This window comes from Micromonospora sp. IBHARD003, from assembly GCF_056106285.1.
In genome coordinates, this window is record NZ_JBWBBX010000001.1 from 5,906,770 (window position 1) to 6,022,112 (window position 115,343).

97 protein-coding genes and 5 tRNA genes (2 of these 102 only partly in view) are annotated in these 115,343 nt (G+C 70.7%); 66 read left to right on the forward strand and 36 right to left on the reverse strand.

All coding sequences use genetic code 11. The features are described 5' to 3' along the window. Positions 1–1,007, reverse strand: the 5' portion of a protein-coding gene (locus ACTWOL_RS26305) for an MFS transporter (protein ID WP_474299263.1). 325 nt of this gene lie to the left of the window's left edge; 1,007 of the gene's 1,332 nt are visible here — the first part of the coding sequence; it begins with the start codon at positions 1,005–1,007; the stop codon falls past the left edge of the window. A 198-nt stretch (positions 1,008–1,205) separates the two neighbouring features. Continuing rightward, complete coding sequence (locus tag ACTWOL_RS26310; RefSeq protein WP_474299264.1) at positions 1,206–2,123, reverse strand: hypothetical protein; 918 nt, start codon at positions 2,121–2,123, stop codon at positions 1,206–1,208. Positions 2,124–2,952: 829 nt separating this feature from the next. On the opposite strand from ACTWOL_RS26310, the gene ACTWOL_RS26315 reads away from it, so the two are divergent. Then, entirely contained in the window at positions 2,953–3,519 is a 567-nt protein-coding gene (locus ACTWOL_RS26315; protein ID WP_474299266.1) for a GNAT family N-acetyltransferase, read from the forward strand. A gap of 101 nt (positions 3,520–3,620) precedes the next feature. Here ACTWOL_RS26315 and ACTWOL_RS26320 read toward each other — a convergent pair whose 3' ends face one another. After that, positions 3,621–5,156: an MFS transporter gene (locus tag ACTWOL_RS26320; RefSeq protein WP_474299267.1), complete on the reverse strand. Its 1,536-nt coding sequence runs from the start codon at positions 5,154–5,156 to the stop codon at positions 3,621–3,623. Between the two features lie 325 nt (positions 5,157–5,481). On the opposite strand from ACTWOL_RS26320, the gene ACTWOL_RS26325 reads away from it, so the two are divergent. After that, a complete protein-coding gene (locus ACTWOL_RS26325; RefSeq protein ID WP_474299268.1) occupies positions 5,482–5,652 on the forward strand; it encodes a hypothetical protein in 171 nt (56 codons plus the stop codon). Positions 5,653–5,734: 82 nt separating this feature from the next. Continuing rightward, positions 5,735–8,800 (forward strand): helix-turn-helix transcriptional regulator, encoded by a 3,066-nt coding sequence (locus tag ACTWOL_RS26330; RefSeq protein ID WP_474299269.1) that lies wholly within the window; start codon positions 5,735–5,737, stop codon positions 8,798–8,800. A gap of 40 nt (positions 8,801–8,840) precedes the next feature. Here the strand turns inward: ACTWOL_RS26330 and ACTWOL_RS26335 are convergent, their stop codons facing one another. The 3 genes from ACTWOL_RS26335 to ACTWOL_RS26345 all read right to left on the reverse strand — a co-directional run bounded on the left by ACTWOL_RS26335 (position 8,841) and on the right by ACTWOL_RS26345 (position 11,492). Beyond that, the gene (locus tag ACTWOL_RS26335) at positions 8,841–9,017 is read right to left on the reverse strand and encodes a DUF6191 domain-containing protein (RefSeq protein WP_474299270.1); all 177 of its coding nucleotides are present in this window, start codon (positions 9,015–9,017) and stop codon (positions 8,841–8,843) included. Between the two features lie 32 nt (positions 9,018–9,049). After that, a complete protein-coding gene (locus tag ACTWOL_RS26340; protein WP_474299271.1) occupies positions 9,050–10,252 on the reverse strand; it encodes a PQQ-dependent sugar dehydrogenase in 1,203 nt (400 codons plus the stop codon). Positions 10,253–10,448: 196 nt separating this feature from the next. Then, positions 10,449–11,492 (reverse strand): aldo/keto reductase, encoded by a 1,044-nt coding sequence (locus ACTWOL_RS26345; protein WP_474299272.1) that lies wholly within the window; start codon positions 11,490–11,492, stop codon positions 10,449–10,451. A 74-nt stretch (positions 11,493–11,566) separates the two neighbouring features. Between ACTWOL_RS26345 and ACTWOL_RS26350 the strand changes: the two genes are divergently transcribed. From ACTWOL_RS26350 to serA, 6 genes are all read left to right on the forward strand, one after another. Next, the gene (locus ACTWOL_RS26350; RefSeq protein ID WP_474299273.1) at positions 11,567–12,520 is read left to right on the forward strand and encodes a 2-hydroxyacid dehydrogenase; all 954 of its coding nucleotides are present in this window, start codon (positions 11,567–11,569) and stop codon (positions 12,518–12,520) included. A gap of 295 nt (positions 12,521–12,815) precedes the next feature. After that, positions 12,816–15,839 (forward strand): putative bifunctional diguanylate cyclase/phosphodiesterase, encoded by a 3,024-nt coding sequence (locus tag ACTWOL_RS26355; protein WP_474299274.1) that lies wholly within the window; start codon positions 12,816–12,818, stop codon positions 15,837–15,839. A 212-nt stretch (positions 15,840–16,051) separates the two neighbouring features. After that, the gene (locus ACTWOL_RS26360) at positions 16,052–17,938 is read left to right on the forward strand and encodes an acetolactate synthase large subunit (RefSeq protein WP_474299275.1); all 1,887 of its coding nucleotides are present in this window, start codon (positions 16,052–16,054) and stop codon (positions 17,936–17,938) included. 34 nt (positions 17,939–17,972) lie between these two features. Beyond that, a complete protein-coding gene (gene ilvN / locus ACTWOL_RS26365; protein WP_138052994.1) occupies positions 17,973–18,497 on the forward strand; it encodes an acetolactate synthase small subunit in 525 nt (174 codons plus the stop codon). Between the two features lie 116 nt (positions 18,498–18,613). Continuing rightward, positions 18,614–19,615: a ketol-acid reductoisomerase gene (ilvC, locus tag ACTWOL_RS26370; protein WP_474299276.1), complete on the forward strand. Its 1,002-nt coding sequence runs from the start codon at positions 18,614–18,616 to the stop codon at positions 19,613–19,615. Between the two features lie 263 nt (positions 19,616–19,878). Further along, on the forward strand, positions 19,879–21,480 hold the full coding sequence (gene serA, locus ACTWOL_RS26375; protein WP_474299277.1) for a phosphoglycerate dehydrogenase: 1,602 nt from the start codon (positions 19,879–19,881) through the stop codon (positions 21,478–21,480). Positions 21,481–21,580: 100 nt separating this feature from the next. Here the strand turns inward: serA and ACTWOL_RS26380 are convergent, their stop codons facing one another. Continuing rightward, on the reverse strand, positions 21,581–22,774 hold the full coding sequence (locus ACTWOL_RS26380; RefSeq protein WP_474299278.1) for a PucR family transcriptional regulator: 1,194 nt from the start codon (positions 22,772–22,774) through the stop codon (positions 21,581–21,583). A 182-nt stretch (positions 22,775–22,956) separates the two neighbouring features. Here ACTWOL_RS26380 and ACTWOL_RS26385 point away from each other — a divergent pair, with 182 nt between their 5' ends. The 3 genes from ACTWOL_RS26385 (at position 22,957) to ACTWOL_RS26395 (ending at position 25,944) form a co-directional block, all read left to right on the forward strand. After that, the gene (locus tag ACTWOL_RS26385) at positions 22,957–23,883 is read left to right on the forward strand and encodes a proline dehydrogenase family protein (protein ID WP_474299279.1); all 927 of its coding nucleotides are present in this window, start codon (positions 22,957–22,959) and stop codon (positions 23,881–23,883) included. A gap of 55 nt (positions 23,884–23,938) precedes the next feature. Then, the gene (pruA, locus tag ACTWOL_RS26390; RefSeq protein ID WP_474299280.1) at positions 23,939–25,570 is read left to right on the forward strand and encodes an L-glutamate gamma-semialdehyde dehydrogenase; all 1,632 of its coding nucleotides are present in this window, start codon (positions 23,939–23,941) and stop codon (positions 25,568–25,570) included. A gap of 134 nt (positions 25,571–25,704) precedes the next feature. Then, positions 25,705–25,944, forward strand: a complete 240-nt coding sequence (locus tag ACTWOL_RS26395; RefSeq protein ID WP_474299281.1) for a hypothetical protein — start codon at positions 25,705–25,707, stop codon at positions 25,942–25,944. Between the two features lie 71 nt (positions 25,945–26,015). Here the strand turns inward: ACTWOL_RS26395 and ACTWOL_RS26400 are convergent, their stop codons facing one another. Then, positions 26,016–26,297, reverse strand: coding sequence for an alpha/beta fold hydrolase (locus ACTWOL_RS26400; protein ID WP_474299282.1), 282 nt, complete (start codon positions 26,295–26,297; stop codon positions 26,016–26,018). Between ACTWOL_RS26400 and ACTWOL_RS26405 the strand changes: the two genes are divergently transcribed. Next, entirely contained in the window at positions 26,288–26,833 is a 546-nt protein-coding gene (locus ACTWOL_RS26405) for a GNAT family N-acetyltransferase (protein ID WP_474299283.1), read from the forward strand. The genes ACTWOL_RS26400 and ACTWOL_RS26405 overlap by 10 nt on opposite strands. A 301-nt stretch (positions 26,834–27,134) precedes the next feature. Beyond that, positions 27,135–27,287 (forward strand): hypothetical protein, encoded by a 153-nt coding sequence (locus tag ACTWOL_RS26410; RefSeq protein ID WP_474299284.1) that lies wholly within the window; start codon positions 27,135–27,137, stop codon positions 27,285–27,287. On the opposite strand, the gene ACTWOL_RS26415 is transcribed toward ACTWOL_RS26410, so the two are convergent. Continuing rightward, on the reverse strand, positions 27,271–28,866 hold the full coding sequence (locus ACTWOL_RS26415) for a purple acid phosphatase family protein (RefSeq protein ID WP_474299285.1): 1,596 nt from the start codon (positions 28,864–28,866) through the stop codon (positions 27,271–27,273). The two genes, ACTWOL_RS26410 and ACTWOL_RS26415, sit on opposite strands and share 17 nt — an antisense overlap. Positions 28,867–29,024: 158 nt before the next feature. Here ACTWOL_RS26415 and ACTWOL_RS26420 point away from each other — a divergent pair, with 158 nt between their 5' ends. The 9 genes from ACTWOL_RS26420 (at position 29,025) to ACTWOL_RS26460 (ending at position 39,737) form a co-directional block, all read left to right on the forward strand. Then, a complete protein-coding gene (locus ACTWOL_RS26420; protein ID WP_474299286.1) occupies positions 29,025–30,065 on the forward strand; it encodes a 3-isopropylmalate dehydrogenase in 1,041 nt (346 codons plus the stop codon). A 298-nt stretch (positions 30,066–30,363) separates the two neighbouring features. Then, a complete protein-coding gene (locus tag ACTWOL_RS26425) occupies positions 30,364–31,452 on the forward strand; it encodes a branched-chain amino acid aminotransferase (RefSeq protein WP_474299287.1) in 1,089 nt (362 codons plus the stop codon). Between the two features lie 298 nt (positions 31,453–31,750). Next, entirely contained in the window at positions 31,751–32,470 is a 720-nt protein-coding gene (gene ureA, locus ACTWOL_RS26430) for an urease subunit gamma (RefSeq protein WP_474299288.1), read from the forward strand. Next, positions 32,467–34,158, forward strand: a complete 1,692-nt coding sequence (locus ACTWOL_RS26435; RefSeq protein WP_474299289.1) for an urease subunit alpha — start codon at positions 32,467–32,469, stop codon at positions 34,156–34,158. Before ureA ends, ACTWOL_RS26435 begins: the two co-directional genes overlap by 4 nt. A 34-nt stretch (positions 34,159–34,192) precedes the next feature. Next, positions 34,193–35,212 (forward strand): agmatine deiminase family protein, encoded by a 1,020-nt coding sequence (locus ACTWOL_RS26440; protein WP_474299290.1) that lies wholly within the window; start codon positions 34,193–34,195, stop codon positions 35,210–35,212. A gap of 162 nt (positions 35,213–35,374) precedes the next feature. After that, entirely contained in the window at positions 35,375–35,974 is a 600-nt protein-coding gene (locus tag ACTWOL_RS26445; RefSeq protein ID WP_474299291.1) for a TetR/AcrR family transcriptional regulator, read from the forward strand. 348 nt (positions 35,975–36,322) lie between these two features. Then, on the forward strand, positions 36,323–37,954 hold the full coding sequence (gene cimA / locus ACTWOL_RS26450) for a citramalate synthase (protein WP_474299293.1): 1,632 nt from the start codon (positions 36,323–36,325) through the stop codon (positions 37,952–37,954). Positions 37,955–38,088: 134 nt separating this feature from the next. Continuing rightward, positions 38,089–39,468: a hypothetical protein gene (locus tag ACTWOL_RS26455; RefSeq protein WP_474299294.1), complete on the forward strand. Its 1,380-nt coding sequence runs from the start codon at positions 38,089–38,091 to the stop codon at positions 39,466–39,468. Then, positions 39,468–39,737, forward strand: coding sequence for a dsRBD fold-containing protein (locus ACTWOL_RS26460; protein WP_474299295.1), 270 nt, complete (start codon positions 39,468–39,470; stop codon positions 39,735–39,737). The genes ACTWOL_RS26455 and ACTWOL_RS26460 overlap by 1 nt, the downstream gene beginning before the upstream one ends. A 192-nt stretch (positions 39,738–39,929) precedes the next feature. On the opposite strand, the gene ACTWOL_RS26465 is transcribed toward ACTWOL_RS26460, so the two are convergent. Continuing rightward, entirely contained in the window at positions 39,930–40,541 is a 612-nt protein-coding gene (locus tag ACTWOL_RS26465; protein ID WP_474299296.1) for a YceI family protein, read from the reverse strand. A gap of 254 nt (positions 40,542–40,795) precedes the next feature. Between ACTWOL_RS26465 and ACTWOL_RS26470 the strand changes: the two genes are divergently transcribed. The 3 genes from ACTWOL_RS26470 (at position 40,796) to ACTWOL_RS26480 (ending at position 45,121) form a co-directional block, all read left to right on the forward strand. Continuing rightward, positions 40,796–43,150, forward strand: coding sequence for a polysaccharide lyase 8 family protein (locus tag ACTWOL_RS26470; RefSeq protein ID WP_474299297.1), 2,355 nt, complete (start codon positions 40,796–40,798; stop codon positions 43,148–43,150). Between the two features lie 165 nt (positions 43,151–43,315). Next, positions 43,316–44,899: an acyl-CoA carboxylase subunit beta gene (locus ACTWOL_RS26475; protein ID WP_474299298.1), complete on the forward strand. Its 1,584-nt coding sequence runs from the start codon at positions 43,316–43,318 to the stop codon at positions 44,897–44,899. Between the two features lie 21 nt (positions 44,900–44,920). After that, positions 44,921–45,121 (forward strand): acyl-CoA carboxylase subunit epsilon, encoded by a 201-nt coding sequence (locus tag ACTWOL_RS26480; protein WP_384239378.1) that lies wholly within the window; start codon positions 44,921–44,923, stop codon positions 45,119–45,121. 167 nt (positions 45,122–45,288) lie between these two features. Here ACTWOL_RS26480 and ACTWOL_RS26485 read toward each other — a convergent pair whose 3' ends face one another. The 12 genes from ACTWOL_RS26485 to ACTWOL_RS26540 form a co-directional block, all read right to left on the reverse strand. Continuing rightward, positions 45,289–45,708, reverse strand: a complete 420-nt coding sequence (locus ACTWOL_RS26485) for an SRPBCC family protein (protein ID WP_474299299.1) — start codon at positions 45,706–45,708, stop codon at positions 45,289–45,291. Then, positions 45,705–47,135 carry a carotenoid oxygenase family protein gene (locus tag ACTWOL_RS26490; RefSeq protein WP_474299300.1) on the reverse strand — a complete coding sequence of 477 codons (1,431 nt, stop codon included), beginning with the start codon at positions 47,133–47,135 and terminating at the stop codon, positions 45,705–45,707. Before ACTWOL_RS26490 ends, ACTWOL_RS26485 begins: the two co-directional genes overlap by 4 nt. After that, positions 47,132–48,535, reverse strand: a complete 1,404-nt coding sequence (locus ACTWOL_RS26495; protein WP_474299301.1) for an MFS transporter — start codon at positions 48,533–48,535, stop codon at positions 47,132–47,134. The genes ACTWOL_RS26490 and ACTWOL_RS26495 overlap by 4 nt, the downstream gene beginning before the upstream one ends. Before the next feature lie 85 nt (positions 48,536–48,620). Beyond that, positions 48,621–49,187, reverse strand: a complete 567-nt coding sequence (locus ACTWOL_RS26500) for a TetR/AcrR family transcriptional regulator (protein WP_474299302.1) — start codon at positions 49,185–49,187, stop codon at positions 48,621–48,623. A gap of 229 nt (positions 49,188–49,416) precedes the next feature. After that, complete coding sequence (locus ACTWOL_RS26505; RefSeq protein WP_384933790.1) at positions 49,417–49,998, reverse strand: GTP-binding protein; 582 nt, start codon at positions 49,996–49,998, stop codon at positions 49,417–49,419. Further along, positions 49,979–50,293 (reverse strand): DUF742 domain-containing protein, encoded by a 315-nt coding sequence (locus ACTWOL_RS26510; protein ID WP_474301266.1) that lies wholly within the window; start codon positions 50,291–50,293, stop codon positions 49,979–49,981. The genes ACTWOL_RS26505 and ACTWOL_RS26510 overlap by 20 nt, the downstream gene beginning before the upstream one ends. A 352-nt stretch (positions 50,294–50,645) precedes the next feature. Next, a complete protein-coding gene (locus tag ACTWOL_RS26515) occupies positions 50,646–51,059 on the reverse strand; it encodes a roadblock/LC7 domain-containing protein (RefSeq protein WP_056644956.1) in 414 nt (137 codons plus the stop codon). Between the two features lie 10 nt (positions 51,060–51,069). Next, entirely contained in the window at positions 51,070–54,387 is a 3,318-nt protein-coding gene (locus ACTWOL_RS26520; RefSeq protein WP_474299303.1) for a sensor histidine kinase, read from the reverse strand. A 337-nt stretch (positions 54,388–54,724) separates the two neighbouring features. Beyond that, positions 54,725–55,306 (reverse strand): GTP-binding protein, encoded by a 582-nt coding sequence (locus ACTWOL_RS26525; RefSeq protein ID WP_474299304.1) that lies wholly within the window; start codon positions 55,304–55,306, stop codon positions 54,725–54,727. Next, positions 55,287–55,598: a DUF742 domain-containing protein gene (locus ACTWOL_RS26530; RefSeq protein ID WP_474301267.1), complete on the reverse strand. Its 312-nt coding sequence runs from the start codon at positions 55,596–55,598 to the stop codon at positions 55,287–55,289. The genes ACTWOL_RS26525 and ACTWOL_RS26530 overlap by 20 nt, the downstream gene beginning before the upstream one ends. 242 nt (positions 55,599–55,840) lie before the next feature. After that, the gene (locus ACTWOL_RS26535; RefSeq protein ID WP_030753456.1) at positions 55,841–56,254 is read right to left on the reverse strand and encodes a roadblock/LC7 domain-containing protein; all 414 of its coding nucleotides are present in this window, start codon (positions 56,252–56,254) and stop codon (positions 55,841–55,843) included. A gap of 9 nt (positions 56,255–56,263) precedes the next feature. Beyond that, entirely contained in the window at positions 56,264–59,827 is a 3,564-nt protein-coding gene (locus ACTWOL_RS26540) for a sensor histidine kinase (RefSeq protein WP_474299305.1), read from the reverse strand. Positions 59,828–60,401: 574 nt separating this feature from the next. On the opposite strand from ACTWOL_RS26540, the gene ACTWOL_RS26545 reads away from it, so the two are divergent. The 10 genes from ACTWOL_RS26545 to ACTWOL_RS26590 all read left to right on the forward strand — a co-directional run bounded on the left by ACTWOL_RS26545 (position 60,402) and on the right by ACTWOL_RS26590 (position 65,077). Beyond that, positions 60,402–60,575 carry a hypothetical protein gene (locus tag ACTWOL_RS26545; protein ID WP_474299306.1) on the forward strand — a complete coding sequence of 58 codons (174 nt, stop codon included), beginning with the start codon at positions 60,402–60,404 and terminating at the stop codon, positions 60,573–60,575. An 82-nt stretch (positions 60,576–60,657) separates the two neighbouring features. Next, complete coding sequence (locus ACTWOL_RS26550; RefSeq protein WP_474299307.1) at positions 60,658–61,452, forward strand: fumarylacetoacetate hydrolase family protein; 795 nt, start codon at positions 60,658–60,660, stop codon at positions 61,450–61,452. Further along, complete coding sequence (gltX, locus tag ACTWOL_RS26555) at positions 61,445–62,917, forward strand: glutamate--tRNA ligase (protein WP_474299308.1); 1,473 nt, start codon at positions 61,445–61,447, stop codon at positions 62,915–62,917. Before ACTWOL_RS26550 ends, gltX begins: the two co-directional genes overlap by 8 nt. 164 nt (positions 62,918–63,081) lie before the next feature. After that, positions 63,082–63,756: a DUF4241 domain-containing protein gene (locus ACTWOL_RS26560; protein WP_474299309.1), complete on the forward strand. Its 675-nt coding sequence runs from the start codon at positions 63,082–63,084 to the stop codon at positions 63,754–63,756. A 9-nt stretch (positions 63,757–63,765) separates the two neighbouring features. Next, entirely contained in the window at positions 63,766–64,485 is a 720-nt protein-coding gene (locus ACTWOL_RS26565) for an HAD family hydrolase (RefSeq protein ID WP_474299310.1), read from the forward strand. 91 nt (positions 64,486–64,576) lie between these two features. Next, positions 64,577–64,648 (forward strand) — tRNA-Gln (locus tag ACTWOL_RS26570). 21 nt (positions 64,649–64,669) lie between these two features. Continuing rightward, positions 64,670–64,742, forward strand: a tRNA-Glu gene (locus ACTWOL_RS26575). 83 nt (positions 64,743–64,825) lie between these two features. Further along, positions 64,826–64,898, forward strand: a tRNA-Glu gene (locus ACTWOL_RS26580). A 13-nt stretch (positions 64,899–64,911) separates the two neighbouring features. Beyond that, positions 64,912–64,983: transfer RNA gene (locus ACTWOL_RS26585), tRNA-Gln, on the forward strand. A gap of 21 nt (positions 64,984–65,004) precedes the next feature. Then, positions 65,005–65,077 (forward strand) — tRNA-Glu (locus ACTWOL_RS26590). A gap of 47 nt (positions 65,078–65,124) precedes the next feature. On the opposite strand, the gene ACTWOL_RS26595 is transcribed toward ACTWOL_RS26590, so the two are convergent. Beyond that, complete coding sequence (locus tag ACTWOL_RS26595) at positions 65,125–65,763, reverse strand: MerR family transcriptional regulator (RefSeq protein ID WP_474299311.1); 639 nt, start codon at positions 65,761–65,763, stop codon at positions 65,125–65,127. Between the two features lie 84 nt (positions 65,764–65,847). Between ACTWOL_RS26595 and ACTWOL_RS26600 the strand changes: the two genes are divergently transcribed. Next, positions 65,848–66,333: a DUF4188 domain-containing protein gene (locus ACTWOL_RS26600; protein ID WP_474299312.1), complete on the forward strand. Its 486-nt coding sequence runs from the start codon at positions 65,848–65,850 to the stop codon at positions 66,331–66,333. 140 nt (positions 66,334–66,473) lie between these two features. Here ACTWOL_RS26600 and ndgR read toward each other — a convergent pair whose 3' ends face one another. Beyond that, a complete protein-coding gene (ndgR, locus tag ACTWOL_RS26605) occupies positions 66,474–67,190 on the reverse strand; it encodes an IclR family transcriptional regulator NdgR (protein WP_351223454.1) in 717 nt (238 codons plus the stop codon). A 176-nt stretch (positions 67,191–67,366) separates the two neighbouring features. Here ndgR and leuC point away from each other — a divergent pair, with 176 nt between their 5' ends. The 4 genes from leuC to ACTWOL_RS26625 all read left to right on the forward strand — a co-directional run bounded on the left by leuC (position 67,367) and on the right by ACTWOL_RS26625 (position 70,537). Further along, complete coding sequence (gene leuC, locus ACTWOL_RS26610; protein ID WP_474299313.1) at positions 67,367–68,800, forward strand: 3-isopropylmalate dehydratase large subunit; 1,434 nt, start codon at positions 67,367–67,369, stop codon at positions 68,798–68,800. Positions 68,801–68,805: 5 nt separating this feature from the next. After that, positions 68,806–69,399, forward strand: coding sequence for a 3-isopropylmalate dehydratase small subunit (gene leuD / locus ACTWOL_RS26615; protein WP_474299314.1), 594 nt, complete (start codon positions 68,806–68,808; stop codon positions 69,397–69,399). Positions 69,400–69,503: 104 nt separating this feature from the next. Continuing rightward, positions 69,504–69,731: an SCO5555 family protein gene (locus ACTWOL_RS26620; RefSeq protein WP_387163226.1), complete on the forward strand. Its 228-nt coding sequence runs from the start codon at positions 69,504–69,506 to the stop codon at positions 69,729–69,731. Positions 69,732–69,901: 170 nt separating this feature from the next. Then, the gene (locus ACTWOL_RS26625; protein WP_474299315.1) at positions 69,902–70,537 is read left to right on the forward strand and encodes an HU family DNA-binding protein; all 636 of its coding nucleotides are present in this window, start codon (positions 69,902–69,904) and stop codon (positions 70,535–70,537) included. Between the two features lie 145 nt (positions 70,538–70,682). On the opposite strand, the gene cofC is transcribed toward ACTWOL_RS26625, so the two are convergent. Further along, positions 70,683–71,600 carry a 2-phospho-L-lactate guanylyltransferase gene (cofC, locus tag ACTWOL_RS26630; RefSeq protein WP_474299316.1) on the reverse strand — a complete coding sequence of 306 codons (918 nt, stop codon included), beginning with the start codon at positions 71,598–71,600 and terminating at the stop codon, positions 70,683–70,685. 156 nt (positions 71,601–71,756) lie between these two features. Here cofC and ACTWOL_RS26635 point away from each other — a divergent pair, with 156 nt between their 5' ends. From ACTWOL_RS26635 to ACTWOL_RS26645, 3 genes are all read left to right on the forward strand, one after another. Then, complete coding sequence (locus tag ACTWOL_RS26635; protein ID WP_474299317.1) at positions 71,757–72,509, forward strand: lysophospholipid acyltransferase family protein; 753 nt, start codon at positions 71,757–71,759, stop codon at positions 72,507–72,509. Continuing rightward, the gene (locus ACTWOL_RS26640; RefSeq protein WP_474299318.1) at positions 72,506–73,543 is read left to right on the forward strand and encodes an NAD(P)H-dependent glycerol-3-phosphate dehydrogenase; all 1,038 of its coding nucleotides are present in this window, start codon (positions 72,506–72,508) and stop codon (positions 73,541–73,543) included. The genes ACTWOL_RS26635 and ACTWOL_RS26640 overlap by 4 nt, the downstream gene beginning before the upstream one ends. A 263-nt stretch (positions 73,544–73,806) precedes the next feature. Beyond that, positions 73,807–74,979 carry a D-alanine--D-alanine ligase family protein gene (locus ACTWOL_RS26645; RefSeq protein ID WP_474299319.1) on the forward strand — a complete coding sequence of 391 codons (1,173 nt, stop codon included), beginning with the start codon at positions 73,807–73,809 and terminating at the stop codon, positions 74,977–74,979. A 12-nt stretch (positions 74,980–74,991) separates the two neighbouring features. Here the strand turns inward: ACTWOL_RS26645 and ACTWOL_RS26650 are convergent, their stop codons facing one another. After that, positions 74,992–75,471 carry a DUF3515 domain-containing protein gene (locus ACTWOL_RS26650; RefSeq protein WP_474301268.1) on the reverse strand — a complete coding sequence of 160 codons (480 nt, stop codon included), beginning with the start codon at positions 75,469–75,471 and terminating at the stop codon, positions 74,992–74,994. 23 nt (positions 75,472–75,494) lie between these two features. Beyond that, positions 75,495–75,728 (reverse strand): Lrp/AsnC family transcriptional regulator, encoded by a 234-nt coding sequence (locus ACTWOL_RS26655; protein WP_019068732.1) that lies wholly within the window; start codon positions 75,726–75,728, stop codon positions 75,495–75,497. Positions 75,729–75,940: 212 nt separating this feature from the next. Between ACTWOL_RS26655 and ACTWOL_RS26660 the strand changes: the two genes are divergently transcribed. Further along, a complete protein-coding gene (locus ACTWOL_RS26660) occupies positions 75,941–76,900 on the forward strand; it encodes a thiamine-phosphate kinase (RefSeq protein ID WP_474299320.1) in 960 nt (319 codons plus the stop codon). A 5-nt stretch (positions 76,901–76,905) separates the two neighbouring features. Continuing rightward, positions 76,906–77,703: a bifunctional hydroxymethylpyrimidine kinase/phosphomethylpyrimidine kinase gene (thiD, locus tag ACTWOL_RS26665; protein ID WP_474299321.1), complete on the forward strand. Its 798-nt coding sequence runs from the start codon at positions 76,906–76,908 to the stop codon at positions 77,701–77,703. A gap of 140 nt (positions 77,704–77,843) precedes the next feature. Here the strand turns inward: thiD and rpmB are convergent, their stop codons facing one another. Then, on the reverse strand, positions 77,844–78,029 hold the full coding sequence (rpmB, locus tag ACTWOL_RS26670; RefSeq protein ID WP_003957616.1) for a 50S ribosomal protein L28: 186 nt from the start codon (positions 78,027–78,029) through the stop codon (positions 77,844–77,846). 233 nt (positions 78,030–78,262) lie between these two features. On the opposite strand from rpmB, the gene ACTWOL_RS26675 reads away from it, so the two are divergent. Then, positions 78,263–79,948: a DAK2 domain-containing protein gene (locus ACTWOL_RS26675; protein ID WP_474299322.1), complete on the forward strand. Its 1,686-nt coding sequence runs from the start codon at positions 78,263–78,265 to the stop codon at positions 79,946–79,948. A gap of 203 nt (positions 79,949–80,151) precedes the next feature. On the opposite strand, the gene ACTWOL_RS26680 is transcribed toward ACTWOL_RS26675, so the two are convergent. The 3 genes from ACTWOL_RS26680 to ACTWOL_RS26690 form a co-directional block, all read right to left on the reverse strand. Next, a complete protein-coding gene (locus ACTWOL_RS26680; protein ID WP_474299323.1) occupies positions 80,152–80,910 on the reverse strand; it encodes a hypothetical protein in 759 nt (252 codons plus the stop codon). Beyond that, positions 80,883–83,087 (reverse strand): hypothetical protein, encoded by a 2,205-nt coding sequence (locus ACTWOL_RS26685; RefSeq protein ID WP_474299324.1) that lies wholly within the window; start codon positions 83,085–83,087, stop codon positions 80,883–80,885. The genes ACTWOL_RS26680 and ACTWOL_RS26685 overlap by 28 nt, the downstream gene beginning before the upstream one ends. A 109-nt stretch (positions 83,088–83,196) precedes the next feature. Then, positions 83,197–84,927: an HSP90 family protein gene (locus ACTWOL_RS26690; RefSeq protein WP_474299325.1), complete on the reverse strand. Its 1,731-nt coding sequence runs from the start codon at positions 84,925–84,927 to the stop codon at positions 83,197–83,199. 202 nt (positions 84,928–85,129) lie between these two features. On the opposite strand from ACTWOL_RS26690, the gene recG reads away from it, so the two are divergent. From recG to mutM, 8 genes are all read left to right on the forward strand, one after another. Then, positions 85,130–87,331: an ATP-dependent DNA helicase RecG gene (gene recG / locus ACTWOL_RS26695; RefSeq protein WP_474299326.1), complete on the forward strand. Its 2,202-nt coding sequence runs from the start codon at positions 85,130–85,132 to the stop codon at positions 87,329–87,331. A 121-nt stretch (positions 87,332–87,452) separates the two neighbouring features. After that, the gene (gene rsmD / locus ACTWOL_RS26700; RefSeq protein WP_474299327.1) at positions 87,453–88,037 is read left to right on the forward strand and encodes a 16S rRNA (guanine(966)-N(2))-methyltransferase RsmD; all 585 of its coding nucleotides are present in this window, start codon (positions 87,453–87,455) and stop codon (positions 88,035–88,037) included. 26 nt (positions 88,038–88,063) lie between these two features. Further along, the gene (gene coaD / locus ACTWOL_RS26705; protein ID WP_474301269.1) at positions 88,064–88,543 is read left to right on the forward strand and encodes a pantetheine-phosphate adenylyltransferase; all 480 of its coding nucleotides are present in this window, start codon (positions 88,064–88,066) and stop codon (positions 88,541–88,543) included. Between the two features lie 123 nt (positions 88,544–88,666). Then, positions 88,667–89,851 carry an ATP synthase F0 subunit B gene (locus tag ACTWOL_RS26710; protein ID WP_474299328.1) on the forward strand — a complete coding sequence of 395 codons (1,185 nt, stop codon included), beginning with the start codon at positions 88,667–88,669 and terminating at the stop codon, positions 89,849–89,851. A gap of 171 nt (positions 89,852–90,022) precedes the next feature. Beyond that, complete coding sequence (locus ACTWOL_RS26715; RefSeq protein ID WP_474299329.1) at positions 90,023–90,643, forward strand: YceD family protein; 621 nt, start codon at positions 90,023–90,025, stop codon at positions 90,641–90,643. A gap of 2 nt (positions 90,644–90,645) precedes the next feature. Beyond that, the gene (gene rpmF, locus ACTWOL_RS26720) at positions 90,646–90,819 is read left to right on the forward strand and encodes a 50S ribosomal protein L32 (RefSeq protein ID WP_026165248.1); all 174 of its coding nucleotides are present in this window, start codon (positions 90,646–90,648) and stop codon (positions 90,817–90,819) included. A gap of 19 nt (positions 90,820–90,838) precedes the next feature. Next, a complete protein-coding gene (rnc, locus tag ACTWOL_RS26725) occupies positions 90,839–91,711 on the forward strand; it encodes a ribonuclease III (protein WP_474299330.1) in 873 nt (290 codons plus the stop codon). A 218-nt stretch (positions 91,712–91,929) separates the two neighbouring features. Then, complete coding sequence (mutM, locus tag ACTWOL_RS26730; RefSeq protein WP_474299331.1) at positions 91,930–92,790, forward strand: bifunctional DNA-formamidopyrimidine glycosylase/DNA-(apurinic or apyrimidinic site) lyase; 861 nt, start codon at positions 91,930–91,932, stop codon at positions 92,788–92,790. Here mutM and ACTWOL_RS26735 read toward each other — a convergent pair. Beyond that, positions 92,763–93,140: a winged helix-turn-helix transcriptional regulator gene (locus tag ACTWOL_RS26735; RefSeq protein WP_474299332.1), complete on the reverse strand. Its 378-nt coding sequence runs from the start codon at positions 93,138–93,140 to the stop codon at positions 92,763–92,765. The genes mutM and ACTWOL_RS26735 overlap by 28 nt on opposite strands. A gap of 164 nt (positions 93,141–93,304) precedes the next feature. Beyond that, complete coding sequence (locus ACTWOL_RS26740; protein ID WP_474299333.1) at positions 93,305–94,318, reverse strand: CAP domain-containing protein; 1,014 nt, start codon at positions 94,316–94,318, stop codon at positions 93,305–93,307. A gap of 189 nt (positions 94,319–94,507) precedes the next feature. On the opposite strand from ACTWOL_RS26740, the gene ACTWOL_RS26745 reads away from it, so the two are divergent. From ACTWOL_RS26745 to ACTWOL_RS26760, 4 genes are all read left to right on the forward strand, one after another. Beyond that, complete coding sequence (locus tag ACTWOL_RS26745; protein ID WP_474299334.1) at positions 94,508–94,789, forward strand: acylphosphatase; 282 nt, start codon at positions 94,508–94,510, stop codon at positions 94,787–94,789. Between the two features lie 392 nt (positions 94,790–95,181). Next, complete coding sequence (locus ACTWOL_RS26750) at positions 95,182–95,400, forward strand: hypothetical protein (RefSeq protein ID WP_474299335.1); 219 nt, start codon at positions 95,182–95,184, stop codon at positions 95,398–95,400. A gap of 220 nt (positions 95,401–95,620) precedes the next feature. Continuing rightward, a complete protein-coding gene (locus tag ACTWOL_RS26755; protein ID WP_474299336.1) occupies positions 95,621–99,394 on the forward strand; it encodes an AAA family ATPase in 3,774 nt (1,257 codons plus the stop codon). Between the two features lie 300 nt (positions 99,395–99,694). Beyond that, positions 99,695–101,122: a sugar porter family MFS transporter gene (locus tag ACTWOL_RS26760; RefSeq protein ID WP_474299337.1), complete on the forward strand. Its 1,428-nt coding sequence runs from the start codon at positions 99,695–99,697 to the stop codon at positions 101,120–101,122. A 41-nt stretch (positions 101,123–101,163) separates the two neighbouring features. On the opposite strand, the gene ACTWOL_RS26765 is transcribed toward ACTWOL_RS26760, so the two are convergent. Beyond that, positions 101,164–102,135 (reverse strand): LLM class flavin-dependent oxidoreductase, encoded by a 972-nt coding sequence (locus ACTWOL_RS26765; protein ID WP_474299338.1) that lies wholly within the window; start codon positions 102,133–102,135, stop codon positions 101,164–101,166. Between the two features lie 412 nt (positions 102,136–102,547). On the opposite strand from ACTWOL_RS26765, the gene ftsY reads away from it, so the two are divergent. Then, positions 102,548–103,762: a signal recognition particle-docking protein FtsY gene (gene ftsY, locus ACTWOL_RS26770; RefSeq protein ID WP_474299339.1), complete on the forward strand. Its 1,215-nt coding sequence runs from the start codon at positions 102,548–102,550 to the stop codon at positions 103,760–103,762. Positions 103,763–103,866: 104 nt separating this feature from the next. Here ftsY and ACTWOL_RS26775 read toward each other — a convergent pair whose 3' ends face one another. Then, on the reverse strand, positions 103,867–104,559 hold the full coding sequence (locus tag ACTWOL_RS26775; protein WP_474299340.1) for a bifunctional DNA primase/polymerase: 693 nt from the start codon (positions 104,557–104,559) through the stop codon (positions 103,867–103,869). Positions 104,560–105,024: 465 nt separating this feature from the next. On the opposite strand from ACTWOL_RS26775, the gene nsdA reads away from it, so the two are divergent. The 6 genes from nsdA (at position 105,025) to ftsH (ending at position 114,944) form a co-directional block, all read left to right on the forward strand. Beyond that, positions 105,025–106,503, forward strand: a complete 1,479-nt coding sequence (gene nsdA / locus ACTWOL_RS26780) for a transcriptional repressor NsdA (protein WP_474299341.1) — start codon at positions 105,025–105,027, stop codon at positions 106,501–106,503. 361 nt (positions 106,504–106,864) lie between these two features. Continuing rightward, a complete protein-coding gene (locus ACTWOL_RS26785; RefSeq protein ID WP_474299342.1) occupies positions 106,865–108,220 on the forward strand; it encodes an ammonium transporter in 1,356 nt (451 codons plus the stop codon). Beyond that, positions 108,217–108,555 carry a P-II family nitrogen regulator gene (locus ACTWOL_RS26790; protein ID WP_338673182.1) on the forward strand — a complete coding sequence of 113 codons (339 nt, stop codon included), beginning with the start codon at positions 108,217–108,219 and terminating at the stop codon, positions 108,553–108,555. The genes ACTWOL_RS26785 and ACTWOL_RS26790 overlap by 4 nt, the downstream gene beginning before the upstream one ends. Positions 108,556–108,569: 14 nt before the next feature. Continuing rightward, positions 108,570–111,020 (forward strand): [protein-PII] uridylyltransferase, encoded by a 2,451-nt coding sequence (locus ACTWOL_RS26795; protein WP_474299343.1) that lies wholly within the window; start codon positions 108,570–108,572, stop codon positions 111,018–111,020. Positions 111,021–111,185: 165 nt separating this feature from the next. Next, entirely contained in the window at positions 111,186–112,736 is a 1,551-nt protein-coding gene (gene ffh / locus ACTWOL_RS26800; RefSeq protein ID WP_474299344.1) for a signal recognition particle protein, read from the forward strand. Positions 112,737–113,027: 291 nt separating this feature from the next. Continuing rightward, positions 113,028–114,944, forward strand: a complete 1,917-nt coding sequence (gene ftsH, locus ACTWOL_RS26805; RefSeq protein WP_474299345.1) for an ATP-dependent zinc metalloprotease FtsH — start codon at positions 113,028–113,030, stop codon at positions 114,942–114,944. Between the two features lie 107 nt (positions 114,945–115,051). Here ftsH and ACTWOL_RS26810 read toward each other — a convergent pair whose 3' ends face one another. After that, on the reverse strand, positions 115,052–115,343 hold the final stretch of the coding sequence (locus tag ACTWOL_RS26810; protein ID WP_474299346.1) for a methyltransferase domain-containing protein. Its footprint extends 584 nt past the window's final position; the window shows 292 of its 876 coding nt (coding positions 585–876); the start codon falls outside the window, past its right edge; the stop codon is at positions 115,052–115,054.

Genomic DNA, 115,343 nt, shown 5'->3' on the forward strand with positions numbered 1-115,343 from the left:
AAGCTCACCTGCGCGACGTTGTAGAACACCAGCCCCGCGCCGAAGGCGAAGCCCGACAGGCTGACCAGCCCCAGCCGCCAGCCGGGCTGGACCAGGGCGGAGAGCAGGGTGCAGGGGGCGGCGAGTGCGACGCTGAGCTTGATCGTGGTGCTGTCGCCGAGTGCGTCGATGACCCGGCGGGCCACGAACGTGGCTCCGAGACCCCCGAGGCTGCTCAGGGTGAACAGCAGCCCGATGGTGCCTGCCGCCACGCCCAGTTCCCGGGCCAGCAGGACGAGGAGCATCGCGTACCCCATGCTCCAGAACAGCGTCATCGTCGTCGAGCAGCAGACCAGCGGACGCAGGAACCGGTCCCGGAACACATAGCGCACACCGTCGGCGACATCCCGGTACAGACGAGCGTCCCGACGACGCACCGGGGCGGGCTCATGGTCCCTGACGCACATCAGGCACACCGCGGACCACAGATAGCCGAAGGCCGTGCCGATCAACGCCAGCGGAGCCGTGGCGAACTGGATGACCACCCCTCCCGTGCCGGGGCCCGCCACCGCCGCCACCTGCTCGACACCGACGAGCTTGGCGTTCGCCGACACCAGCTCGCGGGGGGCGACGAGATGGGGCAGAAGGCTCTGGTCCGCTATGTCGAAGAACACGGTGAGCACACCGGTCGCGAGCGCGACGGCACAGAGGTAGCCGATGGACAGGCCGCCGAGAGCCCAGACCACGGGCACACTGCCCAGTACCAGGGCCCGGCCGAGGTCGGCCACGATCATCACCGGCCGTTTGCGCATCCGGTCCACCCAGGCCCCCACCGGCAGCCCGAGCAGCAGGAATGCCACCGTCTGACTGGCCGCCACCGCGCTCACCGCGAGCGGCGGCCCCGCGAGGGTGGTCGCCGCGACCAGCGGCATCGCCAGGCTCATCAGCCAGAATCCCCACTGGCTGAGCGACTGGGCGAGCAGGAGTCGGCGTAACGCCGTGCCGCCGGACTTCCCGTGCGTCTGCATCGCGTTGCTCCCACCGTGCCTCGGGGACGCCAGGGCACGCGGCAGCACGGCCGCGCGAGGCGATCACATCAGGAGGGGTCAGGGCGAGCAGAATCTAACGGCCCCTGAATCAGCGGCACAAGGCGCGGCGGAGCGGGTGAGAGCGGACGGAGAGATCCCGTCGGCCCCCACCCTCGGCACGCGGTGGGCCCGGCCGTGTCACCAGGCCTGGTCGATGCGTATCCCCAGCCCCGGAAGCCACAGCTCACCCCGGCCGTTGACACCCACGTCCCGCGCCAGCAGATCGTCCGGTGACACCGCTCCGCGTGCCCGCAGCTCGGTGACCGTCAGCCGGGCGGCCGCCCGCGCCGCGTTCTCGTACACCTCGGGGAAGGCGGACTGCCACCACCCCCGGTCCCTGGTCTGCCAGCCACGCCCCCGCATCTGGCGTACCCGCTCCGGCCCCTGCTCGGCATCCCGGTCGTCGACGGCCACACCCAGGCCCTCGTCCGGGCTGTAGGAGACGACGAGCTGACGCCCCGGGTCCCGGCCGGACAGAATCGCGAAGCCCGCCCATTCACCCGGTACCTGCACCGGGAGCTGCTCGGACCACGCGGCCAGCATCAGCTCCAGGGCGATCTGCAGATGCTCCCAGCACGCGGCGACGCGCACGCCGGGACAGGTGACCGGACGCTCGCCCGGACCGCTCCGGTGCAGCTGCCAGCTGTACGGCAGCAGATCGAAGTCGTGCGGATCGGCCGACGACCAGACGCCGCCCCAGGCGAAGCTCCGGTGCTCCTCCTCCTCGAGGTCCTCCGGCTGGTGCACCGAGAGCCGGGCACCGAAGTAGTCCCCGGACAGCAGCACCAGCCTGCGGTCGTTGCGCCAGCGGATGTTCGGGCCGCGGGCCGAACCCCCTAACAGGGTCGGCTCGCCGATGCGGGCCACGATCGCCTCGTACACCACGCGGAATGCCTCACGCCGCGCGAGCGCGGGCGCACCCGGGCCGTAGGACACAACCGGAACCGGCGGAAGGCCGAGATATCCCTCCGGCCCGTCGTACAGCTGCCGGGCGAACCCGGCCGCCTCCCCGGGTGAACTGACGACGACTGTCTTCGATACCCCCGTATTGGTCATGCGTTCCATGCTGCCAGCCGATGCTGACAACGCTGCCAATTCCCCATCTCCGGCCGACGGATACGAGCATTTGGCGCGATCTCGACTGGAGTCCCCTCCACCGCTTCGACGTTCGTTCCGCTGCCGTCCCTGAGCCTTCCCGCAGCCAACGGCCGATGCCGCACCGTTCTCCCCCCGCCGCCGACGCGCACGGCCGGTACGACGTCGAGGCGACCGCGGAAGGCGACGACGGCTTCCGCGGTCGCCTGATGGGGCCCATCGAGAACGAGCGGCCCGGCGTTTCCGGCCGATCAGTGGTGGGCGGCGGCGGGCTCGATCCCGCCCGCCGCCGCCCGTGTCGGCTTCCGGTGTGTCCACCCCTGACCCGGACGCACTGGAAGCCGGGCTCTGTGGCGACGGTTGACCAGCTGCGATCACGACGGTGATGCAGCAGTGAGTCGGCGCGTCGCTCAGACTTACATCGGGGGTGCGTAGGTGGCTACGCATGAGAACCGCCGTTGGTTCGATCGGTCTCGAGCCGGCAGCCGCCGCGGCGCCCCACCCGTGGTCGGACAAGGGATGCCGGGCGTGCCACGGGACGCGGCCCGGCATCCGGTCCTTACGGACGGCCCGGTGAATCGGTTCACCGGTGCGCGGGCCCCGGCACCGCCGCCTCCCGCGTCGGCTCCCGTGAGCCCATCGGTGAGCCCATCGGCGGGACCGTGGCCGCCCCCGGAGTACGGCGGAAAACTCCTGGGAGCCGCGTCCGTGCGCGTGCGAGGATCCGGGACGGATGCCCGGGCGGGACGGCCCGCCCAGACGGTTGCCCGATACATCGCATAGGAGCGGAATGTTCTCCATACCCTTGGGAGACGGTGCCGAACTGCAGCCCCTCGAACCGTGGCAGGCCGAGGAGTTCCTGGCCCATGTCGACCGGGCGCGCGAGTACACGGGACCGTGGGTGCCCTTCACCGTGAAGGTGACCGACCTCGATTCCGCCCGCTCGCTCCTCCAGAGCTACGCCGACAAGCAGGCCGCCGACACCGGCAGGATCTATGGGATCCGGCTCGACGGCACCCTCGTCGGGGGAGTGCTCTTCCGGATCTTCGACACCGCGACCGACTCCTGCGAGGTCGGTGTGTGGCTGGAACCCTCCGCGGCCGGCCGGGGACTGATCACCCGCGCCGTGGAGCACGTCGTCGACTGGGCCGTCGACCAGCGGGGCATGCACCGGATCGAATGGCTCGCATCGTCGAAGAACGACCGCTCCCTGCGGGCAGCCGAGCGGCTCGGCCTGACCCGCGACGGCGTGCTGCGCGAGAGTTTCCCCTGGCAGGGCGTCCGCCATGACATGGAGGTCTGGTCCGTGCTCGCCCCCGACTGGCGCGCACGGCGCGCGCACACGGGCCGCGTCTGAGACGCCGTGCGGCGCGCCCTTCCAGGGCGCGCCGCGCGGGTGGTCGCAGTGGGCGGCGCGGACCGTGCCGCCCACTGTTCTCTCGGACCGGGTGGGCGTTATTACGGCTGCCGGGTCAGGAGTCGGTGCCGACCTCGTGGCCGGGCCGCGGTGGTGTGGCCGATTGCCCGGCCCTGTTGGGCAGGCGTCATGAGGGTGTCGCCGGTGGACGGGAGGGCGTCGCCGGTCCGGCTCCGGCGGGTGAGCGTCAGGGCGAGGAGCGCGGTGACGGTGAGGATCGCGGCGGCGGCGGCGAAGGCGGTGCGGTAGCCGGCGGTGACGGCCTCGAGTACGGGCTGGTGGCCGGCGGCGGTGACGGAGCCGGCCAGGGTGGTCAGAGCGGCAAGGCCGATCACGCCGCTGACCTGGCGGGTGGTGTTGACCAGTGCGCCGGCCAGCCCCGCGTCCTGCGGCGGGACGCCCTCGACGGACAGGGCGGTCAGCTGGACGAAGGCGATGCTCAGACCCAGGCCGATCAGGCTGACGGGGCCGAGGACGTCGGTGAGGTAGCTGCCGTCGGCGCTGATCCGGGACAGCCACAGCATTCCGCCGGCCTCGGTGAGCAGGGCCGCGGTCACGGTCGTTCTGGCCCCGATCCGCCGGGAGATCCGCGGCGCCATCGAGGCGCCGAGCATGTTGCTGATGGCGAAGGGGAGTTGGCCCAAGCCCGTGGCCAGGGCGGTCATTCCCAGGACCTGCTGCTGGTAGAGCGACAGGAAGGCGAACAGGACGATCCACACGGATCCCATCAGCGCCATCAGCACATTGCCCGCGGCGACCCGGCCGGTGCCGAACAGGCGCGGCGGTACCAGCGCGTTCGGCCGACGACGCTCGATCACGACAAAGGCCCCGAGCAGCACGGCCGCGCCGAAGAGGGCGCCCAGCACACGGGCGTCCGTCCAGCCGGTGCCGCGTACGGTGGTCACCCCCCAGACCAGGCAGGTCAGGGCAAGGCTGACCGTCGCGGTACCCAGCAGATCGAACCGCCCGGACTCCCGGCCGGCCGTCCGTGGCACCAGGACCACCACGCCGGCCAGCACCAGTACGGTCCCAAGGGCAGTGGCATGGAAGATCCAGGGCCAGCCCCACGCCTGGGTGAGGACACCGCCCAGCAGGACACCGAACGCTCCTCCCGCGCCGGAGACCGCGCCCCACACCCCCAGTGCCTTGCCCCGCCCGGGGCCGGACGGGTACAGATCCATGGCCAGGGCAAGTGCGGCCGGGGCGATGGCGGCGGCGCCGAGACCCTGGACGACTCTGGCGGCGATCAGCATGCCGGAGGAGACGGCCAGCCCCGCCGCCAGCGAGGAACCCGCGAAGAGCGCGAGACCGGCGATCAGCACCCGGCGGCGGCCAAGTAGGTCGGCCGCCCTCCCTCCCGCCAGCAGCAGAGCCCCGAACGCCAGGCTGTAGGCGTTGATCACCCAGGTGGTGCCGCTGTCCGACAGACCCACCTCGGCGCGGATGTGCGGAAGCGCCACGTTCACGATTGAGGTGGCGACCATGATGATGAACTGGCCCGCGGCGAGCGCCGCGAGCACAGCTCCCGGCTTACGGGCGGGCGGCGCCGGTGTCACAGGCATGTCCTTGAGGTTCATGGCGCACAGCCTCATGCGGGGTGGTGTCCACTATCCAGGTTGGGCAGGGGGCGTGAACTGTCCATCCCTGTCTGCTCCCGCCCACTCCCGTAGGCCCCTGACCGCCGGGGCCCGCCGAGCACAGTCCGGCGCCTCGGGCTGTTCGTTCGGATCAGGAGCTCTAAGGCCCCGCCGACGACGGCGGGTCGGCCGCCTAAGGCCCCCCGAGCGGCGAAGATGCGGCACCCTCCCGATGCGGCAGCACCCCCTGGGAAACGAGAGTCGAGGCATCGCGGACAGCGAAGGCTCACACGAGCCGCCGACACCAGGTACCCAGGAGAAGTCCATGTTCGAGTACGAGCTCCACAAGTTGAACCACGCCGAGCTGCTCCGCCGGGCCGAGACCGAGCGGCTCGCGCTCCAGGCGCTCCGGGCCCTCCGTTCCGTACGCGGGTCCGGCGGCCACGCCCCCGAGAGGCGGGTGAGCGGTCGGAGCCGGTTCGAGCGGGCCGCGTGAGCGTGCCCCACCGGTCGCACCGATGACGGCCGCCCCGATATCCGATGCCGTCCCACCGGGCTGCTGTGCGATGCTCGGCAGCGTGGAGACCAGGTCAGTCAGCCCGGTGTTCGTCGGCCGCTCCGACGAACTCGCCGCCCTCACCGGCGCGCTCGCCCGAGCCACCGCCGGGGGCACCTCGCACGGTTCCGGCGCCGGGGAGCCGCAGGCGGTCCTTGTCGGCGGCGAGGCGGGTGTGGGCAAGACCCGGCTGATCGAGGAGTTCAGGAACGAGGCCCGCGCCCGGGGGGCCGTCTGTGCCATCGGCGGCTGTGTCGAGATCGGCGCGGACGGACTGCCGTTCGCGCCGTTCTCCGCGGCCCTGCGCAGTCTGCGTCGGCAGCTGCCCGACGAATTCGCCGCGGCTGCCGCCGGCCAGGAGGAGGAACTCGCCCGGCTGCTGCCCGAGTTGGGGGACACCTCACGCCGGCAGGTCCGGCACGACGAGGAGAGCAGGGCCCGGCTCTTCGACCTCACCGTCCGTCTTCTGGAACGCCTGGCGGCCGACCGGGCGCTCGTCGTCGTGCTGGAGGACCTCCACTGGGCCGACGCCTCCACCCGCCATCTGCTCGCCTATGTCTTCCGCACGCTGCGACGCGGCCGCCTCGTCGTCATCGCCACCTACCGGGCGGACGACATCCACCGTCGCCATCCGCTGCGGCCCCTGCTCGCCGAACTCGACCGGATGCGCAGCGTCCAGCGCGTCGAGGTGCCCCGGTTCAGCCGCGACGAAGTGGGCTGCCAGATGGCCGGAATCATGGCCGGTGAGCCCGAGCCGGCCCTCGTCGACGACATCTTCGAGCGCTCCGACGGCAATGCCTTCTTCGTCGAGGAACTCGCCGTCGCCGCCGGTGAAGGCTGCTGCTCCGGACTGACCGACTCGTTGCGCGACCTCCTGCTCGTACGCGTCGAAAGCCTGCCCGAGCACGCCCAGAGGGTCGCCAGGATCGCCGCGGAAGGCGGCTCCACCATCGAGTACCCGCTGCTCGCCGCCGTCGCCGGGCTCGGCGAGGACGAGCTGATCGACGCCCTGCGCGCGGCGGTCGGCGCCAACATCCTGCTCGCCACGCCCGACGGGGACGGCTACTGCTTCCGCCATTCGCTGGTCCGTGAGGCCGTGAGCGACGACCTGCTCCCCGGCGAGCGCTCCCGGCTCAACCGCCGCTATGCCGAGGCACTCGAGGCGGACCCGGCGCTCGTCCCCGCCGACCAGCGGGCCGCCCGGCTGGCCAGCTACTGGTACCACGCCCATGACGCGGCCAAAACCCTGCCCGCCGTCCTGGACGCCTCCGTGGAGGCCCGCCGCCGCCATGCCTACGCCGAGCAACTGGAGCTGCTGGAAAGGGCGATGGAACTGTGGGACGACGCGCCCGAGGAGGTACGGGCCGGACTGCGCCCCGTAGACCACGCCGAGGTGTATCCACCCCTGGCCTGCGGCGACGAGAGCCCCGGCCGGTGCAGGACGGCCGCCACCCCGCTGCGCTATCCCGACCTCCTGGCCGAGGCCGCTGTCGCGGGCCGGCTCAGCGGCGAGCGTGACCGCGCGCTGAAAGCCATCAAGCGGGCGCTGCGGCTGCTGGAGGAGGAGAAGGACCCGCTGCGGGCCGCGTGGTTCTGGTCCCAGCGGTCCCGGCTGGTGCAGAGCCAGGCGCGCGGCGACGGCTGGAAGGAGCTCGCCACCGCACAGGACCTGGTGCGCGGCCTCCCGCCGTCCGAGGTGCACGCCGAGGTGCTCGCCGCGGTCGCCGGCTGGTGCATGCTGCACGAGCCCGGACCCGAAGCCCTCGCGGCCGCCGAACGTGCCGTCGAGTACGCACGGATGGTCGGTGCCGTGGAGATCGAGATGAACGCCCGGATCACCCTCGGTGGCCTCATGGTCGAAGCGGGCGACGTGGAGGCGGGACTCGCCGAGATGTACGACGTCAGGCGGCAGGTCACCGACCTGGGCCTCGCCGCCCTGGTCGGCCGCAGCCATGTGAACCTCCCCTCCGCCCTGGAAAGCATCGGCCGCGACGCCGAAGCCGTCGGCATCCTCCGGGAGGGTCTCGAACTGTCCCGGAAATACGGGCTGCTGGATGCCGAGGCGTGGGTGTGGAGCAATCTGTCCGAGACCTTCTACGCCCTCGGCCGCTGGGACGATGCGGCCGAGGCGGCCGGACATGCCGAGCGGGTCGGGCACAGCGCCAAGCCGCGCGGCGCCGCGGCCACCAGGCTCGCCTACCTCGCGCTCGCCCGCGGCGACATGGCCGAGGCGACCCGCCGGCTCGAAGCCGCACGCGGCCACTACGGCACACACGACCCCATGCCGCAGCAGTCGATACCCCTGGCCCGGATCGCGGTCGGCATCGCCGGGGGAGCGGGGCGCATCCACGACGCCCGCGCCGAGCTGGCCCGGATCGCCGGCGCCGGCTTCCCGCCCGGCACCCAGCGCTACGCCTGGCCGCTGCTGCTCGCCGCCGCCACCGCCGAGGCCGACGTCCGGGGCCTCCCGTCGGCCGAAGAGGGCCGGGCCGAGGCGCTCGACCGCATCCGGCGGTCCACCAGGGGCCTGCCCACGGCGGTGCCCGTGTGGACCGCCTACGAGCGATGGGTCTGCGCCGAGCTCCGGCGAGCGGAAGGGCGGGACGACCCCGACACCTGGGCCGGGGTGTCGGAGGCCTTCGCCACGGTCGACCGCCCCTACGACGTGGCTCGTGTCCGCCACCGCCTGGCCGAGTCGCTGCTCGCCGCGGGGGAGCGCGAGCACGCCCGTGCGCTGCTGCGCCAGGCGTGTGGAACGGCGGAGCGCCTCGGCGCCCGGCCGCTCGCGGAAGCCGTCCAACTGCTTGCCCAGCGGGCCCGGCTGCAGCTCACCGAGCCGGGAGTACCGGGCGAAGCGTCCCGTGCGCCCGCCCCGGCAGAGGACCTCGGGCTGACTCCCCGGGAGCGGGACGTGCTGCGTCTGGTGGCGATCGGCCGTACCAACCGTCAGATAGCCGAGGAGCTGTACATCTCGCCCAAGACCGCGAGCGTGCACGTCTCCAACATCCTGGCCAAGCTGGGCGTGGCCGGGCGGGGTGAGGCCGCCGCCCTGGCCCACCGCCTGCGGCTCTTCCCGGCGAGCGCCTGAGCCCCCGGCGAGCCCGCGCCGCCGAGGGTGCAGGGGGCGGTCAGCTTCCGGGTGCCCCACGCCGGGGCCGTATGACGACCTTCCCGGATGCCAGGTCGATCTCGCCGTGCCCCGGATCGCCGTCGCCGACGTCCACCCGTGTCAGCTGCAGCCGGTTGCGTTCCTCGTCGGAGTGCCTGCGGCCGGGTGCGAAGAGCTCCTCGATGAGGTTGAACACGACCGCCCGCCTCTCATCCGACCGTCCGAGCGTCATTTGACCGTGAGCCGTAGGATCCTGTCGTCCCCCGGCCCGGGTGTGCCCCTGTTGTCCGTCTCGCTGGTGACCAGCCAGATGCCGGAACCGCCACCGGCTCCGCCGACCGGGAGGACCGTGCGCAGCCGGCCGTACTCTCCCCGGAGGAACGCCTGGGGTGCGGCGGAAGGTTCCGCACCGGCCCCGCCGGCAGTCGCCGCGGCTCCGGACAGCGGGATCCGCCACAGCCGCTCGCCCTTCAGACCCGCCATCCAGATCGACCCCGCGGCAAAGGCGATCCCGCTCGGTGAGGCCTCGTCCGTCCGCCACTGCGCCACCGGGTCGACGAAGCCGGATTTTCCTCCTCTGCCCTCCACCTCCGGCCAGCCGTAGTTCTTGCCGGGCTCGATGAGGTTCAGCTCGTCCCAGGTGTCCTGCCCGAACTCGGAGGCCCACAGCCGCTTCCGGGAGTCCCAGGCGAGCCCCTGGACATTGCGGTGTCCGTACGAATACACCACGGAGTCGGGCCAGGGATTGCCGTGCACCGGCTGCCCGTCCGGGGTCATCCGGAGGATCTTGCCGCCCAGCGACTTCCGGTCCTGCGCGAGGCCCCGGTCGCCCGTCTCTCCCGTGCCGGCGTACAGCATCCGGTCCGGGCCGAAGGCGATCCTTCCGCCGTTGTGGACGATCCCCTTCGGGATGCCCCGCAGGACCGTGTCGGGAGCACCGAGCTGCTGCCCGGCCGGCTTCTTCTCGTCGTACAGCATGCGAGCGATGCGGTTGTCCGACTCCGTCGTGAAGTAGGCGTACACCTGACGGTCGGACGCGAAGGACGGAGAGACGGCGAGTCCCATCAGCCCGCCCTCCCCCGCGGGGGCGACCCCGGGCACCGAGCCGATCAGGGTCTTCCTGCCGGTGTCGGTGTCGACGCGGGTGATCGTGCCCTCGTCACGGGACGACACCAGCAGATCGCCGTCGGGCAGGGCGGCCAGTCCCCAGGGCGACTTCAGGTCCCCGGTCAGCGTCGCCGCCACCTTCACCGAGCCCTTCGCCGGAGGCGCCTGGGCGGCCGCGTCGCCCGTCGCGGACGGGGCAGCCGCACGGGACGGCGTGCCCTTGCGGCCGTCCTCGTGATCCGCGCCGGTACCGCCGGACGAGCAGCCGGCGGCGAGCAGCACGGCTGCGGCGGTGAGTACGGCCGCCGTGGCTGGACGATGCACTGTCGAGTCCCTTCGCCGGGATGCGGACGGGCCGGCTCGGTGCGCCGCACCCCACCCTTCATACACCGGCGGCACCCTCGTGGTTCCGGGTCCGCCCCAAGGATCACAAGGACGAGCACCCCGCACCAGGGCGCCCGGGGCCGGTTCCGTGATGCCCCGCAGATCCTTCGGAAGGCCCGGACGATTCACGGGGGCACTACCAGTCCCAGGATCCCCTGGCCGGAGGCAGTCCCGCGATCTCGGCGGTGTCCCGCGCGGTCAGGTCGAGCGCGGCGGCCGCCGCGTTCTCCACGGCCCAGCTCTCCCGCTTGGCACCCGGCACCGGCACCACGTGCCGTCCCCGTCCTCGTACCCACGCGAGCGCCACCTGCGCCGGAGTGGCCCCGTCGCCGTGCCGTTCGGCGATCCGGCGCAGCCCCGCCACCAGCGGCTGGTTCGCCGCCATCATCTCCGCCGTGAACCGCGGATGCCGCGCCCGCGGATCGTCCGGCTCGAAGCCTTCGCCAGGCGTCAGCGTCCCCGTGAGGAAGCCGCTGCCCAGCGGCATGGCCGCCAGGAAACCCACACCGCGGGCCTCGCACCAGGGCAGCAGATCCCCGAGGGCCTCGGGCGACCACACCGACAGCTCCGCCTCGACAGCGCTGACCGGGAAAACCTGCTGGATCCGCTCCAGTTGACGAATCGTTCCCTCGTAGGGCCCGCTCCGATGCCCGCCCGTTCCCGCCGCACCCGCCCGCACCGTCCCGGGCCTGCGCTTCGTCGTTGCACCGACCGCGCAGAGTCCGAGCGCCCGTACCTTGCCGGCCCGGACCAGCTCCGCCATCGCACCCCAGGTCTCCTCCACCGGAACCTCGGGATCCGCCCGGTGGAGCTGGTAGAGGTCGATCACACCGGTGCCGAGTCGCCGCAGCGACGCGTCGCAGGCCCGCCGTATGTACTCCGGGCGCCCGTTGGCCACGATGTGCTGATCGCCGCCCACCAGCAGGCCCACCTTGGTGGACACGAACGCGTCCGCCCGCCGCTCCCTCAGCACACGGCCGAGCAGCAGCTCATTGGTGAAGGGGCCGTACATGTCGGCCGTGTCGAGCAGAGTGACACCGGCGTCGAGCGCCGCGTGCACCGTACGCAGCGAGCGGTCGCCCCGCCGCTGCGAGGCGGTGTAGGCCCAACTCATCGGCATACAGCCGAGGCCGATCGCGCCCACTTCGAGAGCTGCCGCGCCGATTGTCCTGCGCTCCACCTGCCCGTACCCCTCCTTGTGCCGCACCCAAACTAACCTCTGGCAGGCACCCGGCTTCGCATAGCCTCCCGACCATGAACGCACGCGACGTATGGCTCCCCATCGCGGCCGGCGAGATCGGCGGCCTCCCCGATTCCGGTGCCTCGGGGCTCAACTACCGCTACTGGGACGGCGGTGAGGACTTTCCCGCCGATCCGGCCGACTGCGTCTTCTACGCCGTCCCCTATATGAAGGGCACCGAGATCGTGGTGCGGCCCCTCGCGGCCATGAGGTCCGTTCAGGTCGTCCAGACCCTGTCGGCCGGTATCGACCACGTGGAGCCGGGGCTCGGCGCGCTCCCTGCCGGCGTACGCCTCTGCAACGCCAAGGGGGTTCACGAGGCGAGCACCGCGGAGCTGGCCCTCGCCCTCGTCCTGGCGTCCCTGCGCGGCATCCCCCGATTCGTGGAGGGCCAGCGCGAGGAGCAGTGGCGCAGCGGCTTCTATCCGGCGCTCGCCGACAAGTCCGTGCTCATCGTCGGGTACGGATCGATCGGCGCGGCCATCGAGGACCGGCTCGTACCCTTCGAGTGCGCGCGGGTGGCGCGCGTCGCGCGCTCCGCACGCGCAACGGAGCGCGGCGAGGTGCACCCACTCTCCGAACTCCCCACGCTGCTCCCCGAAACGGATGTGGTGATCCTCTCGACACCGCTCACCGCCGCGACCCACCGCCTCGTGGACGCCGGCTTCCTGGCCTCGATGAAGGACGGCGCCCTGCTGGTGAACGTCGCGCGCGGACCGGTGGTGGACACCGCGGCGCTCCTCGAGGAGACGGCGACCGGCCGGATCACGGCCGCCCTCGACGTGACCGACCCCGAGCCGCTGCCCGCAGGGCACCCTCTCTGGCATGCGCCCGGCGTGCTGATCAGCCCTCATGTCGGCGGATCCACTTCGGCGTTCCTGCCGCGCGCGAAGCGGCTGCTGGCCGGGCAGCTGCGCCGGTTCTCTGCCGGGGACCCGCTGTGCAACGTGGTTCTCACGACACGGTGAGGCGCCTTCGCGCGGGCCGGTGACGGGGGCGGGCCAGGCCCGCGGCGGGGGGCCCGCGGCGCGGCCGCTCCCCACTGCCCTGTGGACGAGCGACCGCATCCGGCGGACACTCAATGGAGTCATCCGGATGCGCCGCGTGTCGGACGTGCCGCAAGTTCGTCACTGAGAGTAGAGAACCCCTGTCCCTGAGTGACGAGACTGGTGTATCGTCCCGACTTGGGGGCTGCGTCGTACACGGGGCGGCGCTACCGGAGTGTTCAGGACTTCGAGGGGGGCGACGGGCGATGCACGGCCAATGGACCAACGATCCGACGCGGCGGAAGTGCCGCCGACCACTCTTGCGCACGCCGGTCTCGCGCACACCGAGGCGCGCCCCGAGACGTGCACCGAAGTGCCGCCTCCGGGACCGGGGGCGGAGCCGGATGAAACTGTCAGGGGCGGCGCGGTGATTGCCGACGGGGCCCTCCTGGCGCGCCCTTCGGTTTCCGAGGGCAGTCCGGGACGGCTTCCTCAGGTCCTGCTCACGCTGGCCAGCGGCGGCTATGCCGCAGGCGCCGCGCTGGGCTGGGGGTCCGAGCAACTGGCCCAGATCATGGGTGACTTCGGCCTGAGCGTCGCGGCCCTGCTCGCCTCCGTGTCCTGCTTTCTGCACGCCCGTACACGGGGCGTCCGGTTTCGTCCCGCCTGGCTGCTGTTCTCGATCTCCTCGGCCATGGCCGCGTGCGGAAACGCCGTATGGGGCTGGTACGAGGTGATCCTCGGCCGCGAGGTGCCGAGCCCGTCCGTCGCGGACGTGTTCTTCCTCTGCTTCGCGCCACCGGCCATCGTCGGGCTGCTCGTCCTCGCCAAGCGGCCGGTGACACGCGCCGGCTGGGTCTGCCTCGCCCTCGACTCCTGGCTGATCGGCGGCTCCCTGCTCACCCTGTCGTGGAGCCTCGCACTCGCCCACACCGCGCACTCCCAGGGCGAGAGCGTGTCCGAGGCGGCGCTGTCGCTCGCCTACCCGCTGCTGGACATCGTCCTCGTGAGCATGGTCCTCGCGCTGCACTTCCGGCGGTCCAGCACCAGCCGCCCGGCCATCAACACCGCGATCGCGGCCCTGGCCCTCACCGTGCTGTGCGACGCGCTGTTCACCTCGCCGCTGCTGCGGGAGAGCTACCGCTCGGGCCAGCTGCTCGACGCCGGATGGTTCACCGGCTCGCTCCTGCTCGCCTACGCGCCCTGGGGAGTGCGCAGGATGGAGGCGGGGGCCCCGCAGCGCGGCCCCCGCCCGGTGGCCCATCCGGCCTTCAGCCGGCCCGTCACGGGTTCGCTCGCCGCCCTCACGCCCTATCTGGCGGCCGCCGTCTGCACCCTCGGGATCCTCTACAACGTCACCGAGGGCCGCCGTGTCGACCGGGTGGTCCTCTTCACCGGATGCACCGTCGTCCTCGCGCTCGTCGTCCGGCAGGGCATCATGCTGCTGGACAACATCGCCCTCACCCATGAACTGGCGCAGAAGGAGAACCACTTCCGCTCCCTCGTGCAGGGCTCGAGCGATGTCATCATGATCGCCGCACCGACCGGTGTGCTCCGCTACGTCAGCCCCGCCGCCGCAGGGGTGTACGGGCGGGACGCGGACGAGCTCATCGGGTCCGAGCTGGCGTCACTGATCCATCCCGAGGATCTGGGGCGTGTGGTCCACGAGGTGCGCCGGTTCCTGGCCGCTCCTCCCTCCGAGGAGCCCACGACCCGTATCGAATGCCGCTTCCGGTCCGGAACCGGCCAGTGGCTCAATGTCGAGTCCACGGTCAAACGCCACGAGGGCGGGCTGATCTTCAACAGCCGGGACGTCACCGAGCGGGTGCGCCTCCAGGCCCAGCTGCAGCACAACGCCGAACACGACCCGCTCACCGACCTGCCCAACCGCGCGCTGTTCACCGAGCGGGTCCGCCAGGCACTCGGCGGACGCCGGGCCGGCGATCCCGGGACGGCCGTGCTCTTCATCGACCTGGACGGTTTCAAGGCGGTGAACGACCGCTTCGGCCACCAGGCCGGGGACGAGCTGCTGATCCAGGCCGCCCGCCGGCTCCAGGACTCCGTAAGGGCCGGGGACACCGCGGCCAGGCTCGGCGGGGACGAGTTCGCCGCCCTCATCCTCGGCCAGGGCACCCGCGACCTCAGCGTGCACCGGGACCAGGTGCACGAGATCGCCGACCGGCTGCGCCTGACCCTGTCCCAGCCCTACCGGGTGGACGGCAACGAGGTGCGGGTCGCCGCGTCCATCGGCGTCGCCTTCGCGGAGCCCGGTATCAGCGCCGGCAGCCTGCTCCGCAACGCCGATCTCGCGATGTACCGCGCCAAGGCGGGCGGCAAGGACCGGGTCGAGCTGTACGTCCCCCAGATGCAGCCCGAGACCGGCCATCGCCCCGAAGCGGGGAACCGGACGCGCACCGCCGTCCACGACGGTGAGTTCGCGCTGCTGCACCAGCCGGTCGTCAGTCTCAGCAGCGGAAGGATCGCCTCCGTCGCCGCGCAGGGCCGCTGGAGATCCGCTCAGGGCATCCTCTTCACCCCCGCCGAGTTCCAGCGGCTCGCCGAGGACGACAGCCGCACCACCGAGCTCGGCCGCAGACTCCTCGAGGAGGCTGTCGAGCAGGCCGCGGAGCGCAGCCGTCTCGGCCACGAGGTCCCGGTCTCGGTCCGGCTGTCCGCGCGCCGGCTGCTGGACCGGTCGATTCCGCTCGGCTCCGTCGAGGCACTGCTCACCCGGCACGGTCTGCCCTCGGGCGCCCTCGTGCTCGAGCTCGCCGACAGCGACCCCCGGATCTCGTTCGACGAGCTGGAGCAGCGCCTGGTCGCCCTGCGCCGGCTCGGCGTCCGTATCGCGCTGGACGGCTTCGGGAGCGGCTACGCCGCGATCAACGCGCTACGGCGGCTCCCCGTCGACGTCCTCAAGCTCGACCGCGGGCTGGTCGAGGGCGTCGTCGAGTCCGCCCGGCTGCACAAGATCACCGCGGGGCTGCTGAGGATCGCCTGCGACCTCGGGATGCAGTCCGTGGCGGACGGCGTGGACGAGCCGGAGCAGGTGCTCGCCCTGCGGGCCATGGGCTGCACCCACGGCCAGGGGATGGCATTCTCGGGCCCCCTGGACGAGTACCGGCTGCGCCGCGCCCTGGTGCGTGCGGAGTATCCGGTGCCGGGGCCGGTGGTTCCCGGCGCATGGCGCGTGCTCAGCGGCGGCTGCCTTCCGGTACACCGTTCCCCGGCCCCGACCCCCGACATCATCGGACGTCAGCCAATGCGCTCAAATAATGAGACGCCCGTCCCACCCACTTGACAGTGACGGTGCGTCGGGGGGAGGGTCAGTGCCATGCGCACCCGAATTCTCGTACTTGGAAAGCGCGTCGGCTAGCAGTCCCCTGCACGGGTCTGTCCATCGCACCGACGCGCTCCCCTCGCTTGCCTACCGGCACGGGGGGTTTTTTGTTGCACTGGCACTGGCACCCAACCCGCACATTCCCCGCAAAAACCCTCAGCTTCGAGAAGAGAATGCCGATGACCGAACAGGCCACCGGGGCCCACCATCCGCAGCCGCGGGCCCGTACGAGCGGACAGACCTCCGCCGGCGTCACGCACGTCACGGGCGCGCAGTCCCTCATCCGCTCTCTCGAGGAAGTCGGGGCCGACACCGTGTTCGGTATCCCCGGCGGTGCCATCCTCCCCGCGTACGACCCGCTGATGGACTCCTCCCGGGTCCGCCACATCCTGGTCCGCCACGAGCAGGGCGCGGGCCACGCCGCGACGGGCTACGCACAGGCCACCGGCAAGGTGGGCGTGTGCATGGCCACCTCGGGACCGGGCGCCACCAATCTGGTGACGCCGATCGCCGACGCCCACATGGACTCCGTCCCGCTGGTCGCGATCACCGGCCAGGTGGCGAGTAAGTCCATCGGGACGGACGCCTTCCAGGAGGCGGACATCTGCGGCATCACGATGCCGATCACCAAGCACAACTTCCTGGTCACCAAGGCCGAGGACATTCCGAAGACGATCGCCGAGGCCTTCCACATCGCCTCCACGGGCCGTCCCGGGCCGGTCCTCGTCGACATCGCCAAGGACGCCCTGCAGGCCCAGACGACCTTCAGCTGGCCGCCGCAGACCGACCTGCCCGGCTACCGGCCGGTCACCAAGCCGCACGCCAAGCAGATCCGCGAGGCGGCGAAGCTGATCACCCAGGCCAAGCGGCCCGTCCTGTACGTCGGCGGCGGCGTCCTCAAGGCCCGCGCCACCGCCGAGCTCAAGGTCCTCGCGGAGCTCACCAACGTCCCCGTCACCACCACCCTGATGGCGCTGGGCGCATTCCCCGACAGCCACCCGCTGCACGTGGGAATGCCGGGCATGCACGGTTCGGTCACCGCCGTCACCGCGCTGCAGAAGGCCGATCTGATCATCGCCCTCGGCGCCCGCTTCGATGACCGCGTCACCGGCAAGCTGGACAGCTTCGCCCCGTTCGCCAAGATCGTCCACGCCGACATCGACCCGGCCGAGATCGGCAAGAACCGCGCCGCCGACGTCCCGATCGTCGGAGACGCCCGCGAGGTCATCGCGGATCTCGTCCAGGCCGTCCAGGCCGAGCACAACGAGGGCAACACCGGCGACTACAGCGCCTGGTGGCAGGACCTCAGCCGGTGGCGCGAGACCTATCCGCTCGGCTACGACCTGCCGGACGACGGCAGCCTCTCGCCGCAGCAGGTCATCCAGCGCATCGGGCAGCTGGCCCCGCAGGACACGATCTTCGCGGCCGGTGTCGGCCAGCACCAGATGTGGGCGGCCCACTTCATCGACTACGAGAAGCCGGCGACCTGGCTGAACAGCGGCGGTGCGGGGACCATGGGCTACGCGGTCCCGGCGGCCATGGGTGCCAAGGCGGGGATGCCGGATCGTACGGTCTGGGCGGTCGACGGCGACGGCTGCTTCCAGATGACCAACCAGGAACTGGTCACCTGCGCGCTGAACGGCATCCCGATCAAGGTCGCGATCATCAACAACGGGGCCCTGGGCATGGTCCGCCAGTGGCAGACCCTGTTCTACAACGAGCGCTACTCGAGCACCGTGCTGCACGCTGACGAGACGGGCCACCACACCACCGGCTCCCAGCTCGGCGCGTCCACCTCGCCCCGCAAGGGCACCAGGGTCCCGGACTTCGTCAAGCTGTCCGAGGCGATGGGATGCGTCGCCCTGCGCTGCGAGGACCCGGCCGACCTCGACAAGGTCATCGCCGAGGCCAACGCGATCAACGACCGCCCCGTCGTGGTCGACTTCATCGTCCACGAGGACGCCATGGTGTGGCCGATGGTCGCCGCCGGCACCTCCAACGACGAAGTCATGGCCGCGCGCGGGGTCCGCCCCGACTTCGGCGACAACGAAGACGACTGAGCGACCGGCGAGAGTAGAGAGAGACACAACGATCATGTCCAAGCACACGCTCTCCGTCCTGGTGGAGAACACGCCGGGCATCCTGGCCAGGATCGCCGCGCTGTTCTCCCGCCGCGGCTTCAACATCGACTCGCTCGCCGTCGGCGTCACCGAGCACCCGGACATCTCCCGCATCACCATCGTGGTCAATGTGGAGGACCTCCCGCTGGAGCAGGTGACCAAGCAGCTCAACAAGCTCGTCAACGTTCTGAAGATCGTCGAGCTGGAGCCCAGCGCAGCGGTCCAGCGCGAGCTGGTCCTGGTGAAGGTCCGCGCCGACAATGAGACCCGCTCCCAGATCGTCGAGATCGTCCAGCTGTTCCGGGCCAAGACGGTGGACGTCTCGCCCGAGGCCGTCACCATCGAGGCCACCGGATCGAGTGACAAGCTCGAGGCCATGCTGAAGATGCTGGAGCAGTTCGGCATCAAGGAACTCGTCCAGTCGGGCACGATCGCCATAGGGCGGGGCGCCCGCTCCATCACGGACCGCAGTCTGCGGGCCCTCGACCGCAGCGCGTAACGCTTCCGCCGAGGTCCGGGCGGCCCCGGCCGCCCGGATGGCGAGACTCGAAGTCCACCTCGTCCCTCACCGCCGTACGGTGGGACGCAACACAGGAACATCCAAGGAGAAACCCAGTGGCCGAGCTGTTCTACGACGACGACGCCGACCTGTCCATCATCCAGGGCCGCAAGGTCGCGGTCATCGGCTACGGCAGCCAGGGGCACGCCCACGCGCTGTCGCTCCGTGACTCCGGTGTGGACGTCCGCGTCGGTCTGCACGAGGGGTCCAAGTCCAAGGCCAAGGCCGAGGAGCAGGGCCTGCGCGTGGTGACGCCGTCGGAGGCCGCCGCCGAGGCCGACGTCATCATGATCCTGGTCCCGGACCCGATCCAGGCCCAGGTGTACGAGGAGTCCGTCAAGGACAATCTGAAGGACGGCGACGCCCTCTTCTTCGGCCACGGCCTCAACATCCGCTACGGCTTCATCAAGCCCCCGGCCGGTGTCGACGTCGCGCTCGTCGCCCCCAAGGGCCCGGGTCACCTGGTCCGCCGCCAGTACGAGGAGGGCCGCGGCGTCCCGTGCATCGCGGGCGTCGAGCAGGACGCGACCGGCAACGCGTTCCCGCTCGCGCTCTCGTACGCCAAGGGCATCGGCGGCACGCGCGCAGGCGTCATCAAGACCACCTTCACCGAGGAGACCGAGACCGACCTCTTCGGCGAGCAGGCCGTGCTGTGCGGCGGAACCGCCGCGCTGGTCAAGGCGGGCTTCGAGACCCTGGTCGAGGCCGGCTACCAGCCGGAGATCGCGTACTTCGAGTGCCTCCACGAGCTGAAGCTGATCGTGGACCTGATGTACGAGGGCGGCCTGGAGAAGATGCGCTGGTCGGTCTCCGAGACCGCCGAGTGGGGCGACTACGTCACCGGCCCCCGCATCATCACCGACCAGACCAAGGCCGAGATGAAGAAGGTCCTCTCCGAGATCCAGGACGGCACGTTCGCCAAGAACTGGATGGACGAGTACCACGGCGGTCTGAAGAAGTACAACGAGTACAAGACGCAGGACGAGAACCACCTGCTGGAGACCACCGGCAAGGAGCTGCGCAAGCTCATGAGCTGGGTCGACAACGAGGAGGCGTAAGCCTCCGTGCGGCGGGTCCGGAAGGGCCCGCCGCACGTCGTTGGACAAGCGGTCCAACACGGACGGGTGATCCTTCCGCCAAGGCGGAAAACCGGCACCCCATGACCACTAGAGTGGTCAACACATACGCGTCAGGTCAGGCCCACAGCGTCGTGCGTCTTCCACGCGGCTAGCCCCTCCACCGCCAGGCGGCCGTCGGGACGGCCGTCCTCCCTCGTGGCTCTTCGAGCACGGGGGTGCTCCCAGGACCAGTGAGGACACACGTGAGCACTGCGCCTCGTAAACCCGTCGTACTCATCGCCGAAGAGCTGTCGCCCGCGACAGTCGACGCACTCGGCCCGGACTTCGAAATCCGGAAGTGCACCGGCGCGGACCGCGCCCAGCTGCTTCCTGCCATCGCCGACGTCGACGCGATTCTCGTACGCTCCGCCACCAAGGTCGACGCCGAGGCCATCGCCGCCGCGCGCAGGCTGAAGGTCATCGCCCGCGCCGGTGTCGGCCTGGACAACGTGGACGTCTCCGCCGCCACCAAGGCCGGTGTGATGGTCGTCAACGCCCCGACGTCCAACATCGTGACCGCCGCCGAGCTCGCCTGCGGTCTGATCGTCGCCACCGCGCGCAACATCCCGCAGGCCAACACGGCCCTGAAGAACGGCGAGTGGAAGCGCTCGAAGTACACGGGCGTCGAGCTCAGCGAGAAGACGCTGGGTGTCGTCGGCCTCGGCCGTATCGGCGTGCTGGTCGCCCAGCGGATGTCCGCCTTCGGCATGAAGATCGTCGCCTTCGACCCCTACGTACAGCCCGCGCGCGCCGCCCAGATGGGCGTCAAGCTGCTCTCGCTGGACGAGCTGCTCGAGGTGTCGGACTTCATCACCGTCCACCTCCCGAAGACCCCGGAGACCGTCGGCCTGATCGGCGACGAGGCGCTGCACAAGGTCAAGCCGACCGTCCGCATCGTGAACGCCGCGCGCGGCGGAATCATTGACGAGGAGGCGCTGGCCAGCGCCCTCAAGGAGGGCCGGGTCGCGGGCGCGGGCCTCGACGTGTACGCGAAGGAGCCCTGCACGGACTCCCCGCTCTTCCAGTTCGACCAGGTCGTCTGCACCCCGCACCTCGGCGCGTCCACGGACGAGGCCCAGGAGAAGGCCGGTATCGCGGTCGCCAAGTCGGTGCGGCTCGCCCTCGCCGGTGAGCTGGTGCCCGACGCCGTCAACGTCCAGGGCGGTGTGATCGCCGAGGACGTGCGCCCGGGCCTGCCGCTCGCCGAGAAGCTGGGCCGGATCTTCACCGCGCTGGCGGGCGAGGTCGCGGTCAGGCTGGATGTCGAGGTGTACGGCGAGATCACCCAGCACGATGTGAAGGTGCTCGAGCTGTCCGCGCTGAAGGGCGTGTTCGAGGACGTGGTCGACGAGACCGTGTCGTATGTGAACGCACCCCTGTTCGCCCAGGAGCGCGGTGTGGAGGTCCGTCTCACCACCAGCTCCGAATGCCCCGACCACCGCAACGTGGTCACCGTGCGTGGCACGCTGTCCGGCGGCGAAGAGGTCGCCGTCTCCGGCACGCTGGCCGGTCCGAAGCACCTCCAGAAGATCGTCGCCGTCGGTGACTACGACATCGACCTGGCCCTGGCCGACCACATGGTCGTGGCCCGCTACGAGGACCGCCCGGGTGTCGTCGGCACCGTCGGCCGGATCCTCGGCGAGGCCGGGCTCAACATCGCGGGCATGCAGGTCGCGCGTCAGTCGGAGGGCGGCGAGGCGCTGGTCGTCCTCACCGTCGACGACACCGTCCCGCAGAACGTGCTGAACGAGATCGCCGAGGAGATCGGCGCGACCTCCGCCCGTTCGGTCAACCTGGTCGACTGAGCGAACCCGGCCGACCGAACCGGAGCCGCACAGCATTCCGCGCACCCGCCCTCGACCGCTCGTCCCGTACGAGCGGTCGAGCGGCGGGTGCGCTGCGTGCTCACGAGCCCTGCGTGGGCCGGCCCCGGAGCCCGTCCGACTTGAGCGCCATGTGCAGCAGCAGCCGGTCCTCGCCCTCGTCCAGGTCGAGTCCGGTCAGCTGCTCCACCCGTGAGAGGCGGTAGTACAGCGTCTGACGGTGGATGCCGAGCTCCGCCGCGGCGCGTCCCGCCTGTCCCGCACAGTCCAGGAACACCTCGGCGGTCCGGGCCAGCTCGGTGTGCGCGGGGACCAGCAGGGGACTCACCGCGGGGTCGGGGGCCATCGCCGGTGGCAGCGCCGTCAGCAGTCGGTACGGCCCGATGGCGGACCAGTCGGCGACCGTGCCGAGCCGGGGCTGGGCCAGTGCGGCGCGCGCCGCGGAGTTCGCCTCCCGCCAGGAGCGGTCGAGCTCGGTGATACCGCGGCGGGGGAGTGCGACACCGGCGGTGCCGCCGAGCCGGGCCGCCGCCGAGTGCGCGGGGCCGAGGGCGTCGGCCGAACGGAGCCGCACGAGCACCGCGAGCGCCTGGGCCACAGGCTCCGGGGCAACGGAGGACCCCTCCGGGCGATCGGTGCCCCCTGGACCGTCCCACGGAACCGGGCAGAGGGCCGTCGCGCCCGGAACGCTACGCGGCGGGGGCACGTCCACCGCGGGCCGCGGCGCCACGCACACCACCGTGTGGAGTCCGTCGGCCGCGGAGCCGAGGGCGGTACGCAGCGTCGCCAGGGCCATGCCGTACTGCCAGCCGCGCTCGGCCGTGAGCACCGCACGGAACTCCCGCGACAGATCCGAACCGGCCCTCTCCTCGTCCGCGAGCAGCACGCCGATCCGCTCGGTCACCTCCATGGCCGCGCCCAACTGGTCCTGGGTGGGGCCCGGGTCCGCGTCGAGGAGCCAGACATAGCCGAGCGCGATCCCGCGGTGGCGGACGGGCAGACAGATCCGGCCGCGGTTGACCCCCGCCTCGGGGGCCGCCGGAATCCGCACCGGCCCGGTCGCCCGGGCGATGCCGAACCCTTCGAACCAGGCACGCACGGCCGGGGTGGACTTTCTGGTCAGGATCGAGCGCGTACGGACCGGGTCCATCGCGCTGTCGTCCTCACTGTCGTGCGCACCGAAGGCGATCAGTCCGAAGTCCCGGTTCTCCAGGGTCGCGGGGGCACCCAGCAGCCCCGAGATCTCGTCCACCAGGTCTTGGTAATCGCCCTTCACCCGGACATTCTCGCACCGGACGGACGTCGCTTCAGACAAATGTATGAACTCGGGGGCGCGGATGCGTGACAGCTGTCGATGGCCGAGCATCGGAGCGATATTTAGGTTTCACGGTGGTTCCCCGTGCCGTACCCGGTCCGCCCGGTTCCGGCCGTCATCGACCCCGTTCCGTGGAGGTGCCCGTGCTGGGTCCCGTGATCCTTGCCGCGTCGCGCAGCGACAAGATGCGCCGTCTGGTGTCTGCGGCCCCGGTGACCAAGCCCGTGGTCAACCGGTTCATCCCCGGCGAGACGGTCGACCAGGTCATCCCGATCGTCGCGGACCTGACGAGCCGCGGGCTCGAGGTCACGCTGGACGTGGTGGGCGAGGACATCACCACCCGCGAGCAGGCCACGGCCGCCCGCGACGCCTACCTGGAGCTGATCGGGCGACTCGAGGCCCTCGGCCTCGGGGCCAGGGCCGAGATGTCGGTGAAGCTGTCGATGTTCGGACAGTCCCTCGAAGGCGGCCATGAGCTGGCGCTCGCCAACATCCGCCCGGTCGTCGAGGCCGCCGCGGCGATCGGCACCACCGTCACCCTGGACGCCGAGGACCACACCACCCTCGACTCGATGTTCGCGATCCACGAGGGGCTGCGGAAGGACTTCCCGCAGACGGGCTGTGTCATCCAGGCCTACCTCTTCCGCACCGAGGCCGACGCCCGGCGGCTCGCCGCAGCCGGCAGCCGCGTCCGGCTCGTGAAGGGCGCCTACAAGGAGCCCGCGACCGTCGCCTACCAGGACAAGTCGGAGATCGACAAGGCGTACGTCCGGATCCTGAAGATTCTGATGGAGGGACAGGGGTACCCGATGATCGGGTCCCACGATCCCCGGCTGATCTCCATCGCACAGGAGCTCGCGCGGCGTGCCGGGCGCAAGATGGACGAGTACGAGTTCCAGATGCTGTACGGCATCCGCAGCGACGAGCACCTCCGGCTGGCGGCCGAGGGCCACCGGATGCGCGTCTACACGGCGTACGGCACCGACTGGTACGGCTACTTCATGCGCCGCCTGGCCGAGAAGCCGGCCAACCTGCTGTTCTTCGTGCGCTCGATGATCACCAAGAACTGACCAGAGGGCCCAGGACCAAGCCCTTCCACCCCTCGCAAAAGGAGCCAAGGAACTCATGGACGCTGTGACCCAGGTCCCCGCCCCGGTCAACGAGCCGATCCAGGGCTACGCCCCCGGTTCGGCCGAGCGCACGCGGCTCGAGGCCAAGCTCAAGGAGCTGGCCGAGAACCCGATCGACCTCCCGATGACCATCAACGGCGTGAAGCGCATGGGTGGCGGCGAGGAGTTCAAGGTCGTCCAGCCGCACAACCACCAGGCCGTCATCGGCACCTTCCGGGGTGCCACCCAGCAGGACGCGCAGGACGCGATCGATGCCGCGCTGGCCGCCGCTCCGGCGTGGCGCGCGATGTCCTTCGACGACCGCGCCGCGATCATCCTGCGCGCCGCGGAGCTGCTGGCCGGTCCCTGGCGCGAGACGATGGCCGCCTCCACGATGCTGGGCCAGTCGAAGACCGCCCAGCAGGCCGAGATCGACACCCCGTGCGAGCTCGTCGACTTCTGGCGCTTCAACGTCGCCTATGCCCGCCAGATCCTGGCCGAGCAGCCCCCGGCCAACTCCCCGGGTGTGTGGAACCGGCTGGACCACCGTCCGCTGGAGGGCTTCGTCTACGCGATCACCCCGTTCAACTTCACCGCGATCGCCGGCAATCTGCCCACCGCCCCGGCTCTCATGGGCAATGTGGTGATCTGGAAGCCGTCCCCGACGCAGACCCACGCGGCCGTGCTGCTGATGCAGCTGCTGGAGGAGGCCGGTCTGCCCAAGGGTGTGATCAACCTGGTGACGGGCGACGGCATCGCCGTGTCCGAGGTGGCGCTGAACCACCCGGACCTCGCCGGCATCCACTTCACCGGCTCGACCAGGACCTTCCAGCACCTGTGGAAGACCGTCGGCAACAACATCGAGAAGTACCGCTCCTACCCGCGCATCGTCGGTGAGACGGGCGGCAAGGACTTCGTCGTCGCCCACCCGAGCGCCGACCGCGCCGTCCTGAAGACCGCGCTGACCCGCGGCTCCTTCGAGTTCCAGGGCCAGAAGTGCTCCGCGTCCTCGCGCGCGTACGTCCCGGCCTCCATCTGGAACTCGGGCTTCAAGGAGGAGTTCGCCGCCGAGGTCGACGCCATCAAGATGGGCGACGTCACCGATCTGACCAACTTCATCGGCGCCGTCATCGACGAGCGGGCCTTCGCCAAGAACAAGGCCGCGATCGACCGTGCGAAGGCCGACTCGAGCTGCACGGTCGTCGCGGGCGGTACGTACGACGACTCGGTCGGCTACTACGTCCGTCCGACCGTCATCGAGTGCACGGACCCGGAGAACGAGGTCTTCACCACCGAGTACTTCGGCCCGATCCTCGCCGTCCACGTCTACGAGGACGAGAAGTACGAGGAGATGCTGGCGCAGATGGAGTCCGTCTCGGCGTACGCGCTGACCGGTTCGATCATCGCCGGTGACCGTGCGGCCGCGGCCGACGCGATGGAGAAGCTCCGCTATGCCGCGGGCAACTTCTACATCAACGACAAGTCGACCGGTGCCGTCGTCGGCCAGCAGCCCTTCGGCGGCGGCCGTGCCTCCGGCACGAACGACAAGGCCGGCGCCCCGCAGAACCTGATGCGCTGGACGCTGACCCGCGCGATCAAGGAGACCCTGGTCCCGCCGACCGACTACCGCTACCCGCACATGGGCTGACGCCCGCAGGGCCCCGAGGGCCCGCCCCGTGACCCCGCCCCCCGCCGGCCACCCCAGCCCGGCCGGGGGCGGCTCACGTTCCGCTGGCTTAGGCTGCTGAGAGGAGAAGGGGGGCCGCGCCGAGGAGGCACGCCATGCCCGGATCCACGACTCTCGGCCCCGGTCACGGGGTCGACAGCATCGACCACACCGATGCGCAGCGGCTCGCGTCCGTCATGAGGGAACTGCACCGGCTGCTGGACGAGGCGGGACCGAACCGGCTCACGGATCCGCAGGTCGCGGCGTTGTGCAGCCATGAAGCGCACAGCCGGGACGAGTTCACCGGGTGGGTGGGGCGTGTGGCCGGATACCTCGAGAAGGTCACCGCCGGCTGAGGCCCGTCCAGCGCACCCGAGGTCCGGCCGGGCGAAGGACCGCGGCGCCCGCAGCCGCACCGGACGTGCGGTCATACGCGGGGCACCCTCCTGTTCAGGAAGCCGTCGACGAGTGCGGCGATCTCGGGTGCGTGCGTCTCCAGCGCGAAGTGGCCGGTCGGGAGGAGATGGATCTCGGCGTCCGGAAGGTCACGGCGGAACGCCTCTGCCCCTGCCGGGACGAAGATCTCGTCGGGCGGGGCGTGACGGATCGGCGGATGGGGTGCGAGCGACGGCAGCGGCCCGCGGCACCTGTCGCCGCCCGGACGGCGGCGCCGCCCAAGCGGCCTGTCAGAGTGGGGCCATGAGCGCATCGCTGTGCACCGTGCACACCCATCAGCTCTCCGAGGCGGCGCTCGGTGAGATCCGTGCGTTGCTCGACGCCGCCTTCGACGGCGACTTCGACGACCAGGACTGGGAGCACGGACTCGGCGGCATCCATGCCCTCGTTCGTGACCGCGAGGGGCTGGCCGCCCATGGCAGCGTCGTCATGCGCCGAGTGGCGCACGGGCGGCGTTCGTACCGTGTCGGCTATGTCGAGGCGGTCGCGGTCCGGTCCGACCGGCGCCGTCAGGGGCTGGGTGGACGGGTGATGGCGGCTCTGGAGGCAGTGATCGACGGGGCGTACGACCTCGGGGCCCTGTCCGCGTCGGACGACGGCGCCGCGCTCTACGACGCTCGCGGCTGGCGGTTGTGGCGGGGCCGTATCGAGGCGATGGGGCCTCAGGGACTGATCCCGCTGCCTGATGAGGAGGGCTCGACGTATCTCCGGCGGTCGAGCGCCCGGCCCCTCCCGGATCCAGCCACCGGCGCGCTGCTGTTCGACTGGCGCGAGGGAGACGTTCTCTGAGCGCCCGGTTCGTCACGGGCCTGCGGCGATACCCCCGGGTGCATCCACCCTCAGGGCTTCCACCAGCGATGTTCCAAGATCGCGTCTCAGATAGTAGGAAGTCCGACTAATTGTAGAGACACAGCGTCCCTGCTCCCTTACTTTTGTAGAAGCCGAACGTCTCGCTCGATCAAGCGAATGGCGGTCGTGAGCCGGTGCCCGAGGCAGGCAACCCCTGCGGCCCGCTCCCCGCCCCTTCCGGCCCCTCGCAGATATGCCGCGCGGTTTCCGCACGGCTCTTGATCTCAAGGAGTCGATCACCATGTCCGAGACGACCCTCCGCCGTCGTGTCCGCCACACCCCGCGTGTGAGCGAAGCCGACCGCAAGAACGCCGCCGCCGCCCTGCAGCGAGCCCTTGACCGCAGGGACAACGGCGGCGAGACCGGTCACCAGACCATCAGGCAGAGCGCCTGACCTCGAAGTAGTCGATGCGCTCGCCGCTTTCGGCGAGTGCGGACACCTTCAGTTTCGGCGCTGCACCGGCTTCCGCCTCGACCGCGAGGAAGGAGAAGCCGGTGTAGCGCACGCGCGACCACTCGACCAGGTCCGGGTCGGGCAGCCTCAGCTTCGTCCAGTGGAACGTCACGATGTGGTCGTGGTCGTGCACATGGCCCTCATAGCTGTCCTTCACCCCGGGGCCGAAGCCGTACAGGCCGGCCCCCGCGCCGCCCGCCGTGACGTACACGATGCCGTCACGCGTCGGGTCGGTCGTCGCGCCGATCGGCACGGGCTTGCCGACCTCGCCGCCCTTGACGGCGTCCGTGCGCTCGTACACATGGTTGTGGCCGTTGATGACCAGGTCCACCTGGTGCTTGGTGAACAACGGCAGCCAGGCGTCCCGTGGGCCGCCGTCCGAGGCGTGCGTCGACGTCGAGTACATGCAGTGGTGGAAGAAGACGACCACGAAGTCGATCTCCGGCCGGGCGCGCAGTTCGCCGAGCCGCTTGTCCAGCCACGCCGTCTGCGCACCGTCCGTGTAGCCCTTGTTGGCCGGGATCTCGTACGAGACGTCATTGGCGTCCAGGGCGACGACAGCCACGTTGCCGTACGTGAACGAGTACACGCCCGGGGCCTTCTCGGCGTCGGGGCCGTTGTCCGGGAGCGACCAGCGCGCCGACTGGCCGCCGTAGCCGTTCGGGGAGTACCAGGCTTCCATGTCGTGATTGCCGGTGGTGACCATCCACGGCACTCGTGAGGCGACGCTCTCCGTCTGTGCCAGGAACTGGTCCCACACCCGGGCGTCGTAGGTGTCCGACTCCTTGCCCTGTCCGCTGCTGTCGGCGTAGCAGATGTCTCCCGCGTGCAGATGGAAGGAGGGGTTCTGGCCGAGGATCAACTGGTCGTTGGCCAGGGCGTCATAGCTCACTCCCTGGTCGCCGAACGCGGTGAAGACGAACTTCCCCGGCGTCGCCGGCGCCGTGCGGAATGTGCCGATGGTCGACATGCGTGAGGCGTCCGCGGGATCGAAGCCGTCGTGACCGACGCCGTAGTAGTACGTCGTGCCCGGCTTCAGTCCGTCGAGCCCCACGTGGAGGTAGTACTGGTCGACCGCGGGCAGTTTGCGCGACAGCGACGGCGTGTGCAGCGGGCGGAGCTCGGCCTCGATCTTCCGGCTGAGCTCCCACGGCTTCAGCCCGACCCGCACATAGGGCCTGCGCACCGCGAACGGCACCTGCCAGGAGATCCGCATCTGCGTCTTCGGGTCGGCACCGAAGGCCAGGTGGCGGCCGAACGGAGCCACGAGCGAGCCGTCGACCCCGGCCGTGGCGGCGGCTGTGACCAGTGTGGGGGAGGCGGTGGCCGCGCTCGCCCGGCCGGCCAGCAGCCCGCCGCCGGCAGCGGCGAGACCTCCCGCGAGGCCGCCGGTCAGTGCCCCGCGCCGGGAGACCCTGGGGCGGGCGTGCCGGGCGCGCAGATACTCGTGCTGCTCGGGCATGCTCATGCCATGTGCAAGCTGGTCGGGGATCCCGACCCGTGGGGTGTTTTCGGTCATGCGAGAAAACTTGCCAGTAACTTACGACCCCCGGCCAGACTGCGGATGAACGAATTTCAACGAAAACTTGCGGGACGGAGTGAGTGCCTCCATAAAACCTTCGTCCGCATGATGGACAGTGCGTGTCAGGAGCTGGGACGGGGGAGTACGGTGCCGGTATGTCTCGCAGCCTCAATCTCGCAGTGATTCCCGGCGACGGTATCGGCCAGGAGGTCGTGTCCCAGGGCCTCAAGGTCCTCTCGGCCGTACTCCCTGAGGACGTGAAGCTGGAGACCAGGGAGTACGACCTCGGCGCCCAGCGCTGGCACCGCACCGGGGAGACCCTTCCGGACGCGCAGCTCGAGGACCTCAAGCAGCACGACGCGATCCTGCTCGGTGCGATCGGCGATCCGTCCGTACCGTCCGGCGTTCTGGAGCGCGGATTGCTGCTCAAGCTCCGCTTCGCCTTCGACCACTACGTCAACCTGCGTCCGTCGAAGCTTTTCCCGAACACCGCGACCCCGCTCGCCGGCCGTCCCGACATCGACTTCGTCGTCGTGCGCGAAGGCACCGAAGGCCCGTACACCGGCAACGGCGGCTCCCTGCGCACCGGCACGCCCGCCGAGATCGCCACGGAGGTCAGCGTCAACACCGCCTACGGTGTCGAACGGGTGATCCGTGACGCCTACGAGCGGGCCAATTCCCGCCCCCGCAAGAAGCTGACGCTGGTCCACAAGAACAACGTGCTCGTCTACGCGGGCCACATGTGGAAGAGCGTCTTCGACCGGGTCGGCCGGGAGTACCCCGAGGTCACCACCGACTATCTGCACGTCGACGCCGCCACGATCTTCTTCGTCACCCAGCCGGAGCGCTTCGACGTCATCGTCACCGACAACCTCTTCGGCGACATCCTCACCGACCTCGCCGCAGCCGTGACCGGCGGTATCGGCCTGGCCGCATCCGGCAACATCAACCCGACCGGTGCGTTCCCGTCCATGTTCGAGCCCGTCCACGGGTCCGCACCCGACATCGCGGGCCAGGGCAAGGCCGACCCGACGGCCACGATCCTGTCCGTCGCCCTTCTCCTGCGCCACCTCGGTTTCGAGCCCGAGGCCGTGCGTATCGAGGAGGCCGTCGCCGCGGACCTGGCGGCCCGGGACGGAAGCGCTCGCACCACCGACGAGATCGGCGACGCGCTCGCCGTACGAGTAGCGGGCTGATCCTCCTCCAGAGCGGAAGAGCCTGGGGGGACCCCCAGGCTCCCGAAACCTCGAAGCCGCCGGGTCGCACAAAACCCGGCGGCTTCTCCTGTGCGGCCTCCGGGTGCCACCATCAAGCCATGGGCCGCAAGCAAGGCACTCCGACCCGGCTTCCCGCGCACTGCGATAATCGAGCGTGGGGCCGCATGGCGCGGGGAAGCTCGGACGGCCCGGCACGGTACAAGACGTACCGGCCGGGGGTGCTCCGGGCGGACATGCAGGCGGTCCGTCACATACACACGGTGAAGGACACGCAGACATGACGACGACCACGATCGAACTCAAGCCCTCCTCGAATCCCCTGTCGGCCGCGGAGCGCGAGGCGATCCTGGCCAACCCCGGATTCGGCCGCCACTTCACCGACCACATGGTGACGATCAAGTGGACCGAGGGACGCGGCTGGCATGACGCGCAGCTCACGCCGTACGCGCCGCTGTCGATCGACCCGGCGAACATGACTCTGCACTACGCCCAGGAGATCTTCGAAGGGCTCAAGGCCTACCGCAGGCCCGACGGCTCCGTCGCCACCTTCCGCCCGGACGCCAACGCCAAGCGCTTCCAGCTCTCCGCCCACCGGATGGCGATGCCGGAGCTGCCGGTCGAGACCTTCATCGCGGCCTGTGACGCCCTCGTCCAGCAGGACAAGGACTGGGTCCCGCCGCACGGCGGCGAGGCTTCGCTCTATCTGCGCCCGTTCATGATCGCGACCGAGGTCGGCCTCGGTGTGCGCCCTGCCAACGAGTACCTCTTCCTGGTCATCGCCTCCCCGGCGGGCCCGTACTTCCCCGGTGGCGTGAAGCCGGTCTCCATCTGGCTCTCCGAGGACCGTGTCCGCGCCGTGCCCGGCGGCATCGGCTTCGCCAAGACCGGCGGCAACTACGCCGCCTCCCTGCTCGCCCAGGCCGAGGCGGCCGCGAAGGGCTGCGAGCAGGTCGCCTACCTCGACGCGGTGGAGCACAAGTGGGTCGAGGAACTGGGCGGTATGAACCTGTACTTCGTGTACGGCAACAAGATCGTCACGCCTGAGCTCACCGGCTCGCTCCTCGCGGGCGTCACCCGTGACTCACTGCTCAAACTCGCCCGCGACCTCGGCTACGAGGCCGAGGAGGGCAGGATCTCCATCGACGACTGGCGGCGCGACAGCGAGAACGGCACGCTCAACGAGGTCTTCGCCTGCGGTACGGCCGCGGTCATCACCCCCGTCGGTCAGGTCAAGTCCGCCGGGGCGGAGTGGGCGCAGGCGGACGGCCGGCCCGGCAAGGTCACGATGGAACTGCGCACGGCGCTCCTCGACATCCAGACGGGTGCCGCCGAGGACCCCCATGGCTGGATGCATGTGATCGGCTGACGCCCGTCACCTGTGACGAAGGCCCTCACCGCGCGAAGCGGTGAGGGCCTTCGCTTTGGTGGGTACACGATCGAGCTGTCGGTTGACCGAGCCGTGTCGACTCCACGCTCTTCGGAAGGCGTCGGGCGATCCCTGGTCGGTTCGTCGACGACGATTTGAGTGGCGCTCTATGTGAATTGAGTCATGGGCTGTCGACAGTGCTTCCAAGCGGGGAGGGTCAAGGTTAGAGTGTCGCTCAAACATCCGGGATCGGACGAGGGTGTTCCGGTACGGGTGTGCCACAAGGAGGTGTGGTGACGTGCGACTGACCCCGACCGAACGCGACCGGCTGCTGCTGTTCGGAGCCGCCGAACTCGCGCGGGCGCGGCGTGCCCGCGGGCTGAAGCTGAACGTCCCCGAGGCGACCGCACTGATTGCCGACACCCTCTGTGAGGCCGCCCGTGACGGGCGCAGGCTGGCCGAGGCCATCGCGGAGGCGCGTGCCGTCCTCGGCCCCGATGACGTCCTCCCCGGCGTCGCCGACATCGTCACCGAGGTCCATGTCGAGGCCGTCTTCGACGACGGAACACGGCTCGCGGTCGTCTCCGACCCGATCAGTGGCGGAGGCCTCGGCGACAAGGCCCCCGGAGCCGTGCTCCCGGTGCCCGGCGACCCCGAGGTGGAACCGGCGGTCCGGCTGGTCGTCCACAACACCGCACCCGTCCCTGTCAGCGTCACCTCCCACTTCCACTTCTTCGAGGCCAATCCGCGGCTCCACTTCGACCGGCCCGCCGCCTACGGAATGCGGCTCAGCATCCCCGCCGGTTCCTCCGTCCGCTTCGACCCGGGCGGGGAGGCCGAGGTCGGCCTGGTGCCGATCGGCGGCGACCGCATCGCCATCGGCTTCGCGGGACTGGTCGACGGCCCGCTGGACGCTCCCGGCGCGAAGACGGAGGCCCTGCGCCGGGCAGCCGCCTGCGGCTATCTCGGCGCACAGGGCCCCCGGTCGGCGCGGACCACCCGGGGGGAGGGGGTATGACCGGCATCGATCCACACGAGTACGCGAGCGTGCACGGCCCGCGGGCCGGAGACCGTGTGGTACTCGGTGACAGCGGCCTCGTCGTCCGTGTCGAGTCCGACTCCCAGAAGCCCGGCGACGAGTTCCTCGCCGGCTTCGGCAAGACCGCCCGCGACGGGCTTCACCTCAAGGCCGCCGCCGTGCGCGAGACCTGCGACGTCGTCATCAGCAACGTCCTGGTCGTCGATGCCGTTCAGGGCATCCGCAAGGCCTCCGTCGGTATTCGCGAAGGGCGGATCGCCGGAATCGGCCGTGCGGGCAACCCGGACACCCTCGACGGTGTGGACGTCGTCGTCGGCACCGGCACGTCCATCGTCTCCGGTGAGGGCCTCATCGCCACCGCAGGCGCCGTCGACACCCATGTCCACCTGCTGTCGCCCCGCATCATGGAAGCCTCCCTCTCGTCAGGCGTCACCACGATCATCGGTCAGGAATTCGGTCCTGTCTGGGGGGTTGGCGTCAACTCGCCATGGGCCCTTCGGCACGCCTTCAGCGCCTTCGACGCCTGGCCCGTCAACATCGGCTTCCTCGCCCGCGGTTCGTCCTCCGGCGACGCACCCCTCGTCGAGGCGCTGGCCGAAGGCGGCGCCTGCGGCTTCAAGGTCCACGAGGACATGGGGGCGCACACGCGCGCGCTCGACACCGCCTTGCGGGTCGCCGAGGACCACGACGTGCAGGTCGCCCTGCACAGCGACGGCCTCAACGAGTGCCTCTCGGTGGAGGACACCCTCAGGGTCCTGGACGGACGAACCATCCATGCCTTCCACATCGAGGGGTGCGGCGGCGGGCACGTACCCAACGTCCTGAAGATGGCGGGCGTACCGAACGTCATCGGCTCCTCGACCAACCCGACCCTGCCCTTCGGCCGGGACGCGGTGGCCGAGCACTACGGCATGATCGTCTCCGTCCACGACCTCAAGACCGATTTGCCCGGCGACGCGGCCATGGCCCGCGACCGTATCCGCGCCGGGACGATGGGCGCGGAGGACGTCCTGCACGACCTGGGCGCGATCGGCATCACCTCCTCCGACGCCCAGGGCATGGGACGTGCGGGCGAGACCGTCCGCCGCACCTTCGCCATGGCAGGGAAGATGAAGGCCGAACTCGGCCCGATGGAGGGCGACGGGGCGCACGACGACAACGCACGCGTGCTGCGTTACGTCGCCAAGCTGACCATCAATCCCGCCATCGCCCACGGGCTTTCCCACGAGATCGGCTCCATCGAGACCGGCAAGCTCGCCGACATCGTGCTGTGGCAGCCGCAGTTCTTCGGCGCGAAACCCCAACTGGTCCTGAAGGCGGGCTTCCCGGCGTACGGCGTCACCGGCGACCCGAACGCCGCGACCGACACCTGCGAACCCCTCGTCCTGGGCCCGCAGTTCGGCGCCCACGGCGCGGCTCCGGCGGACCTCTCCGTGGCTTTCGTCTCCGGGGCCGCTGCCGCGCTCGGAGGCGACGGGATGCCCACCCGCCGCCGCCGCGTCGCCGTACGCGGCACCCGCGGCATCGGGCCGAAGGACCTGCTGCTCAACACCCGCGTCGGTGACGTGGCCGTGGATCCGCACAGCGGACTCGTCACCCTCGACGGCGAGCCGGTCCGTTCGGACCCGGTCGAGTCGATGTCGCTCAACCGCCTGTACTTCCTCTGACGCCTCCCGCGAACTCCGTACACAAGGACCCGTGATGACGTTCCGCATGCCGCCCGAGTGGGCCCCCCACGAGCGCACCTGGATGGCCTGGCCCGGCCCCAACCCGACGTTCACGAACGACGAGGAGCTCGCCGAGGCCCGTACCGCCTGGGCGGAGGTCGCCCGCGCCGTGCGCCGCTTCGAGCCGGTCACCGTCGTCGTCGGCCCCGGGCAGACGGCGGGCGCCCGGACGCTCCTCGGCCCCGGGATCGACATCGTCGAGCTCGAGCTGGACGACGCGTGGATGCGCGACATCGGCCCCACCTTCGTCACCGACGGCCTCGGCGGCCTCGCCGCCGTGGACTGGGTCTTCAACGGCTGGGGCGGCCAGGACTGGGCCCGCTGGGAGCACGATTCCAAGATCGCCCGTCATGTCGCCGACCTGGTGGGCGTGCCCGTCCACTCGTCAGGCCTGGTCAACGAGGGCGGCGCCATCCATGTCGACGGCGAGGGCACGGTCCTGCTGACCGACACGGTCCAGCTCGGCGCCGGCCGCAATCCCGGCTGGACGCGGGACCAGGTCGAGGCGGAGATCCACGCCAGGCTCGGTACCGAGAAGGCGATCTGGCTGCCCCACGGACTCAGCGGCGACTACGGCCTGTACGGCACCCAGGGCCACGTCGACATCGTCGCGGCCTTCGCCCGCCCGGGCGTCGTCCTCGTCCACAGCCAGCAGGACCCGGCCCACCCCGACCACGAGCGCTCGCGTACGTACACCGAGCTCCTGCGGAGCCGGACCGACGCCCGGGGACGGACCCTCGAGGTCGTCGAGGTCCCGGCGCCGACCGTGCTGAAGGACGAGGAGGGCGACTGGGTCGACTACTCCTACATCAACCACTACCTCTGCAACGACGGCGTGGTGCTCTGCGCGTTCGACGACCCCAACGACGAGGTCGCGGCGGACATCTTCCGCAGGCTCTTCCCGGAACGCACCGTGACCCTCGTGGACGCGCGTGCGATCTTCGCGGGCGGCGGGGGCATCCACTGCGTCACCCAGCAGCAGCCGAAGGTCTGACCCCTCCAGCCGGGGGCGGCGCACCCCCCCGGCTGGGGGACCGGAAACCGCGTGCCCGAAGGCCCGGTGAGGGCCCAGGGGGAGCCGCCGGCGCAGACGGCGGAGACCCAGCCGCATCGGATAGAACGTACGAGTGAGACGACTGCCCCCGGAGAAGTCCCGATGACCCCCGCGGCCCGCCGACGCAACACCGCCCCGCCCCGTGAAGAGGTACTCGCCGCGGCGATGGCGACCATCGCCGAGCACGGGCTCGACGGACTGACCATGGCCGGGCTCGGCCGCGAGGTCGGGATGAGCAGCGGGCATCTGCTCTACTACTTCCGCTCCAAGGACGAGCTGCTGCTGCAGACCCTGGAGTGGAGCGAGGGCCGTCTCGGAGCCGAGCGCAGCTCGCTGCTGTCCCGGCCGGGGCCGGCCGGGGAGCGGCTGGATGCGTATGTGGACCTCTATGTGCCCGAAGGCCCCCGCGACCCGCACTGGACGTTGTGGCTCGAGGTCTGGAACCGCACGCAGAAGGCCGGGGCCGACGCCCGTGTCCGGCAGGGCACGATCGAGCGGGCCTGGCACCGCGATCTCGTGGCGCTGCTCGCCGAGGGTGTCTCACGCGGTGAGTTCCGGGCCGTGGACGTGGACCGTGTCGCCACCCGGCTGCGCGCACTCCTCGATGGTCTCAGCGTGCATGTCGCCGTCGGCATTCCGGGCACCGACCGGGCCCAGGTCCTCGCCCATGTGAGCGAGTTCGTCGAGGAGGCTCTGCTGTGACCGCCCCGCCTGATCCAATCGCAAGGCCCTGCGGCCGGCACGGCACGCCGCCGCCCGCATCATGAGACCCGTGTCCACGGAATCGCCCGTTTATGGCAGACTGCCACCGTGCTCGCATTCGCCATGATTATCGGCAGCAGCGCGCCGGTCCGCAGTGATCACTGACCAGGGCAGCAACCCCCGCGGCAGTGGCACCGTGCTTCAGACCCGCGCGCAGACCTCTCGCACCCGCGAGGGGTTTTTTCGTTTTCCGGCCATCACCCCGGCCGAGGGCGGAACGCGCGCGACGATGGAGCAAGTGGAGCCAGAAGTTCCGGAGCCACTCTTCCGACAGGAGTCACTACCGCCATGACCACGACAGGCACCAGCCTCGATGCCAGGCCCGATGACAGCTTCCATGTCTTCGATACCACCCTGCGCGACGGCGCCCAGCGCGAGGGCATCAACCTGACGGTCGCGGACAAGCTGACCATCGCCCGGCACCTGGACGACTTCGGCGTCGGCTTCATCGAGGGCGGCTGGCCCGGGGCCAACCCCAGGGACACCGAGTTCTTCGCCCGGGCCCGCGACGAGATCCAGTTCAGACACGCCCAGCTCGTCGCCTTCGGGGCCACACGCCGCGCCGGAGGCTCTGCCGCGGAGGATCCGCAGGTCAAGGCGCTCCTCGACTCCGGCGCACCCGTCATCACCCTGGTCGCCAAGTCCCACGACCGGCATGTCGAGCTCGCCCTGCGCACCACTCTCGACGAGAACGTCGCGATGGTCCGGGACACCGTCTCGTATCTGCGCGGGCAAGGCCGCCGGGTCTTCGTCGACTGCGAGCACTTCTTCGACGGCTACAAGGCGAATCCGGAGTACGCGAAGGCCGTCGTCCGCGCGGCCGCCGAGGCGGGCGCCGACGTGGTGATCCTCTGCGACACCAACGGGGGCATGCTGCCCGCCCAGGTCCAGGCCGTCGTCGCCACGGTGCGCGCGGACACCGGCGCGCGGCTGGGCATCCACGCCCAGGACGACACCGGCTGCGCCGTCGCCAACACCCTGGCCGCCGTGGACGCGGGCGCCACACATGTCCAGTGCACCGCCAACGGATACGGCGAGCGCGTCGGCAACGCCAACCTGTTCCCGGTCGTCGCCGCTCTCGAGCTGAAGTACGGCAAGCGGGTGCTGCCCGAGGGCGCGCTCCAGGAGATGACCCGGATCTCGCACGCCATCGCCGAGGTCGTCAATCTGACGCCGTCCACCCACCAGCCCTATGTGGGTGTCTCCGCCTTCGCCCACAAGGCCGGCCTGCACGCCTCGGCCATCAAGGTCGACCCGGACCTGTACCAGCACATCGACCCCGAGCGGGTCGGCAACACCATGCGGATGCTCGTCTCCGACATGGCGGGCCGCGCGTCGATCGAGCTCAAGGGCAAGGAACTCGGTGTCGACCTCGGCGATGACCGCGAGCTCGTCGGCCGTGTCGTCGACCGCGTCAAGGAGCGCGAGCTCAAGGGCTACACATACGAGGCCGCCGACGCCTCCTTCGAGCTGCTGCTGCGGCAGGAGCTGCGGGGGGAGGAGGTGGGCCGTCAGCACACGTACTTCCGTACGGAGTCGTGGCGCGCGATCGTCGAGGACCGCCCCGACGGCACCCACGCCAACGAGGCCACGGTCAAACTCTGGGCCAAGGGTGAGCGAATCGTCGCGACCGCGGAGGGCAACGGCCCCGTCAACGCCCTGGACCGGGCGATGCGGGTCGGTCTGGAGCGGATCTATCCGCAGCTCGCCAAGCTGGAGCTGGTGGACTACAAGGTCCGGATCCTCGAGGGCCGCCACGGCACCGAGTCCACGACCCGTGTCCTCGTCACGACGAGCGACGGCAGCGGCGAGTGGTCGACGGTCGGCGTCGCCGACAACGTGATCTCCGCGTCCTGGGAGGCGCTCGAGGACGCGTACGCCTACGGGCTGCTCCGGGCGGGAGTGGAGCCGGCGGAATAGACCGGACCTGCCGGCGGCCGGTCGCCGCCCGCCGGCACCCTGCGCACGCGGGGTTCTGCGGACGCCGGTGGCCGCGGATCCCCGGGGCACCGGGACATATGTCCTAAATTGTCGCGCTCGGGTAGCGTCGGACTATGAGGATCAGGCCGTCCACGCTGTTGTCGGCCCTCACCGGGCCGGCACTCGTCCTGCTGCTGGCCGTGGCTCCCGGCGCGAGCGCCGGAGTCACGGACGTATCGACTGCCCGCGTCACGGACATGTCGACTGCCCGCGTCACGGGTGTATCGGATGCGGCCCGTGCGCTGAAGCAGGGCCCCGTCTACGTGGACCCGGGCGCCCGCTCCCAGCTCTCCGAGGCCGACGCGAAGGCTCTCGCGCAGAAGATCAAGGACGCGGACAAGCCGGTCTTCATCGCCGTCCTGCCGCAGAGCCCGGCCTTCCCGCCGGACAGTGTCCTGAGAGATCTGCGCACCGCGACCGGGATCACCGGGCTGTACGGGGTCCGCCTCGGTGACGGCTTCGACGCCGGCGCCGACCGCGCGGTGATGTCCCACAACGCGGTGCAGAACATCGTGGCCGGAGTGAAGACCCCCGGCGTCGACGCCGCCACCCAGCTCGACAACTTCGTCGACCAGGCACTGCCGACGGTGCGCGGCTCCGCTCCCGCCACCTGGGGCAAGGGCGCGGATCGCGGCGTCTCCGCGAGCGCGCTCATCGCGCTCGGTGTGGTCCTCGTCGCGGGAGGAGCGGGCGCGTACACCGTCGTGCGACGGGGGCGCCGCCGCCGGGCCGAGGAGGAGCGGGCCGCGCTGGAGAAGCTGAGGGTCGTGGTCGACGAGGACGTCACGGCGTACGGCGAGGCACTGGACCGGCTCGACTTCCACCCGTCCGAGCCGGGCGCCGACGACGCGATGCGCGCCGACTACGAGCGCGCCCTCGACGCCTACGAGGACGCCAAGTCCGCCATGGCGGCGGCCGAGCGACCGCACGACGTCCGCCCGGTCACCCAGGCCCTGGAGGAAGGCCGCTTCTCGCTCGCCGTCCTCGCCGCCCGCCGCATGGGTGCCCCGCTGCCCGAACGCCGTGCGCCCTGCTTCTTCGACCCGCGGCACGGGCCGTCCACGACCGATATGACCTGGGCCCCGGCGGCAGGGGCCGCACGCAGGGTGCCGGTCTGCGCCGCGGACGCGGCTCGGCTGGAGGACGGCGAGGACCCGATGGCCCGCCAGGTCGCGACGGAGTCCGGCCCCCGCCCGTACTGGGACGCGGGCCCGGCCTACGGACCCTGGGCCGGCGGCTACTTCGGCGGCGGCCTTCTGCCGGGCCTCCTCGTGGGCACTGTGCTGGGCAGTGCTCTGTCCACTCCCGCGTACGCGGCCGAGTACGGCGGTGACGACTTCTCCGGCGGGGACTTCTCGGGCGGCGACTTCAGCGCCTCCGACTTCTCCGGTGGGGACTTCGGGGGTGGTGACTGGGGCGGTGGCGGTGGCTTCGACGCAGGCGGAGGCTTCTGATGCGTACCAAGAAGTGGAACGTCGAGATCGTGATCACGGAGAGCGAGCGGACGACGGTGGCCGAGGCCCGGCTGCGTGGGCAGAACTCCGAGCTGATCGTCGGTGAGGGTTCGGCCCACCGTAATCGCAACGACCGGGACATCCCCCACATCGGTGATGAACTCGCCGTCGCGCGGGCGCTGGGCGGGGTCTCCCATGAGCTGCTGCACGAGGTGGCGGCGGAGATCGAGACGCGGACGGGGGAGCGGGTGGTCCGGCTGCGGGAGTAGGCCCCTGCCGGTGGGGCGGACCTCCTTGGTCGCGCACCTCGCGCCGAGGTGTGCGCGGCTCGACGGCTCCACTGCGAGGCGGCCGCCCGGACAGGACCTGCTCGCCCGAGCGCCCGCCCCTCCGCAGGGGAGTCGGAGTGGCGGGCGCGCTCGTGGGCTGCCGGGACCCGGCCCCGGCATGTGGGGGTCAGGTCAGGCCGCGGCCTTGACCGCGGAGATGTCGAAGTTCAGCTTCACCTTGTCGCTGACCATGACTCCGCCGGTCTCCAGAGCGGCGTTCCAGGTCAGACCCCACTCGGAGCGCAGAATCTCGGCGCTGCCCTCGAATCCGACGCGCTCGGCGCCGTACACGTCGGTCGCGGAGCCGTTGAACTCCAGGTCGATGGAGAGCGGGCGGGTGACGTCCTTGATGGTGAGGTCGCCGGTGATGCGGTACGTGTCGTCGCCGAGCTGCTCGGCCTTGCTGGAGCGGAAGCTCATCAGCGGGAACTGCTCGGCGTCGAAGAAGTCGCCGCTGCGCAGGTGGTTGTCGCGGTCCGCGATGCCGGTGTCGATGCTCCCGATCTTCACGTCGATGGTGGCGGTCGAGGAGGCGGGGTCGGAACCGTCCAGTTTCAGCGCGCCCTCGTGCTCGCCGAAGGTGCCGCGGACGTTGGTGACCATGGCGTGGCGCACGGTGAAGCCGATGCTGCTGTGGGCCGGGTCGATGGTGTACGTGCCGGTCAGCCCGGCCAGTGCGGGGTCCACCGCACGGGGGGCGGTGGCGACGTCGGTCTCGTTGCTCTTGCGGTTGAACAGGCCCATGGTTGCTCCTCGGGGACGTGGTGGGCGGGTGAGCGAGTGACCTGTCCAGCCACTCGTTGAACCTTCAACGAGCTCCACTGTAGAACAATTCCCGTTTAACTTTCAACCTTTCTGGTCGAGATTCCTCCGTTCCGGCGAGTCTGATCCCCGCCCCCCGGGGCATGGCTGCTGCCGGAGAACCCGTCCTCTCCCGGTGCGAGTGCCGTGAGCAGGGGACATCCACGCCCGGTCACCCTCCGCCCCCGGGAGGTCCTGTGCCCCTGCCGTCCGTCCGGTCCCGCCGCCAGTTCCTCGCCGCATCGGGAGCGTGCGCCCTCACCCTCGGCCGTCCGAGCAGTACCCGGGCCCCCGTCGGGGACGAGGAGTACGCAGCCCTGCGACAGCGCTGGCTCGACCTCCAGCTCGGCACCGGATACGACCCCACCGCCGAGCCCTTCGCCGGCCGTCTCGCCGAAACGGGCGAGCTGGCCCGTCGCTTCCGTATCACCATGGCGCCATCCGCCCGCGCCCTGTGGCCCGACCGTCCCTTCGATCCGCCCTCGGGTATCACCGCGAGCTACGCGCGGCTGTGGACCATGGCCCGGGCCTGCCTTCAGCCGGGCACCGGACTCAGCGGCGACCCGTCCCTGATCGCCGACGTGATCCGTGGTCTCGACCATCTCGCGGCCACCGCCTACAGCCCCTCCGTCACCTGCTACGGCAACTGGTGGGAGTGGCGGATCGGCAGCCCCCGCCTTCTCATGGACATCGTCACCGCCCTCCACGACCACCTGGACGACGTACGGCGCCTGGCCGCCTGCGCCGCCGTCGACCACTTCGTCCCCGACACCCTGCTCGGCTCCTACGCGGGGGCCAGTACCGGCGCCAACCGTGTGGACCTGTGCCGCTCCGTGGCGCTGCGCGGTGTCGCCGGCCGGGCGCCGGGGAAGATCGCCCTTGCCCGTGACGCCCTGTCACCCGTGTTCCCGTACGTCGGTGGCGGCGACGGCTTCTACGCCGACGGCTCGTTCGTGCAGCACACCTCGGTCCCGTACACCGGCACATACGGTCAGAGCCTGCTCGACGGCCTCGCGCGGCTGTTCGCCCTGCTCGCGGGCTCCCGCTGGGCCGTCACCGACCCGGGGGCGCGGAACGTCGCCGACAGCGTCGAGAACGCCTTCGCGCCCCTGATCCACAACGGACTGATGATGGACGCCGTCAACGGGCGTGCCATCAGCCGCGGTCTCCAGGCCGGCGAGGGACGCGCGGTCGTGCGCGGCGACCACTTCCACGGTCATGGCGTCATCGCCGCGATCGCGCTGCTCGCCGACGGCGCCCCCGCCGCCGAACGCACCCGCTGGCACGCCATGGTCAAGGGCTGGATCGATCGGGACGCCGTCGAGCCGGTCCTGACCGGGAAGCGGTTCGGCGTGGCCGACCTCGCCCGGCTGCACGCCGTCGCCGCCCAACCCCTGCCGGCCGCGCCGGCACCCGTCGGGCACAGGCTGTTCGCCTCGATGGACCGAGCCGTGCACCGGCGGGCGGGCTGGGTCGCGAGCCTCGCGATGGCATCGGACCGGATCTCGTCGTACGAATGCGGCAACGGCGAGAATCCCCGCGGCTGGCACACCGGCGCCGGAATGCTCTGCTGGTGGCCCGGCGCGGACCACGACGACCAGTACACGGACTGGTTCTGGCCGACCGTCGACTGGTACCGGCTGCCCGGCACGACCGTGTCGATGAAACGACTCGCCGACAACGAGGGCGGCGAGTGGGGTGCTCCGAGGCCTCGCGCGAGCTGGGTCGGGGGCGTGAGCGACGGTGAGTTCGCCGCCGTCGGCCAGCACCTCGAAGGGCTCGGCTCCACCCTCCGGGCCCGCAAGTCCTGGTTCTTCGCGGCCGACTGCGTCGTCTGCCTCGGCGCCGGGATCAGCTGCGCCGACGGGGTGCCCGTCGAGACGATCGTGGACAACCGCCGCATCGGAGCGGACGGCGGGCAGGCGTTCACCGTCGGCCGGCACGGCCGCTGGGTGCATCTCGAAGGCCACGGAGGCTGGGTCTTCCCGGGCGGAACGACGGCCCTGCGCACCCTGTGCGAGGCCCGCACCGGCGCCTGGAGCGACATCAACGCCAACGGCGCCGCCGAGCGGCGCACCCGCCGCTACCGGACCCTGTGGCTCGACCATGGGGCCGATCCGGTGAATGACACGTACGCCTATGTTCTGCTGCCCGGAGCCTCCCGCAGGGCCGTCGAGGCCTTCGCGGCCGACCCCCTCCGGCTGGAGATCCTCGACAACACCGCCGAGCGTCAGGCGGTCGTCCTTCCGTCCCTCGGCCTGACCGCCGTGAACTTCTGGCGGGCCGGTACGGTGGCCGGGCTGACCGTGACCGCCCCCGCGAGCGTCCTGCTGCGGACGGAGGGGCGGGGGACGTGCCGGACGGCCGCCCTCCATCTCGGCGAGCCCCCACGCACCGGGCAACCGCTGGAGCTGGCCTGGCACCGCCGGGTGGACCGGGTCCTCGCCCGTGATCCGTCGGTGGAGGTACTGGCGACCGGGCGTGAGCTGCGACTGCGCATCACCCCCGGGAGGTCGTGCGCCGCCCATCGGTGTGAAGTGGCCACAGGCTGACACGGGGATGACGTCTTTGTCGGACTCCGACAATCCGGGGCAGTCCCGGGCTGGCACTAGGGCTGCGCCGTGCAGCGGTTCTGTCCGGGGGTGACAGGAGATCGGTCGCGAGACTGTACGGAGTCAACGGCAGGATTTCGTTGTCCGGGTCCGTAGGGTCGTTACATGACCGTTTTGGACGAGACCGCCGACACGCCCACCGACGCACGCGGGCGCGTGGCCGAGCTGCACGCCCTGCGCGAGGAGGCCCGTCGTGGCCCGAGTGACCGGGCGACGGAGGCGCAGCACGCCAAGGGCAAGCTGACCGCGCGTGAGCGGATCGAGCTGCTGCTGGACGCGGGTTCGTTCCGTGAGGTCGAGCAGCTGCGGCGGCACCGTGCGTCCGGTTTCGGTCTCGAGGCGAAGAAGCCGTACACCGACGGTGTGATCACCGGTTGGGGCACGGTCGAGGGCCGGACGGTCTTCGTCTACGCACACGACTTCCGGATCTTCGGCGGTGCGCTGGGCGAGGCCCATGCCACCAAGATCCACAAGATCATGGACATGGCCATCGCCGCGGGTGCGCCGCTGGTCTCCCTCAACGACGGTGCGGGCGCCCGTATCCAGGAGGGCGTCTCCGCCCTCGCGGGCTACGGCGGCATCTTCCAGCGCAACACCCGGGCATCCGGCGTCATCCCGCAGATCTCGGTGATGCTCGGCCCGTGCGCGGGCGGTGCGGCGTACTCTCCGGCACTGACCGACTTCGTGTTCATGGTCCGTGAGACCTCGCAGATGTTCATCACCGGACCGGACGTCGTCAAGGCGGTCACCGGTGAGGAGATCACCCAGAACGGGCTGGGCGGCGCGGACGTGCACGCCGAGACGAGCGGTGTGGCGCACTTCGCGTACGACGACGAGGAGACCTGCATCGCCGAGGTGCGGTACCTGCTGTCGATGCTGCCGCAGAACAACCGCGAGAACCCTCCGCACGTCAGCACCGACGACCCGGCCGACCGCCGCTCCGAGGTGCTGCTGGACCTGGTCCCCGCGGACGGCAACCGCCCCTACGACATGCACAAGGTCATCGAGGAGATCGTCGACGACGGCGAGTACCTCGAGGTCCACGAGCGCTGGGCGCGCAACATCATCTGCGCGCTGGCGCGACTCGACGGCCAGGTCGTCGGCATCATCGCCAACCAGCCCCAGACGCTCGCGGGTGTGCTCGACATCGAGGCGTCCGAGAAGTCCGCGCGCTTCGTCCAGATGTGCGACGCGTTCAACATCCCGATCGTGACGCTGCTGGACGTGCCGGGCTTCCTGCCCGGTGTCGACCAGGAGCACGGCGGCATCATCCGGCACGGCGCCAAGCTGCTGTACGCGTACTGCAACGCGACCGTGCCCCGGATCTCGCTGATCCTGCGCAAGGCCTACGGCGGTGCGTACATCGTCATGGACTCCCAGTCCATCGGCGCCGACCTCACCTACGCCTGGCCCACCAACGAGATCGCGGTGATGGGCGCCGAAGGCGCGGCGAACGTCATCTTCCGCCGCCAGATCGCCGACGCCGAGGACCCCGATGCCATGCGCGCCCGCATGGTCAAGGAGTACAAGGCCGAGCTCATGCACCCCTACTACGCCGCGGAGCGCGGACTGGTCGACGACGTCATCGACCCGGCCGAGACCCGCGAGGTGCTCATCCGCTCCCTCGCCATGCTCCGCACCAAGCACGCCGACCTGCCCTCCCGCAAGCACGGCAACCCCCCGCAGTAACCCACGAGGAGAACACTGCACATGACCATGCCCGCCGAGTCCCTGCTCCGCGTCGAGAAGGGCCACGCCGACCCCGAGGAGCTGGCCGCGATCACGGCCGTCCTCCTCGCCCGTGCTGCCGCGCAGCCGGACGCCCCGGCGCGACGCGGTCGCAGCACGGCCGGCTGGCGCCGTCTGGAGCGCCAGTCCGGCTTCCGCGCCCCGCACAGCTGGCAGGGCTGACACCCGCCGGCATCGCATCGAGGCCTCCGCTCGCCCACCGCGAGCGGGGGCCTCGCGCCATTCCCGGCCGCCGGGCCGACACGGCCCGGCGTCTCCGCGTGCACCACGACGGCGGCCGGCACCGGAACTCTCCGGTGCCGGCCGCCGGCTTCGCTGTGGGCCGTGGGCTATGCCGCTGCCTCCGCCGCCTGCTTGAGGTCCCTGAGCCAGGCGACCAGCGACTGGTCCAGGGCCGTGCGCATGCCCTCAGGGTCCGCGTCGACGGGCGCGCCCGACCAGGATTCCTCCGTGACGACCCGCGTACCGCCGTTCGCCGCGGGCTCCAGGATCCAGTGGTGGACCCCGTCGATGCCGGAGGTGGGACCACCCCAGGCGATGTGCCGGAAGGGTTCCAGCGCCGAGACCGTGGACGTGATGTCCAGCCCGTGGGTGAGCCAGCGGAACGAGGCTCCGACCGTCAGCTCGCCGGAGAGCTCGGCCCTGTCGATACCGGAGTTCCAGGCGGGCCAGCCGGCGATGTCGGTGTGCAGGCGCCAGACCGTCCCGACCGGTGCGTCGACGGTGATCTCGTGGCGGGTGGTGATCACGCCGCACCGCCCTGGAACTCGTCCCCGGCGGCGAGGTCGGCGTGGGCGAGATCGGCGTCGGCGATCCACGAGCCGTGGATACCGGACGGGACCCGGCGGGGGAGCTCCACCGTGGCGACCGGCGCTCCCGCCGGCGCCGACGCGTCGAGGATCAGCAGCTGCGAGGCGTCCTGTTCCAGATCGCTGACGACGGTGAGCAGATACCCGTCGTCCTCGCGGCTCCCGCCCTCGGCGGGTACGAAGACCGCCTCGCCGGGCATCCGGTCACGGCCCATCGGCACCAGTTCCCGGACGCCGGTGGCGTGGTCGTGCTTGACGATCGCGTACTCGCCGAGACCGGAGCCGGGGAAGGCGACCGAGTAGCCGAAGCGGTGGGGGAGACCGGTCAGGTCCTCGTTGATGGTCGGGAACTCGGTGACGAGATCGTCGACCGGCTCCTCCGTCGCCCTGCCCGTCGCCGGGTCGAGAATCCAGCGGTGCGGCGTGGCGCCGACCAGCGGCTCCGCGGCGTAACCGGGCGCGCCGACCCACCACTTCCAGGTCTGCTCCCAGGAACCGCGGTCGTAGCGCGGGCCGGTCAGCACGATCCGGCCGCGCTCGTCCTCGTAGGCGTTCGCCACGTGCAGCAGGGCGCCCGGATCGACCTCGAACCACTGCACCTTCGCGGCACCTGTGCGGGGCATGACCCCGATGCGCGGGGTGTAGGTGTCGCTCCAGCGGTACGGGATGCCGGACCGCTCGGCCGGGTTGAAGACGACCGGCAGGTCGAGCCAGACGACGTGGTGCCGGGTGATGCCGAAGTCGTGCATCAGGGACGGGCCGGCCCCGTCCACGACCTCGGCGCGCACGATGCCTCCCTTGGCGTCGGCCACGTAGTAGGTCAGATGGGGCGGGAAGGGGCCGTAGCCGAAGAAGTGCAGCTCACCGGTGACCGGGTCGGGCTTGGGATGGGCGGTCATCGCGGTCTTCAGCGTGCCGCCGAAGTCGAAGGCGCCGACGGTGTCCAGCTCCGGGGTCATCTCGTACGGCAGGTTCACCTCCTGCAGCGCGAGGATGCGGCCCGCGTGCTCGATGACATGCGTGGCGGCGTCGCTGGCCTCGAGGTTGGGGATCCCGTCGGCGCCCATGTACGGGACACCGTCGAGCGCGGGGGTGCGGACCCAGCGGTTGCGGTACCACTCGGCGCGGCCGTCCCGCAGCCGCAGCCCGTGGATCATGCCGCTGCCCTTGAACCAGTGGGTGGGGGTGACACCGGGCTTGGGATTGTGCCCGTTGCGGAAGTAGCGGCCGCTGAGCTCCCGGGGGATGGTGCCGTGGACGGTCAGCTCGTGGGCCGTGATCTCGTCGGCGACGGGGGTGTAGTGGCCGGACACGTAGGGCTTCGTGGTCTGCGTGGTGGCGGGGGTGGTGGCGGTCCCGGTGTTCATGACTGCTTCCTTCCGGAGAGGGCGAAGAGGGCGGTGACGGTGGTCAGTGCGGCGAGGACCGCCGCGGTCAGGAAGGCGGTGCCGTAGTCGGCGGCCGCCGGTGCGACGGCGGTCATCAGGGCGAGGCCCAGTGCCCCGCCGAGCTGCCGGCTCGTGTTGATCAGGCCACCTGCCAGACCCGAGTCGGCGGCCGGCACGCCGTCGGTGGACAGTGCGGTGAGGCGTACGAAGGCGATGCCGAGGCCCGCGCCGATGAGCAGCGAGGGCCCGACCAGATGCGCGGCGAACGACTGGACCGTGAACGGGCCGTGGTCGGGGCCCAGGGAGAGCCACACCAGGCCCGTGGTGATCGCGGCGAGGGCTCCCACGGTGCCCGTACGGGCAGGCAGCCGGGAGGCGAGCACCGAGCCGGCGACGACGGCGAGAGCGAGGGGGAGCTGGGTCAGGCCCGCGGCCAGCGGGCCATACCCGAGTACCCGCTGCTGGTAGAGCGGCAGGAAGGAGAAGAGGCCGACGAAGACGGCGCCCAGCAGGGTCATGGCGAGGTTCGCCGCGGCGACCTTGCCGGTGCGCAGCAGGCGCGGGGGAACGAGCGGGGTGCGCGCCCTGCTCTGCCGCAGGACGAAGAGGACGAGCAGCAGCAGCCCCACGGCACCGGTGACGACGTCCTTGGCCGTCAGGGCGTAGACGAGCGCGGTGAGGGAGACGGCCGAGACGATCGCGCCCAGGACGTCGACCTCTCCTCCGGAGGGCCGTCCGGCCGGGACGAACACGAGCGTCGCGGCCAGGGAGAGCGCGGCGACGGGTACCTGGACCAGGAACACGGCGGGCCAGCCGTACAGCTCCGTGAGCAGACCGCTCAGCAGCACGCCCACCGCTCCGCCCGCACCCGATACCGCGCCCCAGATCCCGAGAGCCCTGGCCCGGGCCGGCCCCGGCGGGAAGGCACCCAGCAGCAGGGCGAGCGCGGCCGGCGCGAGGAGGGCGGCGCCCATGCCCTGGACGGCGCGGGCCGCGATCAGCGGCACGGCCGACGGGGCGAACCCCGAGGCGAGCGAGGCCAGCGCGAAGACCGTCATCCCGGTGGCGAACATCCGGCGGCTGCCGAACACGTCGGAGAGCCGCCCGCCGACCAGCAGCAGGGCACCGAAGGCGAGGACGTACGCATTGACCACCCACGACTGTGCGGCGGGCGGCAGCTGGAGTCCCGTGCTGATCGACGGCAGGGCCACATTGACGATCGAGGTGCTCAGCACGACGAGGAACTGCGCCGTGGCGAGAGCCGCGAGAACCGGGCCCCGGCGGTTGCGCTCCGTGTGAGGTGCCGGCGGCCGTACCGCCGCACCCGGCGGCTGCGCCTGCGGTGGTGTGTGCGATGGGTGCTGCGTCATGGTCGCCATCTCGCCTCCTCAAGAAAGAGTGGTCGATCACTCACTGTTTGGGTCAAAGGAACGGCCGCACATCGGTGCGGCCGTCCGCTCGGTGTCAGAAGTGCCGGATGCCGGCCAGCAGGGTCCTCGTCCAGGGGGCGTCCACCTCGGTCGCGCCGATGGAGACCGTCACGTCGCACAGGAAGCCCCTGGCGAAGAACTCCTGGATAGGTCGGTCGGTGGCGCCCGACGTGGACCGTACGTACTCCACCAGGCGGGCGTACAGCCGCTGTACGGCCTCCCTGATGGCCGGCTCGCTCGCCGCGCAGTTCGCGTGCATCAGGACCCGCAGTAGATCGTCCCGGTCGGCGATGAGGTGGGCGTAGGCCACCGACATCGCGTCCAGCACCGCTTCCGGCTCCGCGCTGCCGACCTCGACGGCCGCTTCCGCCAGCCGCTCCCGGATGATCCGCGAGCAGTCCTCGACGACGGCGACGAACAGCGACTCCTTGTCGGGGAAGAGCCGGTACAGGTACGACTGCGAGATCCCCGCTCCCTTGGCCACCTCGGTGGTGGAGGTGCCGTAGTACCCGCGCGCCGCGAAGGCCCTGGCCGCCGTGGCCAGTACCTCGCTGCGCCGTGCGTCCGCCGTGGAAAGCCGGCGGGTGGATGTCGTTGCCATGTGAGTAATTAACCACTCACACTTTTCCGCTGTCAAGCCCTGTGCCACGACGGGCCCGAAGACCGGGTGGCACGAGCAGGCCGAGGGAAACGAGCAGGCCGAGGGAATGCGCGGAACGAACAGGGTGAGCGCACCGGCGACGACGGGCCGAACGACGCGAGCGGGGCCCGCACCCCAGGGAGAGTGCGGGCCCCGCTCGCGGAAGGACCGGACAGGCGCCGGAGGCGTCCTACCGAAGTCGTGCCATGAGTGCGTGTTCGACGAGGGTGATGAGTGCGCTTTTGGCGTCGGCGCGGTGGCGTGCGTCGGTGGTGATGATGGGGGTGTCGGGGCCGATCTGGAGGGCTTCGCGGACTTCGTCGGGGTTGTAGGGCTGGTGTCCGTCGAAGCCGTTGAGGGCGATGACGAAGGGGAGGCCGCTGTTTTCGAAGTAGTCGACTGCGGGGAAGCAGTCGGCGAGTCTGCGGGTGTCGACGAGGACGACGGCGCCGATGGCGCCGCGGACGAGGTCGTCCCACATGAACCAGAAGCGGTCCTGTCCGGGGGTGCCGAAGAGGTACAGGATCAGGTCTTGGTCGAGGGTGATGCGGCCGAAGTCCATGGCCACCGTGGTGGTGGTCTTGTCGCCGGTGTGGGTGAGGTCGTCGATGCCCGCGGACGCGGACGTCATGACGGCCTCGGTACGCAGCGGGTTGATCTCCGAGACGGCGCCGACGAACGTGGTCTTGCCCACGCCGAAGCCGCCCGCCACCACGATCTTCGCGCTGGTGGTTGAGCGGGCTGCACCGCCGCTAGAGCTTGCGAAGTCCACTGAGCACCCTTTCGAGCAGTGTCACGTCTGGCTGGCCGCCGGCGGACTCGTCGCCGCCGGGCTGGTGGATGGCGACAAGTCCGGCCTCCGCCAGGTCGGCGACGAGGATCCGGGCAACGCCGAGGGGAATGGTGAGAAGTGCCGAGATCTCGGCCACCGATTTGATCTCGAAGCACAGTCGGCAGATCCGCTGGTGCTCGGGCAGCTGCCCTTGCAGCCTCGACGCATCGGCCGTGGTGCTGACCAGCGCCTCGATGGCGAGCTGATAGCGCGGGCGGGTCCGGCCGCCGGTCATCGCGTACGGGCGCACCAACGGGTTGTGGTTGCTTGCCGGCGCGGGTTCCTGGGGCCGGCGGGGTGCCACCGGCTGGATCCGGGGCCCCTGCGGCTGGCCGTACGACGGATCGTACGGCTGCTGCGGCCGCTGGTAGGGCTGGGGGCCGTTGCCTCTGCTGGGCGAGGAGGGAAAGTTGAAGCGGTTCGGACCCTGCTCACCCTGAGATCGGTGAGCACCGTCATATGGGTGTCCGCCTGGCGGTGTTGCCACTTCTGATTCCTCCTCCGCGCCGTACGCCCGGTTCCAAGTCCCTGTGGAGCCGCGCCACCGCACCTTACGGTGCGGTGGCCCGAAACGCACTGCCTATCAGCTAGTTGAGAAGACTGCCCTGCAGTTCGGCGCGGAGATCCGGGGTGAGGACCGTTCCCGCGCGGTCGACCAGGAGGGCCATCTCGTAGCCCACGAGACCGATGTCGGCCTCCGGGTGGGCGAGGACGGCCAGCGAGGAACCGTCGGAGACGGACATGATGAAGAGGAACCCGCGTTCCATCTCCACCACGGTCTGGTTGACCGCGCCGCCCTCGAAGATGCGGGAGGCGCCCGCGGTCAGCGAGGTCAGTCCGGACGCGACGGCTGCCAGCTGATCGGCACGGTCACGCGGGAATCCCTCGGACATCGCCAGCAGGAGTCCGTCGGCGGAGACCACCACGGTGTGGGACACCCCAGGGGTGTTGTCCACGAAGTTGGTGATCAACCAGTTCAGATTCTGCGCCGCCTGGCTCATCGGGCTCACACTAACGCTCCTGGTTGTAGGTGCTACCCGGGCCGAAGCCCGATCCGTTCGTGTCCGTTCCCGCGCTGCGGCCCTTCTGCACGCCGCGACGCAGGTTGCTCAGCCTGCCGCGCACGTCTTCGGGGGCACGGGAGACCTGGGGGCCGCCCTGCGGGGTCTGCTCGGCCGTTCCCTCGATGAGATTGGCCTTGGGAACCCGCCGGGGCAGGCCGGACGAGGTGACTCCGCCCGCCTTGGGCTCACGGAGCTTCTCGGCCCGCTGCCAGCGCTCGTCGTTCTTCGAACGCCAGTCGTCGGAGCCTTCGGCATCCGTCTGCCCGCTCTGCGGTGCCTTGGACGGCGCCTCGGACGCCTCGGGGGACCGAGCGGCCTGGGCCGTCTGCCCCGGGCCGTTGTCGGCGCCGCCGGACGACCACTGCGCCTTCGGCTGCTGGCTGCTGCCGCGACGCGGCAGACCGGCGTTGGTCAGCTGGTGGCCGTTGCTGGGGGTGGGACCCGGACGTTCGAAGCCTACGCGTTCGGGAGCGTTCGCGGGAGCGCCGGGAGCAGATTCCGCATCCGTCCGGTACTCCGGCTCATACGCACCCTGGTACGCACCCTGATCAGTCCAGTCTCCCAGGTGGGAGCCCTGTGCGTAGGCGGCGTCGTACTGCTGCCCGTGGTCCTGCGGAGCATCGTACGAAGCTTCCGCATATGCCTGTTCGGCATTTTCGCTGTAACCGCCGGGAACCTGGTACTCGCCCGTGTTCTCGTAGCCGTAACCGTCGTACGCGGTCTGTGCCTCCTGGGGGGCGAAGCCCTGCTCGTACGAGGCGTCGGCGTACTGGCCGTCCTGGTACCCGCCGTCGTACTGAGCCTCGGCGTACTGGCCGTCCTGGTACTGGCCCTCGTACGGGCCGTCGGCGTACTGCTCCGACTGGACCTCGTCGCGGAACAGCGGGCGGTCGCTGCCCTGGACCTGTGCCTCGAGCGCCGCACGGCGCTCCCCGCGGACCAGGGAACGGCCCACCGCGTCCAGCTGGCTGCCGTTGCCCGCCGACGCGTCCTCGTAGCGGGAGTCGTCGAAGCCCAGCTCGGCGGCGGTGCGCATGGTCGTGGGCGTAAAAGAGGCCTGCTGCGTCGGGATGATCTGCGAGACGGTGAAGCTGTCGTCCTGGACCGGTGCGCCACCGCCACCGTGGGTGATGGCGTCCGGGAGCATCACCAGCGAGGTCGTACCGGCCTGCTCGCCCGAGGGGCGCAGCTGCACACGGATGCCGTGCCGGTCGGCGAGGCGGCCGACCACGAAGAGGCCCATGCGCTGCGAGACCGCGGCGTCCACCGTCGGCGGATTGGCCAGCTTGTGGTTGATGTCGGCGAAGTCCTCGGCGGTGAGACCGATGCCCTTGTCGTGGATCTCGATCATGACCCGGCCGTCGGGCAGCCGCGTCGCGGTGACCCGGACCTTGGTCTGCGGCGAGGAGAACGTCGTGGCGTTCTCCAGCAGCTCGGCGAGCAGGTGCACGAGGTCGGTCACGGCCTGGCCGTGGATCTCGCTCTCGGGGACGCCGGTGAGCTCGATGCGCTCGTACGACTCCACCTCGGAGGAGGCGGCGCGCAGCACGTCCACCAGCGGCACCGGCTGGTTCCAGCGGCGGCCGGGCTCCTCGCCGGCGAGGACGAGGAGGTTCTCGCCGTTACGGCGCATACGGGTCGCGAGGTGGTCCAGCTTGAAGAGGTTCTCCAGCTGGTCCGGGTCCGCCTCGTTGTTCTCCAGGTCGGTGATCAGGGTCAGCTGGCCCTCGATCAGCGACTGGTTGCGGCGCGAGAGGTTGGTGAAGATCGCGTTGACGTTGCCCCGCAGCATGGCCTGCTCGGCGGCGAGCCGGACGGCCTCACGGTGGACCTGGTCGAAGGCCCGCGCGACCTCGCCGATCTCGTCCTGGGTGTCGATCGGGATCGGCTGCACCCGGGTGTCGACGCGGCCGGGCTCGGTGCGCGACAGCTGGTCGACCAGCATCGGCAGACGCTGCTCGGCGATACCGAAGGCGGCGGTGCGCAGCTCGCGCATCGAGCGGCTCATCTGGCGGGCCACGAGGCCGGCCAGGATGAAGGCGGCCAGCAGCGCGATGACGACGATCAGACCGTTGATGATGGCGTCGGTCTTGGCCTCGTCGGCGATCCGGGAGGCCTCGGTCACGGACTTGTCCACGAGACCGTTCTCGATCTCGGCGTAACCGTCGAACTTGGCGGTGGCGGCGGCTATCCAGACCTGCGGCGTCACGCCCTTCTCGGCGAGCTTGTCGGGGTCGTCACCGGTGCTGATGGCTGCGACCATGCCGTCGTACACGGAACCGTCGCGGGATACCGGCGGGGGAGTGAACTCGACACCGGCGGCCGCCGAGGCCTTCGCGGCGTCGGCGAGCTTCTTGCGGCCCGCCTGCGACTTCTCGCCCATGACCGTCTTCAGCTTCTCGGTGTCCTCGGCGCTGCCGCCGGAGACGTACTCCCCGAGGGCGATGCCCTCCAGGTAGGCGTACGAGGAGAAGGCGATGGTCTGGCCCGCCCTGACGTCCGCCTTCTTGCTCGGGCGGACCAGCAGATGGGTGCCGATGGAGCGCTGGAGCGACTCGGCGGCCTTGGCCAGCTGGATCGCGTAGACCATCCGGCCGTAGCTCGTGATGTTTCCGGTTCCGAAGCCGAGCTCGTTGGAGAACTCCATGAGGGAGTGCTGGACCAGCACGTATCCCTCTTCGGTTGCGACCGGGCCGCCCTGGCCCCGCTCGCTGTCCTTGGCGGCGCTTTCGACGGCCGCCGTGTAGGCGGTCTGGCGAAGCAGCTGCAGCTTCGGCTCCTCCGAGCGGAAGAGCTTGAGACGGCGCTCAAGACCCTGCTTCTCGGGCAGGTCCGCGACCGCCGCGTCGAACTTCTTCTTCGCGGCGTCGGTGACGGCGTAGATCTGCTGGACGCTCGGGTCGTTGCGCTTGCCCTGGAGCAGCGGCTGGGCCGTGAGGTCACGCTCGTTGAGCAGTGCCTGGCCGTACTCCGAGGCGGCACGCACGATGAGGGCCGTCTTCTCGGCGTCCTGTGCCTCGTTCCAGGTGTCGACCGATCCCTTCACCTGGAAGCCGCCCATGACGAGGCCGACCAGCGCGGGGATCAGGAGGATCGCGTTCAGCCGGGTGGGCACGCGCCAGTTGCGCGGGGACAGCCTGCTGGTGCTGCCACCGGTGGTGGGGGGCGCGACGGGCTGCACATCCGCGGGCGACGCCGCTGTGCGCGGGGGCGGGGTGAAGTTGCCCCGCGCCTGCTCTGCGGAGCTTGTTTTGCTTCGCCTCACTCGACCAACAACCTCTCGGCGTCGGCACCTGTGTTGTGCCGATAATTGTTCAGGGCCGTACTACTCACGAGTTCGTCGATTTCAGCACGCCAACCGGGTCCGTTCCAAACATTGTGGAGGGTCACTTCGGGCGGACGCGGGCGTCTGATAAATCGGGCATAAAGAGCGAAGCCCCGGCAAATAGCGGGGCTTAGGTGAGCGCAGCGGTACCGGCTGGATGCATCGGGTGTCCGAACCCACGCAATTCTCTGTCGAAACGTTATGAACACGCAGGCGGACCGTGTCAAACGACACAGCCCGCCTTCGTCGCTCTACGACAACCGTCGTATACACATGACTACTTAAGTCGTGCCATGAGTGCGTGTTCGACGAGGGTGATGAGTGCGCTTTTGGCGTCGGCGCGGTGGCGTGCGTCGGTGGTGATGATGGGGGTGTCGGGGCCGATCTGGAGGGCTTCGCGGACTTCGTCGGGGTTGTAGGGCTGGTGTCCGTCGAAGCCGTTGAGGGTGATGACGAAGGGGAGGCCGCTGTTTTCGAAGTAGTCGACTGCGGGGAAGCAGTCGGCGAGTCTGCGGGTGTCGACGAGGACGACGGCGCCGATGGCGCCGCGGACGAGGTCGTCCCACATGAACCAGAAGCGGTCCTGTCCGGGGGTGCCGAAGAGGTACAGGATCAGGTCTTGGTCGAGGGTGATGCGGCCGAAGTCCATGGCCACCGTGGTGGTGGTCTTGTCGCCGGTGTGGGTGAGGTCGTCGATGCCCGCGGACGCGGACGTCATGACGGCCTCGGTACGCAGCGGGTTGATCTCCGAGACGGCGCCGACGAACGTGGTCTTGCCCACGCCGAAGCCGCCCGCCACCACGATCTTCGCGCTGGTGGTTGAGCGGGCTGCACCGCCGCTAGAGCTTGCGAAGTCCACTGAGCACCCTTTCGAGCAGTGTCACGTCCGGCGTACCGCCGGCCTCTCCGTTGCCCGGCTGGTGGATCGCCACCATGCCCGCCTCCGCCAGGTCCGCCACGAGGATCCGGGCCACACCGAGGGGCATCGACAGCAGCGCCGACACCTCGGCCACCGACTTGACCTCACGGCACAGATGGCAGATCCGCTGGTGCTCGGGCAGGAGCGTCGCGAGGTGTGCCGGGTCGGCCGTGGTGCTGACCAGGGCCTCGATGGCGAGCTGGTAGCGCGGCCGGGTCCGGCCACCGGTCATCGCATACGGACGCACCAGCGGCTGGTCGCCCTCGAACCCGTAGTCGGTGTCCACGGGGGCACCGTACGGATCTTGAGAGGCGGGGGGCGGGGTCATGGATCCTCCGGGCGTGACAGCAAGTGGTCGGCTGTGCCGTCTGAAAGGGCCGGTGGGGGGCCGGTGCGGCCTGACGGTGGCTGTAGGCGGTTGTGAGGTCGGTCGGGGGTGTACCTGGGGCGCACACCCCCGTGGCCTCCGGGCTGCTAGTGCAGAAGGCTTCCCTGGAGTTCGGCACGCAGGTCCGGCGTGAGGACCGTTCCCGCGCGGTCGACCAGGAGGGCCATCTCGTAGCCCACGAGACCGATGTCGCACTCGGGGTGGGCGAGGACGGCCAGCGACGAGCCGTCGGAGACGGACATGATGAAGAGGAACCCGCGTTCCATCTCCACCACGGTCTGGTTGACCGGGCCGCCCTCGAAGATGCGGGAGGCGCCCGCGGTCAGCGAGGTCAGTCCGGACGCGACGGCTGCCAGCTGGTCGGCACGGTCACGCGGGAAACCCTCGGACATCGCCAGCAGGAGTCCGTCGGCGGAGACCACCACGGTGTGGGACACCCCGGGGGTGTTGTCCACGAAGTTGGTGATCAACCAGTTCAGATTCTGCGCCGCCTGGCTCATGGGGCTCAACTAACGCTCCTGCTGGTGAGTGGGGCCGAAGTCGAAGCTACCGGTGGTACCGGAGCCACCCGCCTGCCGACCCTGTTGGATACCCCGGCGGAGATTGGTCAGACGGCCCCGCACATCGTCGGGGGCGCGGGAGACCTGCGGACCGGACTGGTGGCTCTGCTCCTGCGCGGTACCCGGCACCAGATTGGCGCGCGGCACCCGCCGGGGCAGACCCGACGTGGTGACACCGCCGGCCGCGGGCTTGCGGACCCGCTCGGCCTGGCGCACCAGGTCGTCGTTGGGAGAAGAGCGCCAGGCGCCGTTCACATGGTGCTGCCCGGTCTGCTCCGACGGCCTGGCCGGCTCGGGAGCCGGACGGCGCGGCGGCACGGAAGGGTCAGGACGCCCGGTCGACTGCTGCGGTACCACCGGCTGCCGGCCGGTGCCGTCCTGCTGACCGTTCTGGGCGGCCTGCGCACCGTGGAACCAGTTGGTCTCCAGCGTGTCGTACAGCGGAGTACGACCGTCACCCGGGCCGGTCGCCGGAGGCAGGGCCTCGGGCTGCGGCTGAGCGGGCAGGCTCGCGGCCGGGTGACGCGGCCCGGCGAAGCCGGAGTTGTCGCGACCGCGCGGCGGCGCGCCCTGGTTCTGCTGGCCGGGGCCCTGCGGCCGCTGGGCCGGCGGACGCTGCTGGGAGAAGTCCGGTCGGGCGAACTGCTCGGTGGCTGCCGGGTCCTGGGCGCCGGGGCGCTGCTGCGGGAAGTCCGGTCGGGCGAACTGTCCCGTGGCTGCCGGGTCCTGGGCGGCCGGGCGCTGCTGGGGGACGTCCGGCCGTGCGTACTGCCCGGTGGTCTCGTGCTCCTCATGGCCGCGCGGAGCGTCCAGCGGGGGACGCTGCGGTCCGGACGGCTGCTCGCCGCCCCAGCCCGCGGCCTGCTGGCGCGACGGCTGCGAGCCCGGCAGCTCGGCGCGCGGGCCGCCCGTCGTCGGCAGTTGCCGGCCGGGGTCGCCTCCCGCCGCCTGACCGCCCTGCTGGAAGCCACCCCGGACGCCCACGCCGGGACCGGAGCCCTGGCCGGCGAAGCCACCCTGCTCGGGGCGGCCGCCCTGACGGGAGTCGCCCCGGTCCTGGCCGTTGCCCCGGCCGCGGCCGCCGTCGGCGAAGGAACCCACGGGGGCGCCGCTCTGACGCGAGGGGTCCGGCTGCGAGCCGCCCTGCTGCGGGCCGCCCTGGATCGGTCCGCCGTCACGCCCCGGCAGCGCGGCACGCGATGCCGCGCCTGCGGCCCCGCCCACCTGACCGCGCGGGGTGAGGGCACCGAGCCGCCCGCCGGGCGCGCTGCCGCCGCCCGGACGACCAGCTGCCGGACGACCGCCGCCGGCACCCTGGGGGGCACCGCCCTGCGCGCCGGCACCGGGCTTGGCCGGGGCCTTCTTGCCGCCGTGGGCGACATCGACGGGGAGCATGACCAGCGCGGTCGTGCCACCGGAGTCGGAGGGACGCAGCTGGATCCGGATGCCGTGCCGCAGGGACAGGCGGCCGACCACGAACAGACCCATGCGGCGGGACACCGAGACGTCCACGGTCGGAGGCGACGCGAGCCGCTCGTTGATCGCGGCGAGGTCCTCGGGGGACAGACCGATGCCGGTGTCGTGGATCTCGACCAGGACACGGCCGTCGGGCAGCGCGTGACCGGTGACCCGGACCTTGGTCTGGGGCGAGGAGAACGACGTCGCGTTCTCCAGCAGCTCGGCGAGCAGGTGCACGAGGTCGTTGACGACCCGGCCGGCGACCTCGGTCGTGGGCACGGAGGCGAGCTCGATGCGCTCGTACTGCTCCACCTCGGAGGCCGCGGCACGGAGCACGTCGACGAGCGGGACGGGCCGGGTCCAGCGGCGGCCCGGCTCCTCGCCCGCGAGGACGAGGAGGTTCTCGCCGTTACGGCGCATACGGGTCGCGAGGTGGTCCAGCTTGAAGAGGGAGGACAGCTGGTCCGGGTCGGCCTCGCGGGACTCCAGCTCGGAGATCAGGGACAGCTGACGCTGGATGAGACCCTGCGAACGGCGCGAGAGGTTGGTGAACATCGCGTTGACGTTGCCCCGCAGCAGGGCCTGCTCGGCGGCGAGCCGGACCGCTTCGCGGTGCACGTCGTCGAAGGCCGCGGCCACCTTGCCGATCTCGTCCCGGGAGTGCACACCGACGGACTCGACCGTGGTGTCGACGTCCTGCGGGTCGGACTCCGAGAGCTGCTTGACGAGCTGGGGCAGACGGTCCTGGGCGACCTTGGTGGCGGTGTCCTGCAGCCGGCGCAGCGAGCGGATCATGGAGCGGGCCACGACGAAGGCACCGACGAGCGAGACGCCGAGGACGAGCAGGATCAGCGCACCGTTGATGATCGCTTCCTGCTGCGACTCGCGCTTCAGCTCACGGGCCCGGCTCTCCATCTCACCGAGGAGGGTCTCCTCGATGGTGTTCATGGTCTGGAGCTTGGTGTCGGCCTTGTCGGTCCAGTCCAGGTAACCGCGGGGCTCTCCGCGCAGGGCGACGGTGCTGCGCAGCACCCGCTCCGCGTACTTGTCGGCGTTGTCGATCTCCGAGTTGCCGCTCTCCAGCGGTGCGGTCAGCCCGCCGGAGTCACCGCCGACCGACTCGTAGATGGCGCTGAACGCCTTGAGCTCGCTGTCCTCGTTCCTTCTGGCGTCGTCACCCAGCTGGCGGTCGTTCTCGGTCATGCTGGGCACGCCGCTGGCGCTCGGGGGGAGCGCGGCGGCGATCACGGCACGCTGGATCGACGCGTACTCCTTGGCGGAGGAGAACGCGGCAAGCGCACGCGTGCGCTTGATCATGTCCGTGTTGCTCGTCGCCTGGGCCATGTCCTCGGACAGGCTGAGGAGGGAGCTGATCAGACGGCTGTAGCCGCTGATCGTCTGGGCGACCGAGTCGTCGTTCTGGTACGCGGTCTTCCGGATGTCGGTGATGCGGTGCACCTGGGCGGCGATCTGGGAGACGTTGGAGCGGATGCTCTCCAGCGCTTCGTCGCCCGTGGTGTCGCCGATGTCCGAGATGGAGTTGAGGAACGCGGTCTTGCGCTGGTCGGTGACCTTCCGCGGCTGGGCGACCTGGAAGTCGGTCTCCTTGCGGTTGTTCATCAGCGGGCCGGCCGCGTGGTCGCGCTCGTTCTGCAGAGCCTCGGCGAGGCCCGTCGCGTCACGGGTGAGCCTGGTCAGCAGCTGCATGTGCTCCAGCTGCTGCATGTCGTTCATGGACTCGTTGATACGGAGTCCACCGAGGGTGGTCGCCGCGACGACGGGGAGGGTGAGGAGGGAGACCAGCCGCGTGCTGATGCGCCAGTTGCGCAGGGCTATGCGCGAGCCGGTGTCGTTCCCCTTGGACTTCGGCGGGGCAGGCTCGGGGCCGCCCTGTGCCGGGCCGGAGCGAACACTGCGGTCACCGCCGCCGTCACCTGTCGGGGGCTGGGCCTGGTTGTGGGTGTGCTGGGGCGAGGAACCGCGGTCGTTCCCGCCGCGCGGCTCCTGTTCAGCTGCAGCTTCCCCTTGGCCCTGACGGGCCTGGGGACGCGCCATGCCATCCCTCTTGAAACGTCCCTGCACTAGCGTCGCAACCTCTGGACCAGGCGCCCCTCCGCATGACGGCGGGGCGGTGTCGGCGTGACGGGGCGCTTGACGCGCCCCATTGATGGGTCGGTGGTGTGACCGGCGCTTTTCCCCTTCCCCGCCGCAGCTCGACGCATCTTTGCGCCCTCGTGCGCCGGCCCGAAACCGCGGCGGTGCGTGGAATTCCAGCACAGTGCCGGATCTCCAACAAGGGCCGTGTATCGGGCTGTGACCCGGGTGACGCGATGTAGCCGGTGCGTCACGAGCCGTAGAATGCGATCACGGAGGAAAAGGACTTTTCCTTACGAGTCGCTTACGGGTGGGGGGTGTCCCAGTCGAGATGATCAGGAGCGGAATGGTCGATTCAGCTACGCAATGTCCGTTTCTGTGGCGTGATTTTGCTGTCCGGAATGACGGATTTTCCGGTCGGGTGGTGAGCAAACTCACACGTAACCTGTTGCTGTATCCAAGCTTTCGCGGGGAAACAGGTGTCTAGCCTTTCGGTTTACACGAACGTCCAAACCGACAAGGGCCGATACACGCGATGAAGACCATGCTGTTCCGCAACATAGCCAACCCCCGGCGTACGACTCTGGTGCACCTCCAGGACGCCGGCGAGCTGCAGCCCCAGACCCAGCCGGAGCATTCGGTCGACCTTCCCGCGCAGACGGCCAACCCCCGCCGCACGATCCTGATGACCGCCCCGGTGGCGCAGTAATCCGGCAGGTCGGGTGCCTGCGCCGCGTTAGCCTGGAGCGTCAGACTCCAGCCAGCGGAAACGTAAGGGGCGCAGGCTTCCCGTGCGCATCGCGAGATTCTCCATCGACGGCAATGTCGCCTTCGGCGCGGTCGAGGGCGACGGGACCGGTGACCCCGCCGGCCTCGTCCTGGACATCATCAAGGGCATCCCCTACGCCGACTTCGAGCTCTCCGGTACCAAGGTCCCGCTGAGCAAGGTCCGGCTGCTGCCGCCCGTACTCCCCAACAAGGTCGTGGCCATCGGCCGCAACTACGCGGAGCACGCGGCGGAGCTCGGCAACGAGGTCCCGGACGTACCCATCGCCTTCTTCAAGCCCACCACCTCGGTGATCGGCTCCGGCGACGCCATCGAGTACCCCTCGTTCTCCCGGGAACTGCACCACGAGGCGGAACTCGCCGTGGTCATCGGCCGGATGTGCCGAGACGTCCCGCGCGAGCGGGTCAAGGACGTCGTCTTCGGCTACACCTGCGCCAACGACGTCACCGCGCGCGACGTCCAGAAGCGCGAGAAGCAGTGGGCCCGCGCCAAGGGCTTCGACACCGCCTGCCCGCTGGGCCCCTGGGTGGAGACCGGCATCGACCTGGCCGCCGCGGGCGATCTCACCATCCAGTGCACGGTCAACGGCGAACAACGCCAGCTGGGTCGCACGAGCGACATGATCCGCTCCATCGAGGACCTGGTCGTCCACATCACCGAGGCCATGACGCTGCTCCCCGGCGACGTCATCCTCACCGGCACCCCCGCCGGGGTCGGCCCCCTCAACGTCGGCGACGAGGTCGCCGTCACCATCGAAGGCATCGGCACTCTCACCAACAAGGTGATCAAGCGTGGCTAACGCGATCCGCGTACGTTTCTGTCCCTCGCCGACCGGCAACCCCCATGTGGGCCTGGTCCGCACCGCCCTGTTCAACTGGGCCTTCGCCCGGCACCACCAGGGCACCATGGTCTTCCGCATCGAGGACACCGACGCGGCCCGCGACTCCGAGGAGTCGTACGACCAGCTGCTCGACTCCCTGCGCTGGCTCGGCCTCGACTGGGACGAGGGCCCGGAGAAGGGCGGCCCGCACGCCCCGTACCGCCAGTCGCAGCGCATGGACATCTACAAGGAAGTCGCGGACAAGCTCCTTGCCGGCGGCCACGCCTACCGCTGCTACTGCACGGTCACCGAGCTCGACGAGCGCCGCGAGGCCGCCCGCGCCGCGGGCAAGCCCTCCGGCTACGACGGCCACTGCCGCGAGCTGACCGATGAGCAGAAGGCCGTGTACGAGCGCGAGGGCCGCGAGGCCATCGTCCGCTTCCGGATGCCCGACGAGCCGATCACCTTCACCGACCTGGTCCGCGGCGAGCTCACCTTCACCCCGGAGAACGTTCCGGACTACGGCATCGTCCGGGCCAGCGGCGCACCGCTCTACACCCTCGTCAACCCGGTCGACGACGCGCTGATGGAGATCACGCACGTGCTGCGCGGCGAGGACCTGCTGTCGTCGACCCCGCGCCAGATCGCCCTCTACAAGGCCCTGATCGAACTCGGCATCGCCAAGGAGATCCCGGCCTTCGGCCACCTCCCGTACGTCATGGGCGAGGGCAACAAGAAGCTCTCCAAGCGCGACCCGCAGTCCTCGCTCAACCTGTACCGCGAGCGCGGCTTCCTGCCCGGGGGGCTGCTCAACTACCTCTCCCTGCTGGGCTGGTCGTTCTCCGCGGACCAGGACGTCTTCTCCATCGCCGAGATGATCGAGAAGTTCGAGATCGCGGACGTGAACGCCAACCCGGCGCGCTTCGACCTCAAGAAGGCCGAGGCGATCAACGCGGACCACGTCCGCCGGCTCGATGTGAAGGCCTTCACCGACGCGTGTGAGCCCTGGCTGCAGGCACCGCACGCCAACTGGGCGCCGGAGAACTTCGACCGGGCCGCCTGGGAGGCGATCGCGCCGTACGCGCAGACCCGCCTCACGGTGCTCTCCGACATCACCGCCAATGTCGACTTCCTGTTCCGCGACGAGCCGGTCGAGGACGAGGCGTCCTGGCAGAAGGCGATGAAGGAGGGCTCGGACGCACTGCTGCGCACGGCCCGCGAGAAGCTGGCCGCCGCCGACTGGTCCAGCCCCGAGTCGCTGAAGGACGCGGTGCTGGCCGCCGGTGAGGAGCACGGCCTCAAGCTCGGCAAGGCGCAGGCCCCGGTCCGCGTCGCGGTGACCGGCCGCACGGTGGGTCTCCCGCTCTTCGAGTCGCTGGAGATCCTGGGCAAGGAGCGCACGCTGGGCCGGATCGACCGGGCCCTGGAGAAGCTGGGCGCCTGAGTCCAGGACCCGCCCGCAGAACGCCCGAGGGGCGGCAGCCGTTGAGGCTGCCGCCCCTCGGGCGCTGTCGGTGGCCCCCGCTAGTGTTCGGCTGTCCTGACCGGCTCCGCTCGAGCCTGCTCGGGACCGCTCGACGTGATCATTCCGGCCCTGGGGGACCAGCCATGCCCATGCCCGCGCCCGACTTCACCCGGCACTTCACGCCCGGCAGCGAATTCCGGGAGGAGAGCGGCCTCACCGGAACGATGTCCCTGGTCGCCGCAGGCGAACTGTGGCTGCCCTCGGGCCGTGTCGTGGCCTGCGATCCCTTCCTCTCCCTGGGATCCGGTGAGGCCGAGCCGTTCACCGCGGTGGTTTCGCCGGGGCGCTACCCGGTGGAGTGTGCTGTCGCCACGCTCACCCGGCCGGACGAACCGCCCTCCGACATTCCGCACCTGCGGATCGCGGCGGCCCGCCTCGTGATCAAAGACACCCCCACGGAGGCCTGGGAACTCGGCGTCCAGGCCGGCCAGGACCTCTCGGAGCTGTCCGACGACGAGTTCTTCGGCTACGGCGTGGACGCGGGCACCGGCTGCTTCTACGACGCGGACTGCGACGACTCCTTCCCCGACTGCCAGGGCGACGAAGGACCCCTGTGGGACGCCTTCGACGCGGACGGCACCTACCTCGGCCCGCACTCGGTGGTGGACCCGTCCACCGGCCACAACGTGATCGCCTTCATGTCCGGCTGGGGCGACGGCGCCTACCCGACCTGGGTGGGCCGCGACTCCGCGGGCGAGGTCACCTGCTTCGTCACCGACTTCTTCGTCGTTCCCACCGAGGCCGCCGTACGGTCATAGGGTCGCCGTATGCCGATCCGCGCCGTCCTCTGGGACATCGACGACACGATCTTCGACTACACCACGGCCGACCGCGCGGGGCTGCGGCGGATGCTGAGGGACGAGGGGCTGCCCGACGGCCACCCGTCCGTGGAGCAGGCCCTCGGGCGCTGGCGGGAACTCACCGATCGCCATTGGGCGCGCTTCTCCGCCGGAGAGACGGACTTCCAGGGGCAGCGCCGCGACCGGGTCCGCGACTTCCTGGGCAGAGGGCTGAGCGACGCGGAGGCGGACGACTGGTTCGGGCGCCACGTCGTGTACTACGAGGCCGCCTGGTCGCTCTTCCCGGACTTCCTGCCCGCGCTCGACCTGCTGAGCGGTGCGTACCGGCATGCCGTGCTGTCGAACTCGTCGATCCACAACCAGGACCGCAAACTGCGCGCCCTCGGGGTGCGGGACCGCTTCGAGGCCGTGCTGTGTGCCGCCGAGCTGGGCGTCTCCAAGCCGGAGGCAGCCGCCTTTCTCGCCGGGTGCGATGCGCTGGGGCTGCCGCCGCAGGACGTCGCGTACGTCGGTGATCACCCCGACATCGACGCCCGTGGCGCGACCGCGGCCGGTCTGACCGGCATCTGGCTGGACCGTGGTGACAGAGGCGGCAGACCGGAGCTGATCCGGATCACGGGCCTGGCCGAGCTTCCCGGTCTGCTGCGGGCGGATACCCGTTTTGGAGCGCCGTCCACCTTCAGGTAATGTTCTTCCTGCGCCGAGGGAAGCGGGCCGAAAGCCAAGGACCGGAAGCGCATAACCCGAACGAAACCCCCGTAGGGGGGTTGAGTTTTGGTGGCCTATGGTGTAATTGGCAGCACGACTGATTCTGGTTCAGTTAGTCTTGGTTCGAGTCCAGGTAGGCCAGCTCGCAGAGCTCATCTGCAAGGCCCCCGTTGTGTAGCGGCCTAGCACGCTGCCCTCTCAAGGCAGTAGCGCCGGTTCGAATCCGGTCGGGGGTACAGATCCATCCCGCTGATCACCCGGGTAGCTCCCGGTGATCTTGTGGTGACATCGTCCGGCTCTGCCGGACGGGATCGCTAGGGCCCCCGTTGTGTAGCGGCCTAGCACGCCGCCCTCTCAAGGCGGTAGCGCCGGTTCGAATCCGGTCGGGGGTACTGGTCTACACCATGGCCTATGGTGTAATTGGCAGCACGACTGATTCTGGTTCAGTTAGTCTTGGTTCGAGTCCAGGTAGGCCAGCTCGCAGAGCTCATCTGCAAGGCCCCCGTTGTGTAGCGGCCTAGCACGCTGCCCTCTCAAGGCAGTAGCGCCGGTTCGAATCCGGTCGGGGGTACGTATCGAGAAGGCCCTCCCCGTACGGGGAGGGCCTTCTCGCGTCTCTCAGCCGAAGCGGCGGTACGACTCCTCCGCCTCGGCCATTCTGCGCAGGCTCAGCAACACCGGCTCGTACAGCACCGTGCAGGCCACCGCGGCCTCCACCTGCGTCTCTTCGTCCTCGTACCGCTCCACCAAGTCCAGGTCGGCGACGGCCAGTTCGCCCGCGCTGCGCGCGTACGGGAGGAGCTGCTCCACATCGCAGGGGTAGCCCAGCCGGCTCATCGTGGCGACCGAGGCGACCAGCATCCGGTACGCGGGTGATGCGGCCCCCGTCTCGCGGCCGAATTGCCAGCCGAGCCGTTCCAGCAGGGCGTCGGCGGTGTGGCGGGCCGAGTCGATCGCGGGATCGTCCTGGTCCGGCTCCGGTCCGTGCGGCAGGGACCACACGGCGGCGCCGAGTCGCATGTGGTGATCGAGGGAGTCGTCCCCGATGGCGGCCAGGACCTCCCGTGCGACGGCCACCGGTATCCGGCCCACCTGGATCAGCGCGCGGACCAGCCGGAGCCGGCGCAGATGGTCCTCGCCGTACTCGGCCTGGGTGGCGCTGATCCGCCGCCCGGCCGGCAGCAGCTCTTCACGCAGGTAGTACTTGATCGTCGCGGTGGGGACGCCACTGCGCTCGCTGAGCTCCGCCAGCCTCATTTCGCTTGCGCCTTTCCTTGGGGAGTGACACTATCCAACTATAGATAGTTCCACTATCCAAAGAAGCTCGCCAAGGAGGCCGCGATGGGCAAGCGGACGATTCAGGGGCGCATGACGGCACAGTCGCAGGACGGTGTGACCGTCTTCCTCATCGGGATGCGGATCAACAACTTCCGGGCACTGCGCAGTTGGCTGCCGGTGGCCAAGGTCATGCCGAGGATGGTCGCCGAACTCTCCCGGGAGAAGGAGCGCGGTCTGTTGGGCTGCCAGTACCTGCTGGGCGGCCCCCGGCTGTTCTATCTGGTCCAGTACTGGGAGTCGAAGGAGAAGCTCCTGGCCTACGCGTCCGACCGGGACGGGGAGCACCGGCCCGCATGGGCCGCCTTCAACCGCAGGGTGCGCGAGGGCAAGGGCAAGGTCGGCTTCTGGCACGAGACGTACGTCGTCCCGGCCGGCTCCTATGAGTCCGTCTACATCAACATGCCGGAGTTCGGCCTGGGCGAGGCGACCGGTGTCATCCCGGTCGGTCGCCGCGGAGACCGCGCGGCCGACCGTCTCAAGGCCGCGTAGGTCCTGTCCGCCCGGACAGCCCTGAGCCAGGCCCGCGGGCCGGCCGAAACGAACCGAACAGCACCACGGGCATCCCGGCCGCCGCGGCGTCGGAGCGGCGGCCGGGGGAGAGCGGAAAGAAGATCCTGAGGAGCCGGGCGCTACCCCGTCCGGCGAAGGGCGTCCGACAGTCGGGCCGCGGCGTCGATCACGGCCTGGGCGTGCATACGGCCCGGGTGGCGGGTCAGCCGCTCGATCGGTCCGGACACCGAGACGGCGGCCACGACCCGGTTCGACGGCCCGCGCACGGGGGCCGATACCGAGGCGACTCCCGGCTCGCGCTCGCCGATCGACTGGGCCCAGCCCCGGCGCCGTACACCCGACAGGGCCGTCGCCGTGAAACGGGCACCCTGCAGACCTCGGTGCAGCCGCTCCGGCTCCTCCCAGGCCATCAGGATCTGGGCCGAGGAGCCGGCCTTCATCGTGAGGGTCGAGCCCACGGGCACCGTGTCCCGCAGTCCGGACAGCCGCTCGGCTGCCGCCACGCAGATGCGCATGTCTCCCTGCCGGCGGTAGAGCTGCGCGCTCTCGCCGGTGACATCGCGCAGATGAGTCAGCACCGGCCCGGCCGTGGCCAGCAGCCGGTCCTCGCCGGCCGCCGCGGCCAGCTCCGCCAGCCTGGGGCCCAGTATGAACCGGCCCTGCATGTCCCGCGCCACCATCCGGTGGTGCTCCAGTGCCACGGCAAGACGATGTGCCGTGGGCCGCGCAAGCCCTGTCGCCGCGACCAGCCCGGCGAGGGTGGCCGGACCGGACTCCAGCGCGCTCAGTACCAGAGCTGCCTTGTCGAGAACACCGACGCCACTAGAGTTGTCCATGCAACGATACTCGCGTCTCACTCTGTGAAACGCAAGTTCAATTTCCTCGAGAAGTTGCGAACCTGGATGTACGGCCACACGAGGGCCCGCGTCCCCGGCCGCCACCAAGGGTGCGGACGGCCGCGCAATTGATCTCTAGTTGGGCCCGGCAGCGCTGCCGGGCCGGAGGGAAAGCGATGGGTAGGACACTCGCGGAGAAGGTCTGGGACGACCACGTCGTCCGGCGCGCCGAGGGCGAGCCCGACCTCCTCTACATCGACCTGCACCTCCTGCACGAGGTGACCAGCCCGCAGGCTTTCGACGGCCTCCGCCAGAACGGACGCCGGGTGCGGCGGCTCGACCTCACCATCGCCACCGAGGATCACAACACGCCGACCCTCGACATCGACAAGCCGATCGCCGACCCGGTCTCCCGCGCCCAGCTGGAGACACTGCGCAAGAACTGCGCCGAGTTCGGTGTCCGGCTGCATCCCCTCGGTGACGTCGAGCAGGGCGTCGTCCACGTCGTGGGACCGCAGCTGGGCCTCACCCAGCCCGGAACCACCGTCGTCTGCGGTGACTCCCACACCTCCACCCACGGCGCCTTCGGCGCGCTGGCCTTCGGCATCGGCACCTCGCAGGTCGAGCATGTGCTGGCCACCCAGACGCTGCCGCTGGCCCGGCCCAAGACCATGGCGATCACCGTCGAGGGTGAGCTGCCCGACGGCGTCACCGCCAAGGACCTCATCCTGGCGATCATCGCCAGGATCGGTACCGGCGGTGGCCAGGGCTACATCCTGGAGTACCGAGGCTCCGCCATCGAGAAGCTCTCGATGGAAGCCCGGATGACCATCTGCAACATGTCGATCGAGGCCGGCGCCCGGGCCGGCATGATCGCCCCGGACCAGACGACGTTCGACTATCTGCTGGGCCGTGACCACGCCCCCCAGGGCGAGGACTGGGACGCTGCGGTCGCGTACTGGAAGACCCTGCGCACCGACGACGACGCGGTCTTCGACGCCGAGGTCTTCATCGATGCGGCGGAGCTCTCCCCGTTCGTCACCTGGGGAACCAACCCCGGCCAGGGCGCGCCCCTGTCGGCCAGCGTCCCCGACCCGGCTTCGTACGAGGACGCTTCGGAGCGGCTCGCCGCCGAAAAGGCCCTGGAGTACATGGGGTTGACCGCCGGGCAGGCACTGCGCGACATCAAGGTCGACACCGTCTTCGTAGGCTCCTGCACCAACGGCCGTATCGAGGACCTGCGCAACGCGGCCTCGGTCCTCGAAGGCCGCAAAGTCGCCGACGGCGTACGGATGCTGGTGGTACCCGGTTCGGTGCGGGTCGCGCTGCAGGCCGTCGAGGAGGGTCTGGACAAGGTCTTCAAGGAGGCCGGCGCCGAATGGCGGCACGCGGGCTGTTCGATGTGCCTGGGCATGAACCCCGACCAGCTGGCTCCGGGGGAGCGTTCCGCCTCCACCTCCAACCGCAACTTCGAGGGCCGGCAGGGCAAGGGCGGCCGGACCCATCTGGTCTCGCCGCAGGTCGCCGCCGCAACGGCCGTCGTCGGCCATCTGGCGTCACCCGCCGATCTGACCGACCTGTCCGCCCCTCGTACGCCCGCCGGAGTCTGACCGCCATGGAAGCTTTCACCACACACACCGGTCGTGCCGTCCCGCTGCGCCGCAGCAATGTCGACACCGACCAGATCATCCCGGCGCACTGGCTGAAGAAGGTCACCCGCGACGGTTTCGAGGACGGACTGTTCGAGGCCTGGCGCAAGAACGACGACTTCGTCCTCAACCAGCCTGAGCGCCAGGGCGCCACGGTCCTGGTCGCGGGCCCCGACTTCGGTACCGGCTCCTCGCGCGAGCACGCCGTCTGGGCGCTGCAGAACTACGGGTTCAAGGCCGTCATCTCGTCCCGCTTCGCCGACATCTTCCGTGGCAACTCGCTCAAGAACGGTCTGCTGACCGTGGTTCTGCCGCAGGAGACCGTGGACCGGCTCTGGGAGCTGATCGAGTCAGACCCGATGGCCGAAATTACTGTTGACTTGGAGCAGCGGCAGGTCCGTGCGGCAGGCGTCACCGCCGACTTCGAGCTGGACGAGAACGCCCGCTGGCGGCTGCTGAACGGACTCGACGACATCAGCCTCACCCTTCAGAACGAAGCCGACGTCTCTTCCTACGAGGCGTCGAGGCCGGCCTTCAAGCCTCGTACAATTGAGGTCTGAGCAGCGCTTTTCCCCGACTGCGCCCTCCACCTGACGGTGGAGGGCGCAGTCGCTTGTTGAGACCCTATGGGGCGACAACTCGCCCCAGATGGCACAATCGGTGCATGGAACGCGACAGCCAACTCGAGCTCTACCAGGCAGTCGCGGACCGACTGAAGGAGGCGCACACGCGTGTGCGCGAACTGCAAGTCCCGGAGGGCGTAAGGATGGCGCTGTCCCGGAAGCTGCTGGCCGTGACGGCCGTGGCCAAGCACGATCTCGCAGACGCCGCAAGGCGCCTGGACCGGTTGATGAACGACCTCGATGAAGGTCGTTTCCCCCAAGGTGACTGACCGCCCGGCGGCGGGTCGATTTGCGGCTCCGCCGCGTGGCCGCGACGGTCGACTTCGTTGCGGCACTAGGGTGATTAGCCCGTTTCGTGTTTGATTTGCGGTATATATCTGCCTAACGTGCGAAAAAGCTTGAACACTTTCGTTCCGGCTATGTCTCCGAAGGGGAAGAAGTGAACAAGGCGCAGCTCGTAGAAGCGATTGCCGACAAGATGGGCGGCCGCCAGCAGGCTGCCGAGGCGGTCGACGCGGTCCTCGACGCGATCGTCCGCGCGGTTGTCGGCGGGGACCGGGTTTCGGTCACCGGCTTCGGTTCGTTCGAGAAGGTTGACCGCCCCGCCCGTTACGCCCGTAACCCTCAGACGGGTGAGCGCGTGCGGGTCAAGAAGACCTCGGTGCCGCGGTTCCGCGCCGGCCAGGGCTTCAAGGACCTGGTCAGCGGCACGAAGAAGCTCCCCAGGGGTGGCGAAGTCGCCGTCAAGAAGGCCCCCAAGGGCAGCCTCCAGGTCGGCACCGTCGCGAAGAAGGCCGCCGCGAAGAAGGCGACCGCCAAGAAGGCCGCGGTGAAGAAGACCACCGCAGCCAGGAAGACGACGGCTGCCGCGAAGAAGACCGCGGTGAAGAAGACCACCGCCGCCAAGAAGACCACCGCGGCAGCGAAGAAGACCGCGGCGAAGAAGACGACGGCGAAGAAGGCCGCGGCCAAGAAGACCGCTCCCGCGAAGAAGGCGGTCGCCAAGAAGGCGCCGGCCAAGAAGGCCACGGCGCGCACGACCGCCGCCAAGAAGACCACCGTCCGCAAGAAGTAAGCGGCGCAGCACCACAGGGCCACTCACGCGACGGGCCGGACTCCCCCGGGGGAGCCCGGCCCGCGGCATTTCGTCGGCCCTTCGGCGTTTCCCGAGGCGCTGCCCGGTGGGCGCGCCCGCACGGTGATCCGCTCAGGGCGTCCGATCAGAGCGTCTGCAGCGTCACCAGAGTGATCCGCAGGGTTTCGCCCTCGCCCTCGGTCTCGATACGGACCCGCTGCCCCGGCCGCAGCAGGCGCAGCCCGCCGGCGTCGAACGCCGCGGTGTCGAAGTCCACCGGAGTCCCGTCGTCGAGCAGCACACTGCCGCTGCGGGTCTCTGAGTCGTAGGTGTACGCGGTCGCCTGCATGCCCAGAGCGTATCCGGCACCGTAAGTGCCCTGGGCCCGCGCCCCCTCCGCGCGTACCGGCCCGGCAGGGGCGGGTTCCCGCCGCAATACCGGCAGCGCGGCGCAGCGCTCCGAGGTACGCGGACCCACCCCCAGAGCCAGTGCGGCCCGAAGGTCATCGGCGGTGTCGACGTCCCGGCGCACCGAGTCGGCGCTCTCCACCGCAATTTCCGCCGCCCCGGACCGCAAATGCCGGTTTCGGGAACGCCCGCCGAATGCGGGACGCAATTCCCAACCGGGAGCAGCCGAGAGAAAAGTCGTGCCAATTCCCGCCGAGTCCGCCAGGAAAGCCCGGGGAAATTGCTCGGCCGCCGCGAGCACCAGTGCCAATTCCGTGGCCCGCAGTGCGGGCAGATCCGCGTTGAGAGCCGCCACCGCCGCGCCGGGACGGGCCGCACGGACCACCTCGGCGCCGTGCGCCAGCGCCGCATTGAGACCGGCCGCCGGTGTGTCCGGCACGATCCGCGCACCGAGTGCGGCCAGCTCCGCCGCGGCCAGCGGATCGTCCGTGACGACGGCCACATCCCCGACGGCGTGGCACGACAGCGCCGCCGCCACCGTGTCCAGGGCGAAGGCCAGTGCGAAACGCGGGCGCAGTGGTTCGCCGGCGGCTTCGGCCAGCCTGCTCTTGGCCAGGGCGAGGGGTTTCAGCGGAACGACGAGTGACCAGTGCACGGCCTCATTGTGACCTGCCCGCAAGGCGGACAGGGCGTACTCGCCGCCCCCCGAGGCGTACGGTGTTCTCGACAGACAGGGGGCGTGGGGCGACACTTGACCCCCAGCAGCCAGGCCGCAGAGACAGCAGCCAGGTCTATAGAGGAAGGTGTCCGAGTGTCCCGCCGCAGAATCGGCTTCTGGTACCGCCTGGCGGCGGTCATCGCGAAACCGCCGTTGGTGGTTCTGTTCAAGCGGGACTGGCGCGGAATGGAGCACATCCCGGCCGACGGCGGATTCATCACCGCCGTGAACCACAACTCGTATCTGGACCCGCTGTCCTACGCCCACTACCAGTACAACACGGGACGCGTTCCCAGGTTCCTGGCGAAGGCCGCCCTCTTCAAGGCCACGTTCGTCGGCACGATCCTGCACGGAACCGGCCAGATCCCCGTCTACCGCGAGACGACCAACGCGCTGGACGCCTTCCGTGCCGCCGTCGACGCGATCGAACGCGGCGAGTGCGTCGCGTTCTACCCGGAGGGCACGCTCACCCGCGACCCCGGGATGTGGCCCATGGCGGGCAAGACCGGTGCCGCCCGTGTCGCACTGCTCACCAAGGCCCCGGTCATCCCGGTCGCCCAGTGGGGCGCGAATCTGGCGATGCCGCCGTACGCCAAGGAGAACAAGCTGCAGCTGTTCCCGCGCAAGACCCTGATCGTGCAGGCGGGGCCGCCGGTCGACCTCTCCCGGTTCTACGGCCAGGAGCCCACGCCCGAGGTGCTGCGCGAGGCGACCGAGACGATCATGGCCGCCATCACCGGGCTCCTCGAGGAAGTACGCGGTGAGAAGGCGCCCCGCGAGCTGTTCGACCACCGCAGGGTACGGGCGGACCAGCGGCGCAAGGCCGCCGAGGGGGGAATGAAGTGACCCGTCCCGCCAAGGCCGCCGTGTTCGGCACCGGTTCCTGGGGCACCGCCTTCTCGATGATCCTCGCCGACGCCGGATGCGAGGTGACCCTCTGGGGCCGCCGCGCCGAACCGGTCGACGCCATCAACACCACCCGGACCAACCCGGACTACCTGCCGGGAGTCAGGCTTCCCGAGAACGTACGGGCCACCACGGACGCCGCGGAGGCCGCCGACGCCGCCGACTTCACGGTCCTGGTCGTGCCCTCCCAGACCCTGCGCGCCAACCTGGCCGAATGGGCGCCGAAACTGGCGTCCGACACCGTCCTCGTCTCCCTGATGAAGGGCGTGGAGCTCGGCACCGCCAAGCGGATGAGCGAGGTCATCGCGGAAGTCGTCGCCGAGGCGCCGGGCGGGGGTACCCCCGAGGACGTCAGCCGGAGGGTGGCGGTCCTCACCGGGCCCAACCTCGCGAGGGAGATCGCCGACCGCCAGCCCGCGGCGGCCGTGGTGGCCTGCGCCGACGAGACGGTCGCCCAGCGGCTCCAGTCCGCCTGCATGACCCCGTACTTCCGTGCCTACACCAATACCGACGTCGTCGGGTGCGAACTCGGGGGAGCGGTCAAGAACGTCATCGGTCTCGCCGTGGGTATCGCGGACGGCATGGGGCTCGGTGACAACTCCAAGGCCACTCTCATCACCCGCGGCCTCGCCGAGACCACCCGCCTCGGCCTCTCCATGGGCGCGGACCCGATGACCTTCGCCGGCCTCGCCGGACTCGGTGACCTCGTCGCCACCTGCTCGTCCCCACTGTCCCGTAACCACACCTTCGGGACCAATCTCGGGCGGGGGATGACCCTGCAGGAGACCATCGCCGCCACCAAGCAGACGGCTGAGGGCGTCAAGTCCTGCGAGTCCGTCCTGGATCTGGCCAGGCGGCACGGTGTCGATATGCCCATCACCGAGACCGTCGTGTCGATCGTCCACGAGGGCAAGCCACCGGTCGTCGCCCTCAAGGAGCTGATGTCGCGCAGCGCGAAGCCCGAACGGCACTGACACGGGATCGCACGGGATCCCAGGACGTCCCATGGGATCCCGTGGGACGCCGGGACGCGGGATTCCCCGGCAGTGCTTGCGCTCGTACGGCTGCTGGCCCGTGATATCCCGCGCTTTCCCGTGCTTTCCTGTGCCTCCCCACGTTGGCCCAGGACGTTGTCGAGTCCCGAGCGCCACCGTTCACTACCGCTGAGTGACGCCGTCGGCGTGCTGCGGCGCGGGCCTGCCGCCCGGGTGAAGGCGCAAGGTAGTCTCGTCGCGATATGAGCGAGAACCCGTACCACAGCCCCGACCTCGCCCCTACGCAAGGTGAGGCGCACCGCAAGCCGCGTGTCGCGGTCGTCTTCGGCGGCCGCAGCTCCGAGCACGCGATCTCCGTCGTGACGGCCGGTGCCGTGCTGCGCTCCATCGACCGCACCAAGTACGACGTGCTGCCCATCGGCATCACCGGCGACGGCCGCTGGGCGCTGACCGCCGACGAGCCGGACCGGATGGCCATCACCGACCGGAAGATGCCGTCGGTCGCCGCGCTCGCCGAGTCCACCGAGGGCGGTGTCGTCCTCTCCGTCGACCCGGCCAACCGCGAGGTGGTCTACAGCGAGCCCGGCTCGGTGCCCAAGGCCCTCGGTGAGGTCGACGTCGTCTTCCCGATGCTGCACGGACCCTACGGCGAGGACGGCACTCTGCAGGGCCTGCTGGAGCTCTCCGGCGTCCCGTACGTCGGCTCGGGCGTTCTGGCCTCCGCCGTCGGCCAGGACAAGGAGTACATGAAGCGGGTTTTCGCCTCCTTCGGACTGCCGGTCGGCCCCTATGTGGTCATCCGGCCGCGCGAGTGGGCACAGGATCCTTCCGCCGCGCGTAAGAAGATCGTCGACTTCGCGGGCGAGCACGGCTGGCCGCTGTTCGTGAAGCCCGCGCGCGCGGGATCCTCGATCGGCATCACCAAGGTCGACGACATCTCCGGGCTCGACGAGGCGATCGAGGAAGCCCAGCGGCACGACCCCAAGATCCTCGTCGAGTCGCTGCTGCGCGGCCGCGAGATCGAGTGCGGGGTGCTGGAGTTCGAGGACGGCCCCCGCGCCAGCGTGCCCGCCGAGATCCCACCGGTCTCCGCGCACGACTTCTACGACTTCGAAGCCAAGTACATCGACTCGGCCACCGGCCTGGTGCCCGCCCCGCTCACCGAGGAGCAGACCGCCGAGGTACAGCGGCTGGCCGTCGAGGCGTTCGAGGCGGCGTCCTGCGAGGGGCTGGTCCGCGCGGACTTCTTCCTCACCGAGGACGGCGAGTTCGTGATCAACGAGATCAACACCATGCCCGGCTTCACACCGATCTCCATGTACCCGCGGATGTGGCAGGAGAGCGGGATCAGCTACCCGGACCTCGTCGACCGGCTGATCCAGGCGGCTCTCAGGCGATCGACCGGACTGCGCTGAGCCGGGGCAGGCTCAGGGATTGCCGTCGAAGAGGGGCGGGACGGTCTTCGCGACCGCTCCCGCCAGGTCCGTCAGCGGACCGAGGTCGTGCGCGTACCGCTGCGACAGCGTGACCTCGACATAGGTCTTGCGGGACGCGGTCGTGAGGCGGGGGCCGTTGTCGTCCCGCTCGTCCACGAGCCAGTTGACGCCGTTGACCTCGACCGCCTGTGCCCCGGGATCACTCATCCCCGCGGGCCGGGGGACACCGCAGCGCAGTACGATCGCGGCGTCCCCCCACCCGGCGGTCAGCTCGGAGCGCGGCTCGGGGTCCCGGCGGTCCACTCCGGCCACGGATTGCGGGAGCGCCTCGTGCAGCGCACGGCACAGGGCCTTCTCCTGGGGAGGGGGAGTGGGAGCCGCGACCGTGACCGGCGCGTCCGCGGAGCAGCCCGCGACGGCCAGGAGCACCACGGCCGCGGCGGGCAGGGAGGCAAGCCGGTGAAAGGACATCACCGGCCAAGGGTAGACGGGGGCTACAGGTGCACGACCGGGCAGGTCAGGGTTCGCGTGATGCCGTCCACCTGCTGGACCTTGGCAACCACCATGCGGCCGAGATCGTCGACCGTGTCGGCCTGGGCGCGCACGATCACGTCGTAGGGACCTGTCACGTCCTCGGCCTGGATCACCCCCGGGATCTTGGAGATGGTGTCGGCGACGGTCGACGCCTTGCCCACCTCGGTCTGAATAAGGATGTACGCCTGTACCACGGAACCTCCAGGGCGGCCACGAGGATCATGTGGGGAGAAGGGACGCCACGGTATCGCGTCGCCGCGGGCCGCGGGGAGACCTGCGCGCTCCGTGATGTGCGCAGCGTGGCGCACGAAGCACAGAAGTTGACCGGCTGCTCGGCCTACTCGACCGTACCGACAGCAGTGACGGCTCGCTACCGCAACCGCACTGGGGCAGAAGGAGCACAGGAATGAAGGGCACCGTGGGCGAACTGGGGGAGTTCGGGCTCATCAGGGAGCTCACCTCCCGGCTCACCTCCACCCCCGCCGTACGACTCGGACCCGGCGACGACGCCGCGGTGGTGGCCGCGCCCGACCGCAGGGTGGTGGCCAGCACCGACCTGCTGCTGGAGGGACGGCACTTCCGGCGCGACTGGTCGACGGCCTACGACGTGGGCCGCAAGGCCGCCGCGCAGAATCTCGCCGACATCGCGGCGATGGGTGCCGTTCCCACCGCGCTGCTGCTCGGCCTCGTCGTCCCCGCCGATCTGCCCGTCACCTGGGCCACCGAGCTGATGGACGGCATCCGCGACGAATGCCAGGTCGCGGGCGCCGCGGTGGTCGGCGGCGATGTCGTACGCGGCGACACCATCACGATCGCGATCACGGCTCTCGGCGATCTGCGCAACCACGATCCGGTGACCCGTGCCGGCGCCCAGCCCGGCGATGTCGTCGCCTACACGGGCTGGTTGGGCTGGTCCGCAGCCGGGCACGCGGTCCTCTCGCGCGGCTTCCGCTCACCCCGCGCCTTCGTCGAGGCCCATCGCCGCCCCGAACCGCCGTACCACGCCGGCCCCGCCGCGGCCGGGCTCGGCGCCACCGCCATGACCGATGTCAGTGACGGGCTGGTGGCCGACCTCGGCCATATCGCCGAGGCCAGCAAGGTCCGTATCGACCTGCGCTCCGGACTCATCGACATTCCCACGCAGATGAACGACATCGGCCAGGCCGTCGGCGTCGACCCGCTGCAGTGGGTGCTGAGCGGCGGCGAGGACCACGCGATCGTCGCGACCTTCCCCGCGGACGCGAAACTGCCGGCCCGCTGGAAGGTCATCGGCGAGGTGCTCAACCCTTCCGCGCTGCCCCAGGTGACAGTGGACGGGGCACCCTGGACGAACAAGGGCGGCTGGGACCACTTCGGAGAGGTGTGAGGGCGATGGCACAGGCGCCGCCACTGGTGCTCACCGTCGCCGGATCCGACTCCGGCGGCGGCGCCGGCATCCAGGCCGACCTCAAGACGATGCTGGCCCTCGGCGTCCACGGCATGAGCGTGATCACGGCCGTCACCGCCCAGAACTCGCTCGGGGTACAGGGAGCCTGGGAGCTTCCGGCGGCTGCGGTACGCGCCCAGTACCGCAGCGTCGTCGACGACATCGGTGTGAGCGCCGTCAAGACCGGGATGCTGGCGTCGGCCGAACTCGTCGAGACGGTCGCCGAACTGCTCGCCGGCACGGACGCACCCGTGGTCGTCGATCCGGTCGGCGTCTCCAAGCACGGGGACCCGCTGCTCGCCGAGTCCGCGCTGGACTCGGTGCGGACGCGGCTGCTGCCGGCCGCGACCGTCGCCACCCCGAACACGGACGAGGTCGCCCAGCTCACCGGATTCCGGGTGGAGAGCGAGTCCGATCTACGGCGCGCGGCCGACGCGGTGCTGGGCTTCGGCCCGCGCTGGGTCCTGATCAAGGGCGGGCACCTCGCGGGCGACGCCGTGGACCTGCTCACCGACGGCACCGACGAGTACCGGCTGCGTGCGCCGCGTCACGACAACCGGCATACGCACGGCACCGGCTGCACGCTGGCATCGGCGATCGCGTCGGGCCTCGCCAAGGGGCTCACGGTGCCCGAGGCCGTGCACCTCGCCAAGGACTACGTCACGGGGGCCATCGCCGCGGGATACGCGCTGGGCGGCGGAATCGGCCCGGTCGACCACGGCTGGCGTTTCCGGCAGACGTGATCACCGGAACGGGATCTTCCGGCTGCGGTTCGACCGGTTCCGGGCACACGAGGCGTGCGGAGACGGCAAAAAGCCGGTCCACCGAGGTGGACCGGCTTTTCAGGCAACCGGATAGGGCTGCGCTACGACAAACGTCGCGGTTAGCGCGAGACCTTGCCGGCCTTGATGCACGAGGTGCAGACGTTGAGCCGCTTCGGCGTCCGACCGACCACGGCACGCACGCGCTGGATGTTCGGGTTCCAGCGACGGGACGTACGGCGGTGCGAGTGCGAAATGTTGTTGCCGAAGCCCGGCCCCTTGCCGCAGACGTCGCAGTTGGCAGCCACGGGTCACTCCAAAGACTTCAGATGCACTTACAGTGAAATCCGGCGTGCCGGAATCAGATGTCTGAAGTGGCTTGCCGGGGGAATGGCCCGATTCTCATCGGGCAACCGGAGCAGCATACAACGACTGCACCCGTACAACGAAACTACCATGGCTTCCTCCGCCCCCCGCCCCGGCCGCGGACCGGGCCCGGGTCTACCCTGCGGTGCAGCCGGCCGCTCAAGGAGGACAACAGTTGCCGAAGCAGGAGGGGCGGCCCGCGGGGCCCCGTAAGGGGACGGCTGCGGGAGACGGGCGGGCCCTCGACGCACTCGCGGTACGCACCTGGTGCTCACTGGCACTGGAGGCGCTGGGACGCGAGCGTGAGGAGCTCGACGCGATCAACGTCTATCCGGTCGCGGACGGGGACACCGGCACCAATCTCTATTTCACCCTCGAATCCGCGTCCCGGGCCGTGGAAGCGGTCTTCGCCGCGTACGAGACCGGGGAACCCGACCCCGGGGAACCGGCCCTCGCGGACACCGTGCGAGCCATGGCACACGGGGCACTGATCGGGGCGCGGGGGAATTCCGGGACCATCCTGGCGCAGCTGCTGCGGGGTATGGCCGAGGTGCTCGCCGAGCCGGGCGGCGCTCTGGCCGCCGCGCTGAGGTGCGCCGCACGGTCCGCGCGGGAGGCGGTCGCGCATCCCGTGGAAGGGACGATCCTGAGCGTGGCGTCGGCGGCGGCGGACGCGGCGGGGGACACCGCCCTCCCCGTGGGCCACGCCGACGCCCACCGTGACGACGTGGCCGCAGTGGTGGCCGCGTACACGCATGCCCGTACGGCACTGGAGGAGACTCCCGGGCAGCTCGAGGTCCTCGGGAGGGCGGGCGTCGTGGACGCGGGCGGCCAGGGCCTGCTCGCCGTGCTCGGGGCGCTGGCCGAGGCACTGACGGGGGAGGTGCCCGAGCGGCGCCCGGCTGCCCGTTCTCACCCCGCCGTCACCCCCGACGCACGGTCGTGCGCAGCGGGCGGCCCCGCCTTCGAGGTGATCTACCTCCTGGAAGCCGAGGACCCCGCGGTGGCCCGGCTCAGGGACCGGCTCGACGCTCTCGGCGACTCACTGGTCGTCGTCGGCGGCGACGGACTGTGGAACGTCCATGTACACGTCGACGATGCCGGAGCGGCCGTGGAGGCGGGCGTCGAGGCGGGGCGGCCCTACCGGATCCGGATCACCCACTTCGACCAGGCCGCCTCGGCCGACGAGCCGCGTGAACCGGTCCAGCGGGCGGTCGTCGCCGTGGTGCCGGGCGAGGGGCTCGCCGCCCTCTGCGAGGCGGCCGGCGCGACCACCGTGCTGGCGCGGCCAGGGGAGCCCCCCGCGAGCGGCGAACTCGTCGAGGCGATCAGGCGCGCGCACGCACGCGAGGTCGTGCTCCTGCCGAACGACCCGGAGCTGCGGCACACCGCGGCGGCGGCCGCGGAGCAGGCCCGCACCGAGGGCGTCAGGATCGCCCTCATCCCCACCCGCTCCGCGGTCCAGGGCATCGCGGCGCTCGCGGTCCACGCGCCGGACCGGCGTTTCGACGAGGACGTCGTCGCGATGACCTCGGCCGCGGGCGCGACCCGCTACGGCGAACTGGCCGTCGCCGAGCGGCAGTCCTTCACGTCTGCGGGTGTCTGTCAGGCGGGCGACGTACTCGGCCTGATCGACGGCGATGTGGCGGTGATCGGCACAGACCTCGCGGAGACGACGGAGACAGTGCTGGACCGCATGCTCTCGGCCGGCGGCGAACTCGTCACCCTGGTCCTCCCGGACGACGCCCCGGCGGGCCTGGCGGACCGCCTGGAGACCCACGTCCGCCGGGGGTACCTGGCGGTGGACACGGTGGTGCACCGGGGCGGGCGGGGGGCGCGTCTGATGATCGGGGTGGAGTAGGTCCCCTCCGGGGTGGGGGTACGGGGCGGGCGGGCCCCGTTCCGCTTGCCCGGGCGCCAACCCCGCACCGGCCAAGCCCATCATCCGCACCGGTCAAGCCCAACAACCGCACCGGCCCCGCGCAGCCCACCGCAGCGCGCAGCGCCCCGCCCCGGACAAGCCCGACAGCACCCCACCCCGCCGGAGGCCACCGCACAGCGTGGTCAGGAGACGTACTCCAGGACCGAGTCCGCCTCCGCCCGCCGTGCCTGCGCCGTCTCGCCCGGGACGTCCTCGTACGCGGACCGCACCGCCTCCGCCCGGCGGATCGCCGCGGCCTTCGCGCCCATGTCCGCCTCGAGCCACGCGGCCAGCAGCTCCGCGGCCGTCCGAAGGTCCGTGAAGCCCTCGCCGGCCTCGTCGAACCCGGCGATCGCCCGCTCGACGAACGTCAGAGCCCGCGCGTACGTCTCCGCCCGCTCGCTCTGCTGGGCGATCAGCTCACCGGTCTGCCGATGGGTGTCGGCCAGTTCCGCGCGCAGACGGGCGGAGACGGTCGCGTCGTCCGCGGTGAGGAGCGCCCGCTCGCACTCCGCCGCCGCCTCCGCCATAAGGGCTTCGGCCGCCTCCGCCCCGGCCTGCCCCTCCCGGATCGCGATCCACGCCCGCACCCGCAGCGCGCGCACCACCGCGTGCACGTCCCCCAGATCACGCCAGAGCGCGCCCGAGCGCTCGTAGGCACGGTCCGCCTCCGTGTTGAGCTCCGCCCGGTACAGCGCCTGGCCCGCGAGGGTGGCGAGCATCGCGTGGTCGCGCTGCTCGGGCCAGTCCCGGGCGATGTCGGCCGCCTTGAGCCAGTGCTCGGCCGCGGCGCGCGGGTCCTTGAGCTCGGTCAGACAGTCGCCGAGCCACCACAGGGTCTGGACGACCATCCCGTCACCGTGGTCCTCGACCGTCAGATCGGGCAGGACGGCCTCCAGCACGGCCGCCGCCTCCTCCACGCGCCCGGCGCGCAGCAGCCAGCCACCCAGCTGGTGCCGGGCGTACGCGCCCATTCCCATGCTCTCGGCGGCCTCGTCGGCCCAGTGCGCGGCCTCCAGCGCATGGTCGGCGGCCTCGGCGAACCGGCCCTGGGCGCCGAGGATTTCGGCGAGCCGCAGATGCAGCCGGGCGTGCCCGGGCGCGGTGACGTAGGGGGCTCCGTGCTCCAGGGCGGAGCGGGCGGCGCGTTCCGCGGTCTCCGGGTCGCCCTGATGCTGTGCCAGGGCGGCCTGGCGGGCCTCGGGCTCGACCGCGTACCACGGCTGTCCGGCCTCGAGGAACAGCCCGGCCGCGTCCGCGTACAGCTCGGCCGCCGCCGCGGCCTCGCCCCGGTACGCCGCGACGTCGCCGAGCACGGACCGTGCCTCGGCGATGCGCTCGGCGACGGAGTGGTCCGCGCGGTGCGGTCGCAGAAATCGAGCAGCTCGGTCACGGACCGCTCGAGCGCCTCGGCCCGCCGGCCGGACTCCGCCTCGCTCCCGGCGCTCACGTCGCTTTCGTCGTTCTCGTCGTCCTGCAGTACTAGCCGGATCCGCACCCGGTTGATCAGTGCCGAGGCCACCTGGCCGGCGCCGGTCCTGCCTTCCGCGTACAGCGCGAGGGCGCGTGCGATGGCCTCCTCTACGGCTGCGAGGGCCGCCTCGGGGTCACCGCCGCGTGCGATCGCGCAGGCGCCCCGGGCCAGCGCTGCCGCCGCCTCGCCGGGGTCGCCCGCGGCCTCGTAGTGCCCGGCGGCGGCCTGGAAGAGCCGCACCGCCTCGGACGCCTCGGTCCGCAGGCCCATGGCACGGTGGTCGTCGATCTCGGCCAGCGCCCGTTCGTCCAGCTCGGTGTCCGCGCAGTCACCGGCCGCCGCCGCGACGGCCTCCCATGCGGCGCCCGCGTCCGGGTGCCGGGCCTCGCTCAGCCGGCGCGCCTCGTCGAGCAACTCCTCCACACCCGTCGTCGGGGCGGGGGCCGCGGCCGGGGGAGCGGGCCGGTCCACCGCTGCGGCAGGAGCCGGCCGTACGGCCCGTACACCCAGCGGAAGGCGCTCCACCAGCGGCTTCCGGTCGAGCCGCGTCCGGACCAGGGTGCTCACGGCAGCCGTGCCGTTGCGCTCGTCGAAGCGTGCGGCGAGCGCCAGCGCCTGCCGGCGTGCGTGGTCGGCAAGTCCGCGAGCCGTCCACGACTGCCCGGACGGCCCCGGTACGTCCTGATCGCCGTGCCCGAGACCGACGAGCCGGTCCATCAGCAGCGCGGTGACGGTGAGATGGTCCATCAGGGAATCGGGGTCGCCGCTGTCCGTGAAGTACGCGGGCCGGTCCGAGAGGATCTCCAGGCCCCGTGCCTCGTTGCCGCTCAGCGCACAGAACTCGACGTGCATGGCCACCCAGCTGCGCATGCTCTCCAGCGGGCGCACCATGCGGTAGCCGCGCAGATGATGGGCACGCGCTTCTTCCACCCGGCCGAGGCGCAGGAGCGGCAGCAGGGAGGCCGCGAGGACCGCGTGCGGCTCGTGCGAGCAGGTGTACTCGCCCTCCAGCACCGGGCGCCACAGCTCGAGCGCCTGCTCGTCACGGCCCAGCCGGGCGTGCCACGAGCCCTGGTCGTGCAGCTCGCAGGCGTGGCAGTCGGCCATCCGGTCGCGGTCGGCGGCCAGCCATGCGGCGTGGGCGCGTTCGGCCCGACCCAGGTCGCCGATGTGCCGGGCCAGCAGGAATTCACCCTGCCGTACCGCCCGTTCGGAATGGCCCGCCAGCCGGTAGCGGTGCTCCATCTCGCCCAGCCACTTCTCGATGGAAGCGAGCGGGATGTGCGGCTGGTCGAGCATGTCCGTGGACACCCATTTGAAGTACCAGTGCAGCCAGTGCGCCGCCTGGGCGTCGAAGTCCCCGGGCCGTTCGTCCCACATCTTCAGGAGCCGCGCGAAGGGGACGAACAGCTTGTCCTTCTCCGAGCTGTAGTTGTACGCCTGGAGCAGATGCGCGAGGGCCTCGATGACCAGCGGGGTGTCGCCGGTCGGCTCGGCCTCGGCGAGCAGCCGCTCGGCGCGGGCGTTGCGCGCGGCGCCCTCGGGCGACTGGTAGTTCTCGTACAGGGCCTGCCGTATCGCGGCCGTGTCGGTGTGCGGGCTCATCGGCCGTCCTCCTTCGGGTCCGCGGCGGTGTGGGTGGCCCATTCGAGCAGCCCGGCGAACGCGCGGTTGAGCAGCGCCGAGTCGGCGGGGCGCAGCGGGCGCTGTGCCATCAGCAGGGCCTGCCCGTAGAGCGATTCGACGGCGGTGCCGGCGAGCGCGGGGTCGCCCAGGGTGCTGATCCGGCGGACCAGGGGGTTGAGGTGGTCAGCACGAGACGGGCCCTCGGCGCACTGCCGCGCAGCGAACCGAGGATGCCCGCCCACAGGTCGTCGGCCTGCTCCTCGGCCTGCGCGCGGGCCTGCTCATGGCGGGCCGCCCGGTCGTCGAGGTGCAGTGCGGGCACGGTCAGGGGGTGGAAGGAGCGCAGGGAGACGTCACAGCCGAGCGGATCCAGCGTCGCACGCGCCACTGACAGGAAGCCGGCGAGTGCCAGTTCGTCGGCCGGGTCGACCGCGTCGAGGTGCGCGGTGACGGTGTCCGCGTCGAGTTCGGCGACCGCCGTGCCGGGGCGTACCGACGGCAGCCGTTCGACCAGTTCGGAGTCGTAGGTGTAGCCGCCGTTGACGACGCCTATGCCCTGGGCGGACGCGATGGGTGCGACCTGGCGGTATTCCTCCACGGTCCGGGTGAAGTGCACCATGCGGTGCCGCTGGGCGAACTCCTCCAGGGACAGCCGGCCGTCGGTGGTCTCGAACGGCAGCCACGGCAGCATCGTGCGCAGCATGTCGTCGTCGTGCCGGGCGAGTGACTTCACTCCCAGGTGGTGCACCGAGAGGAACTGGGCGAGCCGTTCGGGGTCGCCCGCCGCGAGTCCGGTCAGCCAGTCCCGTACCCGGGCCCCGAGCGCGTCGCGCACGGCGGCGAGGGTCTCGTCCGCGTACAGCGATTCGCGCGACGCCGTGGGGCGCAGGCTGTCGGTGTCCAGGACGCAGCGCACGAAGAAGGCCCAGTCGGGCAGGAGTTCGTCAGCACGGTCGGTGAGCAGCATGCCCTTGAGGTGCACCCGGTGTCCGGCGCGCTGGGCGGGACTCACCGCCGACGGCAGGACGTAGGCGACACCGCGCACGCCCACCAGGGGCAGATCGAGGTCGATCGAGTCGAGCGGGGAGAAGCCGAAGAGCTCGTGGCAGTGGCCCGCGAGCGCGACCCGCCGCGCGGCCGGGGTGGGGTAGGAGCGGTCCCAGGGAGCCGGGAGATCGGTGACGGGCTCCTCGCCGACGCGCACGTCGTAGGGAAGCAGGGAGCCGAAGTCCCGTGCGAGGTCCCGTACCCGGCCCTCCGTGAGCCATTCGCCGCTGCCGGGGCGGGCGGTGAGGTACACGGTGGTGCCGGGCTCGGCGCGGGCGTCGTCCGGGAGGGTGCGCACGGTGTACGAACCGTCGTCGCGCGCCGCCCACTCGACCGGTGCGGCGTCCGGGTTCCGCGCGGAGCGGCTCACCACGCGGATCTCCGCGGCGACGACGAAACAGGCGAGCAGGCCGATGCCGAACTGGCCCAGGAACTCGGCCCTGGCCGATTCCAGCCCGCCGTCCCGCTTGGAGCTGCGGCCGATGGTGGCGAGCAGACCGTGCACGTCCGCCTCGGTCAGGCCGATACCGCTGTCCTCGACCCGCAGCCTGCCCTCTCCGGCGTACAGCCGCACCCGGGCCGGCGCGTCCGGCTGCTCGGCGCGGCGCGCGGTGATCGCGTCCACGGCGTTCTGCAGCAGCTCGCGCAGATAGACCCTGGGACTGGAGTACAGGTGGTGGGAGAGCAGGTCCACCAGGCCGCGCAGATCGACCTGGAAGGTGTGCGGTGCGGTCTCGGGCGTCGCGGAAATCTCGGAAGTCTCAGAAGTCATCGTCGCTGCGCCGGTGGGGGCCGAGTGGCGGCGCGGGTAGGGCGATCCCGTGGTCGGTGATCGCGAACCTGGCAAAACCTGGCAAGAGGGGGCAGGCGGGGGCGGAAGCGGGGGGAAGAGATCGTCATCCTAGGGGGAGCGGCACCGTCGCGACCAGCGGTTATCGACCGGTGTGCGACGGCTGTCGGTGCCGTGGTGTGCAATGGATCGCGTGTCCGCACTGGATGAACCACTGAAAACCAGCCTCGGCCCGGCGACCGCGAAGGTCATGGCCGAGAACCTCGGCCTGCGCACTGTCGGAGATCTGCTGCACCACTATCCGCGGCGCTACGAGGAGCGCGGCCAGCTGACCCGGCTCGCCGACCTCCCGCTGGACGAGCACGTCACGGTCGTGGCCCAGGTCGCGGACGCCCGTGTGCACACGTTCAACGGCGGGCGGGGCCAGCGCCTGGAGATCACCATCACCGACGGCAGCGGGCGGCTCCAGCTGGTCTTCTTCGGGCGCGGCATCCACAAACCGCACAAGGACCTGCTGCCGGGCAGCCGCGCCATGTTCGCCGGCAAGGTGTCGATGTTCAACCGCAGACTGCAGCTGGCCCATCCCAGCTACGAGCGGCTGTCCTCCGATGGCACGGACGGCGGCGAAGGCACGGTCAGCGCGTTCGCGGGGAAGCTCATCCCGATCTATCCCGCCTGCAAGGGCCTGGAGTCCTGGAAGATCGCCAAAGCCGTCGACGCGGTGCTGCCCCAGGCGCGCCACGCCGTCGACCCGCTCCCGCCCGCGTTGCGCGAGGGCCGCGGCTTCGTCTCCCTCCACGAGGCCCTGCTCAAGATCCACCGCCCGGGCGGCAAGGCGGACGTCGAGGAGGCCAGGGAGCGCCTCAAGTGGGACGAGGCGTTCGTGCTCCAAGTCGCCCTCGCCCGCCGGCGCCACGCGGACACCCAGCTCCCCGCGGTCGCCCGTACGCCCGCCGCCGACGGGCTGCTCGCCGCCTTCGACACCCGGCTGCCGTTCACCCTCACCGAAGGCCAGCAGAAGGTGTCCGCCGAGATCTTCGGTGATCTGGCCACCGAACACCCCATGCACCGGCTGCTGCAGGGGGAGGTCGGCTCGGGCAAGACGATGGTGGCCCTGCGCGCCATGCTCGCCGTCGTCGACTCCGGCGGCCAGGCCGCGATGCTCGCCCCCACCGAAGTCCTCGCCCAGCAGCACCACCGCTCGGTCGTCGAGATGATGGGCGACCTCGCCGAGGGCGGGATGCTCGGAGGCGCCGAGCACGCGACCAAAGTCGTGCTGCTCACCGGCTCCATGGGGGCGGCGGCTCGCCGCCATGCCCTGCTCGACCTGGTCACGGGCGAGGCGGGCATCGTCATCGGCACCCATGCGCTGATCGAGGACGCTGTGCAGTTCCACGACCTGGGGCTCGTCGTGGTCGACGAACAGCACCGCTTCGGCGTGGAGCAGCGGGACGCCCTCCGGGGCAAGGGCAGGCAACCGCCCCATCTGCTGGTCATGACGGCCACCCCCATTCCCCGCACCGTCGCCATGACGGTCTTCGGAGACCTGGAGACGTCCGTGCTGGACCAGCTGCCCGCGGGGCGCTCACCCATCGCCACCCATGTGGTCCCGGCGGCGGACAAGCCGCACTTCCTCGCGCGTGCCTGGGAGCGGGTGCGCGAGGAGGTCGACGGCGGGCACCAGGCCTACGTCGTCTGCCCGAGGATCGGCGACTCCGTGGAGGACGAGGCCGGGAAGAAGAAGCAGTCGCCGGAGGACGAGGCCGAGAAGCGGCCGCCGCTTGCCGTGCTGGACGTGGCCGGGCAGCTGACCGCGGGTCCGCTGCAAGGGCTTCGGGTGGAGGTGCTCCACGGCCGGATGGCACCCGACGACAAGGACGACGTCATGCGCCGCTTCGCCGCGGGCGAGGTGGACGTCCTGGTGGCCACGACCGTCATCGAAGTCGGGGTGAACGTTCCGAACGCGACGGCGATGGTGATCATGGACGCCGACCGCTTCGGTGTCTCCCAGCTCCATCAGCTGCGCGGCCGCGTCGGCCGCGGTTCGGCCCCCGGGCTGTGTCTGCTCGTCACCGAGATGCCGGAGGCGAGCCCCGCCCGTGCCCGGCTCGGCGCGGTCGCGGCCACGCTGGACGGCTTCGAACTGTCCCGTATCGATCTCGAGCAGCGCCGGGAGGGCGATGTGCTGGGCCAGGCCCAGTCCGGCGCGAGGTCCTCGCTGCGGGTGCTCGCGGTCATCGACGACGAGGAGGTCATCGCCGCCGCCCGCGACGAGGCCGTGGCGGTGGTCACCGCCGACCCGGAGCTGGAACGGCTGCCGGAGCTGCGTACCGCGCTCGACGCACTGCTGGACGCGGACCGCGAGCAGTACCTGGACAAAGGCTGAGGGGCCGGGGCTCCGGGCACGGCCCGGCTGCCCGCTGCGGCGGGGCCGGGGGCCGTCCGGCCCTCCGCGAGCCCATATCGTGGAGGAGACCGGACCGAAACGAGCGCCGAGAAGGACCCAGATGACCCGCGTGATCGCCGGTGCGGCCGGCGGACGTCGCCTGGCCGTGCCGCCGGGCAATGGCACCCGCCCGACCTCCGACCGTGCGCGCGAAGGCCTGTTCTCCACCTGGGAGTCGCTGCTGGGCACCCTTCGGGGCCTGCGGGTCGCCGACCTCTACGCCGGCTCGGGCGCGGTGGGGCTCGAAGCGCTGTCGCGTGGCGCCTCTCATGCCCTCCTCGTCGAGGCCGACAGCCGCGCCGCCCGCACGGTCAGGGACAACGTGCGGACGCTCGCACTGCCCGGCGCCGAGGTCCGCGGCGGCCGGGCCGAGCAGATCGTGCAGGGGCCGGCGCCGGCCGACCCGTACGACATCGTGTTCCTTGACCCCCCGTACGCCGTCACGGACGATGATCTTCGCGAGATTCTCCTCACACTCCGCACGGGGGGCTGGCTCGCGCCGGACGCCGTCGTCACCGTGGAGCGCAGCACCAGAGGCGGCGAGTTCGTGTGGCCGGAGGGCATCGAGCCACTGCGGGCCCGCCGTTACGGCGAAGGAACGCTTTGGTACGGTCGCGCCGCCTCTACGTGCGAAGACGCACCATGACCGGACCGGAGAGCGAGGGACTTCAGTTGCGCCGCGCCGTCTGTCCGGGGTCGTTCGACCCCATCACCAATGGACACCTCGACATCATCGCCCGCGCTTCCAAGCTGTACGACGTGGTGCACGTCGTGGTGATGATCAACCAGGCCAAGCAGGGCCTGTTCACCGTGGACGAGCGGATCGGGCTGATCCGCGAGGTCACCGCCGAGTACGGGAACGTCGAGGTGGAGGCCTACCACGGCCTGCTCGTCGACTACTGCAAGGAGCGGGACATCCCCGCCATCGTCAAGGGCCTGCGCGCCGTCAGCGACTTCGACTACGAGCTGCAGATGGCCCAGATGAACAACGGCCTCTCGGGCGTCGAGACGCTCTTCGTGCCCACCAGCCCGACCTACAGCTTCCTGTCGTCCTCCCTGGTCAAGGAGGTCGCGGCCTGGGGCGGCGATGTGTCCCATCTGGTGCCGCCCGTGGTGCTGGCCGCGCTGACCGAGCGCCTCCCGAAGAAGTGACGCCGGGCACCGGGCCCTGACCGGCCGTCACCCGGTCCGGGGTTCTCCACCCCAGGGGTGGGGGCGGGGCGGCCGATGCCCGTACAGTCGTTCCGTCCGGCCGCGAACCGGCCATCGGCTGTAGTGACTGTGGAGAGTGGCGAGCACACGGTGGACGTCCAGAAGAAGCTCGACGACATCGTCGAGGTGGTCGGGAACGCCCGGTCCATGCCCATGTCGGCCTCGTGCGTGGTCAACCGCGCCGAGCTGCTCGCCATGCTCGAGGAGGTGCGCGAGGCCCTGCCCGGGTCGCTCGCGCACGCCCAGGAGCTCATCGGGGACCGGGAGCACCTGGTCGCCCAGGCCCGCCAGGAGGCCCAGCGGATCATCGAGGCCGCGCACAACGAGCGCGGTTCGCTGGTCTCCGACACCCAGATCGCCCGGCAGTCCCAGGAGGAGGCCGACCGCATCCTCGCCGAGGCCCGCCGGGAGGCCGAGGAGATCCGTGCCGAGGCCGACGAGTACGTGGACTCCAAGCTCGCGAACTTCGAGGTCGTGCTCAACAAGACCATCGGCTCGGTCGACCGTGGCCGGGAGAAGCTCCTCGGCCGTGCGCCCGCGCCCGGTGACCAGGGCTACCTGGATCCGGCCGAGGACGACGCCCCCGAGTACAGCGCGGACCCGCAGACCCTGATCCAGCGCGCGGACGAGTACGTCGACGCCAAGCTCGGCGCGTTCGAGGCGGTGCTCAGCAAGACGCTGGAGGCCGTCGGCCGCGGCCGGCAGAAGCTGCACGGCCGGATCGCCACCGACGAACTGGGTGCCCATATGGCCGCCCAGGACGCCGCGGGGACGCAGACCACGAGCGATGCGGACTATCTCGCCGGCCTCGCGGAGCTTTCGGACCCGGCGCAGTCGGCGGCCCCGCAGCAGCCGGGTACCGCCCAGCAGCCCTCCGGGATGCCGGTCCAGATCCCCGCCCAGGCCGACCCGTACGCCCCGGCCGCCTCGCACACGGGAGGCTACGGCGAGGACGCGTCCCACTCCGGGACCTACGGGGGACAGCACCAGGTCCAGCAGCAGGACGCCTACGCCTACCAGCAGAACGCGTACGCATACGGGGAGCAGGGCTACGCGCAGACGTACGACCAGGGCTACGCCCAGCAGTACGCCGCGTACGACCAGCAGCAGTACCCCCAGCAGACTCAGGCGCCGCACCAGCAGTCGCACCAGCAGGCCGGTGACCAGTCGCAGCTCGACGAGACGAGCTTCTTCGACACGAGCATGATCGACATGGAGCAGCTGCGCCGCTACGAACAGGGGCGTTGATACGCCCACCGACCGGATTGGGCCAACAGCGAACAGTCCAGTATCCTGGCTCTTCGGTCGCGCGTGCGTGCAGTCGATGCTGCGCTGATATCGCGATCCCCCTCACTCGATCCATTCGATCCGAAAGCAGGAACAGCCCTGAACGCCCGCCTGGACCATCGCAACCCACTCGTGTTCGACACACACGAGCTGGGTCGGCGTCCTGGTGCGCTCCAGCGGCTGACCCGCACGGTCGACGCGCCCGGTGCGCCGGTCTTCGGCATCGAAGATGTGATCGGGGTGCCCTCGGGCGCTCCGGTGGAGCTTGAGCTCCGCCTCGAGTCCGTCATGGAGGGGGTGCTCGTCACGGGCACCGCCCGTGCCCGGGCCGAGGGCGAGTGCGTAAGGTGTCTGGAGCCGCTGCACCAGGAGGTCGCGGCGGACTTCCAGGAGATGTTCTCGTACCCTGACGCCGACGACCGGGGCCGCAGCAAGCCTGCGGATCCGGGCGACGACGCCGAGGACGAGGGCATGCTCTTCCTCGAGGACGGCCTGTTCGACCTCGAGCCCGTGCTGCGCGACGCGGTGGTGCTCGCACTGCCGATGCAGCCGGTGTGCCGGGAGGACTGTGCGGGACTGTGCCCCCAGTGCGGGGTCAGCCTCAACGACGAACCGGACCACCATCACGATGCCGTCGACATCCGTTGGGCGGCACTGCAGGGACTCGCCGATTCGCTGGGAACCGGTGAGAAGGACAAGATGAGCGGCGACGCGCCTCGATCAGCACGCGCCGCCGAGAAGCAGGAGAAGTAGCCGTGGCTGTTCCGAAGCGGAAGATGTCGCGCAGCAACACGCGCCACCGCCGGTCGCAGTGGAAGGCTGCGGTCCCCACCCTGGTTTCGTGCGAGCGTTGCCAGGAGCCGAAGCAGCAGCACATCGCGTGCCCGAGCTGCGGCACCTACAACAAGCGCCAGGTCCTCGAGGTCTGAGCGGCTGGTGAGAGGCTCCATGTCTGACGCCGGTAAGCAGGCGGACAACACAAGCGCAGCCTCGCCCCACACGCTTCTGGAAGGGCGGCTCGGGTATCGGCTCGAGTCCGCCCTTCTGGTGCGTGCACTGACCCATCGTTCGTACGCGTACGAGAACGGCGGCCTGCCCACCAACGAGCGGCTCGAGTTCCTTGGGGACTCGGTGCTCGGACTGGTGGTCACGGACACGCTCTACCGGACCCACCCCGATCTGCCCGAAGGCCAGCTGGCCAAGCTGCGGGCCGCGGTGGTGAATTCGCGTGCGCTCGCGGAAGTCGGGCGTGGCCTGGACCTGGGTTCCTTCATCCGGCTCGGCCGCGGTGAAGAGGGCACGGGCGGCAGGGACAAGGCATCCATCCTCGCCGACACCCTTGAAGCGGTGATCGGCGCGGTCTATCTCGACCAGGGCCTCGACGCGGCCTCCGAGCTGGTGCACCGGCTCTTCGACCCGCTGATCGAGAAGTCCTCCAACCTCGGCGCCGGCCTGGACTGGAAGACCAGCCTCCAGGAGCTGACCGCGGCCGAGGGTCTTGGCGTGCCCGAATACCTGGTCACCGAGACCGGGCCGGACCACGAGAAGACCTTCACCGCTGCCGCCCGCGTCGGTGGTGTCTCGTACGGCACCGGCACCGGCCGCAGCAAGAAGGAAGCGGAACAGCAGGCGGCGGAGTCCGCGTGGCGCGCGATCCGCGCCGCCGCGGACGAGCGTGCCGCCGCCGAGAAGTCCGCCTCCGGAACAGAAGGGCCTTCCGAGGACGGGGAGTCTTCCGGGACTCAGGGGCCTTCCGGAGCACAGGGTGCGTCGGAGGCCGACGGGTCCGGCGGCGCTCCATCGGCTCAGGCCACGGCCTGACTGCCCCTTTCGGCCTCCGTCGCGTCCCGGCGCGACGGAGGCCTTTGCCGTTCCCGTCGCGCTCCGGCTGCGACGAGCCCGAACGAGCGACCCGTACCTGCTGACCGGCCCATGAGGACCCGGGCGGTAGCACCCGCCGAGGGCCAGGGAAATCCGCGCTCCAGGCCGGAGGTACGCTGCGGGCGTCGTCCTGAAGACCTCCGGAGGAGGAGCGTCCCGTGCCCGAGTTGCCCGAGGTCGAAGTCGTACGGCGGGGGCTGGAGGCCTGGGTCTCCGGACGGGTCGTCGCGGACGTCGAGGTGCTCCACCCCCGGTCCGTCCGGCGCCATTTCGGCGGTGGTGAGGATTTCGCCACGCGCCTGAAGGGGCAGCGGATCGGTGTGGCCCGCCGCCGGGGCAAGTACCTCTGGCTCCCGCTGGAGGACAGCGGTGAGGCGGTGCTCGGACATCTGGGGATGAGCGGGCAGCTGCTGGTCCAGCCCGAGGACGCGGTGGACGAGAAGCACCTGCGGATCCGTGTCCGTTTCGACGACGATCTCGGTACCGAGCTCCGTTTCGTCGACCAGCGCACCTTCGGCGGGCTGTCGCTGCACGACACCAGCCCGGAGGGGCTGCCGGACGTCATCGCCCATATCGCGAGGGACCCGCTGGACGCCGACTTCGACGACACCGCGTTCGTCACCGCCCTGCGCCGCCGCCGCACCACGGTCAAGCGCGCCCTGCTCGACCAGTCACTGATCAGCGGGGTCGGCAACATCTACGCCGACGAGGCCCTGTGGCGCGCCAGACTGCACTACGACCGGCCGACGATGAGCCTGACCCGCCCCCGCTGCCTCGAGCTCCTCGGGCACGTGAGGGACGTCATGAATGCCGCTCTCGCCGTCGGCGGCACCAGCTTCGACAGCCTCTACGTCAACGTGAACGGCGAGTCGGGGTACTTCGACCGCTCCCTCGACGCCTACGGCCGTGCGGGGGAGCCCTGCCGGCGCTGCGGAACCCCCCTGCGCAGGCGCCCCTGGATGAACCGCTCGAGCTACTTCTGCCCGCGCTGTCAGCGCCCGCCGCGCGTCGTGTCGTAGCGCTCGCGCGCCCTCAGCACCTCGGGCATCCGGCCCTCCACGAGCCGGATCAGCACCATCAGCTGCTCGGCCACATCCCGGCCGAGCGGGGTGAGCTCGTAGTCGACCCGGGGCGGGTTCGTCGGCTGCGCCTCCCGGTGCACCAGTCCGTCCCGCTCCAGCGCGTGCAGGGTCTGGGAGAGCATCTTCTCGCTCACGCCGTCGACGCGGCGGCGCAACTCGTTGAACCGGCAGCGGGATTGGTACAGGGCGCCGAGCGTCAGGCTGCCCCACCGTCCCGTCACATGCTCCAGCGTGCCGCGGGACGGACACTGCCGGCTGAACACATCGAAAGCGAGGTCGTCGTCCACGACACTCACCCTACGCCTGCGCCTGCGAATCGACAGGTGCTCGCCTGGCCACCGCGCTCACCGCAGGGGAGTGCCGTCGAACGGCGCGGACCCGGAAACCCGGTGCCCAGTGCGGCCGTGGGGCCGTACGGGCACCGGGCTCGGACCACTGACCTGCGGGGGTCTCAGAGACCGAAGTCCTGTACCCACCAGGGGCCGCCGTCCGCGAAGGACACGCCCACGCCCATCGTCCGGTAGCCGCAGTTCAGGATGTTCGCGCGGTCGGCGTCGTCCTTCATCCACAGACGCACGACCGTCTCGGCGTCACCCGGGCCACGGGCGATGTTCTCGGCTCCCAGGCCGCCGACGCCCTTGGCCGCTGCCCGCTTCCACGGGTCGTTGCCGTCCGGATCGACGTGGTCGAAGAAGCCGCGTGCCGCCATGTCCTCGCTGAACCGGCCGGCCAGCGCACCGAGCGACGCGTCCGCGCTCAGCGGGCTGCAGCCCACCTGAGCGCGCTCCTCGTTGACGAGCGTGAGGACGGCGGCTTCCTCCGCCGCCTCGCCGGTCTGCGCCGCGGACCGGGACGGCTGGGCAGGCGCAGGGGCGACCGTCTGCTCGGGAGCCTTGGTCTGCGGCTTCGCAGGAGCCTCGGGCGAAGCCTGCGGAGCGGCCTTCTCCGGTGCGGCCTGCTGTGGTGCCGCCGTCTTCGACGGAGCGGCCTTCTCGGGGGCGGCCGGCTTGGGCGCGGCCTGCCGCGGGGCGGCGGTTTCCTTCGCCCCGGGCTTCTTCGCCTCCGCCTTGTCCGCTTCCGCCTTGACCGCCCCGGGCTTCTTCGCCGCAGGCTTTTCCGCGTCGGAGGGCTTCGGCTGGGGTGTGGTGGGGCCGGGGGACGCCTTGCCGGACGTCGACGACGCACCCCTGGATGCGCCGTGACCCTGCCGCGCGCCCTGGCCCGCACCGGCGGAATCGCCCCGGTCCGCAGTGGCCTTGGCGCCGCCCTGGGCGTCCGGCTTCCCCGGCTCCGGCGTGTGCGCCTGCCGGCTGCTGGAGCTGTTCTCGCCCAGGATGAACTGCTCGCCGCCCGGCAGCACACCGGCGGCTGCGGCCACGGTGGCCACCGCCACGGCAGCGGCCGCCGCGAGCAGCCCGGTGCGTACGGGGACCGCAGCCCACTTCTTCCGGCGGTGGCGTCCCATCCGTTCGCCCTTTCTTTCTGCGCGTGATGCGCGGGATCCGGGGGCGGCCCGTACCTGTGATCCCCTGTGGTCCGGGGCGGCAGGCTCACCCGACTCACCCGTACGAGTGATGTCAATGCGTGGCAATGTACGTCAATACGGACGTCGGGCGATGTGATGCACGAACCATTGACCGGCTAGCTTGCGTGCATGAATGAACATGCGCGGCTCACGGCCTGGGTGCGCGGCCGGGTGCAGAGAGTGGGCTTCCGCTGGTTCACCAGGGAAAACGCCCTGGCGATCGGCGCTCTCCAGGGCTTTGCCCTGAATCTCGACGACGGCAGGGTGCAGGTCGTGGCGGAAGGTCCGCGTGAGAATTGCCACCTTCTCCTGGACTGGCTCCGTTCGTCCGACACGCCCGGGAAGGTCGACGGCGTGACGGAGATCTGGGGTGTTCCGCGCGGCGGTTACGACGGATTCGCGATCCGCTGAAGGAGGGGTGAAGCGGGGGCGGAGAGAAGGCCACACGGTGTGTTCATATCGCTGCCGACAGCGCATGTGTTCGAACGAAAGAGCCTGGTGGTTGCCAAAAACGGCCTCCCCGTGCCAGGCTGCCGCAGTAAGGATGATCTCCACGCCCCCAGGGCCCCGCTGGAGAGCTGCGGTCGCGATGCAGGCGGCCGTCTGCCCCCGGGATGTCCACTGATGCGGGGTGTGATCGTGTTGACCGTCAAACTTTTTGGTGAGACGCTGGAAGCCCCGCGCACCTTAGCTGTTTGGCAGTACGAACCGCAGTGATACAAGCGCTGCCGAGCACCGCGGGTGCGATTCCCTCACGACCCACACCGCATCGGTCGGTCACTCAGTGTGGAGGACCATCCATCATGGCAAAGGCGCTTCTCGGTTACGTCGGCGGTTCCGACCCGCGACTTCTCGCCGAGATGCGACGGCTTCAGCAGCGCGTCCAGGATCTGGAATCCGAGCTCGTACGGATCCAGACCGAGAACGACGCGCTGAGTGCTGCCGCCGCACAGCACCATGGCGAGTCGCTGCTCGAAGGCATCGACATCGACGTACCCAAGGGCGAGCCGGCACTCACCTGATGTCAGCCCCCGTCGGGATGAATCAGCCACCGCCGGGATCAGGTGAGAAACACTCTCGCACGTAGGTACGCAAGGGACGCTTCGGCGTCCCTTCTTCTTTGGCCCCCCGCCGTCAGACTCCGTGCCCCCCGCCTTCGGTCCGTGTTCACCGTGCTTTACCGTCTGATCTGCCCTGCACCTTCATAGGTGAAACCGTGACCGAAAGGTAGAGTCCCCGGGCGTGCACCTCAAGGCCCTGACCCTGCGCGGATTCAAATCCTTCGCCTCTGCCACGACGCTGCGCTTTGAACCGGGCATCACCTGCGTGGTGGGGCCGAACGGTTCCGGCAAGTCCAATGTGGTGGACGCGCTGTCCTGGGTCATGGGTGAGCAGGGTGCGAAGTCGCTGCGCGGCGGCAAGATGGAGGACGTCATCTTCGCCGGGACCACCGGGCGGCCGCCGCTCGGCCGGGCCGAGGTCTCGCTGACGATCGACAACTCCGACGGGGCCCTTCCGATCGAGTACGCCGAGGTCACCATCACGCGGATCATGTTCCGCAACGGCGGCAGCGAGTACCAGATCAACGGCGACACCTGCCGCCTCCTGGACATCCAGGAGCTGCTCTCCGACTCCGGCATCGGCCGCGAGATGCATGTGATCGTCGGTCAGGGCCAGCTCGACTCGGTGCTGCACGCGGATCCGATGGGGCGGCGGGCGTTCATCGAAGAGGCCGCGGGTGTCCTCAAGCACCGCAAGCGCAAGGAGAAGGCGCTGCGGAAGCTGGACGCGATGCAGGCCAACCTCGCGCGCGTACAGGATCTGACCGACGAGCTGCGGCGCCAGCTCAAGCCGCTCGGGCGGCAGGCGGCGGTGGCACGCCGGGCCGCGGTCATCCAGGCCGACCTGCGCGATGCCCGGCTGCGGCTGCTCGCCGACGATCTCGTGCGGATGCGTAAGGCGCTGAAGTCGGAGGTCGCCGACGAGGCCGCGCTGAAGGAGCGCAAGGAGGCGGCGGAGCGCGAACTGCGGGCCGCCCAGGCGCGTGAGGCGGAGCTGGAGGACGAGGTACGGCGGCTGACACCGCGTCTGCAGCGAGCCCAGCAGACCTGGTACGAGCTCTCTCAGCTGGCGGAGCGCGTACGGGGCACGGTGTCGCTGGCCGACGCACGCGTGAAGAGCGCCACCTCGGCCCCGGCGGAGGAGCGCCGCGGCCGTGAGCCGGAGGACATGGAGCGTGAGGCGGCCCGGATCCGTGAGCAGGAAGCCGAGCTGGAAGCCGCGCTCGAGGCCGCCGAGCACGCGCTCGACGACACCGTCGCCCACCGTGCCGAACTGGAGCGCGAGCTGGCGGTCGAGGAACGCCGGCTGAAGGACGTGGCACGGGCGATCGCCGACCGGCGTGAGGGTCTCGCACGGCTGAACGGCCAGGTCAACGCGGCTCGTTCGCGTGCGGCATCCGCGCAGGCGGAGATCGACCGGCTGGCGGTCGCCCGTGACGAGGCGGGGGAGCGGTCGGCGGCGGCCCAGGAGGAGTACGAGCAGCTCAAGGCCGAGGTCGAGGGTCTGGACGCGGACGACTCGGTCCTGGCGGACCAGCACGATTCCGCCAAGCGGGAGTTGGCGGAGGCCGAGGCGGCGTTGTCCGCGGCACGAGAAGACTCCACCTCGGCGGACCGGGCGCATGCCGCACTGGCCGCCCGCCACGAGGCACTCGCGCAGGGCCTGCGCCGCAAGGACGGCACCGGCGCCCTGCTCTCGGCAGGCGACAGCCTTTCCGGACTCCTCGGCCCGGCCGCGGAGCTCCTCACGGTCGCCCCGGGCTACGAGGTCCCGGTCGCCGCCGCCCTCGGCGCGGCCGCTGACGCCATCGCTGTCCGGGACCCCGCCACCGCTGCCGAAGCGATTCGCCTTCTGCGCAAACAGGACGCGGGACGGGCGGCGCTGCTGCTGTCGGTGCCGGACCAGCGCGCGGCGGCCCCGACGTCGGCAGGCGCCACGCCCGTTACCGGACAGATCGCCGCGAACGAGCCGGCAGCGGGTGCCCACCTTCCGTCGGCGGACACGCACGCACTCCAGGACGATGGGCCGCAGGCAGGTCCGGTCGCCGCCGCCGGGGGACCGGTGCCCCGGGAGGCGCTGGTGGCGCCCCGGAGCGCGCAGGACGGCGCGCCACACGCGGAAGGGCTGGTTCCGGCCCAGGCGACGGGCCATGCGCCGCCGCGGGTCGCCGAGCTGGTCCGCGGGCCGGCCGAGCTGATGCCCGCCGTGGAGCACCTCGTACGGGACATGGTGGTCGTCGGGACGCTGGACGAGGCCGAGCACCTGGTCCGGGTGCGCCCCGGGCTGACCGCCGTGACGGCCGAGGGAGATGTGCTCGCGGCGCACTTCGCGCACGGCGGCTCCGCCGGAGCGCCGAGTCTGCTGGAGGTCCAGGCCTCCGTGGACGAGGCCGCGGCCGAGCTGGAGGAACTCGCCGTACGGTGCGGAGAACTGACAGCGCGGCATCAGCAGGCCGGGGAGCTGCGCAAGGAATCGGCCCGCCGGGTCGAGGAACTCGGCGAGCGGCGGCGTGCGGCCGAGAAGGAGAAGGCAGGGGTCGCCCAGCAGCTCGGACGGCTCGCCGGGCAGGCCCGCGGCGCCGCGGGCGAGGCAGAGCGCACGGCAGCAGCCGCCGCCCGAGCAGAGGAGGCGCTGGAGAAGGCGCTGTACGAGGCCGAGGAGCTCGCCGAGCGCTTGGAGGTCGCCGAAGAGACCCCGATCCAGGAGGAACCGGACACCTCCGTGAGGGACCGGCTGGCGGCCGACGGTGCGAACGCCCGTCAGACCGAGATGGAGGCGCGGCTCCAGGTCCGCACCCACGAGGAGCGGGTCAAGGGGCTCGCGGGCCGCGCCGACTCGCTCGACCGTGCGGCCCGTGCCGAGCGTGAGGCCCGGGCGCGTGCGGAGCAGCGCCGAGCGCGCCTCCGCCATGAGGTGGCTGTCGCCGAGGCGGTGGCCTCCGGTGCCCGCCAGCTCCTCGCCCATGTCGAGGTCTCCGTGGTGCGTGCCGAGCGGGAGCGGGCGGCGGCCGAAGCCGCCAAGGCGGCCCGCGAGCAGGAGCTGACGGCGGCCCGGGCCGAGGGCAGGGACCTCAAGGGCGAGCTCGACAAGCTCACCGATTCGGTGCACCGCGGCGAAGTGCTCGGCGCCGAGAAACGCCTGCGCATCGAGCAGCTGGAGACCAAGGCGCTGGAGGAGCTCGGGGTCGAGCCGGCGGGCCTGGTGTCCGAGTACGGCCCCGACCAGCTCGTACCCCCGTCCCTGCCGGCCGAGGGAGAGGAGCTTCCGGACGACCCGGAGCATCCGCGCAACCAGCCGAGGCCGTTCGTCCGCGCGGAGCAGGAGAAGCGGCTCAAGTCCGCCGAACGGGCGTACCAGCAGCTCGGAAAGGTGAATCCGCTCGCACTCGAGGAGTTCGCGGCGCTGGAAGAACGGCACAAGTTCCTGTCCGAGCAGCTCGAAGACCTGAAGAAGACCCGCGCCGATCTGCTCCAGGTCGTCAAGGAGGTCGACGAGCGCGTCGAGCAGGTGTTCACGGAGGCGTACCGGGACACCGCGCGGGAGTTCGAAGGCGTCTTCTCGCGGCTGTTCCCCGGAGGTGAGGGGCGGCTCATCCTGACCGACCCCGACAACATGCTGACGACGGGCGTCGATGTGGAAGCCCGCCCTCCGGGCAAGAAGGTCAAGCGGCTGTCGCTGCTCTCGGGTGGCGAGCGTTCGCTGACCGCGGTGGCGATGCTGGTGTCCATCTTCAAGGCCAGGCCGAGTCCGTTCTATGTCATGGACGAGGTCGAGGCGGCCCTGGACGACACCAACCTCCAGCGGCTGATCCGCATCATGCAGGAGCTCCAGGAGAGCTCCCAGCTGATCGTGATCACCCATCAGAAGCGGACGATGGAGGTCGCGGACGCGCTGTACGGCGTCTCCATGCAGGGTGACGGCGTCTCCAAGGTCATCAGCCAGCGCCTGCGTTAGACCCCGGACAAGACCTGGCCCTCTCGTCCCGGAGGACGCCTGTGTGCGGCCCTGCGCGGGTCCGTCCGCCCGTGCCACGGTCACGGGACCTCCACTCAATCTTCAAATCTTGAATGCAACGCAATCCGCCGGGTAGTCGTATTGCCAACAGACCCAAGTATTGACTTCGAGACTTGAACGAATAGTCTCTGCAGCGTTGCTCTTGCCTTCAAGTGGTGGGCGATGTGAACTTGTGCGCCACTTGAAGTGCTCGCCCCCCCCACGTCCGGCGACGCCGCCGGGCGGCCCCAGGAGTACCCCGTGACCAGCACCTCGCAGGCTCAGTCGCCCGAAGGCCGCAAAGCCCGACCGGAGCATCTCGGCCATGTCATTTTCATCGCGGCATCGGCCGCGATGGGTGGCTTCCTGTTCGGTTACGACAGCTCGGTGATCAACGGAGCCGTTGTCGCCATCCGGGACCGCTTCGACGTCGGCTCCGAGGCTCTCGCCCAGGTCATCGCCGCCGCGCTGATCGGCTGCGCCATCGGCGCCGCGACCGCCGGCCGTATCGCGGACCGCATCGGCCGCATCCCGGTCATGCGGATCGCCGCGACCCTGTTCACCATCAGCGCGATCGGCTCGGCCCTGCCGTTCGCCCTCTGGGATCTCGCCATGTGGCGTGTCCTCGGCGGTATCGCCATCGGTATGGCCTCGGTCATCGGCCCCGCCTATATCGCCGAGGTCTCCCCGCCCGCCTACCGCGGCCGGCTCGCCTCGTTCCAGCAGGCCGCCATCGTCACCGGCATCGCCGTCTCGCAGCTGGTCAACTGGGCCATCCTGAGCTTCGCCGGCGGCGAGCAGCGCGGCCACATCGCGGGCCTCGAAGCCTGGCAGTGGATGCTCGGCGTGATGGTGATCCCCTCGGTGCTCTACGGGCTGCTGTCGTTCGTCATTCCCGAGTCGCCGCGTTTCCTGATCTCGGTCGGCCGCAAGGAGAAGGCCCGCAAGGTCCTCCTCGACGTCGAGGGCAAGGAAGTGAACCTCGATGTCCGGGTCGCCGAGATCGAGCGGAACATGCGGCACGAGCGCAAGTCGACCTTCAAGGACCTGCTGGGCGGCCGCTTCGGTTTCCTGCCGATCGTCTGGATCGGTATCGGACTGTCCGTCTTCCAGCAGCTCGTCGGCATCAACGTGATCTTCTACTACAGCTCATCGCTGTGGCAGTCCGTCGGCATCAACCCGGAGAGCTCGTTCCTCTACGCGTTCGAGACCTCCATCGTGAACATCATCGGCACCGTAATCGCGATGCTCTGCGTCGACCGAATCGGCCGGAAGCCGCTCGCGCTCATCGGCTCCGCCGGTATGGCGGTCTCGCTCGGATGCGCCGCCTGGGCCTTCTCGTACAAGACCGGGGCGGGTGACGCCGTCTCACTGCCGAGCCTCCAGGGCACGGTCGCCCTGATCGCCGCCAACTTCTTCGTCCTGTTCTTCGCCCTCTCCTGGGGCGTGGTGGTGTGGGTGCTGCTCGGCGAGATGTTCCCGGGCCGGATCCGCGCCGCGGCGCTGGGCGTCGCCGCATCGGCCCAGTGGATCGCCAACTGGCTGATCACCGTGACGTTCCCGACCCTCTCGGACTGGAACCTCTCGGGCGCCTACATGATCTACACATTCTTCGCTCTGCTCTCGATCCCGTTCATCCTCAAGTGGGTGCCGGAAACGAAGGGCAAGGCGTTGGAGGAGATGGGCTAATCCCCGCTGCCCCTCTCCTCGGAACGCGGTGCTGTCCCGGCTCAGCCCTTGAGCCGGGGCAGCACCTGTTCGCAGAACAGCTGGACACTGCGCCAGCCCTCGTCCACCGGCATTCCGCCGCACAGCGGATGCAGCACCAGACTGTCGCCGCCGAGCGCGGCGCACTCGTCCGGCGTCACCACCCGGTACACCCCCTCCGCCCGCAGCTCCTCGACCGTCGTCGCCGTGGACCTCACCGCCGACCGGATGTCCCGGGACTGCCAGGACGCATAGGTGCGCGCCTCGTGCAGGAAGTGCTCCCCACAGCTGGCCCACGTCTCGTCCGGATCCTCGGCGAGATGCAGCAGTGGTGTCTGCGCCGCGGGCATCATGCAGAAGCCGTCCGTCCCGTACTCCTCGCGCAGCCGGTGGTAGTACGCCTCCAGTTCGGGCAGATGCGCGCTCGGGAAGAACGGCAGCCCCAGCCGGGCCGCGCGCCGCGCCGCCGGCCTCGAGGAGCCACCCACCAGCAGCATCGGATGCGGTTGTGTGTACGGGCGCGGGGTGACCCGTACGGACCGGCCCCGGTATACGAACTCCTCGCCGGTCCATGCCGCCAGCAGTGTGTCCAGCAGCTCGTCCTGGAGGGCGCCCCGCCGCTTCCAGTCGACGCCGTGGGCCGCGTACTCCTCGGGCCGGTATCCGATGCCGGCGACCGTGACCAGGCGCCCCCGGCTCAGCAGGTCCAGTACGGCGATCTCCTCGGCCAGCCGCAGCGGGTCGTGGAGCGGCCCGATGACGGCCGAGACGGTGACCGCGATTCGCCGGGTCGCGCCGAACACCGCGCCCGCGAAGGCGAAGGGGGACGGCAGCCAGTTGTTCGCGGCGCCGTGGTGCTCCTCGGTCTGGATGGTGTCGATTCCCCGGTCGTCGGCGTACGCGGCCATCTCCAGCGCCGCCCGGTAGCGGGCGGCGAGGGACTCGGGGGTCGCCGCGGGGTCGACGAGGTTGAACCGTACGACGGTGAAGGCCATGACGGGACGTCCCCTTCGCAAGGGTGCCGGTAGCGGAGGGGGACGTTAGCTGACGTGACGTCAGATGGAAACAGTCGCGGGCCCGTGCTCTTACGCGGGCTCGGTAACGGCTGCCGTGGCCTTCGACCGCGGCAGCACGGTATGCAGCGCCGCCGCGGCGACGATCGTCGCCGTCCGCGCGTCAACAAGGGTCGGCTCGGCCCACGGCATGGGCTGAGCCGACCCTGGGTGCGCTGTGTGCGTCAGACCCGACCGTCTTTTTTCCCGATACCGGGTGGGTTGTGACTCCGCCCTCACGGGCTTCTCGCCGGCACAAGGCCGGGCGACGGACCAGCCCGGCCTGGCGGGGGTCGGCGACCCCCGCCAGGAGAACAAAAGGTCAGGCGGCAGGTCACGCCATACTGGACGCGTTATGGAAATCGTCATCCTTGCTGTAGTCATCGCTCTGGTCGCGGTCGGCGTGATCAGCGGGCTCGTGGTCAGCAGCCGCAAGAAGAAGCAGCTGCCGCCCTCGGCGCCGTCCAGCACGCCGACCATCACAGCTCCGCCCGCCGAGCCGCATGTCGGCGAGGAGGCGGAGACTCCGCGGGAGGAACCCCGTCGCACCATCGAGGAGGTCGGCCTCCCGGAGGCTCCCGCCGCCGAGGCCCCCGTCACCGAGGCCGAGCCGGAGGCCCCGGCCGCCCCGGAGATCGAGGTCCCGGAGCCGACGGCGGGCCGTCTCGTACGTCTGCGGGCCCGGCTGGCCCGTTCGCAGAATGCGCTCGGCAAGGGGCTGCTGACCCTGCTGTCGCGCGAGCACCTCGACGAGGAAACGTGGGAGGAGATCGAGGACACCCTCCTGACGGCCGACGTCGGCGTCGCGCCGACGCAGGAGCTGGTCGAGCACCTGCGCGAGCGGGTGAAGGTCCTGGGCACCCGCACGCCCGACGAGCTGCGCGGACTGCTCCGCGATGAGCTCCTGAATCTGTTGGACACGGACTTCGACCGCACGGTGCATACCGAGAGCGGCCTCGACACCCCGGGCATCGTGATGGTCGTCGGCGTCAACGGCACCGGCAAGACCACCACGACGGGCAAGCTGGCGCGGGTGCTGGTGGCCGACGGACGCTCGGTCGTGCTCGGTGCCGCGGACACGTTCCGTGCGGCGGCGGCGGATCAGCTGCAGACCTGGGGCGAGCGGGTCGGCGCGCGCACGGTGCGCGGACCGGAGGGCGGCGACCCGGCGTCGATCGCCTACGACGCGGTCAAGGAGGGTATCGCCGAGGGCGCGGACGTCGTTCTGATCGACACGGCGGGCCGGCTGCACACCAAGACCGGTCTCATGGACGAGCTCGGCAAGGTCAAGCGTGTCGTGGAGAAGCACGCGCCGCTGGACGAGGTGCTGCTCGTCCTCGACGCGACCACCGGGCAGAACGGTCTGGTGCAGGCGCGCGTCTTCGCCGAGGTGGTCGACATCACCGGCATCGTGCTCACCAAGCTGGACGGCACGGCCAAGGGCGGCATCGTCGTCGCCGTCCAGCGTGAGCTGGGTGTGCCGGTCAAGCTCGTCGGACTCGGCGAGGGCCCGGACGACCTCGCTCCCTTCGAGCCGGAGGCGTTCGTCGACGCGCTGATCGGCGACTAGGATTCACCGGCTCGCGGCGCCCTGCACGGTTCCCCCTCACCCCGGCCCCGCGTCATCCCGTGGCGCGGGGCCGTCGTACGCGTGGCCGGCCGCTCGTCCGGCGTTCAGGCCACCGCGGAGCGGTGGCACACGTACGCCAGGGTGCCGAGGAGGAGGAGGGCCTGGGGCGGCGTGGCCGTGGTGTCCAGGGAGGGCGCGCGCAGCCAGCGCACGGGTCCCAGTCCGGCGTGGTCCGACGGAGGGGCCGTGATGAAGCTTCCCGTGCTCAGGCAGCGGAGGTCGAGATCCGCGTCGTCCCAGCCCATGCGGTAGAGGAGACCGGGAAGCTCGGACGCCGCGCCGGGGGCCACGAAGAACCAGGCTCGGCCGGCCGGAGTCGCGCACACCGGTCCGAGGGGGAGGCCCATGCGCTCGAGACGGACCAGGGCGTGCTGCCCCGCGGTGAGCGCGACGTCCAGCACGTCGAACGTCCGCCCCGCGGGCAGCAGGACCGTCGCCCCGGGCACCTCGGCCCAGGCCTTGGTGACCTCGTCGAGCGTCGCTCCCGCGGGGATCTCCGGGCCGAAACCCAGGGGATGCGCTCCCGGAGCCGCACACGACGGATCGCCGCAGGAGCAGCGCCCGGCCGATGCCCGTGCGCCCGGGATCACGTCCCAGCCCCACAGCCCCGTGTACTCCGCCGCGGCGGTGCACTCGCTCGTGCGCCCGCGGCGCCACGCGCCCCCCGGCTTTCGGCCGGAGGGACCCCCAGGCCGGATCTCCCTGACCACCCGGCTGCCGCCGATCGTGAAGCCCATGCCCCCTCCAACGGGTCGAACGCGCCGACGGTTACGTGATGGAGTGCCCCGGTGACTCACGGTCGCCGATTCGTTGGGCCGGCCTCGGGCCGATGCCCGGATCCCGCGGCGCTCCGCGGCAGCGGGGGTGGTGCGTCCCGGCCCGTGCGCCCTGCCGTGCAACGCTCCGCCCGCTCCCGGTTGTCGCATGTCAAGTCAATCGCGCCTGGCCTCCGGCGGGTTCATTCGAAGGGGTGGCGAATGGTGGCGTTTCTGAAATCGCCATGGCCGAGCCCGTGATCGTAGGATTACTTTGAGTGCACGAACCCTGCGGGAGCCGGTGCAGCCGCGGGTATGCCGGAGGCAAGTCGGCTTCCCGTTCGAAGGGTGCAACCTCCGGACGGAGGACAGCGATCCACGGCATTCTGATACGGGTTCGCGCGACAAACGACAGCGGCATCGGATTCGGATGGGGGCGGCGTTCCAGTGAGCGGCGGCAGCGGCGCAGACGGTACAACCACCGGCAAGCGCCCGAACGAGCAGCTGAGCTCGTGGTTCGTGCGCAGCGGCTGGTCGAAGGGCGAGCTGGCCCGGCAGGTGAACCGCCGGGCGCGCCAGATGGGCGCCCACCACATCAGCACCGACACCTCGCGTGTGCGCCGCTGGCTCGACGGCGAACAGCCGCGTGAGCCGATCCCGCGCATCCTCTCCGAGCTCTTCTCCGAGCGGTTCGGCAGAGTGGTCGCCATCGAGGACCTGGGCCTGCGCACGGCCCACCAGTCGCCCTCCGTGTCCGGCGTCGACCTGCCCTGGGCCGGCCCCCAGACCGTCACCCTGCTCAACGAGTTCTCGCGCAGCGACCTGATGCTGGCCCGCCGGGGCTTCCTCGGCACCTCGCTCGCCCTCTCGGCCGGCCCCGCCCTCATCGAGCCCATGCAGCGCTGGCTGGTCCCCAGTCCGCCCGCCGAGCCCGGAGCCGCGGCCCCGGCGATGTCCGCCCGGCGGCCCTCCCGGCTCTCCGGCCCGGAGCTCGACCTGCTGGAGTCCACCACGGCGATGTTCCGCCAGTGGGACGCGCAGTGCGGAGGCGGCCTGCGCCGCAAGGCGGTCGTCGGCCAGCTCCACGAGGTGACCGATCTGCTTCAGGAGCCCCACCCCGAGGCGACCGCGAAGCGGCTGTTCCGCTGCGCCGCCGAGCTGGCCGAGCTGGCCGGCTGGATGAGCTACGACATCGGGCTCCAGCCCACCGCCCAGAAGTACTTCGTCCTGGCGTTACACGCGGCGAAGGAAGCCGGGGACAAGCCGCTCGGCTCGTACGTCCTCTCCTCCATGAGCCGCCAGATGATCCACCTGGGCCGGGCCGACGACGCCCTGGAACTGATCCACCTCGCCCAATACGGCAGCCGTGACTGCGCGACCCCGCGCACCCAGGCGATGCTGTATGCGATGGAGGCCCGCGCCTACGCCAACATGGGCCAGCCCAGCAAGACCAAGCGGGCCGTCCGCATGGCCGAGGACACCTTCGCCGACGCGCTCGAGTTCCCGGAGTCCGAGCCCGACTGGATCCGCTTCTTCTCCGAGGCCGAGCTCAACGGCGAGAACGCCCACTCGTACCGCGACCTCGCCTACGTTGCCGGCCGCAGTCCCAGCTACGCCTCGCTCGCCGAGCCCGTCATGGAGCGTGCCGTCGAGCTCTTCGGCAGGGACGACGAGCACCAGCGCTCGTATGCACTGAACCTGATCGGCATGGCCACGGTCCATCTGCTGAAGAGGGAGCCGGAGCAGTCCACACGGCTCGCCGAGCAGGCCCTGCCCATCGCCAAGCGGATCCGCTCCGAGCGGGTCAACACACGGCTGCGCAAGACCGTCGACACCGCTGCCAGGGACTTCGGCGACGTCGCCGAAGTCGCCCGACTCACCGATCTGCTCACCGCCCAGCTGCCCGAGACCGCCGAGGCGGTCTGACCGGGCACACCCCAGAACCCCGGCCGCGACGGCCACCCAGAACTGCCCGACTCGGCCCCCCACGCCAGGTCAAACGGGTGTCGTCGCGGCCGGTCGGCATGCTCCCCGGCGCCCCGTCCCGCCGCCCGGGGAGGGTACGCCCGTGATGTTCCCGTGACCCTCCAGTTCATCGGCGTGTAACACGTCCGACCGCTTCGTCACTGCGGCGAAACATCGAGCGGCATCGGCGGAAACCGCGGCGCGCCAACCTCATGGCGCATAACCGGCCGACTCCCAGGCAGCCGCACCGGACACCCGGCCATCGGTTGTCCAGCCGCCCAGGCACCGCCCGCACAGGCCGTACGACGACGAGGAGACGCCGATGCCCCCAGGCATCACGCTTGCCGCAGACGCCCCCCAGCTGTCTGCCGCCAACACCGGGTTCATGCTCATCTGCTCCGCTCTGGTGATGCTCATGACGCCGGGCCTGGCCTTCTTCTACGGAGGCATGGTCCGGGTCAAGAGCACCCTCAACATGCTGATGATGAGCTTCATCAGCCTCGGGATCGTCACGATCCTGTGGGTGCTGTTCGGCTTCAGCCTGGCCTTCGGGACCGACTCGGGTTCCCTGATCGGCTGGTCCTCCGACTACGTCGGACTGAGCGGGATCGGACTCACCGAGCTGTGGGACGGCTACACCATCCCGGTGTACGTCTTCGCCGTCTTCCAGCTGATGTTCGCGATCATCACCCCCGCCCTGATCAGCGGTGCGCTCGCGGACCGGGTGAAGTTCACCGCCTGGGCCCTGTTCATCACCCTGTGGGTCACCGTCGTCTACTTCCCGGTGGCGCACTGGGTCTGGGGCGCCGGCGGCTGGCTGTTCGAGCTGGGCGTGATCGACTTCGCCGGCGGTACCGCCGTCCACATCAACGCGGGCGCCGCGGCACTCGGCGTGATCCTCGTGATCGGCAAGCGCGTCGGCTTCAAGAAGGACCCGATGCGTCCGCACAGCCTCCCGCTGGTGATGCTCGGCGCAGGTCTCCTCTGGTTCGGCTGGTTCGGCTTCAACGCCGGCTCCTGGCTCGGCAACGACGACGGCGTCGGCGCGGTGATGTTCGTCAACACCCAGGTCGCCACCGCCGCCGCGATGCTCGCCTGGCTCGGCTACGAGAAGGTCCGCCACGGCTCCTTCACCACCCTCGGCGCCGCGTCCGGCGCGGTCGCGGGTCTTGTCGCCATCACCCCGTCCGGCGGCTCCTGCTCCCCGCTCGGCGCGATCGGCATCGGCGCCATCGCCGGCCTGGTGTGCGCCATGGCCGTCGGCCTGAAGTACAAGTTCGGCTACGACGACTCCCTCGACGTGGTCGGCGTCCACCTCGTCGGCGGTGTCATCGGTTCCCTGCTCGTGGGCTTCTTCGCCACCGGCGGCGTCCAGTCCGACGCCAAGGGCCTCTTCTACGGCGGCGGCTTCGACCAGCTGGGCAAGCAGGCCATCGGAGTCTTCTCGGTCCTGGCCTACTCTCTGATCGTCTCCGCGATCCTCGCCTTCGTCCTCGACAAGACGATCGGCATGCGGGTCACCGAGGACGACGAGATCTCCGGCGTCGACCAGGTCGAGCACGCCGAGACCGCGTACGACTTCAGCGGAGCGGGCGGCGGGGCCGGTTCACGCAGGAGCGCCCCCGCACCCGTCGACGCCGTGGCAGCCGCACCGCAGACCAAGAAGGTGGACGCATGAAGCTCATCACCGCAGTCGTGAAGCCGCACCGGCTGGACGAGATCAAGGAGGCCCTCCAGGCCTTCGGAGTCCAGGGGCTCACCGTCACCGAGGCCAGCGGCTACGGACGGCAGCGGGGCCACACCGAGGTCTACCGTGGTGCCGAGTACACCGTCGACCTCGTCCCCAAGATCCGCATCGAGGTGCTGGCCGAGGACGACGACGCCGAACAGCTCATCGACGTGGTGGTGAAGGCCGCAAGGACCGGCAAGATCGGAGACGGCAAGGTGTGGAGCGTCCCGGTCGAGACGGCGGTCCGGGTACGGACCGGCGAACGCGGCCCGGACGCGCTGTAGACAGGAGTTGCCGGGTGACGAGCCTCGATGTGACCACCGAAACAGAAGACTCGGGACCCAGCGGCTACGCGGCGGCCCGGCTGCGCCTCCTCCAGGAGAAGGCGCAGTCCGGGCCGCCGCGCCGTTCCGCCCTGGCCCGGCTCACCGACGACTGGCTCGCGGCGCTGTTCGCCGCCGCGGCAGAGAGCACGGGGGTACGCGGCGCCGCCCTCGTCGCCGTCGGCGGCTACGGACGGGGCGAGCTGTCCCCGCGCAGCGATCTCGATCTGCTGCTGCTGCACGACGGCAGTGCCGACGCCGGTGCGATCGCCTCCCTGGCCGACCGCATCTGGTACCCGGTCTGGGACCTCGGACTCGCCCTCGACCACTCCGTGCGCACCCCGGGGGAGGCCCGCAAGACCGCCGGCGACGACCTCAAGGTGCAGCTCGGGCTGCTCGACGCCCGGGGGGTGGGCGGAGACCTGGGTCTGGTCGCCGGGCTGCGCACCTCCGTGCTCGCCGACTGGCGCAACCAGGCCCCGAAGCGGCTGCCCGAGCTCGACGAGCTCTGCCGCGAGCGGGCCGAGCGCCAGGGCGAGCTCCAGTACCTGCTGGAACCCGATCTCAAGGAGGCCCGCGGAGGACTGCGCGACGCCACCGCCCTGCGCGCCGTCGCCGCATCCTGGCTCGCCGACGCGCCCCGCGAAGGCCTCGCCGAGGCACGCCGGGCCCTCCTCGATGCCCGGGACTCCCTCCACCTCACCACCGGGCGCGCCACCGACCGGCTCGCCCTCCAGGAACAGGACCAGGTGGCGCAGGAGCTCGGCCTGCTCGACGCCGACGCCCTGCTGCGCCAGGTCTACGAGGCCGCACGGACCGTCTCGTACGCGTCGGACGTCACCTGGCGCGAGGTGAACCGCGTGCTCAAGGCCCGTTCGGCGCGGCCCCGGCTGCGCGCCGTCTTCGGCGGGAGGCGGCCCGAGCCCGAGCGCACCCCCCTCGCCGAAGGCGTGGTCGAAATGGACGGCGAGGTCGTCCTCGCCCGCACCGCCAAGCCGGAACGCGACCCGGTGCTGCCGCTGCGGGCCGCCGCCGCCGCGGCCCAGTCGGGGCTGCCGCTGTCCCGGCACGCCGTACGCCACCTCGCCACGGCCGCGGCTCCGCTCCCGGTGCCCTGGCCGGCCGAGGCACGCGAGGAACTGGTCACGCTGCTCGGCGCGGGCGAGTCCACCGTCGCCGTGTGGGAGGCCCTGGAGGCCGAGGGGCTCATCACCCGGCTGCTGCCGGACTGGGAGCGGGTGCGCTGCCGGCCGCAGCGCAACGCCGTGCACACCTGGACCGTCGACCGCCATCTGGTCGAGACCGCCGTGCGCGCCTCGGCCCTCACCCGCCGCGTCGGCCGTCCCGACCTGCTCCTGGTCGCCGCACTGCTGCACGACATCGGCAAGGGCTGGCCGGGAGACCACTCGGTGGCCGGCGAGACCATCGCCCGTGACGTCGCCACCCGGATCGGCTTCGACCGGCAGGACGTGGCGGTCGTCGCCGCCCTCGTACGCCACCATCTGCTGCTCATCGATACCGCCACCCGGCGCGACCTGGACGACCCCGCGACCGTACGGGCGGTCGCCGACGCCGTCGGCTCGCCGGGCACCCTGGAACTGCTGCACGCGCTCACCGAGGCCGACGCCCTCGCCACCGGGCCCGCGGCCTGGTCGGCATGGCGTGGCTCGCTCGTCGCGGACCTGGTGAAACGGGTCGCCGGGGTCCTCGCGGGCGAGGCACCCGCCGAGCCGGAGCCCGCCGCGCCCACCGCCGAGCAGGAGCGGCTGGCCGTGGAGGCACTGCGCACCGGCGGCCCCGTACTGGCCCTGCACGCCCAAGCCGAGACCCCTCAGCAGGACGGTGAGCCGGAGCCGGTGGGTGTCGAGCTGCTGATCGCCCTGCCGGACCGGCCGGGAGTGCTCCCCGCCGCCGCGGGCGTCCTCGCCCTGCACCGGCTCACCGTGCGCGCCGCGGATCTGAGGGCGGTCGAGCTGCCGACCGAGGTGGGCCAGGGCACCGTGCTCGTCCTCGACTGGCGGGTCGCGGCCGCCTACGGATCCCTGCCGCAGGCCACCCGGCTCCGCGCCGATCTCGTACGGGCCCTGGACGGATCGCTGGACATCCCGGCCCGGCTGGCCGAACGCGAGGCGGCGTATCCGCGCCGGCGGGGCGTCACGGCGCCGCCCGCGCGGGTCACCGTCGCGCCGGCGGCGTCCCGGCTCGCCACCGTGATCGAGGTCCGTGCGCAGGACGCGCCGGGGCTGCTGCACCGCATCGGTCATGCGCTGGAGTCGGCGGCGGTGCGGGTGCGCAGTGCCCATGTGTCGACGCTGGGCGCCAACGCCGTCGACGCGTTCTACGTCACAGGACCCGAGGGCGCCCCGCTGCCCGCGGAGGAGGCCGCGGAGGTGGCCCGGACGCTGGAGGCCGCGCTGCGCGGATGACCGGTTTCCGGGGGACGTCTCCAGGGCGTCCCCCGGGAGGCACCCGGCCGCCGTGGCCGGACGACGGCGGAGCGTGGGCAGGGGGCAGACCCCAGCCCGCACGTCCGGATACCCTTGGGGCACATCTGCCCGCTTGCCCCCGAGACCCGAGGATCCGCGACCGCCGTGTTCGATACCCTCTCCGACCGCCTTGCCGCGACATTCAAGAACCTCCGGGGCAAGGGCCGCCTGTCCGAGGCGGACATCGACGCCACCGCGCGCGAGATCCGTATCGCGCTGCTCGAGGCCGATGTGGCGCTGCCCGTCGTCCGCTCCTTCATCTCGCACGTCAAGGAACGTGGGCTGGGCTCCGAGGTGTCCCAGGCGCTGAACCCGGCCCAGCAGGTCATCAAGATCGTCAACGAGGAGCTCATCGGGATCCTCGGCGGTGAGACCCGCCGGCTGCGGTTCGCCAAGCAGCCGCCGACCGTGATCATGCTCGCGGGTCTCCAGGGTGCCGGTAAGACGACCCTCGCCGGAAAGCTCGGTCTCTGGCTCAAGGCCCAGGGCCATTCGCCGCTGCTCGTCGCCTGTGACCTCCAGCGCCCCAACGCCGTGAACCAGCTGTCCGTGGTCGCGGACCGGGCCGGCGTCGCCGTGTTCGCGCCCCAGCCGGGCAACGGGGTCGGCGACCCGGTGCAGGTCGCCAAGGAGTCGATCGACTACGCGAAGTCGAAGGTCCACGACATCGTCATCGTCGACACCGCCGGCCGCCTCGGCATCGACCACGAGATGATGCAGCAGGCCGCGGACATCCGGGACGCGGTCAGCCCCGACGAGGTCCTCTTCGTCGTCGACGCGATGATCGGTCAGGACGCGGTCAACACCGCCGAGGCCTTCCGCGACGGCGTCGGCTTCGACGGTGTCGTGCTCTCCAAGCTGGACGGCGACGCCCGCGGTGGTGCCGCGCTCTCCATCGCCCACGTCACCGGCAAGCAGATCATGTTCGCCTCCAACGGCGAGAAGCTGGACGACTTCGACGCGTTCCACCCGGACCGCATGGCGTCCCGCATCCTCGGCATGGGCGATGTCCTGTCGCTGATCGAGAAGGCCGAGCAGACCTTCAGCCAGGAAGAGGCCGCCAAAATGGCCTCCAAGCTGGCGAGCAGCAAGGGCAAGGACTTCACCCTCGACGACTTCCTGGCCCAGATGGAGCAGGTCAGGAAGATGGGCTCCATCTCGAAGCTGCTCGGGATGCTGCCCGGCATGGGCCAGATCAAGGAGCAGATCAACAACATCGACGAGCGCGACGTGGACCGGATGGCCGCGATCATCAAGTCGATGACCCCTGCCGAGCGCCAGGACCCGACGATCATCAACGGCTCGCGCCGGGCCCGAGTCGCCAAGGGTTCGGGTGTCGACGTCAGCGCGGTGAAGGGCCTGGTCGAGCGGTTCTTCGAGGCCCGCAAGATGATGTCCCGGATGGCTCAGGGCGGCGGTATGCCGGGCATGCCGGGGATCCCCGGCATGGGCGGCGGCCCCGGTCGGCAGAAGAAGCAGCAGAAGCAGGCCAAGGGCAAGCGCAAGAGCGGCAACCCGATGAAGCGCAAGGCCGAGGAGGAGGCCGCCGCCGCCCGTCGCGAACAGGCCGCCCAGGGCGGTGCGTTCGGTCTCCCGGCCGGCGGCGCAGGCAAGGACTTCGAGCTCCCGGACGAGTTCAAGAAGTTCATGGGCTGACGCCCGGCCGCCGCACCGGCGGTGAATGGCGACACAGGGCCCCGCGGTCGACGACCGCGGGGCCTCTGTCATGTGCCCGTATACGTCCCCGTCGGGCGCCGGGGCCCGGGCGGGCGTGCCCTCGGCCATGTGCCGCCTCCCGGTGGCAGGGACCCCGGCACCGTGCGGTCATGGGCTCAAGATCCCCGGGATCACCGCGAGCGAGCCGAAGGGGTGCACGGCCGACCACCGGCGCACGCCACCAGCTCCCCGGAGGCGAACCGAGCCCCGACACGACGGGAGGGCAGGCGCGTGGCCAATTCCGTACCCCCGCGCGACCGCACCGACCAGCCCTGGCGCTCCGAGGGCGCTCCGCCGCCGGCGCCGAAGCGGCGGATGCCGGGGGGCTGGCTCGGGCTCGCGCTGGCCGCGCTCGTCGTCTTCGCCGCCGCCTTCCTCGTGCTGACCTTCGTCGGGGAGGAGGACGAGCCCACCATCGCGTACACCGAGTTCGGCAAGCAGGTCACCGACGGCAATGTCGCCAGGATCTACGCGAAGGGCGATGCCATCCAGGGCGAGCTGAAGAAGCCCCGGAAGATCCCCGACGGCGAGGGCGACTACACCAAGTTCACCACCCAGCGGCCCTCGTTCGCCGACGACGACCTCTGGCAGGAGCTCACCAAAAAGGGTGTGACCGTGACGGCGGAGCCCGTCGTCGCCCAGCGCGGATTCCTCGTCAACCTGCTGATCTCACTCGCTCCGATCCTGGTGCTCGTCGTGCTGTGGGTCGTCGTCGCACGGCGGCTCGGCACGGGGCTCGGCGGACCGTTCGGCCGCAAGGCACCGCCCAGGCCGGTCGAGGTGACCGCGGGCAGACGCACCACCTTCGAGGACGTGGCCGGGATCGACGAGGTCGCGGGCGAGCTGGACGACGTCGTCGACTTCCTCAAGAACCCCCAGGCCTTCCGGGACATGGGTGCCCGGATGCCCGGCGGCGTTCTGCTCGCCGGGCCGCCCGGCACCGGCAAGACCCTGCTCGCGCGGGCCGTGGCGGGTGAGGCCGGGGTGCCGTTCTTCTCCGCGTCCGCGTCCGAGTTCATCGAGATGATCGTGGGCGTGGGCGCGTCGCGGGTACGGGAGCTGTTCGCCCAGGCCCGGAAGGTCGCTCCGGCCATCGTCTTCATCGACGAGATCGACACCATCGGCCGGGTGCGCTCCACGGGCGGGGGAATCGGCGGCCACGACGAGCGCGAGCAGACGCTCAACCAGATCCTGACCGAGATGGACGGTTTCACCGGCTCTGAGGGAGTGGTCGTGCTCGCCGCCACCAACCGCGCCGACGTCCTCGACCCGGCCCTCACCCGCCCGGGCCGCTTCGACCGGATCGTCCAGGTCAGCCCGCCCGACCGGCGCGGACGGGAGGCCATCCTGCGGATCCACACCCGGGAGATCCCGCTGGCCGACGGCGTCGATCTCGGCCAAGTGGCGCGTACGACACCGGGAATGACGGGTGCGGAACTCGCCAACCTCGCCAACGAGGCCGCGTTGCTCGCGGTCAAGCGGCGGCAGCGTGAGGTGACCCAGGCAGATCTGTCGACCGCGCTGGAGAAGGTCCAGCTCGGCGCGGAACGGCCGCTCGTGATGCCCGAGGACGAGCGCCGCAGGACCGCGTACCACGAGAGCGGCCATGCGCTGCTCGGCATGCTCCAGCCCGGCGCCGACCCGGTCCGCAAGATCACGATCGTGCCCCGCGGCCGTGCGCTGGGCGTCACCCTGTCCACGCCGGAAGCCGACCGCTACGCCTACACGGAGGAGTATCTGCGCGGGCGCATCATCGGCGCCCTGGGCGGCATGGCGGCCGAACACGTCGTCTTCGGGGTGGTCACGACCGGCTCGGAGAGCGATCTCGACCAGGTCACCCGGCTGGTGCGGGGCATGGTCGGCCGCTGGGGCATGAGCGAACGCGTGGGGCGCTTCACCGCGATTCCGGGGGACGTTCAGGAGGCCTACGGACTCACGGCCGCCCCGGCGACGCTGGACGCGGTGGACCACGAGATGCGCCGGATCGCGGACGAGTGCTACGAGAGCGCCTGCCGGCAGCTGCGCGACCACCGCGACCGGCTGGACGCGCTCGCGGAGGCTCTGCTGAGCAACGAGACCCTGGAGGAGGACGAGGCGTACCGGGCCGCGGGGATGCCCCGACCTGCGAGGATCAATGGGGCCAAGTAGGCCGTACGGGTGAATCGCTGGTGATGAGCACCTATCAGGGGAGCCCCGCAACGTCGCGCACGCTCCGGGCGGGCTCCCGAACCCGGGACCGGGCCGTGGGCGGTCCGTCAGATCCGGGCGATCAGATACCGGAACACATTGGGCATCCACACCGTCCCGTCGGCCCGGACGTGCGGGTGCAGCGCCTCAGCGATCTCCTTCTCGACCTGTGCCTGGTCCGTCGCACGGATCGCCCCCTCGAACAGCCCGGTCGACAGCAGTCCGCGCACCGCGCTGTCCTGGTCCGCGTAGCCGAAGGGGCAGGCGACCCGGCCCGAGCCGTCGGGCCGCAGCCCCGCCCTCGTCGCCACGTCCTCCAGATCGTCGCGCCGGGTCGGCCGCCAGCCGCCGGCCGTCCGC

What these genes read in the sequence shown, in the direction of transcription:
- ACTWOL_RS26310 (WP_474299264.1), bottom strand. Translation starts at nt 2,123, where the DNA reads ATGACCAATACGGGGGTATCGAAGACAGTCGTCGTCAGTTCACCCGGG.
- ACTWOL_RS26315 (WP_474299266.1), top strand. Translation starts at nt 2,953, where the DNA reads ATGTTCTCCATACCCTTGGGAGACGGTGCCGAACTGCAGCCCCTCGAA.
- ACTWOL_RS26320 (WP_474299267.1), bottom strand. Translation starts at nt 5,156, where the DNA reads ATGAACCTCAAGGACATGCCTGTGACACCGGCGCCGCCCGCCCGTAAG.
- ACTWOL_RS26325 (WP_474299268.1), top strand. Translation starts at nt 5,482, where the DNA reads ATGTTCGAGTACGAGCTCCACAAGTTGAACCACGCCGAGCTGCTCCGC.
- ACTWOL_RS26350 (WP_474299273.1), top strand. Translation starts at nt 11,567, where the DNA reads ATGAACGCACGCGACGTATGGCTCCCCATCGCGGCCGGCGAGATCGGC.
- ACTWOL_RS26355 (WP_474299274.1), top strand. Translation starts at nt 12,816, where the DNA reads ATGGACCAACGATCCGACGCGGCGGAAGTGCCGCCGACCACTCTTGCG.
- ACTWOL_RS26360 (WP_474299275.1), top strand. Translation starts at nt 16,052, where the DNA reads ATGCCGATGACCGAACAGGCCACCGGGGCCCACCATCCGCAGCCGCGG.
- ilvN (WP_138052994.1), top strand. Translation starts at nt 17,973, where the DNA reads ATGTCCAAGCACACGCTCTCCGTCCTGGTGGAGAACACGCCGGGCATC.
- pruA (WP_474299280.1), top strand. Translation starts at nt 23,939, where the DNA reads ATGGACGCTGTGACCCAGGTCCCCGCCCCGGTCAACGAGCCGATCCAG.
- ACTWOL_RS26395 (WP_474299281.1), top strand. Translation starts at nt 25,705, where the DNA reads ATGCCCGGATCCACGACTCTCGGCCCCGGTCACGGGGTCGACAGCATC.
- ACTWOL_RS26405 (WP_474299283.1), top strand. Translation starts at nt 26,288, where the DNA reads ATGAGCGCATCGCTGTGCACCGTGCACACCCATCAGCTCTCCGAGGCG.
- ACTWOL_RS26400 (WP_474299282.1), bottom strand. Translation starts at nt 26,297, where the DNA reads ATGCGCTCATGGCCCCACTCTGACAGGCCGCTTGGGCGGCGCCGCCGT.
- ACTWOL_RS26410 (WP_474299284.1), top strand. Translation starts at nt 27,135, where the DNA reads ATGTCCGAGACGACCCTCCGCCGTCGTGTCCGCCACACCCCGCGTGTG.
- ACTWOL_RS26415 (WP_474299285.1), bottom strand. Translation starts at nt 28,866, where the DNA reads ATGACCGAAAACACCCCACGGGTCGGGATCCCCGACCAGCTTGCACAT.
- ACTWOL_RS26420 (WP_474299286.1), top strand. Translation starts at nt 29,025, where the DNA reads ATGTCTCGCAGCCTCAATCTCGCAGTGATTCCCGGCGACGGTATCGGC.
- ACTWOL_RS26425 (WP_474299287.1), top strand. Translation starts at nt 30,364, where the DNA reads ATGACGACGACCACGATCGAACTCAAGCCCTCCTCGAATCCCCTGTCG.
- ACTWOL_RS26435 (WP_474299289.1), top strand. Translation starts at nt 32,467, where the DNA reads ATGACCGGCATCGATCCACACGAGTACGCGAGCGTGCACGGCCCGCGG.
- ACTWOL_RS26440 (WP_474299290.1), top strand. Translation starts at nt 34,193, where the DNA reads ATGACGTTCCGCATGCCGCCCGAGTGGGCCCCCCACGAGCGCACCTGG.
- ACTWOL_RS26445 (WP_474299291.1), top strand. Translation starts at nt 35,375, where the DNA reads ATGACCCCCGCGGCCCGCCGACGCAACACCGCCCCGCCCCGTGAAGAG.
- cimA (WP_474299293.1), top strand. Translation starts at nt 36,323, where the DNA reads ATGACCACGACAGGCACCAGCCTCGATGCCAGGCCCGATGACAGCTTC.
- ACTWOL_RS26455 (WP_474299294.1), top strand. Translation starts at nt 38,089, where the DNA reads ATGAGGATCAGGCCGTCCACGCTGTTGTCGGCCCTCACCGGGCCGGCA.
- ACTWOL_RS26460 (WP_474299295.1), top strand. Translation starts at nt 39,468, where the DNA reads ATGCGTACCAAGAAGTGGAACGTCGAGATCGTGATCACGGAGAGCGAG.
- ACTWOL_RS26465 (WP_474299296.1), bottom strand. Translation starts at nt 40,541, where the DNA reads ATGGGCCTGTTCAACCGCAAGAGCAACGAGACCGACGTCGCCACCGCC.
- ACTWOL_RS26475 (WP_474299298.1), top strand. Translation starts at nt 43,316, where the DNA reads ATGACCGTTTTGGACGAGACCGCCGACACGCCCACCGACGCACGCGGG.
- ACTWOL_RS26480 (WP_384239378.1), top strand. Translation starts at nt 44,921, where the DNA reads ATGACCATGCCCGCCGAGTCCCTGCTCCGCGTCGAGAAGGGCCACGCC.
- ACTWOL_RS26490 (WP_474299300.1), bottom strand. Translation starts at nt 47,135, where the DNA reads ATGAACACCGGGACCGCCACCACCCCCGCCACCACGCAGACCACGAAG.
- ACTWOL_RS26495 (WP_474299301.1), bottom strand. Translation starts at nt 48,535, where the DNA reads ATGGCGACCATGACGCAGCACCCATCGCACACACCACCGCAGGCGCAG.
- ACTWOL_RS26500 (WP_474299302.1), bottom strand. Translation starts at nt 49,187, where the DNA reads ATGGCAACGACATCCACCCGCCGGCTTTCCACGGCGGACGCACGGCGC.
- ACTWOL_RS26510 (WP_474301266.1), bottom strand. Translation starts at nt 50,293, where the DNA reads ATGACCGGCGGCCGGACCCGCCCGCGCTATCAGCTCGCCATCGAGGCG.
- ACTWOL_RS26515 (WP_056644956.1), bottom strand. Translation starts at nt 51,059, where the DNA reads ATGAGCCAGGCGGCGCAGAATCTGAACTGGTTGATCACCAACTTCGTG.
- ACTWOL_RS26530 (WP_474301267.1), bottom strand. Translation starts at nt 55,598, where the DNA reads ATGACCGGTGGCCGGACCCGGCCGCGCTACCAGCTCGCCATCGAGGCC.
- ACTWOL_RS26535 (WP_030753456.1), bottom strand. Translation starts at nt 56,254, where the DNA reads ATGAGCCAGGCGGCGCAGAATCTGAACTGGTTGATCACCAACTTCGTG.
- ACTWOL_RS26540 (WP_474299305.1), bottom strand. Translation starts at nt 59,827, where the DNA reads ATGGCGCGTCCCCAGGCCCGTCAGGGCCAAGGGGAAGCTGCAGCTGAA.
- ACTWOL_RS26545 (WP_474299306.1), top strand. Translation starts at nt 60,402, where the DNA reads ATGAAGACCATGCTGTTCCGCAACATAGCCAACCCCCGGCGTACGACT.
- ACTWOL_RS26560 (WP_474299309.1), top strand. Translation starts at nt 63,082, where the DNA reads ATGCCCATGCCCGCGCCCGACTTCACCCGGCACTTCACGCCCGGCAGC.
- ACTWOL_RS26565 (WP_474299310.1), top strand. Translation starts at nt 63,766, where the DNA reads ATGCCGATCCGCGCCGTCCTCTGGGACATCGACGACACGATCTTCGAC.
- ACTWOL_RS26595 (WP_474299311.1), bottom strand. Translation starts at nt 65,763, where the DNA reads ATGAGGCTGGCGGAGCTCAGCGAGCGCAGTGGCGTCCCCACCGCGACG.
- ACTWOL_RS26600 (WP_474299312.1), top strand. Translation starts at nt 65,848, where the DNA reads ATGGGCAAGCGGACGATTCAGGGGCGCATGACGGCACAGTCGCAGGAC.
- ndgR (WP_351223454.1), bottom strand. Translation starts at nt 67,190, where the DNA reads ATGGACAACTCTAGTGGCGTCGGTGTTCTCGACAAGGCAGCTCTGGTA.
- leuC (WP_474299313.1), top strand. Translation starts at nt 67,367, where the DNA reads ATGGGTAGGACACTCGCGGAGAAGGTCTGGGACGACCACGTCGTCCGG.
- leuD (WP_474299314.1), top strand. Translation starts at nt 68,806, where the DNA reads ATGGAAGCTTTCACCACACACACCGGTCGTGCCGTCCCGCTGCGCCGC.
- ACTWOL_RS26620 (WP_387163226.1), top strand. Translation starts at nt 69,504, where the DNA reads ATGGAACGCGACAGCCAACTCGAGCTCTACCAGGCAGTCGCGGACCGA.
- ACTWOL_RS26645 (WP_474299319.1), top strand. Translation starts at nt 73,807, where the DNA reads ATGAGCGAGAACCCGTACCACAGCCCCGACCTCGCCCCTACGCAAGGT.
- ACTWOL_RS26650 (WP_474301268.1), bottom strand. Translation starts at nt 75,471, where the DNA reads ATGTCCTTTCACCGGCTTGCCTCCCTGCCCGCCGCGGCCGTGGTGCTC.
- ACTWOL_RS26660 (WP_474299320.1), top strand. Translation starts at nt 75,941, where the DNA reads ATGAAGGGCACCGTGGGCGAACTGGGGGAGTTCGGGCTCATCAGGGAG.
- thiD (WP_474299321.1), top strand. Translation starts at nt 76,906, where the DNA reads ATGGCACAGGCGCCGCCACTGGTGCTCACCGTCGCCGGATCCGACTCC.
- ACTWOL_RS26685 (WP_474299324.1), bottom strand. Translation starts at nt 83,087, where the DNA reads ATGAGCCCGCACACCGACACGGCCGCGATACGGCAGGCCCTGTACGAG.
- ACTWOL_RS26690 (WP_474299325.1), bottom strand. Translation starts at nt 84,927, where the DNA reads ATGACTTCTGAGACTTCCGAGATTTCCGCGACGCCCGAGACCGCACCG.
- recG (WP_474299326.1), top strand. Translation starts at nt 85,130, where the DNA reads ATGGATCGCGTGTCCGCACTGGATGAACCACTGAAAACCAGCCTCGGC.
- rsmD (WP_474299327.1), top strand. Translation starts at nt 87,453, where the DNA reads ATGACCCGCGTGATCGCCGGTGCGGCCGGCGGACGTCGCCTGGCCGTG.
- rnc (WP_474299330.1), top strand. Translation starts at nt 90,839, where the DNA reads ATGTCTGACGCCGGTAAGCAGGCGGACAACACAAGCGCAGCCTCGCCC.
- ACTWOL_RS26740 (WP_474299333.1), bottom strand. Translation starts at nt 94,318, where the DNA reads ATGGGACGCCACCGCCGGAAGAAGTGGGCTGCGGTCCCCGTACGCACC.
- ACTWOL_RS26745 (WP_474299334.1), top strand. Translation starts at nt 94,508, where the DNA reads ATGAATGAACATGCGCGGCTCACGGCCTGGGTGCGCGGCCGGGTGCAG.
- ACTWOL_RS26750 (WP_474299335.1), top strand. Translation starts at nt 95,182, where the DNA reads ATGGCAAAGGCGCTTCTCGGTTACGTCGGCGGTTCCGACCCGCGACTT.
- ACTWOL_RS26765 (WP_474299338.1), bottom strand. Translation starts at nt 102,135, where the DNA reads ATGGCCTTCACCGTCGTACGGTTCAACCTCGTCGACCCCGCGGCGACC.
- ftsY (WP_474299339.1), top strand. Translation starts at nt 102,548, where the DNA reads ATGGAAATCGTCATCCTTGCTGTAGTCATCGCTCTGGTCGCGGTCGGC.
- ACTWOL_RS26775 (WP_474299340.1), bottom strand. Translation starts at nt 104,559, where the DNA reads ATGGGCTTCACGATCGGCGGCAGCCGGGTGGTCAGGGAGATCCGGCCT.
- ACTWOL_RS26785 (WP_474299342.1), top strand. Translation starts at nt 106,865, where the DNA reads ATGCCCCCAGGCATCACGCTTGCCGCAGACGCCCCCCAGCTGTCTGCC.
- ACTWOL_RS26790 (WP_338673182.1), top strand. Translation starts at nt 108,217, where the DNA reads ATGAAGCTCATCACCGCAGTCGTGAAGCCGCACCGGCTGGACGAGATC.